This window comes from Lactococcus cremoris subsp. cremoris KW2, assembly GCF_000468955.1.
In the GTDB taxonomy this organism is placed as follows: Bacteria; Bacillota; Bacilli; order Lactobacillales; family Streptococcaceae; genus Lactococcus; species Lactococcus cremoris.
Window position 1 is genome coordinate 2,306,853 of sequence record NC_022369.1, and the last position, 115,343, is coordinate 2,422,195.

The window sequence follows — 115,343 nt, forward strand, 5'->3', positions numbered from 1 at the left end:
TACTTATCACTTCACGAAACTTTGGTAAATATTTATCCAGGTACTCCTGATTGTCAGAATATTTTTTTAGATTTTGAGCTAGCTGAATAATATATGTATGTTTATTTTTATTTTTGTCAGACTTTTCATTTTCTTTTTCTAATTTATTTATTTCTTCTAAACAAATTTCAAATTCATCACTATTTGGTATAGCTGATGTTTCAGATTCATTCGTAGCAAAAAATAAACATACTGTCTCAATTTCTTTTTTAAAATAATAGCCTGTGTTTTTATCAGCATATCCACGTGATAATAACTCTGCTGTATGGTTTCTTACCTCCTGAATCCATTGAATTCGTGCCTGCATTTTTATATTTTTTTTATCTTGCCATGTCTTATAAAATGCTCCAAAAATTACTCCTCCTAATGCCACTAAGCCTACTATTAAAGAAACCCAATTTGTATAACTCATTTACCTCATCCCCTTTACATCATATATCAAAAATACCGCCCACAAGCCTCCTAAAAATAGGACGCTCACGCGCGGTACCACCTAAATTCCTGACAGATTTACTGACAGACACTCATTTTATATCATAATTACTGACAGGATTGGTTACGACTTCAACTAGCTACTTTAGTAGCGTAGCGAGAATCGATATTCGAGGCAAAGCCGAAGATGTCAGCAATTATTTCTTGAAATGACGCAACCTTCATAAAGTTTGACTGAACACTTTCACCAACCGTGTCCTCTCTAAAAGTCTTGCTTTATTACTCCTCGTCAACTTGTTTTTATTTTAGCAGAATTCTTGTTTTTTTACAAGATGCTTCTAAAATTTTTATTTTTCTTTGATGATTTCTAAAAAGTGCTCCAAACCTTCTTTGGCTTGGATTTGCTGATTACATTGTTCAGAATCTAAGCAAATATAGGTGCCATTTTTAGTATAGGTCCCGTCAGCACCTCTTCTTGTTGTCGCTAGAAATTGAGTGACAATACTTGTTTTTTGGCAAATGGCACAGATATTTTTCATACTGCCAGAGATACTTCCGTAAAATCCACGACCATCAGCGGTCAAAAGATATTTTCGTCCGCTTGAAACTTCATTCCAAGCAAAGTAAGTGACATCACGTAAATCCCATTGACTTGTCGCTGAAACTTTTAACTTTTTAACTTTTTTGAAAGCTTTTTTCATTTGAGCTTCGCTCGGTAAATGAAAAGCTTCGACTAAAGTTTTAAGTTCTGTCAGTAATTTTTCAGCTTGTTCTCTTGATAATTTAGGATTATCAATGGCTGATAAGTATTTTTGAATAGCAACTTTTACTGACAGATTATTTTCACTGACAAGACTGTCAGCATTTTCAGCGATTTGCAAAATTTCTGTGGCGACTTGGGCATAGACTGCTTCAACAGTCGATTTATCATTGACAGAGTGATAGACATTGACCAGGTCAAATGTCAGGTATTTAATTCGATTATATTCATATGGTTTTAACATTTTCTTATTCCTTAAGATGTGAACCCGACTGCTTTGAAGTTATGAAAATTAGGAAAATGCGGTTCTGTGCAAGGCACAGGTCCCGTTTTATCTATTTTCACTCAACTTCAAGGAGGGTGAACTCAATTTGTTCTTATCCGCAAAGAAATAAGACTTTGCGGTAATCTAAGCGAGAGCTCTTACTCGCACTTGATTACCAACCATCTTCTTAAAATTCATTTGAATCTCCTTAAGATGTGAGCCCGACTGCTTTGAAGTTATGAAAATTGCCTTTTTGGCTGACACTTTAGCGACATTGCCAAAACGGACAGCGCAGTGAAACGAAGATAGGAAAATGCGGTTCTGTGCAAGGCACAGGTTCCATTTTCTCTATCTACGCCACTACGTGGCTACGCTGTCCATTCGCTCTAAGCAACTAAAGTTGCAAGGCGAATCGCATTTTCACTCACTTCAAGGAGGGTGAACTCAATTATTAATTAAAATGTTTTTGTTCCAAAATCTGGAACGTCATGGAAATCTTTACCATTTTTGTAGTTTTCAAATTTTCCTTGCAAAAATTGGTAAGCGTCTAAACGACTTTCATAGCGAATAGCAGCTTCTTTCGCTTCTTTTTTACCATCTTCTGTGGCAATTTTTTCAGCAGCTTTCATGGCAAGTTCAGAAATTTGAACTTGTTGGTCTACCCATTCTTGAAAATCTTTCAAAAAATTTTGTTCGTAAGTCATTTTTTCTCCTGTAAAATGTGAGCTCGACTGATTAGGAGGGTAAACTCACTTCTTTTAAAAATATTAGTATCTTTATCTTTTGGGTTTGATTAAATCATAGCTTTGCTCAACCATTTTGCACACTTGCTCATCAGCGACATCTCCACCAAGTAATACATCATTCCAATGTGTTTTATTCATATGAAAGGCTGGGTTGATATCTACAAAGAAATCTCGTAACTCTATTGAAATTTCTGGTTTTTGTTTAATGGCGATATTGACTCGTCCTTCTCGCTCCGAAATATAAGCAAAAGATTTTTTATTCTTTAAATGACGCATCACCACTGTCGGTTGCCCCGTCTCCATTTTAGCAAAAGGAGTATCCGCAAAAGTTGGACCAAGAGATAAGCAAAAATCAATCAATTCTTTTTTATTCATTTATTCTGCCTCCAACTTCTAGTTGGTAAGCAAAACGTTCGCCTTCAAACTGAACAAGCCCTCGTTTTACAAAGCCTTCACGTTCAAAAACATGTTGCATCAGTTTATTGACTGGGTGTGTATCTAGGCGAAAATCTGAGTATCCTTTAGATAACATTAAAGTAAAAATATTTGAAAATAAATATCTCGTCAGTGATTGTCCACGAAATTCATTAGACAGAGCAATTCGATGAATAGTGACATAATCAAGATTTTGATTTGACCAAGTTCCGTCAGTAATTTGGCTATAAGCCGGTTCTTCACCTGTAATAATGGCACAATAACCTGCTATTTTTTCATCAACTAATAAGACATAAGCCTGTTCTTTAGCAAAATCCTCTTCAATATCAAGAACTGCTGGATAAGCATTTTGCCATTGGTCACTCCCAGAAGCGGCCAAAAAAGCTCTCGCTTCTTCAATAATTTTCATAATTGCAAGCAAATCTTTAGGGCCAGCTTTTCTCATATATATCATATCAAACCTCGGATTTTTTCTATTTTATCATAAAAATAACTAATGACAGAACCGCCAGATTTTACTGACGGTCCCTTTTTATTGACAGTATTCATCAACTTTACTATTAAATCTCTTATCTGTCAGTAAATTGCGCCTTAACCAATCCTATTTTATTGACAGAAATCAGTAAATCTCACTTCTTTAGATATCATAAAACACTAGTCTAATGAAATTTCTGGATTTTCCTTAGTCACTAAAAGTACCTGAGCAGTTCCACCTAAATATTTTTCACTCAATTCGGCTAATTTTTGAGTCGCAGCTTCTAAAACATCCCCACGTTCTGGGTCAACAGACTCAATAATCAAAAAAGCATTTTTTGTGTGTTCTGTCAGCATTGTTCTTTGCCCATCTCGCCAGTTCCAAGAGCGACAAACCGCCCCTTCATCATCAAGATAGCAGATTTCACCAGGCAAAGCATTATCAGCTTCATCATCACCTAAAGCCAAAAAATGTTCGCCACCAACAGCTTTTGTCAGTCGCAAATTTCCTGCAAAGGTATCAATATCTTCACCACCAGCAGGCAACCCATAGTTCAAGCTGATACTATTGTAAATATCAACCAAAGGATTGATGGAACCTACAGCTTTTCCTTTATCTACTCGTTTAAGTAGATTTTCAATCGAACTTCTAGCCCCTTTTTTTGTTTTAAATTGTTGATAAGCTTTGCGCCAAACAGAGACTACAGGATTTTCGCTAAAAACAGCTGCACCAAGAAATTGCTCTGCATTTTCATTTGCTTCATCAAGATTTTTTTTGATTTCAGTACTTGATTCCATACTATTATCAATATTTTTGGCTAAAACAATTCCGATTTGAGTTTCAGGAAAAAGTTCCCAAAATTCAGGTTCAACAATAAATTTTTTCATTTTTTCTCTCATTTTTCCTAAAAATTACTGACGAAAATTTCTCCTCAAATAAATGAATTTATAGCCAAATAGCCATTCTGTCAGTAAATTTCTCAGTATTTACCATATTTTTGCGGACGACGTCCACGTTTTTTACCTTTAGCAAATGCTTCTGCTTTACGTTCTTCTTCCAAATGTTCAAATTTCACAATTTTCAAAGGTTCATCGCGTTTTGTCAATTTAACAACTGCTTCAGTCCGCGCTGTATGTGGGAACATATCCACTGATTGAATGTATTCTACTTTGTAATAATTGGCCAAAACGACTAAATCTTTTGCTAAAGTTGATACGTTACAGCTGACATAAACCATTTTTTCCGGTGGGAATTTAGTAATTGTTTCAAGCAAGGCATCATCAAGACCAGTACGTGGTGGGTCAACAATCATGGCAGTCGCACGGTGACCAGATTTATTCCAGTTTGGAATAATACGTTCAGCTTTACCAATTTCATAGTGGCAGTTTTTAAGACCCAAACGTTTAGCATTTTCACGCGCATCAAAGATTGATTCTGGTGTAATATCCATTCCGTGAACCGATTTGACTTTTTTGGCAACTGCAAAACCAATCGTCCCAACACCACAGTAAGCATCGATGACACGGTCATCTTTTTTAGGATTCAAAGCCTTAACTGCTTCACCATAAAGTACATTTGCTTGCTCAGAATTCAATTGATAGAAAGCACGAGGACTTAATTCAAACTCATAATCCAAGACCCCTTCGGTAATTGTTTCTTTTTCATTGAACAAAACTTGTGTGCGTTCGCCATAGATTTCACTGGTTTTTCTTGGGTGGAAATTGACCGCAACCGTCACAATTTCTTCAAATTCTTCTGTCAGTGCTGACAACATTTTGTCAAATTTAACAAAAGAATTTTTTTGACGTTTTGAAGCTTCTTCACGTAATTCAGGCCAAACTTGACCGTCCAAAATAATTGGTGTTGAAGTCACAAAAATAATTTGTACTTCGCCTGTTTTTTGGGAACGACGAACCATGACCGTACGAATTCCGCCAATTTTACGCTCATCATAAACTGGCAAATCAAATTTTTCAATCAAACGACAAATGTGATTGATAATCTCTTGGGTTTTCGGATCTTGAACCAAACAGTTATCTAGGTTTACCAAGTGATGTGTTCCTTCTTGATAAAGTCCAGCAATTACCGTTCCATCATTCAAACGACGTACTTGGAACTGGAGCTTGTTACGATATCCAAGCGTATTTTCCATTCCCAAAGTCGCGCGCAATTCATAATTACGCCATCCTGCTGGTTTGTATTTTTCCAAAGCTTGACGCATAACATCCCGTTTGAATTCCAATTGCATTGGATAAGAAAGATGCATGATGTGAGATTGACTCATTTCATGATAAGCTCTATCCTGCGGTTTCACACGATTTGGTGATTTTTCAATAATCTTAACCAATTTTGCGCGACTGAAATTTCTAGCATTTTCAGTAATTTCAACTAACACTTCTTCACCAGGAAGCGCATAAGGAATAAAGACAAGTCGTCCTGAAATGACACCAATCCCTTCACCATTTATCCCCATTCGCTCGATTTCGAGTTGAAGTTTCTGTCCTATTTTTAAATTTATCATTCGTTAATTATTTTCCCTCTAGTTCGTCAATTAATGACCATTTTCAATCCATTATAAAAAATCAGCAATAAAGGATTGTGTGATACACTATTATAACATTTCACAATTTCTTTTTGTAGTCTTTTTCTACTTGAATTCTAAAAGATTTAAAGATATCTTTTTTTATTTATCAATATTAATCTTCAAATAAAAAGCCTGACCCTGTCAGACCTTTTATTTTTCTATAATTATTGTTTTTTACGTTTAAATAGAATAGCAAGTGGTGAAGCAATCACCGCCATAATTCCCAATAAGGTCAAAACAATCTGTGATTTTTGACTATCTCCGGTACTTGGGAGAATATCTTTTGTTTTATTATCTTTTACAGCTTTAGCTGTTGGGGTTTTTGGTTGATTATCAGATGGTTTACTTGGCTTTTCTGGAAGAACTGGTGGCACAATGATTCCCGCAGGAACTTTATGATAAACAACAGTTTTTTCAATATCCGCTGTATCTACCGTAATTCCTGTCATTTCATCAATCTTAAGTTGACTCGCAATGTAATCTTTAATGATTGGTGAAAGAACCGCAGCAAATCTTCCGCCATTGTCAGCTGTCCAATCACTATAAGTTTTCTCTCCAGTTACTTTGTCAGTAGTAATTGTTCGACTAAAGACAATTGTTGCCTTATAGTTGTCAGCTGCCTTATCTCCATTATCATATACATAATGAATGACTTCATTAACTGATTTATTTTCAGTTTCAACTACTGTACCATGTTTTAATCTCACAACATAATGTTGAGGGTCATCAGCGAATTTAGTTCCATCTTCTGGATAATCACTAGAAACCAATTCGTAACCCTTATCTGTGTAAGATTTAATCGTATCAACCGTTGTATAGTTTGAAGAATCTCCAGTTCCGCCTGACAAATCTTTTGTAGATAACACTTTCCCAGTTGTTTCATCAATATAAGTCACATCAATCGTTCCTTGATTTCTTGTATAAGAAACCGTTACTGAAATATCTGCTGTATCAGAAGTGATTCCTGTCATTTCTGATACTTTAAGTTGGTCAGCTGTATAACCTTTGAGCACTGGCGAAACGACTTCGGAAAAGCTGTCAGCATTGTCAGCCGTCCAGTCGCTATAAGTTTTCTCTTTTGTTACTTTGTCAGTACTTATTGTTCGACTAAATCCAAGAGTAGCAGTATGATCCTCTGCTGCCTTATCTCCAGTATCTTTATAAACATAATGAATCACTTGATTGACAGCTTTTTTGTCAGTTTCATTTGTTATACCATGTTTCAATTTCACGGTATAATGTTGTGCTTCATCAGTAAAGATTGTCCCGCCATCTGGATAATCACTTGAAACTAATTCGTAACCTTTATCTGTGTAAGATTTAATATCGTCAGCTGTTGTATAATTTGACGGATCATCCGTTCCACCAGACAAATCTTTTTTAGTCAGAACTTGACCTGTCGTTTCATCAATATAAGTGACATCAATCGTTCCTTGATTACGTTTATAGATTACTTTTTTCTCAATATCTGTCGTATCTGCTGTAACACCCGTTACTTCATCAATTTGAGCTTGGTCTGGTGTTTCACCTTTGATAACTGGTGAAACTACTTTAGCAAAACTATTACCATTTTCCGCTTGCCATTCTCCGTATGTTTTTTCACCCGTTACTTGATTCGTTGTTACCGTTCTTGTGAAATTCAGCGGTGTCGCTTTATAGTCCTCTGCAGCCTTAGTTCCATCTTCATAGACATAATGAATTGTTTCATTCACTTGTTTTTGTTCCGAACTTACAACTGATTTTTGTATTAAATAAACTACATAATGCTGAGGAGTATCCGTAAATACTGCTCCTTGACTCGGATAATCATCAGAAACTAATTCATATCCTTTATCCGTGTAAGATTTAATATCAGCACCTGTTGTATAATTCGCAGGGTCATTAGTTCCACCAGACAAATCTTTCTTCGTCAAAACTTGCCCTGTTGTCTGATCAATGTAGGTTACATCAATCGTTCCTTGATTTCTTGTATAAACATAATTTACAGTTTGATCATTAACCGTATAGTTTCCTGCTTGTGCTGCTCCATTTGATGATTGATAAGTATATCCTGGAATATTTTTTTGCTCTGTCGTGTAAGCTGTTGTAATGTCTCCACTTGTTGTTACTGACGGAGCAATCGTATTTCCTTGATCGTCAACATAGTTAGCAATTACTGAACCTTGAGCAACCGTATAAGTAAACTCAACATTACGAAGTTGTTGTAAGTTCATATTGGCACCAGTTGACGCGGCAATTGAAAATGACATGGCCTGATTCGTTCCAACAAAAGCTGAAACGTCTTGTGTCCAAGATTGTGTTCCATAGGTGATCAACATCGTTTTAGTCGCACCAATATAAGTCATTTTAAAATCGACGAAATTATTATTTGTTGGTTGTGGAATCTCTTGAGAACCCGCAGCAATGGTTTTAGCCTGTCCATCTAAACCATTGACAAAGGCACCAAAAGCAAGTCCGCTCGCATATTGTGATGGGTCTTGCGTAAAACTTGGGTCATTAAAACCATTATAATAAGTGTCAAGCTTGAAACCGAAAGCTCCTTTTACCCCACCAATACCGGCAGCTCCACCAGGTGCACCTACGACACTCGTATCCCCTGGATGAAAAAGGAAACCAACCCCATCAGCTCCACCCCTGTTTTGAGCCTTATTTCCTAAGTTAATCTTCCCGGTAAAAGTAAAGTTTTGTGACATGTCAACTTTGGTCATCAAAGTAACATTTCCCGCTTGGCTTCCTTTGTCAGGCGTCAAAGTTTGAGTATAAGTTGATAAATCATAATTAAACCCAGCTGCTGACCCATTTCTTTGGAAATAAGTTAAAAAGTTGGTTGGATATACAGTCACTTCTCTAGAAGTTGCTGCATAAACCTTTTGTATTTTAAAAACATCAGGCGAATGTGTTAGAACAACTCCACCACCAGCAAGAATCGTTAAGGTTCCCATGGTTAATAAAGCACTTGATTTTTTTTTCATTAGTTCGTCTCCGTCATAATTGTAGGTTATTTGTTATAATTTTACTACAAAAAAGGACGGATATCGGATATTTTGTCTTGAAAATATTACATCAAGTCAAGACATCATTTATAAAAAATTAAAAAAGCCTAGTCATATCAAGTCTAAGCAAAGTTTTAACGATAATTTTACAAAAACAATCATCTTTTACAAACAGGTTTATATACTACATTTTTTCATATAACTTATCAAATAGAAAAAAATCAGTCTCTTATCTTATTTTTTGTCACATTTTTGTCGTTTGATTCGTCAGTGACAAATTCCTAAGATTTTCGTATATAATAAAGATATGGGAAAAATCACAGCAATAAAAAAATTAAAACGACTCTACCGTGTCGATCTCTCTGATCTAGATGAAGAAAAAATCTACCTCTGTGAAGATACAATCATCCATTTTTTTATCACGATTGATAAAGAAGTTAGTGAGACTGATTTAGAGGAAATTCTAGCGTATGATCAGTTTGCTCAAGGGAAGTCCTTAGCCTTGTACTACATTTCATTTAAAATGCGTACGGGCGCTGAAGTAAGAAAATACCTACTAGAACATGACATCAATGATACTGACCAAATTGAACAAGTATTATCAGTACTTACAGAAAATAATCTAATTAATGACAAGTCCTATGCTGAAAATTTTATTGAAGGTAAGATTTCAATGGGAAGTAGCGGCCCCTATCAAATTAAACAAAAATTACTGACCAAAGGAATTAGTAATGATGTCCTGTCCGAAGCCCTCAACGAAATTTATAGCGAAGAAAAACAGATTGATGTCGCTTATAAACTTGCTAGCAAATTATCCAGAACCTATGGAACCAGATTAACACTAAAACAACTAAAAGATAAAATCATCCAAAATTTAATGAATAAAGGTTTTTCTTACTCTGTTTCTTCCATCGCACTTGACTCTCTTGAATTAGAAGCGGATGAGGAAAATGAAATGGACCTTCTCTATTCAGAGCTTGATAAAGTTGCCAAACGTTACACCAAAAATTATGAAGGATATGAGCGTAAGCAAAAAATTACCCAAGCCTTAGCTCGAAAAGGTTTTTCCTATGATGACATTAGTAGCGCATTGCGTGATTACACATTCCCAGAATAAAAAAAACAGCCCTTAGGGGCTTTTTAAGTTATCGAGAAATAAGTAGCCAAGAACACAAAAAAAGGAGCCTTAGCTCCTTTAGTTCACTTGGCCACTCGCATATCTCCCAGGGGGCAACCCCCAAGTACTTCCGCCGTAGATGGACTTAACTTCTGTGTTCGACATGGGAACAGGTGTATCTCCATCGCAATGATGACCAAATCATTAAATGTTACTTTGAACATTCAAAACTAAATAACAATTCTTCTAACTTCTAAACCATAAGCATTTTATATTTGACTCTTTTGGTAAAGTCCTCGAGCGATTAGTACTGGTCCGCTCCAAGTCTCGCAACTCTTCCACTTCCAGCCTATCTACCAGATCATCTCTCTGGGCTCTTAATTCTTACGAATGGGTAATCTCATCTTGAGGTGGGCTTCGCACTTAGATGCTTTCAGCGCTTATCCCTTCCCTACATAGCTATCCAGCCGTGCTCCTGGCGGAACAACTGGTACACCAGCGGTAAGTCCATCCCGGTCCTCTCGTACTAAGGACAGATCCTCTCAAATTACCTACGCCCGCGACGGATAGGGACCGAACTGTCTCACGACGTTCTGAACCCAGCTCGCGTGCCGCTTTAATGGGCGAACAGCCCAACCCTTGGGACCGACTACAGCCCCAGGATGCGACGAGCCGACATCGAGGTGCCAAACCTCCCCGTCGATGTGAACTCTTGGGGGAGATAAGCCTGTTATCCCCAGGGTAGCTTTTATCCGTTGAGCGATGGCCCTTCCATGCGGTACCACCGGATCACTAAGTCCTAGTTTCCTACCTGCTCGAGTTGTAGCTCTCGCAGTCAAGCTGGCTTTTACCTTTACACTCTACGATTGATTTCCAACCAATCTGAGCCAACCTTTGAGCGCCTCCGTTACTCTTTAGGAGGCGACCGCCCCAGTCAAACTGTCCGTCAGACACTGTCTCCCTGGCCGATTATGCCAGCGGGTTAGAGTAACCATAAGTCAAGGGTAGTATCCCAACAACGCCTCAATAGAAACTAGCGTCCCTATTTCAATGGCTCCTACCTATCCTGTACATGACTTACAGGTACTCAATATCAAACTACAGTAAAGCTCCATGGGGTCTTTCCGTCCTGTCGCGGGTAACCTGCATCTTCACAGGTACTAAAATTTCACCGAGTCTCTCGTTGAGACAGTGCCCAAATCATTACGCCTTTCGTGCGGGTCGGAACTTACCCGACAAGGAATTTCGCTACCTTAGGACCGTTATAGTTACGGCCGCCGTTTACTGGGGCTTCAATTCATACCTTCGACTTACGTCTAAGCACTCCTCTTAACCTTCCAGCACCGGGCAGGCGTCACCCCCTATACATCACCTTGCGGTTTAGCAGAGAGCTGTGTTTTTGATAAACAGTTGCTTGGGCCTATTCACTGCGGCTGGCTTTTACACCAGCACCCCTTCTCCCGAAGTTACGGGGCTATTTTGCCGAGTTCCTTAACGAGAGTTCTCTCGATCACCTGAGGCTACTCGCCTCGACTACCTGTGTCGGTTTGCGGTACGGGTAGATATGACTTTACGCTAGAAGCTTTTCTTGGCAGTGTGACATCAGAGAGTTCGCAACCGTAGTTGCTTCCCCATCACAGCTCAATGTTAGAGAGAAATGCATTTGACACATCTCACACCTCACTGCTTAGACCAGAATCCATTAACTGGCATCTCTTAGCCTACTGCGTCCCTCCATCACGATCATATCTAGTACTGGAATATCAACCAGTTGTCCATCGACTACGCCTTTCGGCCTCGCCTTAGGTCCCGACTAACCCAGGGCGGACGAGCCTTCCCCTGGAAACCTTAGTCTTACGGTGGATAAGATTCTCACTTATCTTGCGCTACTCATACCGGCATTCTCACTTCTTAACGCTCCAGCACTCCTCACGGTATACCTTCATCGCGGTTAAGAACGCTCTCCTACCATTGATAAAATATCAATCCAAAGCTTCGGTAATATGTTTAGCCCCGGTACATTTTCGGCGCAGGGTCACTCGACTAGTGAGCTATTACGCACTCTTTGAATGATAGCTGCTTCTGAGCTAACATCCTAGTTGTCTGTGCAACCCCACATCCTTTTCCACTTAACATATATTTTGGGACCTTAGCTGTTGGTCTGGGCTGTTTCCCTTTCGACTACGGATCTTAGCACTCGCAGTCTGACTGCCGAACATGTGTATTAGCATTCGGAGTTTATCTGAGATTGGTAATCCTAGACGGACCCCTCACCCAAACAGTGCTCTACCTCCAATACACTTACATTTCGACGCTAGCCCTAAAGCTATTTCGGAGAGAACCAGCTATCTCCCAGTTCGTTTGGAATTTCTCCGCTATCCACAAGTCATCCAAACACTTTTCAACGTGTCCTGGTTCGGGCCTCCAGTGCGTCTTACCACACCTTCACCCTGCTCATGGATAGGTCACTAGGTTTCGGGTCTACATCATGATACTAAGTCGCCCTATTCAGACTCGGTTTCCCTACGGCTCCGTCTCTTCAACTTAACCTCGCATCATAACGTAACTCGCCGGTTCATTCTACAAAAGGCACGCTCTCACCCATTAACGGGCTCGAACTTCTTGTAGGCACACGGTTTCAGGTGCTATTTCACTCCCCTCTCGGGGTTCTTTTCACCTTTCCCTCACGGTACTGGTTCACTATCGGTCACTAAGGAGTATTTAGGGTTGGGAGATGGTCCTCCCGGATTCAAACTGGATTTCGCGTGTCCAGCCCTACTCAGGATACTGCTAGGTATAAGCGCTATTTCGTCTACGGGATTATTACCCTCTTTGATTAACCTTCCCAGGTTATTCGACTATAATGCTTAAGTCCACGTTGCAGTCCTACAACCCCAAGAAGCAAGCTTCTTGGTTTGCCCTTCTTCGCGTTCGCTCGCCGCTACTTACGAAATCGTTTTTACTTTCTCTTCCTGCAGGTACTTAGATGTTTCAGTTCTCTGCGTTACCTTTACATGAGCTATGTATTCACTCATGAATAACTGCTAGTAGCAGCTGGGTTTCCCCATTCGGAGACCTAGGGATCAATGCGTACTTACTGCTCCCCCTAGAATATCGTCGTTAGTCACGTCCTTCATCGGCTCTTAGTGCCAAGGCATCCACCGTGCGCCCTTATTAACTTTGCCATGATGATTTATAATCATCGTTTTTCAAGTATAAGTTTGTAAATTCTTTAAAATTCACAGCTTTTGGTTTATTTATCGTTATTAGATATTGTTATTTAGTTTTCAATGTTCAAGTGATTTTAACGTCTTGTCTGACAATGGAGCCTAGCGGGATCGAACCGCTGACCTCCTGCGTGCAAAGCAGGCGCTCTCCCAGCTGAGCTAAGGCCCCACAATCAAGAATTTGATTCTTGCTTAGGTTTATGACTAAACCCCTCAAAACTGAATAAAGTTGAATGCTCACGTCTTTGTATATATTCCTTAGAAAGGAGGTGATCCAGCCGCACCTTCCGATACGGCTACCTTGTTACGACTTCACCCCAGTCATCGGTCTTACCTTAGGAAGCGCCCTCCTTGCGGTTAGGCAACCTACTTCGGGTACTCCCAACTCCCGTGGTGTGACGGGCGGTGTGTACAAGGCCCGGGAACGTATTCACCGCGGCGTGCTGATCCGCGATTACTAGCGATTCCGACTTCATGTAGGCGAGTTGCAGCCTACAATCCGAACTGAGAATGGTTTTAAGAGATTAGCTAAACATCACTGTCTCGCGACTCGTTGTACCATCCATTGTAGCACGTGTGTAGCCCAGGTCATAAGGGGCATGATGATTTGACGTCATCCCCACCTTCCTCCGGTTTATCACCGGCAGTCTCGTTAGAGTGCCCAACTTAATGATGGCAACTAACAATAGGGGTTGCGCTCGTTGCGGGACTTAACCCAACATCTCACGACACGAGCTGACGACAACCATGCACCACCTGTATCCCGTGTCCCGAAGGAACTTCCTATCTCTAGGAATAGCACGAGTATGTCAAGACCTGGTAAGGTTCTTCGCGTTGCTTCGAATTAAACCACATGCTCCACCGCTTGTGCGGGCCCCCGTCAATTCCTTTGAGTTTCAACCTTGCGGTCGTACTCCCCAGGCGGAGTGCTTATTGCGTTAGCTGCGATACAGAGAACTTATAGCTCCCTACATCTAGCACTCATCGTTTACGGCGTGGACTACCAGGGTATCTAATCCTGTTTGCTCCCCACGCTTTCGAGCCTCAGTGTCAGTTACAGGCCAGAGAGCCGCTTTCGCCACCGGTGTTCCTCCATATATCTACGCATTTCACCGCTACACATGGAATTCCACTCTCCTCTCCTGCACTCAAGTCTACCAGTTTCCAATGCATACAATGGTTGAGCCACTGCCTTTTACACCAGACTTAATAAACCACCTGCGCTCGCTTTACGCCCAATAAATCCGGACAACGCTCGGGACCTACGTATTACCGCGGCTGCTGGCACGTAGTTAGCCGTCCCTTTCTGGGTAGTTACCGTCACTTGATGAGCTTTCCACTCTCACCAACGTTCTTCTCTACCAACAGAGTTTTACGATCCGAAAACCTTCTTCACTCACGCGGCGTTGCTCGGTCAGACTTTCGTCCATTGCCGAAGATTCCCTACTGCTGCCTCCCGTAGGAGTTTGGGCCGTGTCTCAGTCCCAATGTGGCCGATCACCCTCTCAGGTCGGCTATGTATCATCGCCTTGGTGAGCCTTTACCTCACCAACTAGCTAATACAACGCGGGATCATCTTTGAGTGATGCAATTGCATCTTTCAAACTTAAAACTTGTGTTTAAAGTTGTTATGCGGTATTAGCATTCGTTTCCAAATGTTGTCCCCCGCTCAAAGGCAGATTCCCCACGCGTTACTCACCCGTTCGCTGCTCTTCAAATTGGTGCAAGCACCAATCTTCATCGCTCAACTTGCATGTATTAGGCACGCCGCCAGCGTTCGTCCTGAGCCAGGATCAAACTCTCAAATAAAGTATTTAAGTCACCGAAGTGACTGGCTTGTCTTTCATTATTGATTGACAGATTTTTGATGTATTGCTACATCACATGAGTCATTCTTCTTTATTCAGTTTTCAATGGTCTAGCTTGTCGCGCTTCAACGCTCGTCTCTCGCGACAACTATTATATTCTATCAAACCTATCTCGCCCTGTCAAGAATTTAATGTGGCTTTTTAGGATTTCTTTTACTTTTGTTCGCTTTTAACGAACTTTGATAGCGTTTTATCGTGTGCTACCACTGACTTAGAGAAAATAAAAAAAATAAGTCAAAAAATGACTTATTTTTTTTATCAGTGAATCCAAATACTCATCAACATTACCATTCCTAAACCTACTACTGCGATAATTGTTTCTAAGACTGTCCATGTTTTTAAGGTTTGTTTCACATCTAAATCAAAATACTCTTTAAACATCCAGAATCCAGCATCATTAACATGTGAAGCTGCAATTGAACCGGCACCTATTGCCAAAACCATCAAAGCTGCTGTATTTGGAGATGCTGTAGCAAGCATTGGTTGAACTAGACCTGCTGCTGTTAGGGCAGCAACTGTTGCTGATCCCAATGCAACCCTTAAGATAACTGTGATAATCCAAGCAAGCAATAAAGGAGAAAGGGGTGAATCTTTAAACATATTAGCGATTTGAACTGAGATTCCACCATCAATAAGAATTTGTTTGAGCGCTGCTCCTCCACCAATGACTAATAAAAGCATGGCAATTGATTTAACTGAATCCGCAATTGAAGAAGCAATTTCAGAATTTTTCTTACGGCGCATCCAACCCATAGTGACTAAGGCAAAGAGTAAAGAAATAATCATTGCTGACACTGGATTTCCGATGAACATCATCACATTTTCAACAATACTTGAAGGATAAGTCGTCGTTGTAACTACTTTACCAGCTTTCATCGCACTTGTCGTTACTGCGGCAAAGGGTTTCCCATCATTAGTCGCAATAGAATAAACTGTACTAATTGCCATTAAAATTACTGGCATAAGAGCTGTCAAGATAGATATTCCAAAGCCTGGTGTTTCTTCAAGTTTCCACTCTTTTATTTCACCAAAAGCAGAGAGTTTATTTTTTACAACAAAAGCTTCTGGTACCCATTTTCTAGCAATTTTTGTGAAAACTGGACCGGCAATAATAACTGTAGGAATCGCCGCGATTATCCCGTAAAGTAGAACTGTCCCTGGATTTGCACCAAGTACACCTGCAATAGCAATAGGTGCTGGATGCGGTGGCAAGAAGCCATGCGTAACAGAAAGCCCTGCAGCCATTGGAATCCCAAGATAAATCAAAGGTACACTGGCTTCCAAGGCAACGGCAAAGACAATCGGAATCAATAGAACCATACCTACTTCAAAGAAGAGAGCAATCCCAATGATAAAACTGGCAACCATGATGGCCCATTGAATTCTCTTTTTACCAAAACTATTAATGAGAGTTTTGGAAATTCGGTAGGCACCGCCAGCGTCAGCAATTAAACGCCCAAGCATCGCACCAAAACCAAAGACGATTGCTAATTCTCCTAATGATCCTCCTATTCCGTTTTGGATGGAAACAGGAATTTGTCCTAGGGGCATCCCAAGACCCAACCCAACTAGAACCGCTACAACAATTAGTGATACAAAGGTGTTAATCTTAAATTTGATAATCATCAACAGAAGAATTAACACTCCAATTAAAAGTACAAGTAAATCAATCATTTGTTTTTTCCTTTCAAAAATCTTGAAGACATTGTGTAAACATCAGTTGCTTGCGCTTACAATTTGCATTTAAAATTTAACTCAATACTTGCTTTATCTTAAGTATAGTAGGTATTGAGTTTTTTAGAATCTAAATTTAGTCTTTTTCAAATTTTCTTTGAAAATTCGCGATATTTTCATATTCTGCTAAAAATGAGCGAGAAAGTCGGATAAAGATTGGACTTATTTCTCGATAAATACTGAAATTTTCTGGATTGGGTTGGTAAGTTTGGTTAGTCCCTACCATCTTTTCAATTTCACTAATGTCGTCAATGAGCCCTAATGCTTTCTCAGCCATAATAACTGCTGCTAAACAACCCGCTTCTCGACTTTCAGGAACATTAATCGGTTGTTCAAAGATATCTGCAAGAATTTGTGTCCATAATTCAGAACTTGTGAATCCTCCTGTTGCTTGAATCATGTTGAGGTCACCCACTACTTCAACAAGACTAAGAGCAACCATATAGATATTAAAAATAACTCCTTCAAGAACGCTACGCGCCATGTGACTTCGGTTATGACCATAATTCAAGCCAAAAAATGAACCTCTGGCATTAGCATCCCAAATCGGTGCCCGTTCCCCACCAAGGTAAGGATGGAAAAGCAGACCGTCAGCTCCTGGTGAAATGTTTGCTGCAAGCTCAGTGACTTCATCAAAAGTAATTTTTCCATCAAAAATCTGGTCACGAGCCCATCGGAAAACGTCACCACCAGAATTAACTGGACCACCCACTACCCAATGCTCTCTATCTAAAGCATATGTAAAGGTACGTCCTTTTTCATCTGTTTTTGGTCTATCGGTCACCACTCGAATGGCCCCAGATGTTCCAATAGTTATGGCTGCAACGCCCGGTTTGATGGCATTGACTCCTAAGTTTGATAAAGGTCCGTCAGCTGCTCCCCAAATAAATTTGGTGCTACTTTGAATCCCCATTTTTTTTGCATATTCGTGCGGAAGATTTTCTTCAATTTCATAAGGCTCAACCACGTTTGGCATCTGACTTTCCTTAATCCCAGTCATTTCCAATGCTTCTTTATCCCACTGAAGTTCAAAAATATTGAAAACACCGGTTCCTGTTGCCGTTGATAAGTCAATTTTATTAGTTCCAAAAAGTCGCTGAAAAATGTAACCTTTCAACTCCAAATAATGAGCTGCTTTTTGATAGATACTTGGGTATTCCGCTTGTAACCACATAAATTTAGATAAAGGAGCCATCGGATGAAGAGGGGTTCCTGTTCTCCGATAAATATCGAATCCTTTTTTAGAGGCTTTGATTTGTTCTGTGTATTTCACAGCTCTCGTGTCTGCCCAAGTAATTAGTCTTGTAAGTGGTTGCCAATTTTCATCAAAAGCAATCAGTGAGTGCATTTGTGTACTAAAGGAAACTGCTAAGAGTTCGTCTTCGTCTTCTAAATTAATTGAAACTTCTCGAATGGTTACTAAGACTGCTTCAAAAATTTCTTCAAGTGATTCTTCTGCCATTCCACTAGCATCACGATGAAGAGGGTAGGCTTGACTACTACTTGCAATAATCTTACCATCTTTTTCAAAAAGCACTGCCTTGGTCGCCGTTGTCCCTAAATCTACGCCTATTAAATATTGCATTGGCGCTCCTTTTCTTCTATATATATTTGCTGACAGGTCCAAGTTCAAATTATAAACTGGAACTTACCACCCAAGAAACTTAAGCACTTAAACGCCTATCTTCTATGAAATTTCTGTCAGTTGATTATTTTGTTACTGACGTCGATAAGAGCCTTATCGCCTGCTTCATTTCGGTAGATTTTAAGAAACCTAGTGCAATGAACAAGCCGTCAGAGGATAACCATACACAAAGCTTTTATGGACCTACTCAACTTTTCGTCAGTAACTTATTTTTGTTCTACTTCATGTCCACCAAAACCATTACGTAAAGCAGCAACGACTTTACCAGTCATTGTATCTTCTTGTAATGAGCGTTGGCGCATCATCAGGGATAAGGCGATAACCGGAGCCGGAACGCCTAAATCTAAACTTTCTTCAATGGTCCACTTTCCTTCTCCTGAGGATTGTACGCGGCCAATAATTTGGTCAAGTTTAGGGTCTTTTGAAAATTGATCTTGTGCAAGCTCCATCAACCAGCTTCGGATGACTGACCCGTGATTCCATAATTTTGCCACGGCTTCATAATCATAATCAAATGGTGATTGTTCTAAAATTTCAAAACCCTCAGCAATGGCTTGCATCATGCCATACTCGATTCCATTGTGAATCATCTTTAAGTAATGACCACTTCCAAGTTTTCCTGTATAAAGATAACCATTTTCTGTTGAAATTGCTTTGAAGATAGGCTCAATCACTGACCAAGAATTTTCATCGTCGCCACCTATCATAAAGTTGCCACCTTGACGAGCCCCAGCCATTCCACCAGAGGTTCCAACATCAAAAAATTTGATTCCTTTTTCTGTCAGTAATTTATTTTGTTCTAAGTTGTCTTTGTAATTAGAATTTCCACCATCAATAAGGATATCAGCTGCTGACAGCTTCTCTGATAGTAATTCAATTGTTGAATTTGTTGCTTTCCCAGCTGGAAGCATCAACCAAATAATTTTTGGCTCTGACAACTCTGTCAGTAATTCGTCAATGCTTTTAACTGCTGTAATTTTTTCTGAATAATTCCCAGCCTCTTCCACAGCCTCAGCATTAACATCGTAGGCTACAACTTCTATCTCGTGATCAACTGCATTTTTCACAAGATTCATTCCCATTTTCCCTAAACCAATCATACCAAATTTCATCACTTTTTCCTCCGTGGTATCGCTTTCTTTTTGCTAACTTTAGTATAAGTAATTTTTTTTCATTTGTCAACAATATTTTTTGTAAAATATTTTCTGATTTGTCAAAACAATTTCAAGTGACTAATTCGGAATTTCTTATAAATCAGGGAATCGTATTTATGGTATAAGTATCACTGCTTATAACACGCTAAAGCGTGAACGCGCAGACGGAAGTCGCCATAGGAACTTCCTAGATACCTTATTACTCACTCAGCGGAAAATTATCGTTTTCGCATTGTTCGGTCAAAGTAAGATGATAGCCAGTACACGAAATATTGTTTCGTGTTACTGGCTATGGTATAATGTAGTCAATTAGAAGGAGGCTTGATATGTCGCGTACTTTAATCAGCCGAATCCGAAGTTATTATGATAACCTCAGTAAATCAGACCAGGCAATTTCTGACTATTTAATCGCAAATATTGATAGCGCTGCGATGCTGTCAATTCAAGAATTTGCTCAGAAAACCCAAGTCTCAACCGCTACAATTTCCAGATTTTCCAAAAAAATCGGCTTTAATTCTTTCCAAGAATTGAAACTGGCCATTCACGCCACTGATTCAACGCGAGATGATGAATTTTTTAGCGAACTTTCACCTACTGATGATTATAAAGAAATACTGACAAAAAACTTCAACGGCAATATTTCATCACTAAATTCAACTTTAAATCTTATTAGCAACAGACAACTTGACCAAACAATGGAAATATTACTCAAAGCTAATACTTGTGGTTTTTTTGGTTTAGGTGGTTCAAACGCTGTCGCTTTGATTGCTTTTCATAAATTTTTGAGAATGCCTCTACACTGTGTCTATCATCAGGATTTCCATTTTCAACAAATGCAAGCCGCAAAATTGACAAGCGAAGATTGTGCTTTTGTGATTTCACATACAGGGAAAAACAAAGATACGATGCATTTGGTCGAAATTTTGAAAAGTCGGGGTGTGCCAATTATTGCACTAACCTCCTTTGCCAGCTCTCCTTTAGCAAAGGCTGCTGATGTGGCGCTCATTTCTATTTCTGAAGAAATTTCTTTCCGACCCGAGGCAGTGGCTTCGACCGTTTCTCAAATTAGTTTACTCGATGCTCTTTTCATGATGTATGGAATGAAAATGAAAGATGTTTCCGAGGGAACTTTATCTGAAATCCGAAAAGTAATTAGCGATTCACGTATTTCTTAGAATTTATCCATTTCATTTTAGAGAAAGGATGTGATTTTATGGCATTTTCTAACACTAGACGACGCTACGCAAGTTTTGATACCGTCGCGTCTATTCCTGGAGAAGTAATCGATGCTTTTTGGTTCATTATTGACCATCACTTAAAAGGCGTTTTTCCGATGGAAACCATTATTAATTTTGACTTAGTCAACTCTGATAATTTACTTTCGATTCGTTTCTCTCAAGATAATAGCCCAACCACTGTTCTAGTTGATTTTGGCTATCCATTTAATCCTGATTGGCCACTTCATTATCGAGCAGTGGACAATATGGGACGTGAAACAATCATGACTGCACGAGAAATGTAATGACAGAAAAGTCAATCCATCTGTCAGTAATTTCAAAAATAAAAAAACTGTCAAAATTACTGACAGTTTTTTTAAATTTCATAATAGACAATTTCTGGTGGCACCCCAAAACGAATGGGTAAGAAAGTCAAACCAATCCCACGGTTCACATATAATTTTGTCCGTTCATTCAGTTGATACAATCCACCATCAGCACTACTTGAACCCTTGTTATGTAGTCGCCAATTTCCAATCCGAATTTGTCCACCATGGCTATGCCCCGATAAAATCAAATCAAATTGATTGATTGTTTCCATATTTAAAACAGTATCAGGTTCATGAAGCGCTAAAAGCGAAAAAGACGCCTCAAGCGGATAAAGCTCCAAGTCGGGTTGCCCCTCACGCCAGTCATCAACACCGGAAACAGATAATGTCCTTTGAGCATTATCCACTAATACTGATCTATTTTTTAAAAGAGTAAATCCAGCTTTTTCTAAAAACTCTTCAACAAAGCCAGAAGATTTTTCATCATCAAAATCATGATTACCAAGTATCGCAAACTTTCCTAAAGGAGCGTTAAGCCCTGACAATATCACCAGTAACTCACTCCAATTCTTATCTTTTGCCCAAGCAACCTTATCAAACAAATCACCAGAAAAAATAATTAAGTCTGGTTTTTCGTCAGCAATATTTCGAGCAAATTTTATAAATCGTCGACTACTTGTATGCCAAGCAAAATGCGTATCGGTAAAATGAGCAATTTTTATATTTTGTTTTTGAGCGATTTTTACATGTCTTACTTTCATGACATGTGGTTCTATAAAAACACCATAAATTAACAAAATCAAGAGCAATGCTCCTATTATCAATCCAATCATTTGTCTATTCTATCATAAATTTACTGACAAAAACATAGCATTAATTAAAAAAACGCTGACAAAATCATTTGAGTAAAGTTGTCAGTAAATTTTGTATAAAAAAAGACTACCAAAGTAGTCTTTTCATTTATTAGTTTTGGTCTTCAGCTACGAATGGAAGCAAAGCCATTACGCGCGCGCGTTTGATTGCATTAACCACTTTACGTTGGTTTTTAGCAGATGTACCAGTTACGCGACGTGGCAAGATTTTACCACGTTCTGAGATGAAACGTTTCAAAAGTTCAGTGTCTTTGTAGTCAACGACTTCGATTTTGTTTGCAGCGATGAAGTCAACTTTTTTACGGCGTTTGAAGCCGCCACGACGTTGTTGTGCCATTTTATTTCTCCTTATATTATTTTTTAGATGTCTGTTTAAAGTTTTCTAGGTACGACGTTATTATGAAAAGCCGATTCTGCTTTTCATAATAACTAGTAAGAGGACTAGGAAATCCGCCATAGCGGTTTCCGTGAAATAATTAGGCGCTTTAGCGTCAACTATTTCGCCCTATTAGAATGGAAGGTCATCATCCGAGATTTCCATAGGTGAGCTACCAAATGGGTCAGCATCACGACCGAAATTCGGTGTTGCACTATTATTATTCGTTTGTGGACGTGGAGTATTATTTGTAGATTGGCTTGGTGCAGAATATGAACCGGCAGAAGCTCCGCCTCCCATACCATCGCGAGCAGATCTACTTTCCAACATTTGGAAACTATCAGCCACAACCTCAGTCACATAAACGCGTTGACCTTGTTGATTTTCATAATTACGTGTTTGAATTCGACCAGTTACACCGATCAAAGCTCCTTTTTTAGCCCAATTTGCCAAATTTTCAGCTTGTTGGCGCCAAATAACGCAGTTAATGAAATCAGCCTCACGTTCACCGTTAGCATTTTTAAATTGACGATTTACAGCCAATGAAAAAGTTGCAACAGCTTGATTTTGAGGGGTGTAACGAAGTTCAGGATCGCGAGTAATGCGTCCCACTAATACAACATTGTTAATCATAATGAACTTCTCCTTAGAAATAAAAGCTCTTAAGCTTCAACTTTAACGATCATATGACGAAGAATGTCAAGGTTGATCTTAGCAAGACGGTCAAATTCGCTCAAAGCTTCTGAAGTTGTTTCAGCTTCAAAAGTTGCGATGTGGTAGATACCTTCGCGGAAATCATTGATTTCGTAAGCAAGTTTGCGTTTTTCCCAGTCTTTAGACTCAAGATTTGCAGCTCCGTTTTCAGTCAAGATAGCATCGAAACGTTCAACGAGGGCAGTTTTTGCTTCTTCATCAATGTTTGGGCGAATAATATAAAGAATTTCGTATTTAGTCATTGATTTTTCCTCCTTTTGGACTAATGACGCAGGTTGAGTCCTGCGCAAGTTGTGAGTTTTTCCCACAGAGTTATATTCTATCACTTTTTTTTGTTTTTCGCAAGAATAGATTTAAAACTATTGGGCAGTAACTATTATCTATTTAAAAAGAAAAACAGCCTCCAGAAAATGGTTACTGTTATCTTTTTAACTTTTATCCTAAAAAGGCTTTAAAGGCTGCATAAATAAGGAGAACAATCCCTAGGACAATACGATATTTCCCAAAGAAAGTAAAATCATGTTTCTTCACGTAATCCGTCAAGAATTTAATAGCAACCATTGATACCCCAAAGGCAACCAGACAGGCAACCAGTAAGACGCCAAATTGCTCAAGATTTAAAGAGTTTCCATTTTTAAAGAAATGAAGAATTTTGATAAAACTTGCTCCAAACATGACTGGAATTCCTAGGAAAAAGGTAAATTCTGCAGCAACTTCACGACTTACTCCAATTAACAAGGCACCCACAATAGTCGCGCCAGAACGCGATGTCCCAGGAAGCAAAGACAGCACTTGGAATAAACCAATATAAAGGGCCGCACGATATGGCAAGCGGTCAATATCCATCACGGAAAATTCATGATTCGGTACCCAACGTCGTTCAATAACAATGAAGGCTACCCCATAGATAATTAACATAAAGGCAACCGGAACAAAGTGATAAAAATGCTTATCTAACCAATCATTAAGTGGCAATCCAATAATTGCTGCCGGTAAAGCGGCAATCAAAACTTTCAACCACAAACGCCAAGTTAATTGAATTTCACGTGGTGTCTTTTGTTTGTCAGCGGGATTTAACTTATTAAATGGATTCAACTTATGAAAATATAAAACAACGACCGACAAAATCGCTCCCAATTGAATCACAACATCAAACATTTCTTTAAAAGCAGCTGATTGATTAAGCCGAATGAACTCATCAGCGATAATCAAATGCCCCGTTGAAGAAATAGGTAACCACTCAGTGATCCCTTCAATAATACCTAAAATAATGGCACGAATAAAATCCATATTTTGCTCCTAGAAAATTTCAGTAAAAAGACTGATTTTTATCGACTGACAGAGCAGTCTTACTTTCTAAGTATATCATATAAAGGGGAATGAATAAACTTACAAAAAAACTGATTACTTGTAACTAATTTTACATTCTCATCCTTGACATCATTCCAAAATTGCGCTAGAATTACAACTAACACATCGATAGAGGTCGCAACTGATATGAATCTACGCCGAGTTGGAGCACAACGAAGACGCGTATTAGAGGGGGAGAAGTTGCCGAAAGAATTTTGACGCTCAGCAAAGTTCTTGGGCTAGTGAGGAAAACTCACTAGACTGTCGCAAATGGTTAAGAACCATGCGGAGGGCTATTCGTTCAAGAAAATTTTTAAAATTTTGTCGGACCTTTAGCAATCTATTCTATCTAGTAGGATTGCTTTTTTTGTTTTTCTCAGACTTTTCTAAACTAAACAGGAGTGAGGGTAAGTCTGAGTCTAACAAGTCGGTGTAGAATAAATTTTATTAGGGAGAGAATTTTGGAAAATTCTTCAAACTCAACTACTGAGACGCAAGTAAAACGCGGCTTAAAATCACGTCATGTATCCATGATTGCCCTTGGCGGAACAATCGGAACTGGTTTATTTCTGACTTCAGGTGATGTCATTCACACGGCAGGACCATTTGGGGCACTGACTGCCTATGTTCTTATCGGAGCAATGGTTTACTTCCTCATGACTTCACTTGGCGAAATGGCCACTTATCTACCAACGTCTGGTTCTTTTTCAGACTATGGAACACGTTATGTTGATCCAGCTTTTGGTTTTGCTCTAGGTTGGAATTATTGGTTAAACTGGGCAATTACAGTAGCAGTTGATTTAACCGCCGTTGCTCTTTGTATCAAATTCTGGTTACCTGATGTTCCAAGTTGGATTTTTTCACTGATTGCTTTGATTATCGTCTTTTCAATCAATGCCTTATCAGTAAAAACTTTTGGTGAAACAGAGTATTGGTTGTCAGCCATTAAAATTACCGTCGTTGTTTTATTCTTGATTATTGGCTTCCTATCTATTTTTGGAATTATGGGCGGACATATTGATGTCGCTAAAAACCTTTCAGTTGGTAATCATGGCTTTGTCGGAGGACTTGGTAGCTTCACGACTGGTGGAGGAATCCTTGGTGTTCTCTTAGTTGCTGGTTTCTCTTTCCAAGGAACAGAGCTACTCGGAATTACTGCTGGTGAAGCCGAAAATCCAGAAAAATCAATTCCCAAAGCCATGAACTCTATTTTCTGGCGTATCCTTGTCTTTTATATTTTATCTATATTTGTAATGGCAGCAATCATTCCATTCACAGACCCACATTTGGTTGGTGGTAATTCGGCAGCTCAAAGTCCGTTCACAATTGTATTTGAACGTGTTGGATTTTCTATCGCAGCCTCTATCATGAATGCTGTTGTTTTAACATCTGTTGTTTCTGCGGCCAATTCTGGAATGTACGCCTCTACTCGAATGCTTTATTCTTTGGCTAAAGATGGTGGTGCACCAAAAATCTTCTCAAAAACTTCTAAAAACGGGATTCCTTTCATCGCCTTGTTGGCAACAACCGCTGTTGCATTGCTCACATTCTTAACTTCAATTTATGGGGTCAGCTTCTTTACTTTCCTAGTCTCTGCTTCTGGTTTAACTGGTTTCATTGCTTGGATTGGAATTGCGATTAGCCATTTCCGCTTCCGTCGGGCTTATGTTGCTCAAGGAAAAGACGTGAAAAAACTTCCTTATCATGCTAAACTCTTCCCATTTGGTCCGATTTTAGCTCTCATTATGACCGTTTTAGTAACGTTAGGTCAAGACCCAATGTTATTGTTTGGAAAAACTTGGGTGCAAGGGGTGGTCATGTATGCCGCAATCCCACTCTTCTTTATTCTTTACTTAGGTTATAAATTTAAAAACAAGACAAAACTTATTCCGCTAAAAGATGTAGATTTAAGTCGTCATAAAGATTAAAAAAAGTCGCTCAATGAGCGGCTTTTTTATTTATTAATCATTAATTTCAACAACTTTCTCACCAAAAAGCTCTTTAGCTAATGTAACTGTTTCATCTATTTTTTCGTCTTCTTGCTCTTCATCTTCTTGGGGGCTCTCTGATTTTAGATTAGACACATATTCTGCTCGAACTTCTTGCCAATCTTGTTCAGCAAGCGAAATTATTTCTGGAGCAAAACCAATAATCGAACTTAAGAGATTACCACAAAAATTTTGCAACTCTTCGTTTTCACTGACTCTTTTTGCAAGATTTTCATGAGGAAAGGTCACAACAACAAAGTTCTCTGAGGCAGCGACTGGAGAGGTATTATTAAGTAAAGCTCGGTCTGCCGGTTTAGTCACCGAGGCAACAAGTTCAGGCCAAGCGCTTAATGCAGCCTTTCTAGCCTCGTTTGTTGCTTCAGCCAGAGCTTTATAAATTAAATCTTTATTAATCTGTCGTTTTTTAGGCGCTACCGCTTTTGGACGTTCTCTAACTTCTCGTGTTAAAGGATTATTTTGTGAATCTGAACTTCCTTGAACTTGACCTGTTGAAATCTGAGCTTTCAACTGATTGATTTCTGCTTTTAGGGCAGCAATTTCAGCACCTATTTCATTAGGAACTTCTGTTTGCGAAGCTGTCAGCAAATGTGTTTGACCCACTTCGGCCAAACGCATAGTCATGACATCTGCCGCAATCTTCGTTTGTGTTGTTTCCTTTATCGTTTTCAAGCTCTCAATCGCAATATCTATCCAAGAAAAAATTTGATTGCGTTCGTATTGAGCGTTCTTGTCCAAAAGCAAATCGCGAAGATAGGCAAGTAAGTCTTCTGTAAAACGAAGCATATTTTTACCCTCAGCAAAAATCTTATCCAGTTCTGTCAGCGCTTTTGATTCGTCATTTTCAAAAAGTGCCGAGACATAACTCACTAAAGCGTCCGCCGCAATTGAGCCTGTGACAAGCAAGGCGTCTTCTTCTTCCAATTTTCCTGCTGAAAAAGATAAGGCTTGGTCTAGTAAGGACAAAGCATCTCGCATCCCACCCTCAGCTGCTTTAGCAATCACATCAAGGGCTTTATCTTCAAATTCAACCCCTTCGTCCCCAAGAATTTTTCCTAAATAAGTCCGAATATCGGCCGTCGTGATTGATTTAAAGGCAAAGCGTTGAACTCTTGAGATGATGGTTGCTGGAATTTTTTGCAATTCAGTCGTAGCCAAAACGAAGACCACGTTTTCTGTAGGTTCTTCGAGGGTTTTCAAAAGTGCATTAAAGGCGCCTGTCGAAAGCATATGCACTTCATCAATGATATAAACTTTATAAGTTGCTTGACTTGCCGCATAAGTTGACTTGTCGCGAATTTCACGAATTTCATCCACCCCATTATTTGAAGCAGCATCAAGTTCAATAACATCATCTAAGCTTCCTTTTGTGATTGAATCACAAATAAAACAATTATTACAAGGTTCTCCATCCACTTGATTAGGGCAGTTAATTGCCTTGGCAAAAATTTTAGCTGCAGAGGTTTTCCCTGTTCCTCTTGGACCAGAAAAAAGATAAGCATGTGAAATTTGATGATTGACAATCGCATTTTTAAGCGTCGTCGCTACAACTTCTTGTCCCACCATTTCATCAAATCTCTGACTTCGATATTTTCTATATAATGCTTGATATGCCATTTTTCTCTTCCAATTTTTTACTTACTATTCTTTTTAAATCGCCGTTTAGTACAAATCTTGTCCGAGGCTATAATTTAAATCTTTCAAAATTTCTGTCGAGGCATTACGAGATTGAATCAATTCATCAATATCTTGTGACTGATAGTTTCTTAACGCCTGTCTGAGTGCAAACATTCTCGCTCTGTCAATCGTTGCTTGATCTGCTTCAGCAGATGCAAAAAATATTTTACGACTTTTTTCGTCAAAAATTGTCCAGGCAATCGCCAAATCATATGCTGGATCACCACTAACAGCTTTGTCAGTAATTTTTACATTAACTAATTTTCCGTCAGAAACAATTAAATTTTGCGGAATCAATTCGCCTAAAACCCAGACGGGCGCTTTTGTCCATTTTGTTTTTGCAGCAAAATCGAACTTTTCTTGCAATAAATCGGCAGGGACTACTTTTTGATAAAGTTTCAAAAGCTCTATCATTTCTGCTTCAAAGAAAATCAAGTCAGAACCAGCAAAAGCATTTTCAAAATTAGGTGCTCCCGCCTCTTTTGTTGGTAGATGATGCAATTGATACAAAAAATTTCCTAATTCTTGTGCAAATTCACGAGAATCACCAATGTTATCTGGATTTACAGAAAATCCTTCTTTTCCATCAAAGCGGTCAGCAATAAACTTTTTAACTATTTCACTCATTTTTCTCTCCGATATTCTTCAAATTTTTGACTTAACCTACTTCGAAAAATTTAAAATCGGTCATGTCACATAAAATACTAGCAAATTCTTCAAGGTATTTTTGGTCAATTTCATCATAAAAACCAACCTCAGAGCTGTCCAAATCAAGAACTCCCACCAAGTTGCCATCTTTAACCATTGGTACCACAATTTCAGACATCGCACGTCCGTCACAGGAAATATAATTTTTGTGTTTTTTTACATCTTCAACAATCATTGTTTGACGAGTTTGAGCTGCTTCTCCACAAACTCCTTTACCCATCACAATTTCAACGCAAGAAACTGAACCTTGAAAGGGTCCTAAAATTAGTTTATCCCCATTATATAGATAAAAACCAGTGTAGACTTGCTCAGGCAAGAAGCTCCAAAGCAAACTACTTGCATTTGCTAAATTCGAGAGTGTATAATTTTGTTCACTCAACAGTGCTTTTAGTTGCAAATTAAGCAACTCATAACCTTCGATTTTTTCTTGTTTATTCATCTTGTTGCTCCTCAAAAATAATATAACTCATTATATCATTTTTTAAAGGCAAATTTTAGATTAGTTTTGATATAATAAAAACCATGAATAAACTAGAAGAACTTCGAAACAATATTGATCAAGTGGACCAAGAAATCGTTCGACTTCTTGAAAAACGTATGACAATTGTTCAAGAAATTAGCCAAGAAAAACAAAAGCAAGAAATTACTATTTTAGATGCTTCACGCGAACAAGCCGTTTTGGATTTAGCGCGGAAAAATACTGAAAATCCTGCTTATCAAGAAACAATTATTAATACATATAAAGATATAATGAAAAATTCTCGTCTCTATCAAAAAGAAAAACGAGAAAAATAAAAAGTTACTGACAAAAATTCGTCAGTAATTTTTTTATAATTTAAATTGTCCAGCTAAACTGTCTCGCAACATCATATATTCTAATTGTGGTAAATCAAGTAAAATCAATTTACTATTTTCTAAAAGGCCCTGTTCTTTCAAAGCATTTAAAAATCCCTTGATTTCAGTCGTTCCTAAATAAAGACACTCAACCAAAACAATGTGTTTTTCCTTAGTCATTTGACCAATAAAGTGAGCAAAGTCTTCTGCTGTTAAAGCACGGTCAATATCTGAGCGCCCAACTACCACTAAATCTTCATCTTTATCCTTAACTATTGCAGCCAATTCTTTAAAAACTCCTGAATCGACCTTTGAATCATCTTTAGTTTCTGCTTCAATCGACTCCTCAATTTCCGCATATGCCCCTCGGTCAATCATTGCAACTGTAGCAATTTCACCATATTTCAAAGTAGTCAGTGAATCTTTCAAATTATTAAGTTCCATATTTTCCTATGCAAACCTACTTTTTATCAAAAGTATTAGGATTCGCTTCCTTTCTCCTTTTAAATTCATAAAACCTATCTCAAGTTTACACTGACTTTGTGAAATTTTCAAAAAATCTGGCTCTTTTTGTAACTTCAAACCTGATGTAAAGTTTTATCAATAAAAAATAAGGGCCATTTGCTATAATAAAACTATAACAAAGAAAGGACTTTTTATTATGAAATTTAAATTTAAAGGAATCAATTACTACGAGGACTCTGAAAACAATTATGTCGGCGCAGTAAACACTTGCTCAATCGTTAAAGAATTCGCTGATTTTCAAGCAGCAATTGATTACGTTGCAGACCACAAAGGATTTTTAATTGCTGAAGACGGAAAAACTGCTTTCAACGTCTTGACAATTACTGAAATTGATTAAAAAATTGAATGAAATAAAAACACTGACAGACATTGTCAGTGTTTTTTATATATTTATATATTAGTAAAGTTCTAAGTAATTATCAATTTCCCATTGTGATACAAATTGTGCATAGCTTGCCCATTCGATACGCTTCGCCTCAACAAAGTTAACCAAAACGTGTTCGCCAAGTGCTTCCGTTACGATTGTGTCTTCGCGCAAAGCCTTAACCGCATTGTGTAGAGTAGAAGGCAAATCTGTAATTCCATGTGCTTTGCGTTCTTCTTCAGTCATCACATAAATGTTTGATTCAATTGCTTCTGGTGCTTCCAATTTATTTTCAACACCGTCAAGACCTGCTGCCAAAAGAACAGCCAAAGCAAGATATGGATTTGCTGTTGGGTCAACGGCACGAAGTTCTACACGAGTTGACAAGCCACGTGAAGCAGGAACGCGAATCAACGGTGATCTGTTACGTCCAGCCCAAGCAACATAAACTGGGGCTTCATAGCCAGGAACCAAACGTTTGTATGAGTTAACTGTTGGGTTTGTGATGGCTGTAAAGTTATAAGCATGTTTCAAAAGTCCGGCGATAAAGCTATGAGCAACATCTGAAAGTCCCATATCTCCAGCTGGATCAGCAAAAGCATTGGCACCATCTTCAGTAAATAAAGACATGTTACAGTGCATTCCAGAACCATTGATCCCATGAACTGGTTTTGCCATGAACGTTGCATGTAAACCATGTTTACGCGCAATTGTTTTAACAACAAGTTTAAAGATTTGAATATTATCACACGCTTTTAAAGCATTAGTGTATTTAAAGTCAATTTCATGTTGACCGATAGCTACCTCATGGTGAGAAGCTTCCACTTCAAATCCAAGGTCTGTCAATACATTAACGATTTCACGTCTTGTATTTCCTGCAAGGTCTGTTGGGGCAAGGTCAAAATATCCACCTTTGTCATTTACTTCAAGTGTTGGTTCGTCATTTTCATTAAGTTTGAAAAGGAAGAACTCAGGCTCAGGCCCAAGGTTAAAGTTCTTAAAACCTAATTTTTCCATTGATTTGAGGTTACGTTTCAAGACACCACGTGGGTCTCCAGCGAAAGGTTCACCTTCTGGAGTGTAAACATCACAAATTACACCTGCGACTTTACCATACTCGTCACCCCAAGGAAAAACAATCCAAGTGTCAAGGTCTGGATAAAGATACATGTCTGATTCATTGATACGAACGAATCCTTCAATTGACGAACCATCAAACATCATTTTGTTTTCAAATAATTTGTCCAATTGTTCATCTGTTGCTGGAACTTCAACGTTTTTAAGTGTTCCAAGAATGTCTGTAAACATCAAACGCAAGAATTTGATATCCTTTTCTTTGACGTCGCGACGAATGTCTGCTGCTGTGATTGTCATGCTTTACTCTCCTAGTTAAATTTTCGCTGTAAACTTGCTTGACAAATTATGTCAACCAAATTTACATCCGCGGTTGGGTAAAATGAGTGGGATTAGGAGTCCCGAATCTCCCTTGCTGGGCAAATTCGCGTTCAAGTGCATGGTGGACTTCTCCGATAGATAAAGTTTGAGCTTTTTTAGCATCCCTTTTTGCATAAATTTCCTTGATATCCGCAATATTATTGCCTTCTTGCAGTAAATCAGCAATATCAAAAAGGGCATCTATGTCATTGAGCGAATACATGCGACGATTACCGTCACTTCGCTCTGGGAAAATAAGCTCTTGCTCTTCGTAGTAACGAATCTGCCTTGCGCTTAAGTCAGTGAGTTTCATGACAGTTCCTATTGGAAGTACCGCCATAGAGCGTCTTAATTCACGTTCTTTCACCAAATCTCGCCTCCATACGTATCATTATAGACCTTGTCTTTCGCAAAGTCAAGCTTCAATGTGAGATTTTCTCACATCAGTTCTTTTTATTTGAAATTTATTAGACAATTTTATCTAATAATTTTTGACAACCTGCATTAACCAGTTGATAAGTCTCTTGAAAATCTCTCGTAAACCAAGGGTCTGGAACGTCATTATCTAAAAGCATTTCAATTTTATGAGCTGTTCCAGCGGGCGCCATTTCCCTTAGATTTTTTAAGTTAGATTCATCCATTGCGATAATTTTATCAAACGCATAGAAATCAGTGCTAGTAATTTTTTGGCTGCTTTTATGGATATCAAAATCAATCCCTTGTTCTCTCAGCTTTTCTTGAGTACCTCTGTGAATTGGATTCCCGTGCTCCCAAGAAGATGTTGCACGACTTTCAATAATAAATTCGGACTCGTGTTCTGATTTCAGCACTAAATCTTTCATGACAAATTCTGCCATTGGACTACGACAAATATTTCCTAAACAGACAAAAACAATTTTTTCCATGAGTTCCTTACTTTATATAATTTATAGATTAACTAATTTTGGGCATTTATTCTATTATACCTTATTTCATAAGATATTACTGACAGAATTCTAAAAGGAAAAAGCTTGCCAAAATCTGACAAACTTTTCCTTTTAGAATTTCTATCATTCCTCTTCATTATAAACGTAACCCAAATGCTCATAAGCTCTTTGGGTAACTTTACGTCCCTGTTTAGTTCTCATCAAAAATCCTTTTTGAATCAAATAGGGCTCATACATGTCTTCGACAGTTTCGCGGTCCTCAGCAATATTTACTGCCAAAGTCCCAATTCCAACAGGTCCACCGTGATACATTTCAATCATTGTGCGCAATATTTTTTGGTCAATATAATCCAAACCAGCAGCATCAACATCAAGAATTGTCAAGGCTTTGTCTGTAATAGCTTTATCCACTCGTCCATCACCCATGATTTGGGCAAAATCACGCACTCGTTTAAGTAAACGATTGGCAATCCGCGGAGTCCCACGACTGCGTAAAGCAATTTCCATAGCAGCATTATCAATGACTTCAACCTCAAAAATATCAGCTGTTCTTTTAACAATTTCCTCTAAATCACGCTCTTGATAATATTCCATGTGACTAGAAATACCAAAGCGGGCCCGCAATGGATTAGAAAGCATCCCAGCTCTCGTTGTTGCGCCAACCAAAGTAAAAGGTGGTAAGTCTAAATGGACCGAACGTGAGCCGTCACCAGAACCAAGCATGATATCAATGTAGAAGTCTTCCATGGCGCTATAAAGCACTTCTTCAACCTGCATGGGCATCCGATGAATTTCATCAATAAATAGGACATCCCCAGGTTCTAATTCATTCAAAATTGCGACTAAATCACCTGGTTTCTCAATAGCAGGACCAGCGGTTTGTTTAATATTAACCCCAAGTTCATTGGCAATCACAAATGCCATGGTTGTTTTACCAAGCCCGGGAGGACCAAAGAGTAAAACATGGTCCAAAACTTCTTCCCGCATTTTTGCCGCTTTAATAAAGATTTCTAACTGTTCTTTGACTTTGTCTTGACCAATGTATTGATTGAAAAATTGCGGGCGAAGAGATTTTTCAATGCCATAATCCTCTTCCATTGGCTCTTTATTTAATATATCATTCATCGTTTCGACTTCCTTTTAGAAATTCATGTGCTGTCAGTGCTTTTATCAACTTTAAAGATTCACTTACGAATAACAATTACTTCTCTAGCTGTTGGTATTTTACTGACAGCCTGATCACAGGACAGCTAGATTTTTGTCAGTAACTTTTATTTCATCATAAGTTTTAAGGCTGATTTGATATATTCTTCACTGGTTAATCCGGCTTCTTGCGCCAATTTTTTCTCAATTTTCTTGAGTTCTGTCGCCTTATAGCCCAAAGCTTGCAAAGCTTCAATGGCTTCTTCTAAAGCCAGATTACCAGCAGGCGCAGCATCAAGAAGGGAAATCCCAACAGCTCCTGTCGCATCAAATTTCCCAGCTAAATCAAGCACCATTTGCATGGCTGTTTTTTTACCAACTCCTGGAAATTTCGTCAAATACTTAATATCGCTATTATCGATAGCATTGATTAAACCTTCATTGTCAGCTGCCGCAATAATAGCTAGAGCTGACTTTGGCCCGATTCCTGAAACACTAATTAGGCGCAAGAATAAAGCTTTTTCAGCCTCATTAACAAAACCATATAAGCTATGTGCATCTTCCCGAATAACTTGATGAACATAAATCTTTACTTCTGTATTCATTAAAGCAGACCAAGCATAAGGATTGGCTACGCTGATAAGATAACCTATTCCCGATAGGTCAATCACGATATTTGTTGGGGAAATTTTAACTAATTTTCCATTTAGATATTCAAACATTTTTTACTTTTCTAATTTTTTGATTAACTGACCGCTGCCAGTTCTTTTCTTTTACTCAAAATCTTTCCAAGAGGCCGCTTTTGAACGATGCGTTTCTTGGATTCTGCGGAACATTTTTTGAATGTCATCTCCTGAAAAATGAACAATCGTTGGCCGTCCATGCGCACAACTATAAGGATTTTTACAAGTTGCTAATTCTCTAAGCAAAGCTCTAGCAGACTCGGCATCAAGGGGATGGTTGGCTTTGATTGAGCTTTTACAAGCAACCATTGCGGCTAAATCATGCCGATATTTTTTGAGTGAAAATTCTTTTGATGAGAGAATAATATCAATCATTTCATTAATTGATTTCTCTATCTCAGTTTCTTTTAACCAAATCGGATGTTCTCTTAATATGAATTGATTTTCTCCGTATTCTTCCAAGAAAACCCCTGCTTCATGTAACAAATCCTTTTTCTCAGCTAAAACAATAAAATCATTTTTGGGTAAAGTAAATAAATATGGCGCAAGTAAAATTTGTTGCTCTATGCTCACTTCGCCGATTTTATCTTTCCAATATTCATACTTGATTCGCTCCTGAGCCGCATGTTGGTCAACCAAATAAAGACCCTCTTTTGACTGACAAAGTAAATAAGTCGCATGCAGTTGTGCCAAGTATTCTAGTTGGGGAAAAGTTGATTGCTGACTCAGCTTCTCAATATTATCAAAATCAACTCCAAAGTTACTGACAGAATTTTTTGGGGTTCTGTCAGTAAATTCATTTGAACTTTCGACAGTTCTGTCCGTAATTTTTTCACTGACAGAACCAGTTTCTGGCTGATTAACTGTATAATCAGTAGAATTTTGTTCAGTCAAAGAATCTGAATTATCGTTTTTATTGATTTCAAAAATCGCTTCTTCTCTGACAAAAAAATCTTGACGAACATTGTCATAGTATAAAGGATTATTCTGTAAAGGAAGTTCCGTTTGAACAGAAACAGTCCCCTTTTCCTTGGCTCTACCTTGCAAATTTTCCAAAGCTTCTGGAATCAAAACCCCTTCTGATAAGGCCTCATCAATCGCTTTAGAAATTAAAGTCATCAATTCACGTTCCTTAGACAAACGTACTTCTTGTTTTGTCGGATGGACATTGACATCTGCTAATTTAGGGTCAATTTTAATTGATAAAACAGCAAAAGGAAAACGTCCAACCATCAATCGGTTCCCGTAACCTTCTAAAATTGCTCGATTCAACAAAAAATTCTTGATAAATCGACCATTAATCAAAATCGTGATATAGTTACGATTCGCTCTTGTCAGCTCGGGTAAACTGACATAACCTGTCAGTTCAAAATCTAAGTCCGAGCCATTAATCTCACGCATTTTTTTCGCCGTTCCAATGCCATAAATTGCAGCAATCACTTGGCGCAAGTCTCCATTTCCCGCCGTTTTCAAAAATTCTTTACCCTCATTAACTAAAGTAAAAGAAATCTCTGGATGAGCGAGGCTCAAACGATTGATAATATCTGTAATATGAGAAAGTTCAGCCTGTAAAGACTTGATATACTTGAGCCTTGCTGGTGTATTATAAAAAAGATTCGCAACAGAAATTTTTGTCCCTAACCGCTTTGCAAGTGGTTCTAAAGTTTCAATCGTCCCACCTTTGGCAATCAGTTTTGTCCCAGCTTCTTCCTGAGCATTACTTGTTTCAATCGTCATCTGGCTGACAGAAGCGATTGACGGCAGAGCCTCACCCCGAAAACCGAGCGTTCTAATTCGAAATAAATCAGCTGAATCTTTGATTTTACTTGTCGCATGACGACGCAAAGCCAAAGCCACATCTTCTTTTTCTAAGCCCAAACCATTATCTGTGACTTCAATTAATCGCAAACCTGCTTCTTCAACATTGATAATAATTTTACTGCTTCCAGCATCAATTGAGTTTTCGACTAATTCTTTGACAACACTAGCAGGCCGCTCAACCACCTCTCCAGCAGCAATTTGATTGGCGAGCGCTTCATTTAGTTCAATAATTTTTCCCACAATAATCTCGCTCTCTTGTTTTTATAAAATTAATTCTAATTATAACACAAAAAGCATGGGCTCGCTTTTCATTTTTTACTGACAAAAAATGATAGACAAGATGAAAATTGTCTATCATTTTTGCATTAATTAGTAGTTTCCAAAATCGCGGTATCCATTATCAAAATTATTATAGTTGTTAAAAGCAAAGACTAATACGAAAATAAGAATCAAAATTGCAATCACAAATAATACAATTCCAATGATGAATGCAACGAATCCTGCTCGGTTCCAACCGTCCATGACCTTACGGAACTCTTCCTCATCACGATATTTATTATCTCGGTTTTCAAGTGCCCATTTTTCACCATGGAAACCAAAAACAATCATCCATACAATCCCAAAAATCCAACCTACCCATGGTACCAAAGTAAGTAGAATCAAAAGTCCCAAATAAGCGCGATTGGCAATCCCAAACCACATTGTTAAAGCGAAAGCTCCCCAGTTCCATTTGGTCTTAATTTCATCCCCCTCTTCAGATAAAGTCTGAACGGGAATATCAGCGTAGGCAGATTGTTTAGATAAATCCGGACTTACAATTGAACTAAAATCAGAAGTTTCACTTTCTGCTTGAAGAGGTTTTGAAATGACAGCTTCTTCAATCACCGGCTCAGAAACTTCTCCTTCTGCAATCACTGGTTCTGAGATTATTTCTTCTCCAATTTCAGCTTTAGAAGGCTCTTCTTGTGAAGTCTGATTTTCAGTTTTCGCCTCTACTACTGTCTCTTCTTGTGTTTCAGGACTCTCATTGATTTCTTGTCCTTGAATCTCTTTTTCATTTTCCATGTTAGCTCCTTTTTTCGTTAGCTCCGCTCAATTCATTTTTAAATGAATTTCTTTTAAACAATTATAGCGTTTTTTCTTAACTTATTTGTAAAATAAGCTTGTTACCTAATCAGAGTGAATCTTTAAGTTCCCACAAGAAATTCAAGGCTTCTCTTGCAGTCATATTATCAACATTCTGTCCTTTTATTTTTTCAATAATTTCAGACGAATTTTCAGCAAAATCAAATAAACTGAGTTGTTCTTGTTCGTCAGCAACTTTTTTTGCTGGTAAAGGTTTATTTTCTAACTTCTGCAAAATCAAATCTGCTCGCTCTAACAAAGTCTGTGGCAGGCCAGCGATTTTTGCCACATGAATCCCATAGGATTTATCGGCTGGTCCATCTGTAATCTTATGTAAAAAGGTTACATTTCCATTTTGCTCCAAAGTTGCAACATGAACATTATCTAAATGATCAAGTTCTTTATCTAAATCAGTCAATTCATGATAATGAGTAGCAAAAAGTGTTTTTGCTCCAATATGTTCGTGAACATATTCAATAATCGCTTGAGCGAGAGCCATCCCATCATAAGTTGCCGTTCCTCTCCCCAGCTCATCAAAGATAATCAAAGAGCGACTTGTCGCCTTTTGAATGGCATGATTGGCCTCAGACATCTCAACCATAAAGGTTGATTCCCCTGAAATCAAGTTATCACTGGCACCAATCCGTGTAAAGATGGCATCAAAAATTGGTAAATTAGCTGTTTCGGCTGGGACAAAAGATCCAATCTGAGCCATAATCACTGTCAGCGCAAACTGACGCATATAAGTCGATTTCCCAGACATATTCGGACCTGTGATGAGCTGAATATCAGTTTGTTCGGGCAGTTCAATATCATTTGGGACATATTCTTGAGCTCCCATGACCGCTTCAACTACGGCATGACGTCCCCCTTTGATTTCAACAATTCTTGAGCCTTCTGTAAGCGTCGGACGGATATATCCTTGTTTTTCTGCAACCACAGAAAGACTTTGCAGACAGTCAATTTCAGCAATAGTTTTGGCTAGAGCTTGAAGTCTGCCAATATACTGTTCTGTTTCAGCCCGAAGTCCCATGAATAAATCATACTCCAGAGAAGATGATTTTTCACGCGCTTCCAACATAATTTCTTCAATTTCAGTCAATTCCTGAGAACCAAAACGCTCAGAATTTTTCAGAGTTGCCTTACGATAAAAATGTTCAGGTACACTATTCAACTGACTTTGGGTGATATGGAAATAATAACCATCCTTGCGATTATAATCAATTCGCAGTGTAGAAATACCTGTTTTTGCTTTTTCATCTGCTTCCAATTTTGCAATCCACGAAGTTCCATTTTCAAGAGCCTCACGATATTTATCTAATTGAACATTATAGCCTTTTTTAATAATGCCCCCTTCGGTAATCGTTCTTGAGGCATTTTCACTAATGGCAGAATTAATCAAGCCAGACAATTCCGGAATTTCATCCAATTGGCTTCTTAACTCATTTAAGGGCGTTTCATCAAGAACTTCCAAAATATTTTTGATGGCAGGAACATTTGATAAGGAATTAGCCAGCTGCAAAAAATCAACAGGAACAGCCTTACCAAAAGAAACCCGAGAAGCTAAACGTTCTAAATCGTAAACTCCTTTAAGAGCCTCTATTAAATCAGAACGTTCAAAGAAATGGTCTAAGAAAACTTGGACAATTTCCATTCTTTTTTGAATAGCTGAATTTGAAACTAAAGGACGGTCAATCCACGAACGTAACATGCGCGTCCCCATCGCTGTTTTTGTTTCATCAAGCAACCAGTAAAGGGTCCCATGTTTTTTGTTTTCTCTTTTATTTGCTGTCAGCTCTAAAGAAGATTTCGTCGCAAAGTCCATTTGCAAAAAATCTTTAATTTCATAGTGCTCAACTTCTTGTAAGTGACTCAAGTCACGCATTTGCGTTTCTTTAACATAAGCCAATAATTTTGAAGCGGCTTGATTTTCTAAGGTGGTCAGTCCTGATAATTCTATCAGTAAATTTTCAGGAATCTCAAATTGTTCTGAAATCAAAAGATTCATTTGTCTTTCAAAAACTTTTACTTGAGCCTCATCTAAAGGAAAACCAACAACAATTTCACGCGCTTTGAGCGAGGCAATTTCCCCGACGACTGCTGAAAATTCGCTGAGCTCTGTCACCTTGAATTCCCCAGTTGATAAGTCCATATAAGAGAGGGCATAACGTTTAGCTTTAAAATCAATCGCTACTAAGAAATTATTATCAACTGAATTTGCAGTATCAATTGTCGTTCCTGGTGTAATGACTTGTGTCACGGCACGTTTGACAATTCCTACCGCTTTTTTCGGGTCTTCCATTTGCTCAGCAACTGCCACTTTATAGCCTAAGTCAACCAATTTATCAATATATTCAGTTGCCGCATGGTGGGGCACGCCAGCCATCGGAATTGGATTTTCGGAATTCTTGTTTCTTGAAGTCAGGGTTAACTCTAATATTTGAGCGGCATTTACCGCATCCTCATAGAAAAGTTCATAAAAATCACCCATCCGAAAGAGCAAAAAAGCATCGGGATAATCCTGTTTGATGTCTAAATATTGTTGCATTCCTGGTGAAATTTTTTCAGCCATTTTTTTCTTCCTATCCCATCTAAATTATACTGACAAAAGATACTAACCTATCTGTCAGCAAGTCTGTCAGTATTTTTTCATTACATTTCTACTGACAGATTTTCTTCAGCATTTTTTATTCACCAGTTCCTAGCAAAAGATTTACTTTTTCTTCCAATTCACCGGTGATATACTGCACCAAATCATTCACATCTTCTAATTTTGTGGCATAGTCCTCAACTAAGGGGTGATGTTTGATCCGTTTTTCAATCATTTGGGCAGCTTGTGATGTTTTTTTATAGGCCTGTATTTTGCCAATTTTTTGATATAAAACAGCTTCTTTTTGTAAAGCTTTCATTTCATCTTGTGATTTAAAAAGTTCTTGATTTGCCATCAATGCTTCTTCTGCTTGTTGAAATTCTTTAACATAATCGAGATTTTTAATTTTCTTAACAAGCAAGTCCACTAAATCATCATAGTGCATTCTCAAGCCCTCCTTAAATTTTCATTAATTACTAATTATTTCTTTCATTAAAACTCTTAGACTTTATAAGATAATTATAACATTTTTTCAATCAATCCATAGCCTGTTTTTTGATATCTGTAAAAAAAGCCTGAATAATCAGGCTTAATTTTTATTTTGACTTTATCATTCTGGGCGATGTCCCTCTGGCCACCAAAGTTTAATCAAAGCTTGTGTTCCATCATTTTCAAAACCTTTGTCAGCTAATTGCTCATAAAGTTCCTTTGCCCCTTTAGTTGCCGGAAGCTCAAGATTCATTTTATCAGCCTCAGCAAGTGCAATCCCTAAGTCCTTGATGAAATGCTTAACAAAAAATCCAGCACTATAATCTTCACGGAGTATACGAGGACCATAATTAGCTAAAGACCAGGTGGCACCTGAACCTCCTCCAACAGTATTTAAAACTTTATCCAAATCTAATCCAGCTTTTTGGGCATAAGCTAAAAGCTCTGTCATTCCAGTCATTGTTCCTGCAATACAAATTTGATTAGCCATTTTGGTATGTTGACCACTCCCAGCCACACCTTGATGAGTGATTGTTTTTCCCATTTTTTCAAACAAAGGCAGAGCTTTTTCATAAGTTTCTGAATCACCACCAACCATAATGGTCAGTGTCGCATTTTTTGCACCCAAATCTCCTCCAGAAACAGGGGCATCAAGTGCAGAGGCACCAGCTTTTTTGGCTTCTTGATAAATTTCTTGAGCCAAAGTCGGTTCAGTTGTGGTCATATCGATAAGAATTTTTCCTGAACAATCATTTTTAAAAATTCCTTCTGTACCAAAATAAACTTCGCGAACATCCTTAGGATATCCAACAATTGTAATGACAAAATCGGCTTGGGCTGCAGCCTTTTGTGGATTTTCAGCATAAACTGCCCCACGCGCTACAAGACCATCCGTTTTTGATTTTGTACGATTATAGACAATTAAATCATGCCCAGCGTCCATCAGATGACCTGCCATAGCAGCTCCCATCACGCCTGTACCAATAAATGCAATTTTTGACATAAGCTCTCCTTTTATTTATCAGACTTCTAAAATCTGTTTAATTTAGTTTTGGTAATCACGACGTTTACGGGCTTTATCACCCCGCAAACGTTTGATTTTCCGATTACGATATTCATCTAACTGATAAGTTTTCAACCATTTTTCAATAGCCACTCGTGAATTCCCTGTTTCTTCGCCAATACTTGATAAAGAGCGTAAAGGATTTTCATCAATGATTTTCTCTAGTTCTTCTCTTGTTAGTCTAGTCATAATTCTCCCTCTTAAAAGCTCAAAAGAGCAAAAAACGGCCAGCTTCCAGCCAACCGTCCACTTAATCATGGGGAAGAAGGGATTTGAACCCTCACGCGATTTCTCGCACATGCACCTGAAGCATGCGTGTCTGCCATTCCACCACTTCCCCTTCGGGTCATAACGTTGTCCTTTTACGTAAGCCGCTTAAGCGACTACTCCAAAGGCACTTCCCCTTCGGGGGACCTTATCCTTTTTGTAACTCACCTTGATGAGCCGTAAGAGATAAGCCCCACAACACTTTTCTATAATATCAGTTTCATAGAAAAAATGCAAGTTGAAAATCCGCTATGACGCCCTATCTAAGCACCTCCATGCCCTACAAACATTGCAACAATTAATATAATCAAAACCAAAGTTGTAATTGCCACATAGAGTTTATCTCCTTCTTTAGCAAAAGCCACAATTGAAGCAACCACTCGCAAAACAGGAGTCAAAATTAAGAGGAACAAACCAGTCATTAACCAAGCCAATGCTTTAAATTCAACTAAACCACTTAAAATTTCATTAAATTTATCTGGCCAAACTCCTTCAGCGTAGCCTGAATGACCACTTAAAAGAAACATCAAAATTCCAATAATAATGACTGTAGTACTCACGAATACACCAACACGAAGAATTTTCCCGATATTTCGCTCTATTTTGAGTAATTCTTCTTTTGTCAATTCTTTACTTACCATTAGAATGATACCCCCAATCCTTTAAGCAACATTTGCAATGCCATAATTAAAATAACTGGAATGAAAATCAAACGAATTGTTTTCGCTGGCAATTTAGGCATAATTTTTGAACCTAAAGCAGCACCAGCAACAATCCCGATAGCAAGAGGTCCTGCTAAACTTGGATTAACATAACCATTGAAAAAATAAACCGTTGCAGAAGCTGCCGCCGTCACCCCAATCATCAAATTTGAAGTCGCTGTTGAAGCTTTTAAAGGCATTTTCATCATTGAATCCATCGCCATAACCTTAAAGACCCCAGAACCAATTCCCAAAAGACCCGATGCCACACCAGCACCAAGCATAACAGCCGCACCGCCAGGAACTTTTTCTACTTGGTAAGGAATCTCTTTGCCAAGTTGCTTATCATAATAGCTTGAGTTTAATTTTAATTTTTCAGCTATTTTATCTGACTCAACATTTTGAACGACTTCTTCACCTTTATGCATTTTTCGCCACATATTGTAGCCTTGGAAAATCAAAAGGCAACCAAATAAGATATTCAAAATCGTAGCATCAAAAAATCCGGCTAAGATTGCACCAACTAAACCACCAATTGTGGTAAATATTTCTAAAAACATAGCCGTACGGACATTAATCATATCATCTTTCAAATAAGAAATGGCCGCACCAGAACTTGTTGCAATAACGGCAACAATACTTGCACCAATGGCGTATTTAATATCCACACCAAAAAATGTCGTAATAACAGGAGTGATAATAATTCCACCCCCAAGACCCAAAATTGAGCCAAAAACCCCTGCGACGAAACCAAGAAGTAACATCAACAGAGTAAATACTAATAAAGACATGTGTTCTCCAATCTAATATCCCTATTCTACCAAAAACTTTTTAAAGCTGCTTGTTCGTTTGATTAAGAAGCTTATCAAGAACATTTAAATCTTATTCTATTTTTTACAATACCAATTTATGATATAATTCTTATAAGATTAATGCTTCACAAGAGTTTTTGAGGCAACTTATTGGAGGTTAAAATGAATAGACAAGAACTTGAAGCGCGACTTCGTCAGGAGTTAGCCATTCCCTTTTATAATGCTAAAGTAGCCGAACGTGAATATAGTGAGGCTGAGTTTCAAGAAATGAAAGCAGAACTTAAAGCTGATATTGAACAGTATGCTCATGACTATGTCAACGAAAGTAATGCTAATGGTTAAATTTTACTGACAGAAATTCTAATAAGTCTGTCAGTGAATTAGGATTTCTAATTTTAATGATATCTAGCTTTTTATTTCTGTCAGTAAATTAATTATTGTTTTTTAAAAAAGGAAAAAATATGACCGAACAAAAACAAGCACTTTTCACCATTTTTGGAGCAACTGGTGACCTCGCTAAGAGAAAGCTCTACCCTTCACTCTTTCGTCTTTTCAAAAAAGGCGAATTGGCTGAAAATTTTGCCGTAATTGGAACAGCCCGTCGTCCTTGGACAAATGATTATTATCGTGAAGTTGTTTTAGAATCAATCAAAGATTTGATGAATTCAAAAACAGAAGCCGAAAACTTCGCAAGCCATTTTTACTATCAAAGTCATGACGTTAGTGATAGTTCACATTATGTTAATTTGAAAGACTTGGGCGAAAGTCTACGTAAACAATATAAAACAGCTGGAAATCAAGTTTTCTTTCTCGCCATGGCTCCCCAATTCTTTGGCACTATTGCCGAACACCTCAAATCAGAAAATATTTTGACAGGTGAAGGTTTTGAACGAATCGTTATCGAAAAACCATTCGGTACAAGTTACAATACTGCAAAATCACTCAATGACAGCCTCTCTAAAGTTTTTACTGAAGAACAAATCTTCCGAATTGACCACTATCTCGGTAAAGAAATGATTCAAGCTGTTTCAGCTGTACGATTTGCCAACCCTATTTTTGAGTCTATTTGGAATAATCAGCACATTGACAATGTCCAAATAACTTTTGCTGAATTTATCGGCGTTGAAGACCGCGGAGGTTATTACGAAACTTCTGGTGCTTTGAAAGATATGATTCAAAATCACGTTTTACAGGTCCTCAGTCTGATTGCGATGGAAAAACCTCAAAAATTTGACGAAGCCCATATTGTCAAAGAAAAAGTTAAGGCACTCAATGCCATGCGTCAATATTCTCCAGAGGAAGCTTTAAATAACTTTGTACGTGGTCAATATGTAGCTGGTCGCTTTGATGGCGAAGATTACTCAGGCTATCGTGAAGAAGATTCCGTTGCTCCAGATAGCCGAACTGAAACTTTCGCCGCAGGGAAGTTTGTTATTGATAACGAACGTTGGTCAGGTGTTCCTTTCTATGTTCGCTCAGGAAAACGAATGACTGAAAAAGGAACTCGCATTAATATTGTATTCAAAAAAGACCCTGATAATCTTTTTGCTGACAATTGCGATGACCAGTCTGTACAAAATATTTTAACTATTTATATTCAACCAACAGAAGGTTTTTCACTTTCTGTTAACGGAAAAGCAGCCGGTCAAGGTTTCCACTTAGAACCTTTGCGCTTGAATTTCCGTCACGACAGTGAATTCCTTGGAAATTCTCCCGAAGCATACGAAAAACTCTTTTTAGATGTTCTTAATGGAGATGGTACGAACTTCTCTCACTGGGAAGAAGCCGCTCGTGCCTGGGAACTTATTGATGTTATTCGCGAAGCTTGGGATAAAGAAACCTCTGAACTCCCAACTTATGCTGCTCGTACTATGGGACCTAAAGCTGCCTTTGATTTACTCGAAAAAGAAGGGCATGAATGGGCTTGGCAGCCTGATGTCTGGTATCAAGAACGTGGTTACTACGATAAATAATAAATATAAAAACCTATCAGTAAGCAAGATAGGTTTTTTTACGTTTTCCACAAACTTTTACACAGTTTTCCACATATTTGTGGAAAGACTTCACAATTCTGTGGAAAACTTTATGTTTTCAATAGTAAAATAGGATAAAAAAAGGATTTTACTTGTGGATTTATTTTTCCACAGGTAAAATTCCTTTTAATTTTTTTATAGACTTGTTTTCCACACAGGTTCACCGTCCCGTTTTATCAATTTGCTCCAAACTCGTCGTTCACGCCAGCGATTAACTTGAGTACTCCAAGCATCTGATTCGACCAAAGGTTTCACCAAAATACTTCTCACGCCAGCTCTGTGAGCAGCTCTGATATCTGTCATTAATTGGTCACCAACCATAATCACATTTTCAGGACGCTCATCAAGTAATCTTAAAGCTTTTTTTATCCCCCAGGCAAAAGGCTTCATTGCTCGCCAGATATAAACAACCCCAAACTTTTCCACAGCTCGAGCGACTCTTGCTTGTTTATTATTTGATACAACAACAACTTTCAAGCCATTCTCACGCATTTCTGAAAGCCAAGCCAAAAGCTCTGGAGTTCCGTCAGGATTATCCCAGGCAATTAAAGTATTGTCCAAATCCACCATTACTGCACGAACATTTAGTGCTTGTAGACGTTTCGGATCCAGTTGATAGACAGCTTCCACTAAATAATCAGGCTTATAATTATCAATTTTCATGCCCTTATTATATCAAAAACTGACAGAAATTCCTGTTTTCCTCCCTAGAATTACTGACAGCTCTATCATCAGTAAACAGAATCATCAAATTACTGACAGAAGAAAAAAGTCGCATCAAGCGACTTTTTCTTATTTAAACTTATCAAAGAATCCTTTTTTACCAGAACCAGAAACTTCAATACCACTTGCCTTGGCAAAAGCTTGAAGAGCTTCTTTTTGAGCTTGGTTCATGTTCTTAGGAGTGACAATATTAATAATGACATATTGATCACCATTACCAGAACCACGGAGTTTTGGAGCTCCTTTTCCTTTTAGACGGAAATTAGCACCAGTTTGTGTTCCCGCAGGAATTTTTAATTTCACATTACCGTGTACGGTTGGAACTTCAACTTCATCCCCTAAGGCCGCTTGAACAAAGTCCATTGGCATCTTATAGTAGATTTCCGCGCCATCGCGTTCAAATTTATCTGAAGCTTCTACTTGGAAGACAACATACAAATCACCGTAAGGACCACCATTTACACCTGCATCCCCTTGGCCTTGTAAACGCATTTTTTGACCAGTTTCAACACCAGCAGGTACAGTCACTTTAACAGTATGTGCAACTTTTTCATGACCTGAACCATGACAAGTTGTACATTTTTCTTTAATTTCCTTACCTGTTCCATGACAGACATCACAAGTTGTTTGAGTTTGCATCCGACCAAGCGGTGTATCACGAACAACATTAATTTGTCCACGACCTCCACACTTATGACACGTTTCCGGATGCGTTCCAGCTTTCGCTCCTGAGCCACCACAAGTATGACAGAGTTCTTCACGATTATACTTCACTTGCTTTTCAACGCCGAAAATAGCTTCTTCAAATTTTAAATTGATTCGATATTGTAAATCATCACCCTGACGTGGTGCATTTGGATTAACTTGCGCTCCTCCGCCACCAAAGAAACTTGAGAAGATATCCTCAAAACCACCGAAACCGCCAGAAGCTCCGCCAAAGCCTGAGAATCCAGAAGCTCCACCGAAACCGCCGCCGCCAAAGCCACCATTAGCTCCCGCTTCACCATATTGGTCATAGGCTGCTCGTTTTTGTTCATCAGAAAGCGTTTCGTAAGCTTCTTGAACCTCTTTGTACTTATCCTCAGCACCCTCTTCTTTATTTAAATCGGGGTGATATTTTTTGGACATTTTACGATAAGCTTTTTTTATTTCATCTTGACTGGCATTTTTATCAACACCCAGTCGTTCATAATATTCAGTATTATTCATTTCTAAATTACTCACTTCCTTTACTAAATCAATTTTTCAATAGCACTATTTTACCACGTTTTTCCACTTTTGGCAAAAAAATTAGCACTCTTTTTATCAGAGTGCTAATTTTATTTTAAAAATTCAATCGCAAATTGATTTGTTTCATTGTAAACTGAGGCAACCGTAGATTCAGCTAACCAGTATTTCCCTTTGATTGGGTCAGTTACATGAAACTCTTTTGTCGCTTCATTGTAGCCATCTAATATTACTGCATGAGTATTAGCCACGACCTTATAACCGTAGTATTCATCATAAGTAATATCAGGACTATCAAAATCAATTGTCACCCACATCTCAACTAAATGTTCTGATAGAACAGCTTGTTCAATTGCATCAAGACTCTGACCAGACAAATCAGCCACCTGAATATTATTATCTTGAGCGAATTTCATCAGAGCGGCTGGCCAAATTGTCGGAAATCCTCCATCAGGAATCTCATCATCAGCTGTCCACGGATTCCCAGCATAACCACTGTTAGGATCGCCTCCCCAGCCAACATAAGGTAACTCTTCAATCCAATCAGTCACTGTTTTCCCTTGTGTTTTATCCAGATAAACCAGAGCATTATAAAAAGAAACAATTTCACACCCCTGGTAAGCACCAATTGTAAGCTGATTTATATTTCCTGTTTTCATTAAAACATAATCATCTTTTCCTTGACTATCCGTTTTATAAAACGTTTTGGATGCAGGGCTTAATTGTTTGTCCTCTTGATTTTTCGGATTCAACAAATAGGTCACAAGAACTAACAAAGCCACAAGAACGAATAAAATTACGATATTTTTTTTAAAAAGTTTTTCTTTTTAATTGTCATCTAGTAGGTCATTTTTTCCCATCATGGATAAAGTTCGATGTACAGTTTCAGCTTGTGCATCAATTATATTATATTCTTTTGTTAAATCATAAGCATCATACAAAACTGACAGTTCTGTGCAACCTAATATCGTTACTTCACAGTTCATTTTAGAAGCAACATCAGATAAAATTTCATGATAAAGTTCAAAGTTGAGATTTCTATTTTCCTTGACTTCTTGATAAATCAATCGATTAACTTTTTCTTGTAACTCTTCATCTGGAATTACCGCTTCATAACCTTGTTCTTCCAAGGCCTCACGATAAACTCCCGTCAAAATCGTTCCTTCTGTTGCCAAAACAGCGACTCTCTTAGCATCCGAAAAGTGACGACCAATACTATCAACCGCAATCCGAGGCATATGTAAAATTGGAATCTCTGTCGCCTTTTGCATTTCATCAAAATAATAATGAGCAGTGTTACAAGGAACCACAAAGAACTTTGGTGAAAGTTGACTATGAATTTTTATATCATCAATCAATTTTTCTTCTGGATTTTCTAATGAAGGATTTTTAATATACTCTGTCCGGTCAGGAATCGTCGCATGGTTAACCACGATATAATTTAAATAATCCTGATCACGATGAGCTTCTGTTCGTTTATTCAAAGTATGAATAAAACTTTCGGTAGCAAGAGTACCCATTCCTCCCAAGATTGTAAAGAAGTTTTCCATCACATCCCCCTGTCCTTCTTATTCTTAATTTTTATTTGTGAAAATATGTTTTAAAGGCCCCAATATAACGATGAAAAGCATATTTCATCAAAAGGTAACGCTTAGGAGAGTTATCCTTGGAATAAAATAAAGTTGTTCCATAGTTTCCTGAGCTAACAAAACGACGAATTTCCTCTTTAAAGCTCGGATTCACATATTTAAGCAATACTTTTTTAGGAACTCCCAACCAAAGCTTAGTCCCTTTACCATAAACTGTTTCAGTAAAAGCTTCGTTGTAAATACGGTCAGCCACCAAATAACGGGTCAAATTATACCCATTTAAGGTAACATAAAATGAACTGCGCCCTTGACGTAAGTTAATTTCAAAAAGTTTATAAGAACCATCACGCGGATCATACTTCATATCGAAATTCGCAAAGCCTGTGTACTCAATTTTCTCAAGAAATTCCTGAATTTGTTGATAGACTTGTTCATTATAATCAGGCAAAATCGCAACATAGTTTCCAATTGCTTTTGGACTTGGATCTTCAAGCAAAGGATGACCTAAACACATCATTCTTACCTTATGATTTTTATCTACATAAGCATTCAAAACACGCATGTTTTCATCGCCACCAGGAATAAAGTCTTGGATAATCATTTCATCAGGATAACCGGCTTCATAACAACGATGAAGCATTAACTTCATTTCTTCATTTGATTCAATCGTGAAAGCCTTCTTTTGTCCTTCAAAATGAACGTCCAAGTAAGAAATGGAATTCCCTGGTTTTAAAATCATTGGGTAAGGGAAAGTTAAACTGTCCACTAGAGAATCTATTTCTGATTCAGGATTAACCAATACCGTTTTAGGATATGGCAAGCCATACTGCTCACAGATATTGTAAAAATCAGGTTTATTTTCTAATTGTTGATAAAGAGAGTACTCAATATAAGGCACTTCAAAAAATTCGGAAAGTTCATCACGATATTTCGAAGCAAGTAAAGCATAGCCATCCCCACAAGCCACTAAAAGATATTTTTTATGATCATCCTTATGTTTACTTGCGAAATCACGAAGAACTTGGATAAAAGTTTCCTCATGGTCAAAATTTTCATGTGTTTGCACTTCAACGATTTTCGAATACTTTGTGGGTGCCAATCCAGAAGCACTTAAAGCAAGAGAAGTAATCCCAAATTCTTCATGAAATGAACGAGCCATTCCATATACGTTGATATCAGAACCTAACAGAATAGGTTGAAATTCAATTGTTTGTGACACAAAAACCTCCCTTAAAAATTAACCACAGCAGGTTTTTCACCATTATTGATGAAGTAAACATCATACCAAGTCAAGAATGAATAAATTGTCCAGAGTTTACGACGAGCATCATTTTTATCTGCAAAGTTATCATCCAACATTTTCAAAAGTTTCTCTTGGTCGAAAAATTCTGCAACAAAGTCTTGTTCAAACAATTGACGAACAACTTTATAATACTTCTCTTCCCTTAACCAGTCTTTAATTGGCACTGGGAATCCCAATTTTTTACGATTTGACCATTCTTCTGGCAAATGACGACGAGCTGCTTGACGGAAAGCATATTTTGTATTGTGTTCATTCAAAAGGAATTTAGAAGGAATTTGTTCAGCTGTGTGCATCAATTCAATGTCTAACAATGGGACACGTAATTCAAGTGAATGTGCCATAGCCATTTTATCTGCTTTAAGCAAGATATCTCCTGGCATCCATTGGTGCATATCAAGATATTGCATTTTACGAAGTTCAGAACCTTCTGGTGCTTTTTTATAAGTTTTTCCAACAATTTCTTTGACTGTTGGAGCCGCTTGGAATTCTTCTTTCAAAAGCTCAACTGATTCAGACTCATCAAATACTTTTGCTTGCCCGATGAAGAAGTCCTCAGCTGGTGCAAGTGATTCATATAGATGCTTTTGTCCTTTGAAATGTTTATTTTCGATTCCACGCGCAATTGAGAAACGTAAAGATTTTGGTAATTTCTTCAAACCTTCTGCAAAGACACGAACGGCACGAGAATTGGTACTAAATCCATAAGACTCATAACCAGCAAAGAGCTCATCTGCTCCTTCACCACTCATTACAACACGTACATCACGAGCTGCCAATTCAGCAAGGAAAAAGAGAGGAACACAAGAAGGATTTGAATCTGGTTCATCTAAATAATATTGAATTTGTGGGAAATATTTAAAAGCTTCATCCCCATGAATTTCACGAGAAGTATTATTCAAACCAATCATATCAGTTAATTGTTTGGCTTGTTTAGATTCATTGAAAGTCCCTTGACCAAAACCAATAGAATAAGTGTGTTCAGGACGAAGCGTTGAAGCAACATAACTAGAATCCACACCACTTGATACAAAAGCACCCACTTCAACATCAGCGAACTTATGAGCATCAACAGAACCCAAAACAGTCTTATCAATCAAATCAATTGATTCTTCCAAGCTCATATCTTTTTCATCAACTTTCATATCCCAATAAGGTTTAATATCTAAAACCCCATCTTTATATGTAAAGTAATGTCCTTCTTTGATACGAAAAACATTTTTAAAGAAAGTTTCATCAAGAGCAGAATATTGGAAAGTCATATAAGGTTTCAAAGCTTCTTTATTTAATTCTTTTTTGAAGTTTGGATGTTTCAAAAAGCTTTTAATTTCAGAACCATACATGAAAGTTCCGTTCATTTGAGTATAGTAAAGAGGCTTGATCCCGAAATGATCGCGTGCACCAAACAATTCTTGTTTTTCTCTATCCCAAATCACGAAAGCAAACATTCCACGAAGTTTTTGTAGAAGCTCTACACCGTATTCTTCGTAACCGTGTAAAAGCACTTCTGTATCAGCGTGAGTAGTAAAATCATGACCTTTAGAGATAAGGTCTTCACGCAATTCACGGAAATTATAAATTTCTCCATTAAAGGTTATAAGTTTAGTTTTATCTTCATTAAAGATAGGTTGATCTCCACCCTCAAGGTCAATAATACTCAGGCGACGAAAACCAATTGCTGCTCCTTCGTCAATAAATTCACCTGAACTACTTGGACCGCGGTGAGCGATTGTATCCATCATTTCTTCTAAAGTTTTTGATTTATCATTTTGATCCATCCGGTCAATAAAGCCGACAATTCCACACATTTGTATCTATCCCCTTATCATTTTTCCTTATTATTATACCACAATAATAAAAAATGATTTGACAGAAGGAAAATTATTCCCCACTATCAAACCACTATTTTTTATTTATTAAGACTTTTTTCTAGTTTGGCATCAAGAAAGTAACACCAGACGCACTTACAGTACGTTCATGTCCCCACCAAGTTGTACCATATCCGCCTTCTTTGATAGTAATTGTACCATCTGAATTAACTGATTTTACAATAGCTACGTGGCCGTAAGGTGAGTTTGCATATCCAACAAAATCAGCTGAGAAGCTTGATGCGATAACACCAGGAGCAGCTCCTACAACATGGAGTACGCCTTGGGCAGGTCCATTAGAAGCCCATTGTCCACCATTACCAGGCATGATATTTCTGATATAAATTCCTTGTGCAGCAAAGTATTGCCATACATAGTCAGTACATCCACCACCATCATAAGGATTTCCAATTGGTGAACTATTTATACCGCTACCACCAGTTGTTGCTCCTCCAGTATTTCCAGTACTAGTGCCTGAATTTGTATTCCCACCAGCATTAGAATTACTTGAGCTTGATGAACTGTTAGAACTTGAACTTGAGTTTGATGAACTATTAGAACTGCTTGAGGCACTAGCGTTTGATGTTGTATTATCAGTGCTTGTGCTTGCTTGTGGAGCTTGGCTAGATGAAGCAGAGGCTGATGAAGTTGCTGCTTCTACAGCTTTAGCAGTTGCTGCTGTTGAAGCTGCTTGTGCTTGTGCTGCTTCTTTTTGTTGAGCTTCATAAGCCGCTTGTTTTTTAGCTGCTTCTTGAGCTGCTTTTTCTGCAGCCGCTTTTTCATCTAATAAAGCTTGTTTTTTATCTTGTGCAGTTGCAATTGTTGCTTGATAGTTCAAAGTCGCAACTTTGAGTTCAGCTTGTTGTGAAGTCAATTCTTGAGCTTGAGAATCCAAACTTTGTGAAAGAGAAACGAACTGGTTGTAGTTCTTTTTAACAGTTTCTGACTTTTGGCTAAGCTCTTTTTGCTCTTTTTCTTGTTGTTCCAACATTTGTTTGTTGGCACTAGAAACAGTAGCAATAGCTGTTACTTTTTGAATAACATCTGTCAAAGATTTTGAATTAACAACAGCATCCATATAATTTGTTGCTGAGCTGTTAACTTGAGCACTACGTGCTTGAGCTTCCAATGTCTTTGTACGTTCTTTGATACTTTCGTTCAAAGTAGCAATTTGAGCATTAAGTGCTTTAGCTTCGCTTTCGATTTTAGCGATTTGTGCTTTAGTACTTGTTTGCTTTTGTTGTAAGCTGTCAACTTTTGATTGCAAGCTATCAACTTGTGCTTGTGCTTGTGCTTTAGCAGATTGCGCGCTTGAAATTGTCGCATCTTGTTTAGCAATATCTGAGTTTGTGTCAGCGTAAACACCTGACAACGGGGCTGCAGCAGAAAGTACCACTGTAGACATTAAAATAGCTGAGATAATCTTTTTTTTCATAACTGTTCTTTTTTAATTTTTCCTCCCATTAAGTTCGGTTGAATAAACATATTATACTATTCCTACCCCACCTTAATATTTCTTTATGATTACAAAACACTTTCTAATTGTATCTTACATGACTTTTCTTTAATCTGTAAAAGATTTCTAAAGGGAATTGTAAGGCTACAGCTAAGATAATATTGAGCAAAAGTGTAGGCGCTAACTGGTAAACAACAAATTTGATAAACTGAAGTTGGGCAAATCCGAAAGCTGTCATAATGATTGCACTAAAAACTTCAAAAGCGGTCACAATAATAATTGTTGTAAAAAGCCGTGTCCAGCGATTAGTAAATATAGTTATTTGTATATTATATACAAAAAGAGCAATAAGTGGGAACAATAAGGTCGCAATTCCGTAAATACCTAAATAATAGCTATCATAGATTGCACCCAAAATCGCCGCTAAGATAATGATATAGCTTGGCCTGTGCTGAGTGACACTATACATTAGAAAAATCAAAAATAAATGACTCACTGGTACCCACGTCCCACTGCTTAACCCCGTTAAAAGATGGGTAATCTGACCGTCCAAAATCATTAACAAAAAAAGAATAATTGGACTAAAAAATTGAAATGTAAATCGACTCACTACTTAATTCCTTGTATTCTAGTTATTTTCTAAACAAATTGATGTTTATGTTTAACCTGTAAAAAGTCATCTTTTAAATTACTGACCGTCAATTTTGCTCTTAATAACAAAGACAAATCTAATATCGTAAAGATTCGTTTCGGGTTTAACATAGACCATTTTGCCAAGACCATCACTGTCTTGCTTTTCGCCAATAACAGTCCCTATCAAAAGTCCACTTGGTGTTCCACCCTCACTGCCTGAGTTAGTACCCAAACCACTGGTAAATACCGAATCACCATTTTTGAATTTCCCTTGAGAATCTATATTCTTAATAACATAGGCTTGTTGTTGAGAATCATAACTACTCAAAATACCATAAATTGGAGAACCGTCACTTTCAATTCTGACAGGAATTTTATTTTCAATTCCTTTAGATGAACTTAACAGAGCAACTTTTGCGCTACTTTTGTTTACTTGGGTAACGCGCCCGACAACACCACCATTTGCCATTACAATCATGCCATTTTTCAAGCCATCTTTGCTTCCGCTATCAATGACCAGTGTATCATTCCATGACGCTGGCTCACGAGTAATGACATTAGCTGCAACTGTCTGATAGTCAGTAAGTGTTTCTTGAAGTTTCAGAGCTTTCTTTAATTCTTTATTCTCCGACTCAAGACCACTTAATTTATTATCATCATCTTTTGATTTTGCTAGTTGAGTTTTCAGGCTTTGATTTTGCTGATAAGTATCCATCAAGTTTGAAAGCTCATTTGCTTTGTCCTGTACAAAATGGATTGGTGCAACAAGAACTCGGTCAACAAAACTCGTCCCGTCATTAATTGTTTGGGTCATTGCTGACGGATTTTTATTGGACTTAAAATTTTTGGCTGAAATAAAAATTGCTGACATCGCTGCAATAATGATAATGAGTGCAATAATAATAAGCTTACTTAAGTTAATTTTTTTCACTATTCTAGGTTCCCTTCAGTAATACGTTTCAAACCCTTCTCTTTTAGGTTCGAAAGCCATGTGATTTCACATCGCTTTTTGCCCAATGCAAAAACACCTCTTATAACATCTCTCTTCTTGAATTATATTTTTTCAATATGATCATTGTATAAGTTCTTCTTACTCGTACCTTATTTTATCAAATTTGACAGAATTTTGATAGAATGGCGTAAAAAAATCTTATGGTGAAGGTCTATTGGCTTCAATACGTTCTTTTTCGCTGTTTTTATCCCATCTTCTATTTCACATAAAGGTCAGTAAATATCCATGAAATAATTATTTTTGGTTAGTTTTTGGTTAGTTATCATAGTGACTGTATTTTTCTTATAGTATATTAAAATTTTTCAATTTATTAGCTAAATTTTCTTGCTTTTTTAGTCACGCGGTTTTAAATTTGTAAAATCATTTGTCCATTTGAATAACCCGCAGTTTCATTTTTTTATTGAAATTCCCGTTTCAACAAGTAACGAAATATATGAGCTATACTCAAAAAATGACAATATTTATATTAGTATCAAGAGTAAGAAGAAACGCTCTTTTAGCGTCTAGAAAAAAGCCCTTTTGGGCTTTTTCTTTTTAAAACTCGTAATCTTGCTTTAAATCAACTAAAAGTTCTTTTACTCTAGGAGCTAACCCTTTTTTTTGAATTTTTTCTAAGTTCTCTAAATTAAGAATTAGCGTACGCATTGTAGCTCCAAAATTTTTTGTCGCAATATCATAGGAAGCATCGTACAGAGCTCTCATTTCCTCGTCTGTTCCAGAGCCGAATTTTCTTTGATGTCTAATTGCTAACATTCTAAGTACGTATTTGTTTTGTTTTTCAGTCAGTGACATATTAATAACTCCTATTTATTTAAAATCGAGCCATTCCAATTAAGGCTAGAATTAGATAATTCTTGTTTGCGTCTGATTTCCTCTTTTTCCTTTGCTAATTCTTTTTCTAAGTTTCTATCGTCCAAGTACTCTTTACCAGTTATTGTATCTCGTTCGCTTATTTTTAAAGAACCTAAAATTCCTGCAGCTGAAGAGAAATTCCCTCCAATCGCAAGTTGGATTTTTTTAACAGGATCTAATCTATCATCAGATGTTCCGTCATCTACACCACCAAGCAATGCAAGCAAGCCACTTAAAGGACTGTTTGTTGGTTGCTCAATCAATTCTCCTGTTGTTTCATTTATAACATAAGCAACAGTGTAATCAATTCCCCCATATTCATAACTCACAACAATTGTTGAAATTTTATCATTATCATGGATAGTGGGGTCATCAAAAGCTTTATCCCACTCATTTTGACCATAATTGATAAAATTCTTAAGCATTTGATAATTTTCGTTGAATTCATGCTTTTTATCTTTAACAAACATTTTCCAAACAGCCTCAAGTGATAAACCTGTCGCTTCAGCTAACTTTTTCAAGTGTTCAAGTGTATCTTGATTTTCTTTTGAGACATTACCAGTTAAAAGGTCTTCAAGTGTAATCTCATCATCCTTTTTAGAGATTAATGAATCACTAACATCTTTGCCAGTCAGCTTTTTGTACCAACTCATATCTTGATTCTTGTTAAACGTGAAATTCCCTTTGGAATCAAATGAGCTTTGTTTTAGCGCTTTAGCTCCCTGTAACGCTTGTTGAAAATCCTGTAAACTGTGTTCAAAGAGTGAACTCGTTTGACCTTCTACTGTTTCCAAGATTTGGATTTTATCTTCCAACTCATGAATTTCTTTTTCATAATGATTAACGACACTTTCCAAGCCTTTACCTTCAAAAATAAGGTTCTCAGTCGCTGTCTTTGCAACAGCTGTACTTAAAGCTTGCATGAATATATTAATATGATTTTCAGTCAAAGCCTTTTGCTGACGCTTAACATCGAGCAAACGTTCAAATTCTTCTTTATCATAAACTGCATCTGGATAGCGTTCAAAGGCTTTAATGCTATTTTCGTAGGTCGTCAATTCCGATTGAATCGTTTCGGTCGCACTTTTAAGTTCTGACAAAATCGGTACAACAACCGCTTCAAACAAAGTTCTTGCTGCTTGATAAGCTTGACCTGACAAACCACTAAAATTAAAAGGTTCTCCAACCACTGATAGTAAGTGGTTAACCCCTTCTTGCAAATCATTGATAATCTCTTCAGCGCTTGAAACATTAGTGGTTAAAGCTGAAACAAGGCTTTCCCCATCAGCTTTTGTGTATTTTAATCCCATGGTAAAACATCCCTTTCTCTTTGAGTAGTTTCTATCTCGTCTTGAATTTGGAACGCTTCACTACGAAAATCTTGTTCCATTTGTTCTAATTGACTTCTTGAAAAGCCTAATATGGCACGTCGAACTTCTCGCCAAGACGAAGCATTCCAACCCAATGAACGCCCACTTTGCTCAATATTATAATAGAGTTCCTCTTCTTCACGATAAAGACGATTCATTTCATTTTGATAGTGTTCGATTTGACGAATATAGTTTTGTTTTTCCTGATTCAACTCTTCCAAGCGATGTTCTTTATTAGCAATTTGCCGATTTAATTCTAAACGTTTGTCAGCATTTTTATCTCTTGCCATTAGAACCCCCAACTTTGACCGTCTAACTGATCTCGACTTTCAATCAGTTTCGCTAGTCCTGTTACTTTTTTTGCCTGTCCTTGAATCGATTCAACCAATTCATTTAAATCTTTAAGCATATCATTATTCAGCGTTTTTGCTGAGCTCATACACTTCAATGTACTCCCTGAAGTTTCGACTTGTTGTCCTTGATGTGAGAAAGTTGAACCCTGTAATTTTGAAATGGCATTTTCTGCGACAGCTGTACTAGAACTAATTTTTGGCATTCTTATAATTCATCCTTATCCATTATTTACATTTATTTTACAAAAAATACAAAAAATTAGCAAATGATTAATGTGTGTTGTTAAAATAAAACATGAGATAATCTTTAAAGATAAATTTACAAAATAAAAAGCCACTAAGGTTTATCGTTTTTCTTTACCAACTCAGAATCCTGTTGCTATCTCTGTTCACATTACTTGAAAGAAAAAGAATGATGAAAAAAAGAACAACAAATTTAAGTTCTTTTTTTCATCATTCTTCTTCTTTTTTTTCCATTATTACTAGAATAAATTTTTTGATGCCTACTTTTATTTCTTTGATTTCCTGACAAAAATATATTAGCATTTGAAGTACTTATAGCATTATCTACTACTTCCATAAAGTAAGTTAGACATTCATAGGTTTGTTCCTTATATAATTTAATATCACTTATCGCTAATGTCTTACCATTATCTTCAAATGATATATTACCATGAGCAAGACTATTTCGCATATCTTTTATTGACTTTAAACTCCATCCGCAATTTTTAAAATTCGTTTCATCGTACTTCAGACCGTGAACTTTTAAAATTTCTTTAATCTCCTGCGTATCTGCATTTCCAGACAAATGAAATTTCTGGGAATCTAATTCTAAAAAATACTCTTTATCTATAGCAGATTCAATCATTTCAAATACTTGCTGTTGTATTTTATTCTCATTAAAAGTCTTTGATGAATATTTTATCCAAACTTTTCGAACTTCTTCAGTAACATTTTTGTAAGCCTTTTTTGTATTGTTGAAATTATCATAATAACCATACATTGTCAATCTAACAGTTGATTCCACAAGGTTATACAACATAATGACTAAATTTGATTTCATTGACTTGAACAGTGAATCAAACTCCTCTTTTTCTAAAATATTACAGTCAACTACTTTATATTCATCATTGCCTAAACCAATTTGTCTTAATGATAAGTATTCTAAGAAGTTATAAAATCTATCTATCTCACCCTTTAACTTTTCAAATTCTTCATTCATCACATATTTCTAACAAGGCATCTCTTACGCCTTCAATTCTCCTTAAGACTTTTTTTCTATTATTGGCTGCGTCTGTCGTGGTCCAATCTTTAAAATCATCACTTAACAGGAACTGAGAAAGACGTTCTTTTTTTATCTTGAGATCTGGTTTTTTCTTCAGTGCCAAATTTACACCAACAGCAATCGCTTCAAATCTGACATGAGGAGTTTGATCCCTATCTTCTTTTTGGAAACCTCTTTCAAAATTTTCGTTTACAAATTTCATCGTACTATTAAAATCTTGAGTAAACATTGTTTTCTTTTTGGTTGTCCACTCTTTACCTGCGGAAGAAATATATTCATCAACAAAGTTTGCAACCCTTCCTTTGAAAGAATGCCTATTATAACTATATGCAAAAAATCTTGCTATAAGCTCATAATCTTCTTTTTTACCTAACATTTGTTTTGATAGATTCGTTGTTTCTATGAAATCAGAATTTTGAGATAATTCTACTATCAATCTCATTAACTCATTATTTTCTTCTCTACCATATCTAACTTCACTCGGTTTAGCTTTTAATGAACTAGTATTTAACCTGTCAAACAATTCTCTTCTCGCGTCTTCCGGAGTTGTTTTTTTCAAAACAATAACTCTTAATGCTTTATTTTTTAATCGACGACGCTCTGAATCTGGAAGTTCAGCAAAAACTTTACCATTCAGTAGTGGTATTTTAGTTAATTTATCTAATTCAAACTCACTACTTTCATCATCATCCACACCCAAAAACTCTGCAATGGTTGAAATTCTTTGTAAGCCATCAATAATTTCCATTTTACCATCTTCATTATCAGCTAAGAATAACATTGGAATTGGATAATTTAATATTAATGACTCAATAAATCTAGACTTGAAAAATATATCCCACTGTGACTGTTCCCGTTGGTATGAGGGAGCATATATTTCGCCTTCATTGAATAGGGAATTTATATAATTTATTGGATAATCTCTCGTATCATAATCAAGTTCAATTTGAAACTGATTAATTTGCTCTTGTAGAGCTTTTTTATCTTCCTCTTCAAATATAGAAATTTGTTTATTCATTTTAATCCCTCAATATGTTTAAAAATACTTTTTCCTATTACTTCTCCAAGTTTTGGTGGAACTGCATTACCTATTTGCATTGCTATCTTTTGAGTAGAGATTTTCCCATTATTATCAACAAATTGATAATCTCTAGGAAACGTTTGAAGTATGGCACCTTCTCGAAGACTCAACGCTCTATCCTGCTCTGGATGTCCAAACCGGCCATTTCCATATCCCGGAAATTGAGTAGTTATAGTGGAAGAAGGCTTATCCCATTCAAGTCTTCCGTAAACAGAACCATAACTTAGACCACTCTTTTTTTTGTAACAATTTGGAAGTAAGGCCTCATCCCAATCTCTCCAAGTTCCACCAGGTTTTGAACTTTTTATACGTTTTAAATTAATTTCTGTTAATCTTCTAGAACGATGCAAAAAATCTTTTGGGTCAACTTCTCCCGCCTTTATTTTGGGAAGAAATCCGATAGCATCTCGAACAGTAGGAAAATTTTCCGGTGTAAGCTCATCCTGAAATTTAATTTCACCAATCTTTGAAGCTAGTAAGAGCAATCGCTTTCTATTTTGTGGAATCCCATAAGCTGGTGCAAAAGCCACCTTCCATTCAACTTCATACCCTTCTTTTTTTAATAATGATAAAAATCTTTTGAAAACCTCTTCCTTAGCCAATTGTGGAACATTTTCCATAGATACAATATCAGGTTGAACCAGTCTAACTTGCTTTCCAAAATAATCCAAGAGGTCCATTTTTTCTTTACGTGTCTCACTATTTTTATATCTATGACTATATGCAGAAAAAGGCTGACATGGAGCACAACCGATTAAGACTCTGATATCAGTATTCTCTGGATAATAGGATAATAGCTCGTCATCTTTTAATTCTTTTATATCTTTATGTATGAACTTTGAATTGTTATTCCTTTCATATGCAAATTGGCACGATTTCTCAAAATCAAAACCTGCAACCACATTTATTCCTGCCTGCTGTATTCCATAAGTCAAACCTCCAATACCACAAAACAGGTCAATAGCATTTATATTCATGTTAACTCTCCAATTTCATTATAACAAAATAATGTCCTCTTGTCGATAGAAATAATTTGATTATTCTATAATGAATTACGATACTATACATTAATTCATTACCTCCAAATTTATATTTTATAAATTCTCTTATAACTTTTTTGTTATTTTATAATTTTTCATATTTATCATCACAAATACTCCTATATACTTCTTTATTTTTGGGTTGATTTTATGGTTAATTCTTTTTTTAAAATTCAGCATTGACTATTGGAGAATAACTTGGCAGTATAGCGAACCATGATTTCATAATAGTCTTTTTTCTCAGTATTATAGCATTTCAAGATGATTTGTTAAATTAGTTTTGAAAACTAAAAAATTTACAAAATAAAAGGTTACTTATTCTTAAAATAGTAGCCCTTTATTTTGTAAATTTGGTGTCCATAAAGTGTCCAATTTAAAGCACCTTATAGCTTGTAAAAAAATGTTACATATGATAAACTGTTTATTTTGTGCGATTCTCCTTCTTACTCTTCCTAAATAAAACCATTCCATAATTCTCGAAATGTGTTGAAGTATCAGCAACTTGCAAAATAAAAAGCCACTAGATTTTTTTCAAGTGGCTTTTTATTTTATAAATTTTACACACATCTTATTGCTTGGTTAGTTTTTTGGTTAGTTTTTATTTTTCAAATCTTCAATATCCCTTATCATAGGGCTTGCTAGCCTTTTTGTCAGTTTTTTGATAGAATAGTAGTAATAAATTTTTGTAAGCGGTTTTCACATGATGAAATATTTAACTTTTATCATGTAAATCAATTTTGGGGGAAAATTTTTATGAATCATATTCCAGTTTTTGGCGAAAAGAATGAAGGAAAAGACTATCAAGCAAGATATGGCGTCTACTCAATTGTAGCAAGAGAGAACAAAGAAATTTGCCTTGTTCAAGCCCCTAACGGAGCTTACTTTCTTCCCGGAGGTGAAATTGAAGCTGGAGAAGATCAAGAAAAAGCGCTTCACCGTGAACTTATGGAAGAATTGGGAGCTACTGCTGAAATCGGAGAATTCCTAGGCCAGGCTGATGAGTATTTTTATAGTTCACATCGAAATAAATATTTTTATAATCCTGCTTATATCTATGAGACTAAAAATGTTCACTTTGATTCTAAACCACTCGAAGATTTCAATCACATCAGTTGGTTTGAGCCAGAAACAGCTATCAGCAAACTCAAACGTGGCTCCCATAAATGGGGAGTTCAAGAATGGTTGAAAAAATAAAAAATCGTCAGTAAGACGATTTTTTTATTGACTGATTATTTTTACTCCGTCAGAACCGGCGACAATCACTTTTTTCACCATATCATTAAAGAGACCATGTTCCACAACTCCGACCATTAAATCAAGTTCATCAGCAAGTTTTTGGGGATTTTCAATTTTTGCAATATGAAGGTCAATAATAAAGTGTTGCATATCTGTTATTAATTTCTCCCCTTCCTCATTTAAACGCCAAGTGGGAGCATAAGCAGCTCTTTCAAACTCTTTAAATAATTGCTCTGAGCCATAAGGAATAACTTCTACCGGAACTTTAAAAGAACCAAGATTTTCTGATAATTTACTCTCATCAACAATCCAAATATAATCTTTTGAGTAAGTGGCAACGATTTTTTCCATTAAAAGTGCCGCTCCGCCTCCTTTAATACCATTCAAGTGAGAATCAATTTCGTCCGCTCCATCAACAGTCAAGTCAACATAATCTACTTCATCAATTGAAGCTAAAGGAATTCCCAGCGCTTTTGCTTGTTCACTTGTCACACTAGAAGTTGTCACGCCTGTAATTTCTAATTGTTCTTCAGCAACTCTTCTCCCTAATTCTTCTACAAAATAGGCTGCTGTTGACCCTGTTCCTAAGCCAACAACCATTCCTGATTTAACAAATTCAGCCGCTTTTATCCCAACTTGTTTTTTTAAATTTTCCATTTTACCTCCTTAAATATTTCGATATCACGCTGACTTAATTATAGCAAAAAAGCTACTTAAAGTAGCTTTTTTATTTATTTATATTAACTAATATATTCTTCTAGGTATTGAGGATTATAAATCATAATTTTATTATCAATCACTCCAATTACTTTTTCATCCTTTAAATCATGAAGAATACGGTTAACACTATTTCGTGTAGAAATACCACAAAAACCTGCAATATCTTCATTAGTGACGGTAAAATCAATCAGAATTCCATCTTTTTTTCTTATTCCGAAATCATCAATCAAACTGTGAAGGCAAGCGCAAACCGCTCCCTTCTTACCATTGATTGTCATCTTTTGAAGAATTTCTAAATTAAGTGCTAGTCTTCGTTTATAAAAGTCATCAACAACTCTGAATAAATTCAAATCCTCACGAACCCAATTCCAAAAATCACTGCGTGAAATTTTGTAAAAACTGGCTGTTGGAGACTCAATTCGTACATTAAATAATGCTGAAATTCCATCGTTTTGTTTCTCTTCCAATAAAGAAACAAAGTCAGGCTCCGCAACATAAGCAATATTAAATTCACGACCATCTCTTAAAATATTGCTAATCTTCGCTACACCATCTTTGAGTACATAGATATATTCTGATTCAATCCCTTGATACATGATATAACTATGTTTTTTGCGTGTTACAACACTCACTTTTTTTTGTTCCAGTGTATTGATTAGATATTCAATGTTTACGTTTGCCATTTCTTTCATTTTAAAACTCATCTACTCGCTATTTTTTATTCATTTATTTCGCCATATACAGGGCTGTAGCCCCTTTATTATAACATGTTTTATGTAAATCATTTAAATCAAACTTCAGAGTTTGATTTTTGATGTTTACCGTGAATAAGATAGTATATTATCCAAACAATTACAACTGCTGGCGCACTATAAAGATATAAGTTTCGGAAACCTAGCATCCCATTTCCCAACATCGGAATAATCGCTCCAAGAACGATTGGTCCTCCACCAACCCCTAAGTCTAAAAAGCCAAAGAAGGTAGAAGTTGCGACACCAATACGGTCCTTACTTGAATCCCGAATTGCAATTGCTTGACCAAATGGTGCGACACCACCGTACCCAAGTCCGAAAGCTCCCCCAGCAATCAACAAGACAACGAATCCAATGGCTGGGCTAAAGAATCCGGCAAGTCCAACAAGAAGCATGGCAACAGCAAAGAAAATAAAGGTTGGATTAAAGATCCAGTTATCACCTTTAGTATCGAATAGACGACCAGTGAATGGACGTGATACAAAAATTAAAATTGCATACATGGTGAAGAATAATGAACCTGCAAGTGGAATCTTGAGGTCTGTAGAAAATGAACCCATTCCCGTTAAGATGGCCGAGTCAATAAATCCAGCTAAGAATGCAATAATTGAGATAGGAAGAGCTGATTTTTCAATATAACGCTCAACCCCTTTGGGTTCATGTTCTAAAGCATAGGCACGCTCTGCATCTGAAAATTCTTTGACACGAACAAAGAAAATCAAGATGAACGTAACAACTAGCAAAGCAAGAGCAATTCCAAGTAAAGAGCCAAAGCCAAGTGAAGAATAAATCATGATTGATAATGCTGGACCAACTGCAGCTGCAAGGGTAACGGATAAGGCATAATAACCAATCCCTTCACCACGACGTGAAGCTGGCACAACGTGTCCAGCAATTGTTCCTGACGCCGTTGCCCCAATCCCAAAACCAGCTCCTTGAATCACTCGAATCAAAAAGAGTAAGGGAATATTGGTTGTCAAATAATAGCCAAAGGTTAAAACAAGAAAAATAATTCCACCAATATAAAGCAAACGTTTCATTCCGATACGTGTGATATTAATCCCTGTCCAGACCCGACCAATAAGGGCCCCGATAACAAAAACGCTTGACAAGGAAAGACTTACAACTGTTGATTGATGCAGTTGTTGAAGTGCATAAGTTCCTATTGAAGAAGTTAAGACATAAAAAACAATATAAAATAAAAAACTAATAAGCGTGTTGATTACGAAAGTAGGTGTAAAAATACTTTCTTTTTCCATGATTTTTTCCATTTCTAAGTAAGAGCTTCTGCTCTTTTTTGTAAGTGAATTAAGTAAATATGTTATTTTCTAACGATGAGTGTGTTGCATTTGGCATGATTAACAATATATGCTGCAACTGACCCAACAACTACACGCTCTATATAACTAATCCCTGTTGCGCCAATAACAATCAAATCGACGTTCTCTTGTTTGGGAATCTTTGTTGCCATTGCTACTTTAGGTGAGCCATATTCCAGAAGGGTTCTAACATCAGTTAATCCTTTCTCAAGGGCTTCCTTAGCAAACTGTTGCAATAAAAGTTTTGTCCCATTTTCATGCTGTTCTTCGGCAATTGTGTCGTAAGTGTTCACAGCAAGAAATGAACGTTTTTCAATAACATTAGCAAGAATAAGTTCAGCATCATTACGTTTAGCTATTCTAACTGCTTCATCGAAAGCTTTAAGTGATTCTGCTGAACCATCCATACCAACTAAAATTCTTGAATATTTTTGTTCCATACTAGCTATCCTTATCTAATTAACCGATGGCAGAGATGTTTCTTACTTCAAAAGCAAATTTGCCATCTTCGGTTTTTACAAAACCGTGGTGATTTGAAACAAATTCGATTGCTTCATCCATGTTGACAAAGTCTTGAATGACGCTACGTACTTTTGTATCGCCGACATAGTTTGGTGTTGAATTTTCTTCGTATGAAGAGAGTCCTTTAAATTCAAATTTCATTTTGAAATTCCTTTCTTAAATAACAATATTTTTTGAGAAACAAAGGTCAGATGTTCTCAAATGTTTTTAAGTTACTCAATCATTCTAAACAAAAATGATACGAAGCGCGACAACAATTTTTGATATCAATCTTTGATACCAAGAATTGATAACGAGCATTGATAACATTTGTTACTATTCGGAAAAAGAAAAATACTGACAAAGCTGTCAGTATCTTTTATATTTTCTTTTTAATATGCTTGAGCAGTTTCTAATTTGGACTCTGTTTCTGATTTTTCAACTGAATCAGAAACTTTGTTCATTCTTTTTTTAGCAGTGGTCATCATTAAACGAATTCGATTCAATTGATTGACAGCAGAAACTCCTGGGTCATAATCAATCGGCGCAAGATTAGCCCCTGGATACTGACGACGAAGTTCTTTCATCATTCCTTTACCAACAATGTGATTTGGGAGACAACCAAAAGGTTGAAGACAAATAATATTATTCACTCCTTTTTGCAAAAGTTCAATCATTTCTCCAGTAAGGAACCAGCCCTCACCAGTGTGATTTCCTATTGAAATCACTTCTTCAGTAGAGGATGCAACGTCATAAATTGACTCTATTGAATCAAAACGATTTGATGCCTTCAAAGCTTTATTCATTGGTTTTTCTAGCATATTGATGATTCCAATAAAGGTTTTAGCCATGAGTTTATTTTTCTTACTAAAGGCAATCTCATCTGCTTTCCAGATTTGATTGTATAAACTGTAATTCATAAAACCAATTAAATCAAGGACAACAGCTTCGCCGCCCTCTTCTTCAATAATGGAAACAATATCATTATTAGCAGTTTTACTATATTTGACTAAGATTTCGCCGACGACACCCACTCGTGGCTTTTGAATATCAAGAAGTTCAATTTGGTCAAATTCTGCAACGATTTTTTTCATGTTGCGATTAAATTCAAAGATTGACCCTGATTCTACATTTTTTCGAGCTTTTTCTAGCCATTTTGCATGTAAATCATTGACCGAACCTTTTACTGCTTCGTAGGGGCGTGTCCGATAGACAACACGTTCAAACAAATCGCCGTAAAGCACAGCAATCATAAAGCGTGTCAGTAATGGAACCGTGAATTTAAAGCCTTTTTCTGTCCCTTGATTTCCCATTGAGAGAGAAACTACTGGAACTTGCGGGAACCCTGCATCAATCAGAGCTTTACGCAACAAAGGAATATAGTTAGTTGCACGACAACCACCACCGGTTTGGGTCATCATGACGGAGGTATTATCAAGGTCATATTCTCCTGACTGGAGAGCTTCGATAAGTTGACCGATAGTGATGATGGCTGGATAACATGAGTCATTATTAACAAATTTCAAGCCGTTATTTACAGAAGTATTTGTTTCTGGCAGAGAAACTACATTATAACCTGCAGCAGCAAAAGCTGTATCCAATAGTCCTTCTTGGTGAATTGGTGACAACATTGGTAAAAGAAGGGTATGTTTTTTAGCCATTTCTTTTGTGAAGGCTGGGGTTTCTGGAACGAGTTCGTGAACTTCGGTTGTCGCTTCAATGTTGTGACGTGTCCGCTCTGATACTGCTGCCTTAAGGCTACGCAAGCGAATCCGAACGGCTCCCATATTTGAACCTTCATCAATTTTTAGAACGGTATAAAGCTTGTTGTGTCCACGCATGATTTCTTCAACTTGGTCAGTCGTCACTGCGTCAAGACCACAACCAAAGGAATTAAGTTGCACAAGTTCTAAATTTTTATTTTTGCAAACGACATTTGCGGCTGCATAAAGACGACTATGATAGACCCATTGATTGACCACTCGTAAACCAGAAACTTCGGCCAAATGACTGATAGAGTCTTCTGTCAGCACATGGAATCCTTCTTGAGTAATAATGTCAGCAATTCCGTGATTTATTTCTGGGTCCAAATGATAAGGACGTCCTGCAAGAACAATGGCTTTTTCATTGTTCAAATTGATTTGCATCAGTAAATCTTCGGCTTTAAGACGTAAGTCTTCTTTGAATTTATCCATTTCTTCAAAACCATGTTGAACAGCAGCTTTTACTTCTTCAAGACTGACAGTAAATCCTTGAGCCGTCAAAGACTTATGGATATTGACTGCCACACCGTCAGGATTTGCCAAATTAATAAATGGATGAAGATAATTGACTTGTCCTTCACGAATTTCGTCAATATTATTTTTAAGAACTTCTGGATAAGATTGGACAATTGGACAGTTGAAATGATTTTGAGCATTTTTTTGTTCTTCTTGTTCAAAAAGGACTGAAGGATAAAAGATAGTTGGCACACCTTGTTTAATCAAAGCCATGATATGTCCGTGACTCATTTTTGCTGGGTAACAAACAGTATCAGACGGAATAGTTTCAATTCCCTCTTCAAAGAGTTCTTTGTCTGAGCGTGGGCTCAAAACAACACGGAAGCCAAGGTCTGTTAGCATCGTGTGCCAAAGCGGATAATTTTCGTACATGTTAAGCACGCGCGGAATCCCAATCTCTCCACGAGTTTGTTTTTTCTTACTTAAACTATGGTAACGGAAAAGTTTTTTATATTTATAATCAACTAAATTAACTTTTTTGTCTTTTTTAGCGACTTTAACTTTTGTTGCTTTTTCAGCACCACGTTCACAACGGTTCCCGGTTACAAACTTATTGCCATCATTGAAGACCGTCAGTGTCATTTTACAGTTATTTTCGCAAAGTCCACAAACCATAAATTCTTTATGAGTGGTAAATTTTTCTAATTCATCAAGTTTTAAAAGCTCTGATTCTTTGTGTGTTTCTTCATTGTCTAAAGAAATCAAAGCACAACCATAAGCTCCCATTAGTCCAGCGATACTTGGACGGACAACTTCACGTTCAGAAATTTTTTCAAAGGCACGCAAAACGGCTTCGTTGTAGAAAGTTCCCCCTTGAACAACGATTTTCTTACCAAGTTCTTCGGGACGTTTTACCTTGATAACTTTATAGAGGGCATTTTTGATGACACTGTAGGAAAGTCCAGCGGAAATATCGCCAACTGTCGCTCCTTCTTTTTGAACTTGCTTGACTTTTGAGTTCATAAAGACTGTACAGCGTGATCCAAGATTTACTGGATGTTCAGCTAAAAGCGCTTTTTGTGAAAATTCACGAACGTCATGTTTGAGCGAATGGGCGAAAGTTTCAATAAATGAGCCACAACCTGATGAACAAGCTTCATTGAGCTGAATACTAGATAAAGCACCATCACGGATTCGCATGGCTTTCATGTCTTGGCCGCCGATATCGAGAATGAAATCAACACCTGGATTGAAGTAATCAGCTGCTTTGTAGTGAGCCATGGTTTCGACTTCACCATAATCCACGTGAAGACCAGCTTTAATCAGATGTTCGCCATAACCGGTTACGGTTGACTTGGCAATGTAAACGTCCGCTGGAAGTTTAGCATAAACATCTTTTAAAATATTAATAACTGATTCAAGTGGTTCACCGTTATTAGAACCATAGTGGTCATAAAGAATATTTCCTTCACCATCAATAAGAACGACTTTTGTTGTGGTTGAGCCGGCATCAATTCCTAAGAAGACAGCTCCATGATGTTCAGACAAGTTCTTATAGTTAGCTGTTGCTTTGGCATGGCGCGCACGAAATTCATCAAGTTCAGCTTGATTTTCAAAGAGCTTATCCATGGTGTCTTGGGGAATCAAACTATCAGAATCATCATTTTCCAAACTATGAATGAGTTCGGTTGCCGTTTTTTGGCTTGTTTCTTCATAAAGCGCTGCTCCCATTGCCACAAAAAGTTGTGGATTTTCTGGGAAGATAATATTTTCTTCTTTTAAGTCTAGTGTTTCAATGAAACGTTTGCGCAATTCACTCATAAAGAAGAGTGGACCGCCAAGAAAGGCGACATTGCCTTTGATTTTTCGACCACTGGCTAAACCAGCAATGGTTTGATTGACAACAGCTTGGAAAATACTGGCTGCTATATCTTCACGACGCACTCCTTCGTTCAAAAGGGGTTGAACGTCAGTTTTGGCAAAAACACCACAACGTGAAGCGATTGGATAGAGTTTTTCATAGTTTTTAGCTAATTCATTGACACCATTAGCATCAACTTTCAAAAGGGCAGCCATTTGGTCAATGAAAGCACCTGTCCCACCAGCACAAGTTCCGTTCATCCGTAATTCTTGAGTCCCATTGTCAAAAAAAGTCATCTTGGCATCTTCGCCGCCAAGCTCAATCATGACATCTGTTTGTGGAATGAATTTTTCGATGGTAATGGATGAGGCAATCACTTCTTGGACAAAGGGAACGTCAATGACTTCTGCAAGTCCCATTCCTCCTGAACCGGTAATGGCTAATTCTAAGTTTAAATCTCCGTGTTCGGCAATAAAATCATTGAATACTTTAATGGTTGCTGCTTTAACGTCAGAAAAGTGGCGCTCGTAACGTGAAAAAATGAGTTTATAATTTTCGTCAAAAACGACGAGTTTTACTGTGGTTGAACCAACGTCAATCCCTGTTTTATAAATTTGTGTCAAGATGGTCTCCTAGTTATGTGAGAAATATCACTTGAACAAGTCCTCTAAATCCTTAATATTCATTTTTCGGCAAATTAGATTTTTTATCTAATTTATCTTTTAGGCGCAGAATTTTGATAAAAAGTAATTTAAACGGTCTGTTGCTTATCTTATTATATGTTCATTTTATCATTTGTCATAAGAAAATCAACCAGCAAAAAGGGCGTGGTTGTCACATAAACGACAATTTAAAACAAGCTGTTGATTATGTTAAAAGATTTTGACATCGAATGACAAAATGTTTTGACTAAATACTTAAATGACTTTAAGCTTTTTTTTGATTATAATGGAGATAATCGCATGATGTGAAAAATTAGACAAAGCAGATTACATAATTTCTTTGCCCACTAGATAATGGAAAGATGGTTCTTATGGTTAAATCAGATGATTTGCGCGTGAAACGAACAAGAAAATTGATAAGTCAGGCTTTTTTTACTTTGTTGCGCAAGAAAAAATTTGAAAAAATTTCAATTCAAGAAATTGCCGATTCAGCCATGATTAATCGAGCAACTTTTTATGCTCATTATGCTGACAAACAAGATTTATATGATAGTTTGATTGACCAATTTTTGGCTAGTTTTACTGGTATTTTGGATGAACAAAATTTGGTCGATGGAAATAATGTTCACGTCAAGGAAATTGAAACTGTCCTGAGTCGCTTTTACGAATTTGTTCAGGATAAACCAGAGGTTGCACAAATGATTACTGACAGAGCACATGATCAACGTTTGAAAAATAGATTTCTGGAAATTTTATCTGAGCGTTATACTGAGTTATTTGAGAAATTGGAAGTTAGAGAAAAAGATGTTGTAGTTCCTAATGACTTCGTGATTTCTTATATTAGTTCAATTTTGGTCGGAACATTAGATTGGTGGGTCTCTTCTTCGACACAAATGTCCGCTCGGGATTTTGCTCATCTCATCATCAAATTAATTTCTAATGGTCATCTGACTGTGCTTGGAGTTAATATTAATCGTGAAAATTAAAAAAGTTACTGACGAAAAATTCTGTCAGAGGATAGCCGTTGCACTTTAGCTTACGGATACCTTCGAATTTTCATCAGTAACTTTTATTTTTTTAAGTTTTCAATCTCTTCGATTGTTAAAGGACGATAAGCTCCCAGAGCTAAATCTGAATCCAAAGCTAAATTGCCCATCCGAATTCGTTTGAGATAAAGGACATACATCTCAACTGCCTCAAACATCCGTTTGACTTGGTGGAATTTTCCTTCATGAATAATAACTCGAATTTCACTGACCCAGCCGGATTGGCTATCGCCTTTGTAAGTTTTCTCAACAAATAATTCTCCTGATCTTGCTTTTTCACCATTTTTCAAAGTCAAACCTTCAGCAAATTTATTGATAATCTCGTCAGTAACTTTTCCATCAATTCGTGCAAAATATTCTTTTTCAACGTGTTTTTTGGGTTGAGTTAAATCATGGCCAAGAGCCCCATCATTGGTTAAAATCAAAAGTCCTTCGGTATTTTTATCTAAACGTCCGACTGGGAAAATATCCTTACGAAAATCTTTTTCTGATAAAAGTTGAACAACTGTTTTAAAAACATTATCTTTCGTAGCGGATACGACTCCTTGCGGTTTATTCAATAGGTAGTAATAATATTCTTGGTAATCTAAAATTTGACCGTCAAAAGCCACCTGTCTGGAATTCTTATCCACTTGAAATCTGCCATCTCGCTGAATTTCACCAGCAACGGTCACGCGCCCTTTTTTCAATAAAACTTTGACTTCACTCCGGCTTCCGAGGCCACTTTCTGCTAAAAATTTATCTAGTCTCATGCCTTTATTATAGCATAGCTAATAACCGAACGAAGCGGGAACGATAATTTCCCACTTAGGGTAGTCCTTGTCAGCTTGCTGACTAAGGCATCTAAAAAATCACTTGAGCGACTTTTGTCTGCGAATTCACACTTTAGCCTATTACAAGTAGTGATACTCCTTATTTTATTGGCGAAAATTCTGTCAGTAAAAATAAAAGTTACTGACAGAAATCTGGTCAGTAACTTTTTTTATTCTCCATAAATATCAGCATCTGTCAGTTTAAAAATAACCATTGTTTCAGGTGGATAAGCTGCCAATTGATTTGCAAAACTGTCATCATCATCTTTTTTGACTTTTGCTTTAATATTGATTGTCACCTTTTGATGCTCTTCAACAAGTGCGTCATAGAGTGTCTTTAAGTCAGCAATATCTTGACTACTTGCTTTGGGCAAAATGGTATATTTGGTATAATCTTTGTCAAACCAAGAACCTTCTTTTTCAAAATCAACCGATGAATTCTCGCGAATTTGCAATTTAGCTGAGATATCATAATCATAATCTTGCTGTTCAATCATTTTAGCGATTTTTACCATTGATTCATAATCACCACTTGCTTTTAATTTCAAAGTGGCTTTATAAGGAATTCCCGCGAGCTCTAAGCGTCCAGCAATCATAAAAGGATCTGGTTCAGTTCCTTTATCATCAAGTTGAGGGGGAGCAAAATTGACCGAGATTGAGTAGCCCTTGGTCAGTAATTGTTCATATTGTGTGATGACTTCTTCTAATTCGAGTCCATCAATAAACTCATTAAAAGTCCGTTCAGTCAGTTTGTTGTTTTCAGCTGCTTCTTCTTTTGGATAGATAATTTTTACTTGATAAGTCATGTCTACTATTATATCAAGATTGTGTGCACAAATGGGAAAAAAGGTGAAGAAAAATAGTAAATTTTTTTGGTTCAGCAAGTCATTTTGCCTCGAATTGTAGTTCCACTATACTCTTATTTTGTAAGTCAACTAGGCGCTTTAGCACCCTATCACAATTGGACAGCTTAACCTAAACGCAGAAATCTCTTTTTCAGCATTTTTTATGTGTGGAAACTCAAGCTTAATAGAATTTTATTTTTTATAAAAAAATAAATTAAATAGGCTAGGAAATTCAAGCTTTTTGCGTTAAAATAGTCTTTATGACATTAACACAAGAATTTGATACGATTGCGGCGATTTCGACACCGCTTGGTGAAGGAGCAATTGCCATTGTTCGTTTATCAGGAACAGATGCCCTGAAAATTGCTCAATCTGTCTATAAAGGAAAAAATTTAGCTCAAGTTGCTAGCCATACGATTAATTACGGCCACATCTTTGAAGAAGAACGTCTGGTTGACGAAGTGATGGTTTCAGTCATGCGTGCGCCTAAAACTTTCACTCGTGAAGATATTGTTGAAATCAACACACACGGTGGGATTGCAGTCACACAAGAAATCTTGCAATTACTTTTACGTAATGGTGCAAGACTTGCTGAACCTGGTGAATTTACCAAGCGTGCTTTCTTAAATGGACGGATTGACTTGGCACAAGCTGAGTCTGTCATGGATTTAATCCGCGCAAAAACCGATAAAGCAGCAAATATTGCCGTAAAACAACTTGACGGAAGTCTCTCAAAAATGATTAATAATATTCGTCAAGAGATTCTCGAAAGTTTAGCACAAGTCGAGGTCAATATTGATTATCCAGAGTATGATGATGTAGAAACTATGACTTCACAAATGCTCCTTGAAAAGACTGCTCATTTTGAACAGCTTTTGGAAAATCTTTTATCAACAGCTAAACGCGGAAAAATTTTGCGCGAAGGATTAAAAACGGCCATTATTGGACGTCCAAACGTTGGAAAATCAAGCTTACTCAATCAATTATTACGTGAAGAAAAAGCCATTGTCACTGACATTGCTGGAACAACACGCGATGTCATTACCGAGTTTGCCAATATTGGTGGCGTTCCTCTTGAATTAGTAGACACCGCTGGAATTCGTGAAACAGATGATTTAGTCGAAGCGATTGGGGTTGAACGTTCTAAAAAAGCCTTAGCCGAAGCTGATTTGGTTTTGCTAGTTTTGGACGCCTCACTGGAATTGACTGATAAAGATTTGGAACTTTTAGAGCTATCTAAAAATGCCAATCGTATTGTTTTACTTAACAAAACTGATTTACCCGAAAAACTTGATATTAATCAAATTTCCGGTGATTTTATTCGAATTTCAGCCCTTAAAAATGAGAATTTATCTGCTGTTGAAGAAAAAATCAATCAAATTTTCTTTGCTGGTGAGATTGAAGCCAAAGACGCAACCGTCTTATCAAATGCTCGTCACATTTCGCTTGTTGAAGAAGCTTTAAAAGCACTCAAGGAAGCAAATAACGGGCTTGCTCTTGGCTTACCTGTTGATTTGATTCAAGTCGATGTCACACGTTGTTGGCAATTACTTGGAGAAATCACAGGCGAAGCCGCTCCTGATGAATTGATTACACAACTTTTCTCACAATTTTGTTTAGGGAAATAAAAAAGAGTTCAATTGAACTCTTTTTTATTGGCGAAAAATTACTGATAGTAAAAGTAAAAAGACAAGAAGAGCAAAAATAGAAATAATGTAAAATGTGAGAGCAACGCCTATTAAATTTGCCAAAAACACAAAGATAGCTCCACCAAATGGTACTGAAAATGTAAAAATAGTCGTAATTCCTCCACCAATTTTTCCCAAATTTTCCGAAGAAATGTTTTCCATAATGAGCCGGTTGACTTTAGGGCTTGCTTTGGCGGAAATGTAAGCCAAAGCAAAGAGGAATATCAGAGAAATCAAACCAAAATGAGTCACCAAAGCTGCAAAAAGTGCAATCATCAAAAAGGTAGCAATCATTAATTTGGGAAGTTCCCAATCTTTTAGTTTATCCCCCATAATAAATGAGCCCGCGAGCATTCCTAGCATCAAAACAATGTTGAAAATCATGATAGCCGTCCCGTAACTGACGGGAAATGGATTAAATTTTAACATTGCCAAGCTGGTCAAAGGCCCAATACCCGCCAAAATAAAGTTGATAAAAACTAATGAAAAAACTAACACTAAAAAATTTGATGAATTATTTACAGTGATAACATCACGAATTTGTGAAAAACTTTCTTTGATATTAAATTTAAATTTTTCATCAAAATGAACGGTCTTAAAAGTCAAATTTTTTCGGAAAATCAATAAAAAGAATCCACTAAGTAAATATAAAATCCCATTAATCAAAACCACCAAAGAAAATGACTGGTGAGAAAGAGCCAAAATTGTTACCCCCAAAGGCTGCCCGATAATTTCTATAATAGATGATAGGCCTTGTATTTGCCCAAAAGCTGGTTGTATCTCCTCTGCGTTTAGATTATTTTGTAAAATTGGTGCGCGTAAACCAGATTTATAGCTGGTAATCAGGTCGGTCAAAATTTTCACACCAGCTATGACAAAAAAAGTGATAAAATTTTTCTCCATCATCAAAAAAATCAATAAAAAGAATAATATCGCTTGAATCCAGCTCGCACGAATCATAAAATTTGCTTTATTTTTTGTTTTATCAGCTAAAAAACCCGTGTAAGCGGCAAATAAAACCGGTAATAACAGGCATATTTCGGCCAACGAAATCATCATTTTTGGATTGGGCAAACTACTCGCATAAATCAGAAAAACAATATTAAATAAACTCGTTCCCAACATAGAAAAAATCGAGCTAGACAGCAAGGAAGTAAATGTTTTATTTTTTCTTAGTAAGTTCATAGTTTTCTCCTTAGCTCTTTGGTAAATTTATATCCCTCATAACCTTTTAAAAAGCTTTCTTCATATCTTTTAGTATAAAAATTATATAGCTTTTTATTTTTAACAAATAACTCGCAAGTTTTTAACTGTTCATCAGCCCAATGCAAATATTTTTTATTTCCAGTTTTCTGATAGAGTATTAATAAAAAATATGAAATTCCTGATAACCCTTTCTCAAAATCCATTGATTTTGCAAATTTTACATTCATTCCATTTGCTATTTTAATAATCTGCTTTTCATATTTTTCAAAATTATAGATCAGCAAAAAGAGTGCCAAACCACTAGAGCCATTTAATATGTAGGGAGAGTAATGTTTCCCAGATAAATGTAAAAATGAATCACTTAATTGTGAAATTAAATATTCAATTTTTTCATTAATTAATTCATTTTTTCCTAAAATTGATAATTTCCACAAATAACCAGTTAAACCATTCAATCCTAGATGTTCAAATTTATTTTCTTTGATAAATGTGACCAAGTTCTTTGGTTCTTCCAAGTACTCTTTAGAAATATGTAAAAAAATATCTGATTTATAAAAATAAAGTTTTTTAGAAATTTCTAAAGCTTTTTTTGTAGAACTTCCAGTAAATAAATAAGTTAATAAGTCAGAAATATTTGTTTCAACTTCAAATCTCTCAAAGATTTTAGCAGCTAAAATAATCGTTTCTTCAAGGCTTCTTTCTTGCTGATTGAACACATTTAATTGCCCAATTAGAAATAAAATCAGCTGACCAACTTTTCTTAGGTCTTTTTCCGTTTCCGTCAATTTTGACCAAATTTTTAAATAGAATCCTTTTGTTTTTGCAGTAACTTTTTCCAATTCATTAAACTTATGAGCAGATTCCAAATCAATAAAATGAATTTTATAATCTTTGTCAATCAAAAAGTTATCGGGGTGAATATCATCTAAAATTACCATTTTATGATGTGCTTCTCCCAAAATTTCAATTAATTGTTTAATAATTTTTGAAAAAATCACTAATTTATTCTCAGTCAAATTATCAAATAAGGAAAATTTGCTTTGAAATTCTCTAAGTGTTTGTCCATCAATAAACTTATAAACATAATAATGATTAATCCAAGCAGAAAATTTTTCAATTGGTTGTAAAAAATCAGCTGAATTTAACAGCTCACTCATAACAAATTCGTTTTCGCGTAATTCTTCTGATTTCAAATTCACAAAAGTTAATATATTTGCTCGACTTTCTTTTACAATTATTTTTTGATTTTTTAAAGTTCCAAAATAAATGTTTCCTCCATTATTTTGTCGGATAATTTTCGTCAAATCTAAATCATTTAACCTATTTTTTTCATTCATTTCCATATTTTCTTGATAAAAGGGGTCGGATATCCAAGCCGGTAAATCAAAATACGTTTTTTGAAAGTCTTCCCAAATTTTCCCATTTTTTACGATTGTACATTCATCTATATTTTGAAAAAAACCAAATCGATAAAAAACCGTTTTAGAATTATTAAAATTTCTATCGCTTAAAATATAAACCCCATCAAATTTGACTAAAATCTCTGATAAATCCTCTAAAATCCTCTCAGTAGCCTTTATATTTTCAGGATAAATGGTAAATAATTTTCCACTTTCTGCCTGAGCTGCAGTTTTAGAAATATTTTCGATAAAATCCTCACGAGTTGATAGATATTTATAAAATACTTCTTGTTTTGACAAAAAATTTGTTGCTAATCCAAAAACTTCTTCATAACTTTCAATTGTCGCAGATACGTGAATTTTAAATCCATATTTTGGAAGTTTATAACTTTCTGTTGTGAAATAAGTAAATTTTCCCATAGTTGTTCCTTATAATAAAACCCAAACCTAAAAAGGTCGGGTACACTTAGATTAAACTTCCACAATAGGACAATAAAAGGTAATATTAATATCTTCTTCATTTTCAACTTCTTTAGGAAGAAGATTAAGCTCAATCACTTGTTCTTTCATTTTGAAAACCTCCTTAATTTAATAAATTTATTTTACTGCAAAAAAAATATCGATTTTTATCATTTCCTATATATAATAAAAAAATCACAACTTTTGCTGCAATTTTTTTATTTCTTCGCGATAAATTTTTGCTTTTTCTGGCATAAAGAACGCTTCATAAGTTTTTGCAATACGTTTTAAAATGGTAATCGTGGCTTGAATATTACCCGACATTTCATACAAATCTGCTTCTTGTATTGCATATGAAATTCCGATTTCGATATTTCCAATCTGGGGAATCCGGACCTTAAACTGCTCTAAATAATTTTTCACTTTTTCAGTTTGATTATTATGCGACAAAATATAGATTGCATTTCTCAAAATCATCAGAATTAAATTATTATCTAAATTATTTTGCTCTAAAATATTATCCAAATAAAAAACAATGGATTTATTATCAAGTTGCGTTAAGGCAATCGCAAAAAATCGAAGATTTGAGGGTTTCCATTCTTCTATTTCGTAAAAATAATTTTCTAAAATCTCCTGTTCAATTGTCGTCAGACTTTTAAATTTCCCATAATTAATCAGCATAGATTTTAGTGCAATAGTATTTAATTGATGCTGTCTTTCATTCGTTTTTCGATATATTTTTCGTTCATTCTCATACAATTTGACTAATTCATCAATTTTCCCAGCCTGTTCTAACCTTCCAGTTTGCTCAAATAAGAGTGATGAAGCATCATTTGTTAAAATTGCCGAAAATTCATCGATTGAAACATCAATATTTTTAATCAAAGCAAAGAACTTGCCAGTTGTTAAATCACCCTTCCCACGTTCAAAATGCGAAAGTTGTGAAATTGATATAACTCCTTCACTTGCTTTTTCTAATGATAATCCTTTTTCGTGCCTTAATTCTCGAAAAATTTTTCCAATTTCTTTATCCATAAAATTATTATATCAGATAATTCAGAAAATTAAATAAAATTATTTTCTTTTTAGTGATAATACTGTCATAATTTATGCCATCGTTTTAATTTCTCTCAAGCACTTTTGAATGAAACGATCAGTCATTCCCCCGAAATAAGTTCCTTGAAAGTTTCGACCGTTAATCACGATTAATTTTTTATCGACACGATAAGCTCGAACGTATTTGGCAGCTTTTCCTGTTTCTTCTTTATCAAATATTTCTTCGATTTCGGTTCCTGCATTTTTAAGTAAAATTTTTAAATGACTTACTGACAGACTGGTCAACAAAATATCAGGCTTTAAAATCTGCATAATTTGTGGAAATTTCATTACGAATTGAGCTTGTTGACTTTTGGTTAAATTCGGCCAGACTGGCTCTGTTGGAATTGGTGTAAACAAGTCAATATGCAAGGCTCGGTTAATTTGATTTTCAGACTTTTTGTAAGCTGCATCAAAAATTGGAAAAAATTTTGCTAACTGATTAAACCATGGACTGGGATTATATTCAAAATATTGATTAAGATTTGACTTGTAAATTTCCAGATTTACTGACGAAAGTTCTGTCAGTAATTTTTCAAAACGTTGATTTTCACCAAATTCTGCATAAGATGCATTTTTACTGATGGTCAGTATTTTTAAGTCCGATTTTTCATAGGCTAGTAAATCTCCGAACCATAAAAGTGGCATGCTGTTCGGAATTAAGACCTCAGCACTTTCGGGATTTACTTTTAATTCTTCAAAATCTGACCAAGTATCCAAAATCAAATCATTCAATTCATTCTCATTCATCAGTCAAATCCACCCTCAACGTTCACTTGCGCAATCAAATCAGGAAACTCGTCTGCCTTTTTAAAAATTTCAACTGCTTCTTGTCTGGCTACTTCTAAAATATTATAATCATTGACCAAATCTGCCGCAATAAATTCTGGAAGTCCTGATTGACGAAGTCCAAAAATTTCCCCAGAACCACGCATTTTCAAATCTTCTTCGGCTAAAACGAAACCATTTTGCGTCTCTGTCATAATTTTCATCCGTTGTTTTCCTGAATCCGACTTAGGATTTGCCACTAAAATGGCGTAAGATTTTTTTGTTCCCCGACCAACACGTCCCCGTAACTGATGAAGTTGTGAAAGTCCAAAACGGTCAGCATCCATAATGACCATGATGGTGGCATTAGGCACGTCAACCCCTACTTCGATTACAGTAGTTGACACTAAAATATCCAATTTTTTAGCCTTAAATTCTTGCATAATTTGGTCTTTTTCATCATTTTTCATTTTTCCATGTAAAAGCCCAATTTTGGCAAATAAACCAAAGTAGTCATTTAATTCCGCAAATAAAGCTTCTGCATTTTTCAGGTCCAGGGTTTCGCTCTCCTCAATCAATGGTGAAATAAAGTAGACTTGAGAATCATTGGAAACCTCACCTTTTACCCAACTTAAAACTTCAGAAAACTGTTCATGTTTAACCCATCTTGTGGTAATGGGTTGACGTCCCTTTGGCAGTTCATCAATAATTGAAACATCCATATCTCCAAAAGCCGTAATCGCAAGCGTTCTTGGAATTGGCGTTGCCGTCATCATTAATACATCTGGATTTTGCCCTTTTTCCCGCAAAATTTTCCGCTGATTGACCCCAAAACGGTGTTGTTCATCTGTAATCACTAGACCTAAGTTATAAAAATCAACTCCTTCTTGAATGAGCGCATGCGTTCCCACTACCATGTGCGTATGCCCACTAGCTAAATCAGCTAATATTTCCCGTCTTTCAGCTGCTTTTAAGCCTGAAACTAATAGTGAGATTTGCAACTCAGGAAAGAGTGCCTGTAAATTTGCAAAATGCTGACGAGCCAAAATTTCCGTTGGAACCATGATTGCTGCTTGAAAATTTGCCAGACAAGCCGCATACATTGAAAGCGAAGCGACAACTGTCTTACCAGATCCCACATCACCTTGCAAAAGCCGATTCATGTGGTAAGGAGATTTCATGTCATCCAGAATCTCGGTCAAAGCCCGAGATTGGCCACCAGTCAATTCAAAAGGTAAGTCCGAAATTTTTTTATCAATTTCTTCTTGCTCAAATATAACTTGTAAACCTGCTCGTCCTGATTTTTCTTTATTTTTCAGTGCCTGCAATTTCAACTGAAACATGAACAATTCTTCAAACTTTACACGTCGCAATGCCTGTTTATGAGCTGCCATATCTTCTGGAAAATGCATAGCCAAAACAGCTTCTTGCCGGTTCATCAGACGATATTTTTCTATCAAAAATTCTGGTAAGTTCTCAGGTAATTCTGACAGAAGTCTTGATTCAAAAACTTGATGAATCACTTTGACCAATTGACTTTGTTTCATACCCGCTGTCAAATGATAAACAGGTTCTAATCCATCGTCCACCTGAGCCACAACTTTCATTCCCATCAGTTGTTGCTTTGCCTGTTCCCATTTTCCATAAACCGCAATTTCTTTTCCAACCTCCACTTTATCAGCCAAATAGGGTTGATTAAAAAAGCTGACAGCAACGACGGCTTCACCTTCTTTAATTTTAAATGAAAGTCGATTACGTTTAAATCCGTAATACTGAACATTAGCTGGGGTCACTACCGTTCCAATAATCGTTGCTTTTTCTCCGTCAACAAGTTCAAAAACCGAACGACTTGCGAAATCTTCATAACGAAAAGGGAAATAAAGCAGTAAATCTTGAACTGTGAAAATTCCTAACTTATGGAAATTTTCCACAGACTTTGGCCCCACACCTTTTAAAAATTGCACTGAATCTGTTAATTTCATACTTTTATTATACCAAGATATAAGGCTAAATGCTTCAAAAATCAAATATAATTTACTGACAGAGTATTTTATCAGTAAATTTTGCTGATAGATACTCTGTCAGTAAAAAAAATAATCAGAAAATTTTCTGATTACTTTTTATGCTTTTTTAACAACCGAACCCTTCAAACTAATCGCTCCAAATCCTGGAATTTTTGAATCAATAAAATGTTCATTTTTTCCTTCTGGATTGATACGAATGTTTTTCACTTTTGTACCCTGTTTAATTGGTTTTGGCATTCCTTTAACCGGCAAATCTTGTACAATGACAAGATCATCCCCAGTTTCTAACTCATTTCCTAGACTATCAAGGACAATAAATTTTCCAGCTGCTTCAATTTCTTCAAGCGTAAATTCATTCCCACATTCAGAACAGCCAAAGCTCGTATCTGATAATTCATAAGTATATTCACTTGAGCAATGAATACATTTTGGTGTCTCCATTTTTTCTCCTTTATAAAATAAAAAAACCAGCCCGAAGACTGGTTTTTATACCGTTAAAATCGGAAAATTATTTAGCGATTTTAGCGAAGTATGCAAGTGTACGAACAAGGTTTGAAGTGTATGACATTTCGTTATCGTACCAAGATACAGTTTTAACAAGTTGAGCTCCGTTAGCTGAAGTAACTTCAGTTTGAGTAGCATCAAAGAGTGAAGAGTTTGAGATACCAACGATATCAGATGAAACGATTTGGTCTTCGTTGTAACCAAATGATTCATTTGAAGCAGCTTTCATAGCTGCGTTGATTTCGTCAACTGTAACTTCTTTATCAAGGATAGTAACAAGTTCAGTCAATGAACCAGTTGGAACTGGTACACGTTGAGCATGTCCTTGAAGTTTACCTTGAAGTTCTGGCAATACAAGACCGATAGCTTTAGCAGCACCTGTTGAGTTAGGTACGATGTTTTCAGCTGCAGCACGTGCGCGACGGAAGTCTCCACCACGGTGTGGGCCATCAAGAGTCATTTGGTCACCAGTGTAACCGTGAACTGTAGTCATTGTACCAACTTTGATACCGAATTGTTTATTCAAAGTATCAGCCATTGGAGCAAGACAGTTAGTTGTACATGAACCAGCTGAAATTACTGTTTCAGTTCCATCAAGTACTTCGTGGTTAGTGTTGAAAACGATTGTTTTAACATCTGATCCACCAGGTGCAGTGATAACAACTTTCTTAGCACCGTTAGCGTGCAAGTGTTGTTCAGCTTTTTCTTTAGTTGCGAAGAAACCAGTTGCTTCAAGAACGATTTCTGCACCAACTTCAGCCCAGTTGATGTTAGCTGGGTTAGATTCAGCAGTAACTTTAACGAATTTACCGTTAACTTCAAAACCACCATCTTTAACTTCAACTTTACCATCAAAACGACCTTGAGTTGTATCGTATTTAAGCAAGTGAGCAAGCATTGCTGGATCTGTCAAGTCGTTGATTGCAACAACTTCAACACCTTCAACATTTTGAATACGACGGAAAGCAAGACGACCGATACGACCGAAACCGTTAATACCAACTTTAACTACCATTAGTAGTTTCCTCCTTATAGGGATTAGATTTTATAAAAGGCAAACCTTTTAAATTGACTAAGTTAACAATTTAACTTACTCTTTTATTTTAACACTTTTTTTAAAATTTGCAAACATAAACTACCTTAGAAAGCGCTCTACAAAAGCAAATGAACTCCCCTTCTCCTGAAAGCGGTTAACATTAAAAAAGCTAATACTTTTGGCAATAATCTTTGACTTTCCACCTAAAAATATGACTAAAAAAATTACTGAGCAGGCTGTCAGTAATTTTTATTCTTATTTTTTTCCAAATAAGCGCCCAAAAAAGCCTTTATTTTCCGTTGTTTTCAACTGTTCTTGTAAATCAGTGAAAAATTGATTTTGATCTGTCAAAGCTTTTTCCATTAATTCTTGCTGTTTTTTGATCTGTTCATCTTTTTCAGCGATTTGTGCATCTTTAACATTTATTTGTTGATCTTTAGAGATAAGTTGACTATTCAAACGCTCAATCTCAGCGTTTTTATCTTTCATCAACGCACTAATCATTTCATAAGCTGCAGATGTTGCATCATCTGCTTTAATGGCAATCTCAGAACCTTTGTCAGTATTTTCTTCTAAAACTTCGGCCTTAGCAGTGACTACTTTTCCATATAAACCTTCAAGTTCATGGATTCCTTCGGCATTGACGACTGTTACATTTTTCTCATTTTTTTCAACAAATTTAGTATCTAGCGATTTAACCCGTTTATTCATCGCTTGGCGAGTGACTCCAAAAAGCTCTGCCAATTCACTTACTGTTTTAGTTTTCATATCATCAATAATACCATATTTTCGGCTAATTATACAGACTTTTGTAAAAATTTTATTTGTATATCGTTCAGAGAATTATTAAAAATATATTATAATTAAATTATAATGTAATTTCCCAAAAGAAAGGACTGACAGATATGAAATATAAAACAGAAGCCATTGAAAATATAAAAAAGTTTTATGATATTAATGCGAAAACTGGGCTGAGTCCAACTCAAGTCACAAACTTCCGCATCAAGTATGGCCACAATAATTTTGAAGATCAAAAAGGACCTAATTTTCTCCAAAAACTTCTCCATCATCTTTTAGAAGTTATGAATATCATCCTCATTTTGGTCGGCCTCCTCTCTGCATATTTAGCATATATCAGCAACGGAAACTATACCAAGACAATTGTTGTTCTCCTTATTGTCATCATTAATATTTTCGTTTCCATTTTTCAAGAAAACAGGGCAGAAAACGCCCTTTCTGCCCTAAAAAAACTCTCTTCTCCCACTTCGACCGTTCTTCGCTCTGGAAAGCGTCAGACCATCCCTTCAAGCGAGCTGGTCTGCGGTGACCTTATTGAACTGACCGCCGGCGTGCAAGTCGGTGCCGACATTCGCCTTCTTACAAGCAATAACCTCCAAGTTGACGAATCATCACTGACAGGTGAATCCGAACCAATTGATAAGAATGCTGACCTTGAAATCACTGATGAAGTTCCTTTGGGAGACCAACTCAACATGGTTTTTTCTGGAACAAATATCCTTAACGGAACAGCAGAAGGAATTGTCGTAGCAGTTGGTTCTAAATCCCAAATGGGTCAAATTGCAACACTCATCGGCGAACAAATCAAAGGAAAAACGCCACTTCAAAAACGAATTGATAAACTTGCAAAACGTTTAGCAATTATAGCCTTTGCTGCCGGAATTTTGATTTTCGTCATCAACCTTTTATATGCTAATGTTCCTCTAGTTGATAATTTAATGACTGCCGTTGTTCTCGGAGTTGCTGCTGTTCCAGAAACGCTTCCAGTTATTGTAACTCTCAGTCTCATTTATGGTGTGGAAAATATGGCTCAGAAAAAAGCTATTATCCGAAACGTTCCTGCCGTTGAAACTCTTGGAAATGCAACAGTCATCGCTTCAGATAAAACGGGAACCTTAACCCAAAATCAGATGACCATACAAAAACTCTGGTTGTCTGGACAAGATAGTTGGTCTGGAGGCCAACTATCAAACTCAGAAATCACTCTTATCCAAAACTTTGCTTATGCCTCAAATGCTAGTGCTCAACTCATTGATGGTGATTGGGAAGTCCACGGTGATCCAACCGAAGCAGCAATTATTCGCTTCTTAATCACTCACAAACTCTATCAGCCAGAAAAGGCACCCAAACGCCTCGCTGAACTCCCTTTTGATAGTTCACGTAAGAAAATGACCGTTGTCATTCCTCACCCTAAAAATAACGAAAAATATCTCGTACTGACCAAAGGCGCTTTTGATAGACTTGCACCAAGCAGTCAACATCAAAGTCAGCACCCTTCACTCTTTAATACTGAAAACCCTTCAGAACAGCTGAGTTCTTCAAATGACCTATTAAATCAAGCACAAAAAATACATGATATTTTTGCTGACCAAGCCCTACGTGTTCTTGCTCTTTCTTACAAAATCATCGATAAAATCCCAGAAGATTTAACTGAATTAGAAAATAACCTTACCTTTCTTGGAATCGTGGGAATGATTGACCCTCCACGCTTAGAATCAAAAGCTGCCGTTCAAGAAGCTAGAGCAGCTGGTATTAAACCAATCATGATTACAGGGGACCACGCGCTTACAGCAAAAGCAATCGCTCAACAAATTGACATCTATCGTGACGGAGATAAAGTTATTGATGGCTTAACGCTCAAATCAATGACCGATGATGAACTCAGTCAAAACATTGAACAAATTTCAGTTTATGCCAGAGTAAGTCCTGAAGACAAACTTCGTATTGTAAAAATCTGGCAAGAAAAAGAACAAATCGTCGCCATGACAGGAGACGGGGTCAATGACGCACCCAGCTTAAGAGCTGCCGATGTCGGAACCGCAATGGGAATAGCTGGAACAGAAGTTGCAAAATCCGCTTCTGATATCATTCTTGCTGACGACAATTTTGCAACCATTGTCGCCGCTATTCGTGAAGGACGTCGTGTTTACACCAATATCAAAAAAACAATTTATTACCTTCTCTCAGCAAACGTAGCTGAAATTCTAACAATGCTCATTGGAGCAATTGTCGGTTGGGGAATGCCATTTACAGGAATTCAACTCCTTTACATCAATGTCCTTGCTGATGGAATTCCCGGATTTGGACTTTCACGTGAAAAAGCCGACAGTCATATCATGGAACAGCCACCTGTTGGAGTCAAAGAAAGTATCTTCTCAAGAGGAGTCAGCTGGCGTATCGCCATTTGTTCCACTGCATTCATCATTACTGCTCTAGTTGGTTTTTATCTCGGTAGGTTTATTGAAATCGCTGGATTGACACCCAACCATCAACTCGGACAAACAATGGCCTTTGTGATACTAACCCTTGCTTCTACGATTAATGTCTATAACGCTAGAAGTAATGAATCTCTCTTCACAAGAGGAATTACAACTAATAAAATGATTTTTGGTACCACCTTATTATCACTAGGAATAACCGTTCTCTTTACAAATGTTCCTATTTTGATGAATATCTTAGAAGTTGCTCCATTATCAATGACACACTGGCTAATAGCTATCATCTTAGCTTTAATCCCAACTCTTGTCATTGAAATTACAAAAGTGATTCTTAATAAACAAGGGAAAAAATTTATTGGCTAAAAGAAAGGCTCAAAATAACTTGAGCCTTTTTATCTGTTCACTTATTCATGGAATTCTACAACCATCTTCACCACTTCATCATAAGAGTCTTGACAGCCATTTTTCACCCAATTTCCTAAAACATAAAATAAACCAGCAGCCATAAAATCGTTCCAAAATTTTTGCTTTGTCCCTAGATAATCAGCCCAAGTCGTTGTTTCATTATAAAAAATAGTCATCTTTTGAGCAAATACCTGAAAAACCAGCGAATAATAATTCCCCTTGACAGCTTTTTCTATTTCTTCTTCTTGCTCAACAAATAGTCCCACCAACTTCTCACTTAAAATAAGTGAGTTAATACTTTCTAGCTCCAAAAGTTCTTTAAGAAATTTATCATAGATTAGCTCAAAATACTCTAATACGACTTCTTCCTTATTTTTGAAGTGCCGATAGAAAGTCATCCGACTCACCCCGGCTTTTTTGCAAACTTCTGTCAATGGCAATTCATTGATTGTATATTTCTCTAAACACAACATCGTTCCTTCAATAATAAAGTCATGAAAATCTTGATATTGCTCTTTTCGCTTCATTTCTGTTACACTTTCATTTTGTTGTCACTTTTAAAGACAAATCGTCCAAAGTTAATTGTAAAAGTTCTTTTTTGCTGTTACACTTGTATCATATAAATATTATAACACAAAGGAAAATTTTATTATGTCAAATCAAGAACCAATAGCAAACTACAAATTTAATTATAAAACAACAGCAAATAAAGTTATGAAAAATATTAATCTTTCAGGAAAAACAATCATCATCACTGGTGGGTATTCTGGTATTGGTTTAGAGATGACCAAACAACTTTCACGTGCTGGAGCAAAAATTATTATCCCCGCCCGAAGAATGGAGGTAGCCAAGAAAAATTTATCTAAAATAAAAAATATTGACATTCTTCCCCTTGAGCTCACCAATCCAAAAAGTATTCATCAATTTGCCGAAAGTTTTTTGCAAAATAATTCAAAACTAGATATTCTTATTAATTCAGCTGGATTAATGTACCTTCCTTTAAAAAGAGATTCTCGAGGAATAGAATATCACTTTGCCACAAACCATCTAGGCCACTATCAATTAACAATGGAACTTTTACCCGCTTTAAAAAATGCAAAAAACTCAAGAGTTATAAATTTATCCAGTCGTGCTCAACAAATGACACCATTACTAGAAGATTGGAATTTTGAAAAAATAGAAAACTACAGTCCCCAAATAGGCTACCAACAATCTAAAACTGCCAACGTTTTATTTTCAATAAAACTAGATGAACTAGGAAAAAAATATGGAATTAGAAGTTTTGCCGTCCACCCTGGTATGATTCCAATGACAAATATTGGTCGTCAAAATTCACCTATTATCCCTTGGCTCCGCTACCTAGCCGACTATTTTAAATTAATTCATATCCCCGTATTTTTTAATGCACTTAAATCCGGCTTTGACCGAAGTAAATATCGTTATCTAAAAACAATAGCCCAAGGTGCCGCAACACCTCTTTGGGCCTCAACAAGCCCTGATTTAGAAGGTAAGGGTGGTCTTTATTGTGAAGACCTTAATATTGCCAGACTTATGACATCAGAAGAAGCTAATAATTTTTCTGGAGGCTTACGTCCGCATGCAATAGGCCACAATGACGCAGATAGACTTTGGCAGATTTCAAAAAATATAACAGGTCTAGATTTTGAATAAACCCTTACTATAAAATAAAACTGACCTATTATAAATAGGTCAGTTTATCTATTTTTTCATTAGATGAAACTTATTATACATACTACTTTTGATTAAATAATGGCATTTATATTAAAAATACACAAACTTCTTTGACATGTTATTGATCAAGTGCTACTATTATGCTATATATTCAAAATAGTTTGAATATATAGTTTTTTATAACAAAGGAGATACTTATGAAGAAGAATTTAAATGAACTTCAAAAATTTATAGTGATGAACCTGCAACACTCACTAAAAATTTTTATAAGAGAACAGCCATGATTTTAAAAAAATACAAAATTAATATTTTAGGAATTCTATTTTTTCTTTTATTAAACATTCTTTATCAATATCCTCTTGTTTTAGTTTTTGCCTATTTCTTTAATAAAAGAATCTTTTTCTTTACCGATTTTTTATATACTAATTCCTCTTGGACCTTCCCACTATTAATGACTTTGGTATTAATACTCATTTTTATAATTGCTTGGAAGCTTGGGTATCTAAAAAATACACTTAAGAACTGGCATTTAAAGCGTATTTTTTAGTTAATGGGGATTGCGTTTTTCACTTTAGCAATTAATTATCTAGTAACAGTACTTGTCCTAAAAACACACATTATTTCTTCCGTGACGAGTGATACTGATATGTCGGATATTTTAGGCCAACTACCAACCATTTGTCAAAAATATATTTTAGGAATTATTGTTCCACTTTCGGAAGAACTATTGTTTAGAAGTTATATTTTTGGATCAATAACTAATAAAAAGGTTGCCTTTATCATCTCTTCTGTACTTTTCGCTCTTGTCCATACGGGATTTTCTTGGTACTTACTTCCATATCTCATCCTTTCTTTTATTATTACTTGGGTTTATTCAAAAAGAAATAATTTTATCGAAAGCGCGATTATCCATAGCTCAGTGAATCTTTTGGGTGGACCTGCAATCAAACTACTAGACACATTTTTTAAGCTATTACCTTATTAAAAAATAATGTAAAAAGGAGAACTATGAAAAATTTTATAAACAAATCAAATATTTTTAAAAGGTGGATCTTATTTCTATATTCTATCCTTACACTAATTATTACCATCATTTATATTATTTTTAACCATACATTTTTTAAAGTAGATTGGCAACGGTATGATATTGATGGGACTTACCGAGGAAAGGTGGATGAAATACTAAAACATGGAGTCTTCTGGATAAATGGAAATTTAACAGCAATCAACTCTTCACTACTTGTTTTACTTCTAGCTATAGGCGCGATTCTTTCATTAGTAATTTTTTATCTAGCATGGCATAATCTAGCAACCAGGACATGGACCCCTATTCTATGCTTTGTAGGATTTTTGATTCCCCTTATCGTCCATGGGGATGGAAATATCCTCAAATCCTTGATTATCGGATATATTTTCATCCTTATTGGAGCAAGTGTCTCCATTCAGGCTTTACGATTTTTTTAACTAAGATTAATAAGATTAATAGGCATATTCACTAAAATAAAAAGTACTAACTTTAATAAAAGTCAGTACTTTTTTGTTTATCAATACTATAAATATCTATAAAAAAAGCTAACAATAGGCAAAGTTAGCTTTTATGTTATGCCGAAGGCCGGGGTCGAACCGGCACTCCCGTGAAGGAACCAGATTTTGAGTCTGGCGCGTCTGCCTATTCCGCCACTTCGGCGAAACATAACAACTGGGGTAGCTGGATTCGAACCAACGCATGAGGGAGTCAAAGTCCCTTGCCTTACCGCTTGGCTATACCCCAATAAAATAGGCGGATGACGGGAATCGAACCCGCGAGTGCCAGCGCCACAAGCTGGTGTGTTAACCACTTCACCACATCCGCCATACTATAAACACGGGCAGCAGGAATTGAACCCACACCAAAGGTTTTGGAGACCTTTGTACTACCTTTATACTATGCCCGTACAAGTATAAAACAAATGGAAGGGGAGGGATTCGAACCCCCGAACCCGAAGGAGCGGATTTACAGTCCGCCGCGTTTAGCCTCTTCGCTACCCTTCCAAACTCTTTATTCAATTAATGGCTGAAACAACCAATGGGAGTTAACGGGATCGAACCGCTGACCCTCTGCTTGTAAGGCAGATGCTCTCCCAGCTGAGCTAAACTCCCAAACTTGGCCACTCGCATATCTCCCAGGGGGCAACCCCCAAGTACTTCCGCCGTAGATGGACTTAACTTCTGTGTTCGACATGGGAACAGGTGTATCTCCATCGCAATGATGACCAAATCATTAAATGTTACTTTGAACATTCAAAACTAAATAACAATTCTTCTAACTTCTAAACCATAAGCATTTTATATTTGACTCTTTTGGTAAAGTCCTCGAGCGATTAGTACTGGTCCGCTCCAAGTCTCGCAACTCTTCCACTTCCAGCCTATCTACCAGATCATCTCTCTGGGCTCTTAATTCTTACGAATGGGTAATCTCATCTTGAGGTGGGCTTCGCACTTAGATGCTTTCAGCGCTTATCCCTTCCCTACATAGCTATCCAGCCGTGCTCCTGGCGGAACAACTGGTACACCAGCGGTAAGTCCATCCCGGTCCTCTCGTACTAAGGACAGATCCTCTCAAATTACCTACGCCCGCGACGGATAGGGACCGAACTGTCTCACGACGTTCTGAACCCAGCTCGCGTGCCGCTTTAATGGGCGAACAGCCCAACCCTTGGGACCGACTACAGCCCCAGGATGCGACGAGCCGACATCGAGGTGCCAAACCTCCCCGTCGATGTGAACTCTTGGGGGAGATAAGCCTGTTATCCCCAGGGTAGCTTTTATCCGTTGAGCGATGGCCCTTCCATGCGGTACCACCGGATCACTAAGTCCTAGTTTCCTACCTGCTCGAGTTGTAGCTCTCGCAGTCAAGCTGGCTTTTACCTTTACACTCTACGATTGATTTCCAACCAATCTGAGCCAACCTTTGAGCGCCTCCGTTACTCTTTAGGAGGCGACCGCCCCAGTCAAACTGTCCGTCAGACACTGTCTCCCTGGCCGATTATGCCAGCGGGTTAGAGTAACCATAAGTCAAGGGTAGTATCCCAACAACGCCTCAATAGAAACTAGCGTCCCTATTTCAATGGCTCCTACCTATCCTGTACATGACTTACAGGTACTCAATATCAAACTACAGTAAAGCTCCATGGGGTCTTTCCGTCCTGTCGCGGGTAACCTGCATCTTCACAGGTACTAAAATTTCACCGAGTCTCTCGTTGAGACAGTGCCCAAATCATTACGCCTTTCGTGCGGGTCGGAACTTACCCGACAAGGAATTTCGCTACCTTAGGACCGTTATAGTTACGGCCGCCGTTTACTGGGGCTTCAATTCATACCTTCGACTTACGTCTAAGCACTCCTCTTAACCTTCCAGCACCGGGCAGGCGTCACCCCCTATACATCACCTTGCGGTTTAGCAGAGAGCTGTGTTTTTGATAAACAGTTGCTTGGGCCTATTCACTGCGGCTGGCTTTTACACCAGCACCCCTTCTCCCGAAGTTACGGGGCTATTTTGCCGAGTTCCTTAACGAGAGTTCTCTCGATCACCTGAGGCTACTCGCCTCGACTACCTGTGTCGGTTTGCGGTACGGGTAGATATGACTTTACGCTAGAAGCTTTTCTTGGCAGTGTGACATCAGAGAGTTCGCAACCGTAGTTGCTTCCCCATCACAGCTCAATGTTAGAGAGAAATGCATTTGACACATCTCACACCTCACTGCTTAGACCAGAATCCATTAACTGGCATCTCTTAGCCTACTGCGTCCCTCCATCACGATCATATCTAGTACTGGAATATCAACCAGTTGTCCATCGACTACGCCTTTCGGCCTCGCCTTAGGTCCCGACTAACCCAGGGCGGACGAGCCTTCCCCTGGAAACCTTAGTCTTACGGTGGATAAGATTCTCACTTATCTTGCGCTACTCATACCGGCATTCTCACTTCTTAACGCTCCAGCACTCCTCACGGTATACCTTCATCGCGGTTAAGAACGCTCTCCTACCATTGATAAAATATCAATCCAAAGCTTCGGTAATATGTTTAGCCCCGGTACATTTTCGGCGCAGGGTCACTCGACTAGTGAGCTATTACGCACTCTTTGAATGATAGCTGCTTCTGAGCTAACATCCTAGTTGTCTGTGCAACCCCACATCCTTTTCCACTTAACATATATTTTGGGACCTTAGCTGTTGGTCTGGGCTGTTTCCCTTTCGACTACGGATCTTAGCACTCGCAGTCTGACTGCCGAACATGTGTATTAGCATTCGGAGTTTATCTGAGATTGGTAATCCTAGACGGACCCCTCACCCAAACAGTGCTCTACCTCCAATACACTTACATTTCGACGCTAGCCCTAAAGCTATTTCGGAGAGAACCAGCTATCTCCCAGTTCGTTTGGAATTTCTCCGCTATCCACAAGTCATCCAAACACTTTTCAACGTGTCCTGGTTCGGGCCTCCAGTGCGTCTTACCACACCTTCACCCTGCTCATGGATAGGTCACTAGGTTTCGGGTCTACATCATGATACTAAGTCGCCCTATTCAGACTCGGTTTCCCTACGGCTCCGTCTCTTCAACTTAACCTCGCATCATAACGTAACTCGCCGGTTCATTCTACAAAAGGCACGCTCTCACCCATTAACGGGCTCGAACTTCTTGTAGGCACACGGTTTCAGGTGCTATTTCACTCCCCTCTCGGGGTTCTTTTCACCTTTCCCTCACGGTACTGGTTCACTATCGGTCACTAAGGAGTATTTAGGGTTGGGAGATGGTCCTCCCGGATTCAAACTGGATTTCGCGTGTCCAGCCCTACTCAGGATACTGCTAGGTATAAGCGCTATTTCGTCTACGGGATTATTACCCTCTTTGATTAACCTTCCCAGGTTATTCGACTATAATGCTTAAGTCCACGTTGCAGTCCTACAACCCCAAGAAGCAAGCTTCTTGGTTTGCCCTTCTTCGCGTTCGCTCGCCGCTACTTACAAAATCGTTTTTACTTTCTCTTCCTGCAGGTACTTACATGTTTCAGTTCTCTGCGTTACCTTTACATGAGCTATGTATTCACTCATGAATAACTGCTAGTAGCAGCTGGGTTTCCCCATTCGGAGACCTAGGGATCAATGCGTACTTACTGCTCCCCCTAGAATATCGTCGTTAGTCACGTCCTTCATCGGCTCTTAGTGCCAAGGCATCCACCGTGCGCCCTTATTAACTTTGCCATGATGATTTATAATCATCGTTTTTCAAGTATAAGTTTGTAAATTCTTTAAAATTCACAGCTCTTTGGTTTATTTATCGTTATTAGATATTGTTATTTAGTTTTCAATGTTCAAGTGATTTTAACGTCTTGTCTGACAATGGAGCCTAGCGGGATCGAACCGCTGACCTCCTGCGTGCAAAGCAGGCGCTCTCCCAGCTGAGCTAAGGCCCCACAATCAAGAATTTGATTCTTGCTTAGGTTTATGACTAAACCCCTCAAAACTGAATAAAGTTGAATGCTCACGTCTTTGTATATATTCCTTAGAAAGGAGGTGATCCAGCCGCACCTTCCGATACGGCTACCTTGTTACGACTTCACCCCAGTCATCGGTCTTACCTTAGGAAGCGCCCTCCTTGCGGTTAGGCAACCTACTTCGGGTACTCCCAACTCCCGTGGTGTGACGGGCGGTGTGTACAAGGCCCGGGAACGTATTCACCGCGGCGTGCTGATCCGCGATTACTAGCGATTCCGACTTCATGTAGGCGAGTTGCAGCCTACAATCCGAACTGAGAATGGTTTTAAGAGATTAGCTAAACATCACTGTCTCGCGACTCGTTGTACCATCCATTGTAGCACGTGTGTAGCCCAGGTCATAAGGGGCATGATGATTTGACGTCATCCCCACCTTCCTCCGGTTTATCACCGGCAGTCTCGTTAGAGTGCCCAACTTAATGATGGCAACTAACAATAGGGGTTGCGCTCGTTGCGGGACTTAACCCAACATCTCACGACACGAGCTGACGACAACCATGCACCACCTGTATCCCGTGTCCCGAAGGAACTTCCTATCTCTAGGAATAGCACGAGTATGTCAAGACCTGGTAAGGTTCTTCGCGTTGCTTCGAATTAAACCACATGCTCCACCGCTTGTGCGGGCCCCCGTCAATTCCTTTGAGTTTCAACCTTGCGGTCGTACTCCCCAGGCGGAGTGCTTATTGCGTTAGCTGCGATACAGAGAACTTATAGCTCCCTACATCTAGCACTCATCGTTTACGGCGTGGACTACCAGGGTATCTAATCCTGTTTGCTCCCCACGCTTTCGAGCCTCAGTGTCAGTTACAGGCCAGAGAGCCGCTTTCGCCACCGGTGTTCCTCCATATATCTACGCATTTCACCGCTACACATGGAATTCCACTCTCCTCTCCTGCACTCAAGTCTACCAGTTTCCAATGCATACAATGGTTGAGCCACTGCCTTTTACACCAGACTTAATAAACCACCTGCGCTCGCTTTACGCCCAATAAATCCGGACAACGCTCGGGACCTACGTATTACCGCGGCTGCTGGCACGTAGTTAGCCGTCCCTTTCTGGGTAGTTACCGTCACTTGATGAGCTTTCCACTCTCACCAACGTTCTTCTCTACCAACAGAGTTTTACGATCCGAAAACCTTCTTCACTCACGCGGCGTTGCTCGGTCAGACTTTCGTCCATTGCCGAAGATTCCCTACTGCTGCCTCCCGTAGGAGTTTGGGCCGTGTCTCAGTCCCAATGTGGCCGATCACCCTCTCAGGTCGGCTATGTATCATCGCCTTGGTGAGCCTTTACCTCACCAACTAGCTAATACAACGCGGGATCATCTTTGAGTGATGCAATTGCATCTTTCAAACTTAAAACTTGTGTTTAAAGTTGTTATGCGGTATTAGCATTCGTTTCCAAATGTTGTCCCCCGCTCAAAGGCAGATTCCCCACGCGTTACTCACCCGTTCGCTGCTCTTCAAATTGGTGCAAGCACCAATCTTCATCGCTCAACTTGCATGTATTAGGCACGCCGCCAGCGTTCGTCCTGAGCCAGGATCAAACTCTCAAATAAAGTATTTAAGTCACCGAAGTGACTGGCTTGTCTTTCATTATTGATTGACAGATTTTTGATGTATTGCTACATCACATGAGTCATTCTTCTTTATTCAGTTTTCAATGGTCTAGCTTGTCGCGCTTCAACGCTCGTCTCTCGCGACAACTATTATATTCTATCAAACCTATCTCGCCCTGTCAAGAATTTAATGTGGCTTTTTCAATCTTTTTTTCTTATTGTCTCTTAAACCCTGATATTACGCGATTCTTTGGTTATTGTTTTTTTTAATAAAATAGGAAATATAGTAATTTCTCTACATTATAGTTTAAATTAAATAATAAAAAACACTCCCAATTTGAGAGTGTTTTAAACATTGATATATGAATAATATTAACGTTTTGAGAATTGTGATGCTTTGCGGGCTTTTTTGAGACCTGGTTTTTTACGTTCAACCATACGAGCGTCACGTGTAAGAAGTCCAGCGCGTTTCAAAGCACTACGGAAGTCTGGGTCTACTTGGAGCAATGCACGAGCGATACCGTGACGGATAGCTCCTGCTTGACCAGATACACCACCACCATTTACGTTTACGAGAGTGTCGTAGCTACCTTCTGTTTGTGTAGCTGCAAATGGTTGGTTGATAACAAGACGCATGTCTGCGTGTGGGATGTAGCTTTCTACTTCGCGTCCGTTAACTGTGATTTTACCAGTACCAGGTACGAGACGTACGCGTGCTACTGCATTTTTACGACGGCCTGTGCCGGCATATTGTACTTGTGCCATTATGTTCGTTCCTTCCTGATTAGATCAAACCTGTGATGTCAAGGACTTCAGGTTTTTGAGCTGTATGTGTGTGTTCTGCGCCAACAAACACTTTAAGTTTCATGCCTTGAGCACGTCCAAGTGTGTTGTGTGGAAGCATACCTTTTACTGATTTTTCAATCAAACGTACAGCATTCTTTTCACGGAGTTCACCAGCAGTAACTGATTTCAATCCACCTGGGTGAAGTGAGTGTGAGTAGTATACTTTATCAGTTGCTTTTTTACCAGTCAATTTGATTTTTTCAGCGTTAACAACGATTACGAAATCACCTGTATCAGTATGTGGTGTGTATGTTGGTTTGTTTTTTCCGCGGAGTACGCTTGCGACAACTGCAGAAAGACGTCCAAGAGGAACATCAGTTGCATCGACGACGTACCATTTACGGTCAACGTTTTGAGCGTTAGCCATGAATGTAGTTTTCATCATTTTGGTTATTTTCCTTTTACTAGAATTTGTTTACAGCAGGTGTAAGAGTCCTGCAAAGTATTTTTGGGTTTCCGGGGCCACAAAAATGGGGTAAACAATACCGTTTATCATCATATCATATTCCGCCTCGCTTTGTCAAGGCTTTTTTGCTTCTAATGCTTTATATTTTAATTGCTTTTAGTGCTCTTAATTTTTTTGTTATTAAAATTTTGCTGTTGAATATTTATTCCATTGATATTAGAAGACTTAAGCAATCTAATAGTAGTTTTATTTGAAGTGTGATACACTTTTTTTAATAGATAGATTTATAAAATACAATATTAAATAGAGCTTTTTTAATTTTTTATTCAGTTGATTTAGAAAAAGTGTATATTTATTTTAGAAAAGAGGTAGATAGTATGTTTTTAGCGATTAATGAAATCAGACATTCAAAATTGAGGTATGCCCTTGTGATCGGGGTTATGTTTTTAATTGCCTATCTTGTTTTTTTCCTATCAGGCTTGGCCTACGGGCTTGCTCAAGAAAACCGAATGGCTGTTGATAAATGGAACGCTTCCGATATTTTTTTATCTGAGAAAGCAAATGATTCTCTCAACATGTCAATGATTGATCCTGATCTCGCCAATGAACTTACCGCTAAAGAAAAAGCGGTCCTCGCCCAAGCTGCTGGTATCATTTATGATGCTACTGACGAAAATAAGAAGCAAAACGTTAGCTTTTTTGGTATAAATTCAAAGGAGTTTTTAAATCCAAAAGTTATCGAAGGAAAATCCTTTAAAAGCAGTGGCGAGGTGGTCGCTGATATTAGCTTGAAAAAACAATATCATTATAAAATAGGAGATAAAGTAAAGCTGGCAACCAACAATGAACCTTTGCTGATTGTAGGTTTTACAGATAACGCTAAGTTTAATATTTCTCCTGTGCTTTATACTTCTATGGAGACTTTCCAAACTATCCGTTACGGTGCCAATTCTAGTTTTCAACCTAAAACTACTTATAACGCTATTGTTACGCGTGGGAAAGTGAGTCAGCAACCTAAAGGTCTTCAAAAATTATCCATCAGTAAATTTATAGATAAGCTCCCAGGTTATAGTGCTCAAGTTTTGACTTTTGGTTTCATGATTGGCTTTTTAGTCGTGATTGCTGCAGTAGTCATTGGAATCTTTATTTATGTTTTGACCATGCAAAAGATAGCAATTTTCGGAGTAATGAAAGCTCAAGGAATTTCTAGCCGTTTTATTGCCAATTCAGTCATTGCCCAGACTTTTATTTTAGCTGTTAGTGGAGTGACTATAGGTTTATTAGCAACGATTGCTTCTGCTTTGATTTTACCTGAGGCGGTCCCTTTTCAAACAAACCTTCTTTTCTTTGGCGTCATCGCCCTCTTAATGGTTTTAGTCGCAATTATTGGCGCTTTGTTCTCTGTAAGGACAATTGTCAAGATTGATCCCTTGAAAGCAATCGGGTAGGTAGGAGGAAATAGAATGAAAGCAATTGAGTTAAAAAATGTCAAAAAGAATTTTAAAGATGGCGACGAAACAATTGAAGCATTGAAAGAAACCAATTTTTCAGTAGATAAGGGAGAATTTGTTGCAATCATCGGTCCTTCCGGCTCTGGCAAGAGCACTCTTCTTACTATTGCCGGTGGATTGCAAAGTCCTTCTTCTGGAGAAATTTGGATTAACGGTCAGACTTTAAGCGAAAAGAAAGAAAAAGCACGCGCTAAAGTTCGTTTTGAGGAAATTGGTTTTATTTTGCAAGCCTCTAATCTTGTTCCATTTCTTACTGTCAAAAAACAGCTCGAACTGGTCGATAAAGTCACTAAAGGAAAAAATAATAAATCTGGTCTAGACTTGCTTAGTCGCCTAGGTTTAGACAAATTAATTGATAAATATCCTGATGAGCTTTCTGGTGGAGAGCGTCAAAGAGTTGCGATTGTACGCGCGCTTTACAATGACCCCTCCATTATCTTGGCAGATGAGCCGACTGCAAGTTTAGATACTGAAAAAGCTTACGAAGTCGTTAAAATATTGGCAAAAGAAGCGAAAGAAAAAAATAAAGCAACAATCATGGTCACTCATGATTTACGTTTGGTGGATTTTTGCGATAAAGTTTACTTAATGCAAGATGGAAGCTTAAGTGAAAAAACAGATTAACTTTTAAATTTCTCTATATTTTAAAATATGGAGATTTTTTTATTTATTTTATTAGAGGTTTGGTATAATAGGTTTTAATAAGAAATATTTTAAACAAATAGTTGGATTCTTATTCGCGAACCTCTTATTTATGGTAGAATAATCTTATGAATATTGTCCTAAAATTAAGCTCTAATGCCTGTCAGCAACTCTCTGAAAAATATAAATCTTACGAGCAAACTTCTAAAAATCCTTATATTCGCTTTTTTGCTAAAGTTGGAAAAACTTCTATTTCTGTTTATACATCTGGAAAAGTAGTCTTTCAAGGAAGTGATGCTGAAAAAATTGCAAGTGAATTTGGACATGTTGCTCAAGTTGTTCCTAAAAAACAAACTAATCTTATTGGGACTGACGAGGTAGGAAATGGTTCATATTTTGGTGGCTTAATGGTTACTGCAAGTTTTGTCAGTGATAATCATTTGAAATTTTTAAAAGAAATGGGTGTCACTGATTCTAAAAAATTAACTGACGAAAAAATTTGTCAGATTGCCCCCAAATTGATAGAGGAGATTCCTCATGTTGCCTTGGTTGTTGAGCCTGAGAAGTATAACGAGGTGATTGCTTCGGGCTATAATGCTGTCAGCATCAAGGTTGCCTTACATAATCAAGCAATTTATCTCCTTGAAAAGCAACTCGGTAGCCAGCCTGAAAGTATTGTTATCGATGCTTTCACAACCGAAGCAAATTATAAAAAATATGTTAGCGCAGAAAAAAATCACCCACTGACAAACGTAACTTTACTGACAAAAGCTGAAGATCAATTTTTAGCTGTTGCAGTTAGTTCAATTATTTCTCGTTATAAGTTTTTGGAAAATCTCAAAAAGTTATCAAAAGAATCTGGCTTTACTTTACCCAGTGGCGCAGGAAATTTGTCTGACAAAGTTGCTGCTCAAATCATTAAGAGTCAAGGGATTGATGCTCTGAATCACTTAGCTAAATTACATTTTGCCAATACACAAAAAGCGATGAAAATCGCTCAATTATAGAAAGTAATAATATGATGAAATTTTTAAAAGAATGGGGATTATTTATCTTTATAATCGCCGCTGTCCTTCTCTCGCGCGTCTTTATTTGGTCACTAGTTGTCGTTGATGGCCATTCAATGGACCCTACTTTAGCCGATAAAGAAAGACTTGTAATTGTTAGAACGACAAAAATTAATCGTTTTGATATTGTAGTTGCTAAAGAAAACGCGGCTGATGGTTCAACCAAAGATATTGTCAAACGTGTCGTTGGGATGCCTGGGGACACTATAAAATTCGACCATGACCAACTTACTATCAATAATAAGGTTTATCCAGAAAACTATCTCAAAGACTATCAAAAACAATTGGCTGATGGTCAATTGGAAAAAACTTACGGGAACTATCCTTTGACAAAAGCATTAACTGATCAAAATCGTAGTTTATTTGTAAGCTTAGCTCAGAGCACCAAAGCTTTTACAACTGATAGTACTGGTAATCCAACCTTTACAGTCAAAGTCCCTGACGGACAATACTTCTTGATGGGAGATAATCGTGTTGTGTCTCAAGATAGCCGAGCAGTTGGAAGTTTCAAACGTTCAGCGATTATTGGTGAAGCCAAATTACGAGTTTGGCCACTCAATAAAATTTCTTTCTTTTAAATAAATAAGCAAAAAAAGTTACTGACAGAATGTCTGTCAGTAACTTTTTTATTTGTCATTAAATATATTTCCCAATTGAACATCAATTGAACGATTGGCAATATCAATTCGGTCAACTTTCAAGATTGATTTATAATCATCAATCAATCGTTCACCTTTAAATGGTCCTTCAAGAAAAACGGCAACACCAGCAAGTAAACAATCAAATTCATGAACAAGACTTCTCATTCCATTGATTGTTCCTGCGCCTTTCATGAAGTCGTCAACAATCAAAACATTTTGACCGATTGAAAGGCTCCGTTTGGATAAGGTCATATTTTCAACACGAGAACTTGAACCCGACATATAATTTACATTGAGCGTTGCTCCTTCGGTCACTTTAGGGTCACGACGGACAATTACGAAGGGAACATCTAAAATCTCAGCAACCGACTGAGCGATTGGAATTCCTTTTGTTGCAATGGTCATGACAACATCAACTTGCTTTTCATGATACTCATGAGCAATAATTTGACCGATTTTACGAAGATTTGATGGAGTGCCTAAAATATCTGACAGATAAATATATCCTCCGGGTAAAATTCGATTTTCTTCACGTAAAAGTTCAGCAATTTCCTGACTCATTTCCAACGAACGTTCGTCAGTAATGTAAGGTGTAAACCGAACTCCTCCAAGGCTACCTGGAAATGTTTCAACCAGACCTACTCCTTGGTTTTCAAAAACACGTTTGATAAATACTAAATCTTCTGAAATAGAGGATTTGGCTACCTCATAATGTTTACTCAGTTCATTTAAATTTAGCATTTGATTGGGATGATTAATTAAAAAATTTGTAAAATCAACTAAACGTTCGTTTCTTTTCATTTATTATCTCATCTCCTATTTGATAAGCTTATTATAGCATGGTATTTCCGAACATTCAAGTTTCACATGAAACAATTTACTGACAGCTTCCAGATTCATAAATGAGCCTCTATCAGTATTTTTTTGACTTCAATAAATAAACAAGCAGTATCATTTAGATACCACTTGTTCAGTTTTAGGAGTAAATTTATGAAAAAAACTTTTTTGGAATAAGTTCATTATAGTCACTCACACTTAATCTTTCATTAAGTTAAGATAAAATGAAACTAAAAGTTACTGATTAATACTTATTTTACTTTGTAATAGGCACTATCTGGCTCACCAAAAACAGTTTGTCCTCCATTATTACAGACAACAATCCTATCCTTTGAACTATCAGTTAAATCTGGACCACCAACATTAGTTGGCGATACACCTGCTGGAGCGAACATAAATGCAATCCCATCTGGCATAGGAGCTGGACTACCAGAAGCCCAAGCAATATGGTCGTAAATTCCCTCTGGTACGGTGCCACCAATCCTTAAATTTCCTGACCATTTCCATGCAGAAACCGAGCATCTTCCATTGTCAGCCACCAGTAGTATGTCTCCCTTAGTATTCTCCCAAGTCCCTTGGATACTTTCGTAATTTCCTAAGATAATCTCTGATAAATTCATTCCACTGTCCACGTCGCTTACCCATACTTCATCCACCCCAGAAGCACGCGCAATTCCGTCTGTCAGTGCATATTGACCTGTGTAGGTTTGATAACCATAATAATCCTGGATGCTTCCATCACTATCCCATGTCACCTGAATTTTAACATCAGCTTTTATCGTTTTCTGCTTTGGCATTTTAAACGTAGACTGACCATTAATCACATAACTCAGTACCTCTTTATTATCCGAAGAAATACTTGCTTTTCCTGTAAAAACACGCTTGTCAGAAGCATTTTGTGACTGTATCACTTTTCCATCCTGACTAATAGTCAAACTTGATTGGGCATCGCCCGATTTTAAATAATAAAAATTATAACTTTTAGCCCATTTTGAAAAATCAGCTGTTGGTGCTACTGAAGAAGGATTCGCTTTTTGACTCGATCGTCTGGTAGACGAAATTGAATGCTGCGTAGACTTTTTTGTTACTTTCGAAGCATTTGTTCTTCCAACAGCTGACAAACTATGAACAATCACTAAAACAATAATAAAGGCTAGCGCAATAAATCCTAATATCGAGGCATAAAGTGGTACATTTATGCCTTTTTTATCTTTTTTCATTTTTACTCCCCTTGTAAATAATAAGGCTTACTAAAGGCCACTCCGTTTTGTCCACCATTGACAAAAATTCTAGCTTTAGTATCATCTGTGACATCTGCCCCTCCATAAATTACACTCACATTTTCTGGAGCAAACCCAAAATAAATTCCCGAACTGACTAAAGTAGTCCCAAACTCCAACACTCCTGCGGTTTGAACCGATTCACTCACCTTCAAATTTTTATCATACTCTGCTTGCCCAGCAAATGGATTAAAATCTTTTGCTTTATCATCTGTGCTTTGACCTGATGTCTTTTTGGGCGCACCAGTTGCCGAATCATTCAAACTAGGAATATCAATACTGAGACCGTCAACTTTTGCTGACATAGCATTTTTTGTAGCAGTGAAATCCGAAATAGACATCGTATTTCCACTGACGATAATTGTATTTCCAGACTCATTTAACCAAGTTCCTTGAATACTTTCATAATTTCCTTGCGCAATTTCTGACAGATTCATTTTCACAAGTGGTTTTTTAGCTGTATAAATAGCCAAGACATCTGTACTCAAAAAACTTTCTCCCGCATTCACTCGCTTTTGTGTGGTTAAATTATAAACGTAATCCAGCGGTAAATCTCCTGCAGTTTCTGCATTCGATTGCTTCCCCTCTTGGTCATAGAATAAAAAGTTTCTGTGATAAGGTAATACATTTTGAATTTTATCCACCGTTTCACTCTCCGTTAAATCCCTACAATCAGGCATGACTAACTCTTTTACAGGCATATCAAAATTTTGTGAAAGCTTAGACCGGTTAAAGACCATCTCCCCCGAATTACTCACTAAAGCTCGTTCATTTGTGCTTCCCCGAGCAATACTATATGAGTATTCATAGGTCCCCTCTATCCCAAAAAGATATGTCACATCATGATTTTCTTCGACTTTCACTCTTCCATCACCTTGATTCGTTGATACTGATGCGTTCGTAAGTTTAAAATAAACTACAGGTTTCACAGCTGTACTTTTATCAGTGGCGGAACTTTCATTAGAAACTCCGTTATTTGGAATTTCATAAACATACTTTACATTAGCAAAAGGTTTGCTACTTACTTCAACTTTACCTTTTGTAATTTTTCCCGATGTTTCTGCCAGTTCCAATCCTTGATTCACCAAAAGATTATCTTCACCTGCGGTATCATGCCGAACATATGTTCCATCTTTTTTGATGACAATATTTGTACTCCATGTTGTATTTCCAGCAGTATAAGTTTCTGCCCATTTTCCAATTTGATCATCAATAGACACAAGTTTTTTTGAGGAACTCCCTGTCATTTTTGGACTTCTGTCAGAGGATAAATTATGAAAAACCACAACAATAATAATAAGCGCCAACACAACAAGTCCCAAAATAGCAGCGTAAAGCGGTAATTTTATTCCTTTTTTGTGTTCTTTCATTATTCATTTCCTTTGTAAGCATTTGAAGCAACCAGTCGTTTTGTATTGTCTACCCAAGTATTTCTAAACATCTCAATCCAAAAACCGAATGGAATGATCCAAATGATAAAAAACGTAATAATTGGATGCTCTAAATCGTACTCACAAACAATGTCAACGATAGAATATTTAATAAGAGCCCAAATCACACTAACAATAATTGCCAACGCGATGATTAATACTAGATTGGTTAACATAACTTGTGAAACTTGATTCATATCCATAAAATTTTCTCCATAAAATGACAGCAAAGCTGTTATAAGTTGTTACTAAAGACTTTCCAAAGTATCTAATTTATAGTCTACACTATCATTAATAGTTTGTCAAAATTTTAACAATACTGTGTTTTAAGTAATAATTCAATGATAGAAATAAAAAAAGCAGTATTACTTAGATACTGCTTTCTCACTTTTAGGAGTAAAGTTATGAAAAAATTTTTTTGGAATAAATACATTATAACTTCCTTGACTTAATAGTTCATTAAGCCAAGATAAAGTGAAACTAAACCAAAAAGAGGGCTGTCAGTAAAAAAATAACCCATCATTACTGACAGGTTATTTCATATTTTTTAAATTAAAGCTTAGTCAGCGTTACGGCCGTTTTTAGCAATAATTTCTTCTTGTACTGATTTAGGTACGTCTGAATAGTGGTCAAATACCATCATGAAAGTACCACGTCCTTGTGTAGATGAACGGAGAGTAGTTGCGTAACCGAACATTTCAGCAAGTGGAACGAAAGCATTAACGATTTGTGATTTACCGTGAGCTTCCATTGAGTTAACTTGACCACGACGAGCAGTCACGTGACCCATGATATCTCCAAGGTTTTCTTCAGGAACAGTGATTGTAACTTTCATCATTGGTTCAAGAATTGCTGGTTTCGCAGTTTTAGCAGCTTCTTTCATTGCAAGAGAAGCGGCAACCTTGAAGGCAGTTTCTGATGAATCGACATCATGGTATGAACCATCATAAAGTTTAGCTTTAATGTCAACCATTGGGTATCCAGCAAGGACACCGTTAGCCATAGTTTCTACCAAACCTTTTTCAACGGCTGGTACGAATTCACGAGGAACGACACCACCGACGATAGCATTTTCAAATTCAAATCCAGCACCTTCTTCATTAGGTGTGAATTCGATCCATACGTCACCGTATTGACCTTTACCACCTGATTGACGTTTGAAGAATCCACGTGCTGAAGTTCCAGCGCGGAATGTTTCACGGTAAGCAACTTGAGGCGCACCAACGTTTGCTTCAACTTTGAATTCACGTTTCATACGGTCAACAAGAACGTCCAAGTGAAGTTCACCCATACCAGAGATAACTGTTTCACCAGTTTCTGGGTTTGTTTCAACACGGAAAGTTGGATCTTCTTCAGCCAATTTTTGGAGGGCAACACCCATCTTATCTTGGTCAGCTTTAGTTTTAGGTTCAACCATCAATTGGATAACTGGTTCTGGAACTTCAATTGATTCAAGGATGATTTTAGCTTTTTCATCTGTCAATGAGTCACCAGTTGTTGTATTTTTCAAACCAACAGCAGCAGCGATATCCCCAGCGTAAACTGTTTGGATTTCTTTACGAGTGTTAGCGTGCATTTGAAGGATACGTCCGATACGTTCACGTTTACCTTTTGAAGTATTCAAAACGTATGAACCAGCATCAAGTGTACCTGAGTAAACGCGGAAGAATGAAAGACGTCCAACGAATGGGTCAGTCATGATTTTGAAAGCAAGAGCTGCAAATGGTTCTTCATCTGAAGCTGGGCGTTCGTCTTCTTCGTCTGTATCAGGGTTAACACCTTGGATAGCTGGGATATCAAGTGGGCTTGGAAGGTAGTCAATAACTGCATCAAGCATCATTTGAACACCTTTGTTCTTGAAGGCAGAACCAGCAAGCATTGGGTAGAAGTCAACATTGATTGTTGCTTTACGGATAGCTGCTTTGAGTTCTGCTTCAGGAATTTCTTCACCAGCAAAATATTTTTCCATGATATCTTCATCGAAATCAGCAATTGCTTCGATGAGTTTTTCACGCCATTCGTTTGCAAGTTCTGTGTATTCTTCTGCATTGAAATCCAAAGATGCCAATTCAGCGTTAAATTCGTCTGAACCTACAACAGTTTCTTTAATATCTGTACCAAGGTCATTAGTATAGATTTCAGATTTCATAGTTACCAAGTCAATGATACCGATGAAGTCATCTTCTGCACCGATTGGAATTTGGATTGGATGAGCATTAGCACCCAAACGATCTCCCAAAGTAGAAAGTGAGTAGTAGAAATCAGCACCGATTTTGTCCATTTTGTTAGCAAAAACGATACGTGGAACACCGTATTCAGTCGCTTGACGCCATACAGTTTCTGTTTGTGGTTCAACACCTGATTGAGCATCAAGAACGGTAACAGCACCATCAAGAACACGGAGTGAACGTTGTACTTCGATTGTGAAGTCCACGTGACCTGGTGTGTCGATGATGTTTACGCGATTACCTTTCCATTCCGCAGTTGTTGCTGCAGATGTGATAGTGATACCACGTTCTTGTTCTTGCTCCATCCAGTCCATTTGTGATGCACCTTCGTGAGTTTCACCGATTTTATGGATTTTACCAGTGTAGTAAAGAACACGTTCAGTTGTTGTTGTTTTACCAGCATCGACGTGGGCCATGATACCGATATTACGTGTATTAGCAAGTGAAAATTCGCGAGCCATTTTGTTCTCCTATTTGATTTTAGTCATGAGAATTTCTCATTAGTTTTATTGTATCAAATTTATGTTAAAAAATTAAAACAAAACCGAGCAGGCGAGGAGCCCAAGCCCGGTAATGTTCGTTTTTACATCAATTCGATGTTTTCGCAATCTTTTTTAGATTGTAAAGTTTATTTGCTAAGCAGAAGCGAGAAAGAAGGTTCCGAAGCGTACTCAAGTACGCGAGGGTTCTTCTGACGAAGCAGCTGCACCACAAATAGATTTTACCAGCGGAAGTGAGCGAACGCACGGTTAGCTTCAGCCATTTTGTGAGTATCTTCACGTTTTTTGACTGCTGCACCTGTGTTGTTAGCTGCATCCAAGATTTCTTTAGCAAGACGGTCTTGCATAGTGTGTTCACCACGGTTACGAGCGATTGTTACCAACCAACGAAGACCAAGAGTTGTACGACGTTCTGGACGAACTTCAACTGGGACTTGATAGTTAGAACCACCGACACGACGAGCGCGAACTTCAAGAACTGGCATGATGTTTTCCATAGCAGTTTCGAAGACTTCGAGTGGGTTGTTTCCAGTAGCTTCTTCAATTTGTTTGAAGGCACCGTAAACGATTTGAGCCGCAACACCGCGTTTACCATCAAGCATTACGCGGTTGATAAGACGAGTTACGACGATTGAGTTGTACATTGGATCTGCCAAAACTTCACGTTTTGGGGCACGATTTTTACGCATTCTTACTTATCTCCCTTCTTAAGCTTTTGGTTTTTTAGCACCGTATTTAGAACGGCTTTGTTTACGGTCAGCGACACCTGCTGTATCAAGTGCACCACGAACGATATGGTAACGTACCCCTGGAAGGTCTTTTACACGTCCACCACGAAGAAGTACAACACTGTGTTCTTGGAGGTTGTGTCCGATACCTGGGATGTACGCTGTTACTTCCATAAGGTTTGAAAGACGTACACGCGCGAATTTACGAAGCGCTGAGTTAGGTTTTTTAGGAGTCATAGTACCAACACGAGTTGCTACTCCACGTTTTTGTGGGCTTGCAAGTTTAGTTTGTACTTTTTTACGGCTGTTGTAGCCAACGTTCATTGCTGGTGATTTAGATTTAGTCACTTGAGCACGACGAGGTTTGCGTACCAATTGGTTAATTGTAGGCATTTTACTGTCTGCTTTTTATATTTTTCCACATTTCTGCGAAGCGATGAGAAATACAAAAGCATTCCTTTCTTTTTATTGGATGATTAAGATGTGAGATTGACCGTTTATATTCGTAGAAACTTAGAAAATGTTGGAGAGGAACGAAGTTCCTTGGAAACATTTGTCTATTTTCCTAGAATATGGGAAATCGAACTCAATTTCTTTTATCAATTTTTTAGTCAGTATATGGTCGCTTAAGCCAAGTTCTGACAAGAAGTTTAGCAACTTATACAAGTTCTCCTGAGAGTCCAAAGTAAAAAGTACCGTTTAATATAATATCATTTTTTATAGTGATTGTCAATCTATTTTTTAGAATAGTTGTAAAAAAGGAACTGGCATTCCTTTTTTACTTTCAATCCTTTTTTAAAAAGCGATTAAGCCTATATTTTGACTTATTTAGTTGCTGCTAGAGTCAAGGTTTTTCTGTCAACCACTCTAACCTCTCCATTTTCAAGTTTAACAATATAACTATTATTTAAAATGCTAGATTCATCTCCAGTAATAATTGTTGCAATTTGTCCGTCTGATAGTTCGATGATTTCGTCTTTTTTCATGATATATCCCTCCATGAATGTTTAATAGTCTAGCTGATGAATAGCATAAACAATGAGTAGTAAAATAAAAATTATTTCTATGATAATAGACAGTCTGTCTTTATTCATAAACTCCTTTCTAAATGGAGATAAGGTGTACTTTCAAGTACAGGGTGGGGAAAAAGGATAACATTAAAGTAACTAAGGTTCTTGTTTTAAATAGATTCTTCCAATGAATTATAAAATATTATCGGTCACTTGCCTTTAACTCCTAAATTATTCGTTTAATAGAATTAAGACTTGGAATAACATTCTTATTTTTAAGCATACTAACACTTTTCGTCTTTCTAAAATCAAGGACTAAGCAAACATTTCCCTTAGGGCTTACTTATCCATCGAATCCATTCAGGTAGCTCTGCTTTTTTAGGTTTATATCCTTTTTTAAATAAAGTATAAAAATATTCTTTAGTCAGCCGTTCAAATCTATCTAAAAACAGTTCATCTATGTTTTCATTTTTACGAAAAGTATTGACAAATGCCGTCATGACTATCGCTATTATTAGCCCTAGATAAATTAGTATAAAAAACGCAAAAAAGATTAATATCGGCCAAAATGGTACTTCTCTCATAATTTGATATTCCTTTTTTAAAATTCTAAGACACTAATATTTATTTTTTCCCCTAGTCCTAAATTACTTTTTCTTTTAGAACTAAAACAATTTCCTCATGTTTTAAAATCAATTCAAATTTTTCTCCTTTTATAATAAATTTTCATAAACATTTTAAAAATGTGGATGATCCACGCGAGTTTGTCCTAGTTTAATTTTATCACAAAATAGGTAAAATATGCCCCTGTGGTTAGGTGTCTCCTTCAATTTTTAGGGATAACCAAATTGCCTACAAAATAAAAAGCATATTCTAGATAATTGAGATTACCTTTTTTCTGACAAAAATTTGCTAGAGTTTTTCTAGCTTTTTACTTGTGGGTTTAAAAAGTGCTGATACATTATTTGAGGGCTATTTGTATCTCTTAAGTCACTATGTTATAATCAAATCATGAAAAAAATTGCAATTATTTTTTGTACTTTACTGATGAGTTTATCAGTCCTTTCGGGCTTTGCTGTCAGTGCTGATACTACTACAACAAATAACTTTACAGTTGCCGCAAAATCAGCAATTGCTATTGACGCCTCAAGTGGTAAAATTTTATACGCGCAAAATGCTGATGATGCAAGCACACGAATTGCTTCTATCACAAAATTACTGACGGCTTATTTAGTTTACAAAAATGTAGCTGAGAATAAATTAACTTGGACTACTAAGGTTCCTATTTCAGACTATGCTTATGAATTAACTCAAAATTCTAATGCTTCCAACATTCCGCTAGCTCAAAATGGTCAGTATACTGTCAAAGATTTATTGAATGCGTTGCTTCTTCCATCCGCAAATTCTGCTGCTGTCGCTCTAGCTGAAAAAATTGCTGGCTCAGAACCAAAATTTGTTGATATGATGACAAAACAAATGAAAGATTGGGGAATTACTGACAGCCATCTCGTCAATGCTTCCGGCTTACCAAATGATGATTTGAATGGTCATATTTATCCAGGTTCTGGCGCCTCAGCAACAAATACAATGAGTGCAAAAGCCGTTGCAACACTCAGTTATCACTTAATTCAAGATTTTCCAGAAGTTCTTCAAATTACTAAGAAAACAGAAATTCCTTTTGATACAGGTAATGAAGAAAAAATGACTTTAACCAATACCAACCAAATGCTTAGTGGATTTTCTACTTCAAGAACTGGTGTAGATGGTTTAAAAACGGGGTCAACTAGTTTCCAAATTGACTGTTTTGCTGGAACAACCAATCAAAATGGTTTCAGAATTATCACAGTTGTTTTAGAAGCCACAGATCCTGCCGCTGATAACTCAACACCGTTTACCCTAACAAATCAGCTAATGAACTATGTTTACGGGCATTGGCGTACAACCAACCTTGTACAAAAAAATCAATCTTTAGATGATTTTAAAGAAATTGCTGTGACTGATGGAAAAGAAAAATCAGTTCAACTTGTTGCGCCACAAAATGTCACCCCCGTTGTTCCCTACGCTACAGATGGTAGTGCTGACACGAAACCATTAGTAATCAAGTTCGATAAGAAAAAGAATGCCACAGTTGAAGCAACAATCACTAAAAATCAAAAATTAGTCACTCTTTCTACCACAGTGAAAGATAGTTTAGGCTATCTTCCAAATTGTACAGCAGAGAAGATTCCTTTAGTTGCTAAAAAAACAGTACCACGTAGTAGTGCTCCAAAAGTTTTTTGGAATCATTTTGTTAATTTTGTTAATGAAAAACTCTAAAATTTACTGACAGAAAAATTGGTCAGTAAAATTAGCGAATAAAAAAGCTGTCTATTTACTGACAGCTTTTTTTATTAACCTTTAGATTTCACAATCGCAAGTAGAATTGCTCCTGCTACGAACAAAACAATACCGATTCCAACATAAACCAATTCTTTTTTGGTTTTCTTTTCACCAAGGAAAAGAATTCCTCCGATAGTGGAAATGATGACACCCAATTGTGAGAATGAGAAGGCAATGGCATTACCAGCCGCACTAGCAGCCATGAGCATAAAGATATTACCTACGCCCCACATTGAACCAACAATCATGTTTTGATATACATATTTTTCCATTTTAATTTTGAAACGACCCATTACAAGCGCTCCAAAAATCATTCCAACTGACATTGGTAAAATGATTGTCAATGTATCAAAATGAACATTGAACCAAAGTGCTGACAAGTTATTAAACAAAATAACATAAACAACATAACCCAAAGTTGAGTAAGTTAAAGCCGTCAAACCTTTAGTATAATTACGTCCTTCTTCAACAACAGCATTTTCAGGGTCACGTTTAGCAGAAAAATAGAAACCAACCACTAAGACAGCCATCGCAATAAATCCGAGAATAAATTGAATTTGTTTTGTCCATTCATGGAAAGCAAATACACCAATTAAACCACCAATGACTAATTGGCTTCCTGAAGAAAGTGGACTTGCTACAGAAACACCCATGTATTTCATTGAATTAAACTGACCAAATTGACCAATCGCCCAAAGTAAACCACCAATAAATCCAATTAAGAAAATTTGCCATGTCAATGTTGGCATACGGAATAAGAAAACAATAAGTGCAAAAACAAAAGCGCCTAATGTCATTCCAAGTGTTTGTTGTTTAGCATCTCCACCAAATTTGTTAGCTACAAATCCGATAGAACCCCAAGCAAACATTGGAACAAGCGCGAGAAGAACTCCTTGCATGTTTATATTTACCTCTTTAAAATAGTTTTTTTACTTAAAAATTAAGCATTTCTCTATTTTACTCTTTTTTTTGGAAAAAACAAGAGATAAAAGAATACACAAAATTCATAACTGTTCATTTAAATTCATTTTCTTTTTTCAATAAGTACTAGAATTGGTGGAGTATGAATTTGATTAAGAGGTGCATAAGAAGTCACTTCCCAGTCCTTTTGTGGCAAAGTTGAAGCCCAATTAATGACAGCATTTTTTTCTTCCTCTCCTCCTTCATGACCGTAATAAATAACAAGCGCAATCCTACCACCCACAACCAACAAATCTGTCAGGGACGATAATGCTGACAGAGTCGTTTCTGCCCTTGTAACTATATTTTTATCCGTTTTAGGTAGATAACCAAGGTTAAAGATAGCAGCTTTAACCGGACTTTGAACGTAATTAATCAGTTCTTCATGCCCAGCCAAAATCAAGTCTACTGACGGCTCTGTAATAGAAACTCCATTGAAAGCCTGTTCCTTTGGTGGTAGGCTAGACTGGTCAACTGGAGAAGCTTTTTTCACTATTTGCGTCTTTATTGCTTTGTTTTCTAAACGCTTTTCTGTTGCTTCTAGGGCTGCCTCTTGTACATCAAAAGCATAGACCTTTGCTCCTAATTCTGCTAAAAAAAGCGTATCATAGCCATTCCCCATCGTTGCATCTACCACAACGTCATCAACATTTATGATGTCTTTCAACATCCAATGGGCCATTTCTATCTGTTTTAACATCTATTTACTCATCACTTTCTAATTATTTTTATATACCAATTTAAGAGATTACCGATAAGTTTGTCATTAATATTTTCCATCTTCTTACTATTATTGTATCAAACTTTGCAAAAAGAGATGAATAAAAATTCATCTCTTGTAATTTAAAAAGTAATTAGACCGCTTTTACGAACATCTTTACAGCCTTGAATACTACCGCGTCGTTCCATTTCGGCATCAATACTATTCAATACTTCCCATTTTTTCAAAGACCACATTGGTCCAATAATCAAATCACGTGGAGCATCCCCAGTCAATCGATGAATGACAATTTCTTTAGGAATCAACTCCAGCTGATCACAGATAACTTGCACATATTCCTCTTGTGACATCAGCTGTAATTTTCCCTCATGATAATCACGCTGCAAGCGAGTCTGCTTCATTAAATGGAGTAAGTGTAGTTTCACCCCTTGAATATCAGAGTCTAAAACCATACGGCGCACATTTTCCAACATCATTTCTGTCGTTTCACCTGGTAATCCGTTAATTAAATGTGTACACACATTAATGCCATGAACTCGTAAACGTCTCACAGCATCCACATAAGTTTCATAATCATGAGCACGATTAATCATATCAGAAGTTTCTTCATAGGTGGTCTGCAATCCTAAATCAATCCAAACTTCCATCCGACGGTTAAGCTCTGATAAATATTCTACAACATCATCCGGTAAACAATCTGGACGTGTCCCAATTGAAATTCCGATAACATCTGGTTGATTTACTGCTTGTTCGAATCGTTCACGTAACACTTCGACAGGGGCATGTGTATTAGTGAAATTTTGAAAATAAACAATATATTTCTTAACGCCAGGCCATTTTTTATGAAATTGGGTCACTTCAGCCGCAAATTGATCCGCAATTGGTGCTTCTGGTTCGAGAATCATATCACCTGAGCCAGAAACCGTACAAAAAGTACAACCACCATGTGCTACAGTACCATCACGATTAGGACAATCAAAACCAGCATCAATAGGAACTTTAAATATTTTTTCACCAAAATTTTTTCTTAAATATTCATTCCAAGTTGTATATCGTTTTTGCATTTTATATAATCTCTCCGTTTATCAAATTATATCAAAAAAAATCAATTATTTTCTTAAATATAATAAAAAGAGAGACCTCAAAGTCTCTCTAAAAAACTGCGGATGTCAGACTCGAACTGACGACATCATGATTAACAGTCATGCGCTACTACCAACTGAGCTAATCCGCAATAACATAAAACTCGGTTTCCCGAGTTTTAATAATATAGTCCGTACGGGATTCGAACCCGTGTTACCGCCGTGAAAAGGCGGTGTCTTAACCCCTTGACCAACGGACCATACTTTCAACTTGACCACTCGCATATCTCCCAGGGGGCAACCCCCAAGTACTTCCGCCGTAGATGGACTTAACTTCTGTGTTCGACATGGGAACAGGTGTATCTCCATCGCAATGATGACCAAATCATTAAATGTTACTTTGAACATTCAAAACTAAATAACAATTCTTCTAACTTCTAAACCATAAGCATTTTATATTTGACTCTTTTGGTAAAGTCCTCGAGCGATTAGTACTGGTCCGCTCCAAGTCTCGCAACTCTTCCACTTCCAGCCTATCTACCAGATCATCTCTCTGGGCTCTTAATTCTTACGAATGGGTAATCTCATCTTGAGGTGGGCTTCGCACTTAGATGCTTTCAGCGCTTATCCCTTCCCTACATAGCTATCCAGCCGTGCTCCTGGCGGAACAACTGGTACACCAGCGGTAAGTCCATCCCGGTCCTCTCGTACTAAGGACAGATCCTCTCAAATTACCTACGCCCGCGACGGATAGGGACCGAACTGTCTCACGACGTTCTGAACCCAGCTCGCGTGCCGCTTTAATGGGCGAACAGCCCAACCCTTGGGACCGACTACAGCCCCAGGATGCGACGAGCCGACATCGAGGTGCCAAACCTCCCCGTCGATGTGAACTCTTGGGGGAGATAAGCCTGTTATCCCCAGGGTAGCTTTTATCCGTTGAGCGATGGCCCTTCCATGCGGTACCACCGGATCACTAAGTCCTAGTTTCCTACCTGCTCGAGTTGTAGCTCTCGCAGTCAAGCTGGCTTTTACCTTTACACTCTACGATTGATTTCCAACCAATCTGAGCCAACCTTTGAGCGCCTCCGTTACTCTTTAGGAGGCGACCGCCCCAGTCAAACTGTCCGTCAGACACTGTCTCCCTGGCCGATTATGCCAGCGGGTTAGAGTA

At 37.2% G+C, this 115,343-nt stretch carries 100 protein-coding genes, 11 tRNA genes, 8 rRNA genes, 1 riboswitch and 1 other annotated feature (2 of these 121 cut by a window edge); of the genes, 20 read left to right on the forward strand and 99 right to left on the reverse strand.

What is annotated here, in order from left to right:
• The 8 genes from KW2_RS11100 to KW2_RS11135 all read right to left on the reverse strand — a co-directional run.
• Positions 1-451, reverse strand: partial view of a hypothetical protein gene (locus KW2_RS11100; RefSeq protein WP_021037984.1) — the 5' portion only. Its footprint begins 44 nt before the window's first position; only the first 451 of its 495 coding nucleotides appear in the window; it begins with the start codon at positions 449-451; the stop codon falls past the left edge of the window.
• Positions 452-505: 54 nt separating this feature from the next.
• Positions 506-770, reverse strand: a binding site (T-box leader).
• A 48-nt stretch (positions 771-818) separates the two neighbouring features.
• A complete protein-coding gene (locus KW2_RS11105) occupies positions 819-1,475 on the reverse strand; it encodes a FusB/FusC family EF-G-binding protein (protein ID WP_021037985.1) in 657 nt (218 codons plus the stop codon).
• 476 nt (positions 1,476-1,951) lie between these two features.
• The gene (locus KW2_RS11110) at positions 1,952-2,200 is read right to left on the reverse strand and encodes a DUF1912 family protein (RefSeq protein WP_003132639.1); all 249 of its coding nucleotides are present in this window, start codon (positions 2,198-2,200) and stop codon (positions 1,952-1,954) included.
• Between the two features lie 72 nt (positions 2,201-2,272).
• Entirely contained in the window at positions 2,273-2,617 is a 345-nt protein-coding gene (locus KW2_RS11115) for an MmcQ/YjbR family DNA-binding protein (protein WP_011677230.1), read from the reverse strand.
• Complete coding sequence (locus KW2_RS11120; RefSeq protein ID WP_021037986.1) at positions 2,610-3,131, reverse strand: GNAT family N-acetyltransferase; 522 nt, start codon at positions 3,129-3,131, stop codon at positions 2,610-2,612. Before KW2_RS11120 ends, KW2_RS11115 begins: the two co-directional genes overlap by 8 nt.
• A gap of 200 nt (positions 3,132-3,331) precedes the next feature.
• The gene (locus KW2_RS11125; RefSeq protein WP_021037987.1) at positions 3,332-4,039 is read right to left on the reverse strand and encodes a B3/B4 domain-containing protein; all 708 of its coding nucleotides are present in this window, start codon (positions 4,037-4,039) and stop codon (positions 3,332-3,334) included.
• 92 nt (positions 4,040-4,131) lie between these two features.
• Positions 4,132-5,673: a 23S rRNA (uracil(1939)-C(5))-methyltransferase RlmD gene (gene rlmD / locus KW2_RS11130; RefSeq protein WP_011677233.1), complete on the reverse strand. Its 1,542-nt coding sequence runs from the start codon at positions 5,671-5,673 to the stop codon at positions 4,132-4,134.
• Positions 5,674-5,900: 227 nt separating this feature from the next.
• On the reverse strand, positions 5,901-8,708 hold the full coding sequence (locus tag KW2_RS11135; protein ID WP_021037988.1) for a mucin-binding protein: 2,808 nt from the start codon (positions 8,706-8,708) through the stop codon (positions 5,901-5,903).
• Between the two features lie 328 nt (positions 8,709-9,036).
• Here KW2_RS11135 and recX point away from each other — a divergent pair, with 328 nt between their 5' ends.
• Entirely contained in the window at positions 9,037-9,846 is an 810-nt protein-coding gene (gene recX, locus KW2_RS11140; RefSeq protein ID WP_014573386.1) for a recombination regulator RecX, read from the forward strand.
• 85 nt (positions 9,847-9,931) lie between these two features.
• On the opposite strand, the gene rrf (KW2_RS11145) is transcribed toward recX, so the two are convergent.
• The 7 genes from rrf (KW2_RS11145) to gnd form a co-directional block, all read right to left on the reverse strand.
• A 5S ribosomal RNA gene (rrf, locus tag KW2_RS11145) occupies positions 9,932-10,047 on the reverse strand.
• Between the two features lie 83 nt (positions 10,048-10,130).
• Positions 10,131-13,031, reverse strand: a 23S ribosomal RNA gene (locus KW2_RS11150).
• A gap of 138 nt (positions 13,032-13,169) precedes the next feature.
• Positions 13,170-13,242, reverse strand: a tRNA-Ala gene (locus tag KW2_RS11155).
• 93 nt (positions 13,243-13,335) lie between these two features.
• Positions 13,336-14,882: ribosomal RNA gene (locus tag KW2_RS11160) — 16S ribosomal RNA — on the reverse strand.
• The 16S, 23S and 5S rRNA genes sit together here with 1 tRNA gene alongside, the layout of an rRNA operon.
• A gap of 317 nt (positions 14,883-15,199) precedes the next feature.
• Entirely contained in the window at positions 15,200-16,615 is a 1,416-nt protein-coding gene (locus KW2_RS11165; protein ID WP_015082957.1) for a gluconate:H+ symporter, read from the reverse strand.
• 136 nt (positions 16,616-16,751) lie between these two features.
• Positions 16,752-18,260, reverse strand: a complete 1,509-nt coding sequence (gene gntK / locus KW2_RS11170; protein ID WP_021037989.1) for a gluconokinase — start codon at positions 18,258-18,260, stop codon at positions 16,752-16,754.
• A gap of 266 nt (positions 18,261-18,526) precedes the next feature.
• Complete coding sequence (gnd, locus tag KW2_RS11175; protein WP_021037990.1) at positions 18,527-19,432, reverse strand: phosphogluconate dehydrogenase (NAD(+)-dependent, decarboxylating); 906 nt, start codon at positions 19,430-19,432, stop codon at positions 18,527-18,529.
• A 368-nt stretch (positions 19,433-19,800) separates the two neighbouring features.
• Between gnd and KW2_RS11180 the strand changes: the two genes are divergently transcribed.
• Both KW2_RS11180 and KW2_RS11185 read left to right on the forward strand, forming a co-directional pair.
• Positions 19,801-20,649 carry a MurR/RpiR family transcriptional regulator gene (locus tag KW2_RS11180; RefSeq protein ID WP_011677238.1) on the forward strand — a complete coding sequence of 283 codons (849 nt, stop codon included), beginning with the start codon at positions 19,801-19,803 and terminating at the stop codon, positions 20,647-20,649.
• A 38-nt stretch (positions 20,650-20,687) separates the two neighbouring features.
• Positions 20,688-20,996, forward strand: a complete 309-nt coding sequence (locus KW2_RS11185; RefSeq protein ID WP_011836103.1) for a DUF960 domain-containing protein — start codon at positions 20,688-20,690, stop codon at positions 20,994-20,996.
• Between the two features lie 71 nt (positions 20,997-21,067).
• Here KW2_RS11185 and KW2_RS11190 read toward each other — a convergent pair whose 3' ends face one another.
• The 5 genes from KW2_RS11190 to KW2_RS11210 all read right to left on the reverse strand — a co-directional run bounded on the left by KW2_RS11190 (position 21,068) and on the right by KW2_RS11210 (position 24,272).
• The gene (locus KW2_RS11190; RefSeq protein ID WP_041168666.1) at positions 21,068-21,853 is read right to left on the reverse strand and encodes a metallophosphoesterase; all 786 of its coding nucleotides are present in this window, start codon (positions 21,851-21,853) and stop codon (positions 21,068-21,070) included.
• 130 nt (positions 21,854-21,983) lie between these two features.
• Positions 21,984-22,229, reverse strand: coding sequence for a 30S ribosomal protein S18 (gene rpsR, locus KW2_RS11195; RefSeq protein WP_003131952.1), 246 nt, complete (start codon positions 22,227-22,229; stop codon positions 21,984-21,986).
• 171 nt (positions 22,230-22,400) lie between these two features.
• On the reverse strand, positions 22,401-22,901 hold the full coding sequence (locus tag KW2_RS11200) for a single-stranded DNA-binding protein (protein ID WP_011677241.1): 501 nt from the start codon (positions 22,899-22,901) through the stop codon (positions 22,401-22,403).
• A gap of 29 nt (positions 22,902-22,930) precedes the next feature.
• Positions 22,931-23,224: a 30S ribosomal protein S6 gene (gene rpsF / locus KW2_RS11205; RefSeq protein WP_011677242.1), complete on the reverse strand. Its 294-nt coding sequence runs from the start codon at positions 23,222-23,224 to the stop codon at positions 22,931-22,933.
• Positions 23,225-23,417: 193 nt separating this feature from the next.
• On the reverse strand, positions 23,418-24,272 hold the full coding sequence (locus KW2_RS11210) for an undecaprenyl-diphosphate phosphatase (protein WP_021037992.1): 855 nt from the start codon (positions 24,270-24,272) through the stop codon (positions 23,418-23,420).
• 182 nt (positions 24,273-24,454) lie between these two features.
• Positions 24,455-24,636, forward strand: a riboswitch (Lysine riboswitch).
• Between the two features lie 157 nt (positions 24,637-24,793).
• Here KW2_RS11210 and KW2_RS11215 point away from each other — a divergent pair.
• Positions 24,794-26,260: an amino acid permease gene (locus KW2_RS11215; protein ID WP_011677244.1), complete on the forward strand. Its 1,467-nt coding sequence runs from the start codon at positions 24,794-24,796 to the stop codon at positions 26,258-26,260.
• 33 nt (positions 26,261-26,293) lie between these two features.
• Here KW2_RS11215 and dnaX read toward each other — a convergent pair whose 3' ends face one another.
• The 3 genes from dnaX to KW2_RS11230 are packed head-to-tail and all read right to left on the reverse strand — an operon-like array spanning position 26,294 to position 29,162.
• Positions 26,294-27,955, reverse strand: a complete 1,662-nt coding sequence (gene dnaX, locus KW2_RS11220) for a DNA polymerase III subunit gamma/tau (protein WP_021037993.1) — start codon at positions 27,953-27,955, stop codon at positions 26,294-26,296.
• Between the two features lie 45 nt (positions 27,956-28,000).
• Positions 28,001-28,642, reverse strand: coding sequence for a phosphotransferase (locus tag KW2_RS11225; protein WP_021037994.1), 642 nt, complete (start codon positions 28,640-28,642; stop codon positions 28,001-28,003).
• A 31-nt stretch (positions 28,643-28,673) separates the two neighbouring features.
• Positions 28,674-29,162: a GAF domain-containing protein gene (locus tag KW2_RS11230; RefSeq protein ID WP_011677247.1), complete on the reverse strand. Its 489-nt coding sequence runs from the start codon at positions 29,160-29,162 to the stop codon at positions 28,674-28,676.
• Positions 29,163-29,245: 83 nt separating this feature from the next.
• On the opposite strand from KW2_RS11230, the gene KW2_RS11235 reads away from it, so the two are divergent.
• Entirely contained in the window at positions 29,246-29,518 is a 273-nt protein-coding gene (locus tag KW2_RS11235) for a chorismate mutase (protein ID WP_011677248.1), read from the forward strand.
• Positions 29,519-29,551: 33 nt separating this feature from the next.
• Here KW2_RS11235 and KW2_RS11240 read toward each other — a convergent pair whose 3' ends face one another.
• Positions 29,552-30,001 (reverse strand): hypothetical protein, encoded by a 450-nt coding sequence (locus KW2_RS11240; protein WP_021037995.1) that lies wholly within the window; start codon positions 29,999-30,001, stop codon positions 29,552-29,554.
• Between the two features lie 217 nt (positions 30,002-30,218).
• Between KW2_RS11240 and KW2_RS11245 the strand changes: the two genes are divergently transcribed.
• Positions 30,219-30,419, forward strand: a complete 201-nt coding sequence (locus tag KW2_RS11245) for a hypothetical protein (protein ID WP_011836112.1) — start codon at positions 30,219-30,221, stop codon at positions 30,417-30,419.
• A gap of 60 nt (positions 30,420-30,479) precedes the next feature.
• On the opposite strand, the gene glnA is transcribed toward KW2_RS11245, so the two are convergent.
• From glnA to KW2_RS11315, 14 genes are all read right to left on the reverse strand, one after another.
• Positions 30,480-31,820 carry a type I glutamate--ammonia ligase gene (glnA, locus tag KW2_RS11250; protein ID WP_021037996.1) on the reverse strand — a complete coding sequence of 447 codons (1,341 nt, stop codon included), beginning with the start codon at positions 31,818-31,820 and terminating at the stop codon, positions 30,480-30,482.
• A 61-nt stretch (positions 31,821-31,881) separates the two neighbouring features.
• Positions 31,882-32,247 (reverse strand): MerR family transcriptional regulator, encoded by a 366-nt coding sequence (locus KW2_RS11255; protein ID WP_011836114.1) that lies wholly within the window; start codon positions 32,245-32,247, stop codon positions 31,882-31,884.
• A 100-nt stretch (positions 32,248-32,347) separates the two neighbouring features.
• A complete protein-coding gene (locus KW2_RS11260; protein ID WP_021037997.1) occupies positions 32,348-32,785 on the reverse strand; it encodes a low molecular weight protein-tyrosine-phosphatase in 438 nt (145 codons plus the stop codon).
• 144 nt (positions 32,786-32,929) lie between these two features.
• Entirely contained in the window at positions 32,930-33,931 is a 1,002-nt protein-coding gene (ruvB, locus tag KW2_RS11265) for a Holliday junction branch migration DNA helicase RuvB (protein ID WP_014573419.1), read from the reverse strand.
• A gap of 146 nt (positions 33,932-34,077) precedes the next feature.
• Entirely contained in the window at positions 34,078-34,671 is a 594-nt protein-coding gene (gene ruvA / locus KW2_RS11270; protein ID WP_021037998.1) for a Holliday junction branch migration protein RuvA, read from the reverse strand.
• A 51-nt stretch (positions 34,672-34,722) separates the two neighbouring features.
• Complete coding sequence (gene mutL, locus KW2_RS11275) at positions 34,723-36,693, reverse strand: DNA mismatch repair endonuclease MutL (protein ID WP_021037999.1); 1,971 nt, start codon at positions 36,691-36,693, stop codon at positions 34,723-34,725.
• A gap of 129 nt (positions 36,694-36,822) precedes the next feature.
• A complete protein-coding gene (locus KW2_RS11280) occupies positions 36,823-37,518 on the reverse strand; it encodes a hypothetical protein (protein WP_021038000.1) in 696 nt (231 codons plus the stop codon).
• A gap of 109 nt (positions 37,519-37,627) precedes the next feature.
• A complete protein-coding gene (gene mutS / locus KW2_RS11285) occupies positions 37,628-40,150 on the reverse strand; it encodes a DNA mismatch repair protein MutS (RefSeq protein ID WP_021038001.1) in 2,523 nt (840 codons plus the stop codon).
• 115 nt (positions 40,151-40,265) lie between these two features.
• Positions 40,266-40,613: a YlbF/YmcA family competence regulator gene (locus tag KW2_RS11290; protein WP_021038002.1), complete on the reverse strand. Its 348-nt coding sequence runs from the start codon at positions 40,611-40,613 to the stop codon at positions 40,266-40,268.
• A 165-nt stretch (positions 40,614-40,778) separates the two neighbouring features.
• On the reverse strand, positions 40,779-41,660 hold the full coding sequence (locus KW2_RS11295) for an NAD(P)-dependent oxidoreductase (RefSeq protein WP_021038003.1): 882 nt from the start codon (positions 41,658-41,660) through the stop codon (positions 40,779-40,781).
• A gap of 42 nt (positions 41,661-41,702) precedes the next feature.
• Positions 41,703-41,909 (reverse strand): hypothetical protein, encoded by a 207-nt coding sequence (locus KW2_RS11300; RefSeq protein WP_003132002.1) that lies wholly within the window; start codon positions 41,907-41,909, stop codon positions 41,703-41,705.
• Between the two features lie 68 nt (positions 41,910-41,977).
• Positions 41,978-42,060 (reverse strand) — tRNA-Leu (locus tag KW2_RS11305).
• Between the two features lie 190 nt (positions 42,061-42,250).
• Positions 42,251-42,628 carry a DUF1634 domain-containing protein gene (locus tag KW2_RS11310; protein WP_011836124.1) on the reverse strand — a complete coding sequence of 126 codons (378 nt, stop codon included), beginning with the start codon at positions 42,626-42,628 and terminating at the stop codon, positions 42,251-42,253.
• Positions 42,628-43,479 carry a sulfite exporter TauE/SafE family protein gene (locus tag KW2_RS11315; protein WP_011836125.1) on the reverse strand — a complete coding sequence of 284 codons (852 nt, stop codon included), beginning with the start codon at positions 43,477-43,479 and terminating at the stop codon, positions 42,628-42,630. The genes KW2_RS11310 and KW2_RS11315 overlap by 1 nt, the downstream gene beginning before the upstream one ends.
• A gap of 183 nt (positions 43,480-43,662) precedes the next feature.
• Here KW2_RS11315 and KW2_RS11320 point away from each other — a divergent pair, with 183 nt between their 5' ends.
• Both KW2_RS11320 and zwf read left to right on the forward strand, forming a co-directional pair.
• Entirely contained in the window at positions 43,663-43,842 is a 180-nt protein-coding gene (locus KW2_RS11320) for a hypothetical protein (protein WP_011677262.1), read from the forward strand.
• A gap of 119 nt (positions 43,843-43,961) precedes the next feature.
• Positions 43,962-45,473, forward strand: a complete 1,512-nt coding sequence (gene zwf / locus KW2_RS11325) for a glucose-6-phosphate dehydrogenase (RefSeq protein ID WP_021038004.1) — start codon at positions 43,962-43,964, stop codon at positions 45,471-45,473.
• Between the two features lie 195 nt (positions 45,474-45,668).
• Here zwf and KW2_RS11330 read toward each other — a convergent pair whose 3' ends face one another.
• From KW2_RS11330 to KW2_RS11405, 16 genes are all read right to left on the reverse strand, one after another.
• Positions 45,669-46,196, reverse strand: a complete 528-nt coding sequence (locus KW2_RS11330; protein ID WP_021038005.1) for a YqeG family HAD IIIA-type phosphatase — start codon at positions 46,194-46,196, stop codon at positions 45,669-45,671.
• A 129-nt stretch (positions 46,197-46,325) separates the two neighbouring features.
• On the reverse strand, positions 46,326-47,465 hold the full coding sequence (gene dnaJ / locus KW2_RS11335; protein WP_011836127.1) for a molecular chaperone DnaJ: 1,140 nt from the start codon (positions 47,463-47,465) through the stop codon (positions 46,326-46,328).
• Positions 47,466-47,575: 110 nt separating this feature from the next.
• On the reverse strand, positions 47,576-48,265 hold the full coding sequence (locus KW2_RS11340; RefSeq protein ID WP_021038006.1) for a C39 family peptidase: 690 nt from the start codon (positions 48,263-48,265) through the stop codon (positions 47,576-47,578).
• A gap of 45 nt (positions 48,266-48,310) precedes the next feature.
• On the reverse strand, positions 48,311-49,033 hold the full coding sequence (locus KW2_RS11345; RefSeq protein WP_011677267.1) for an aspartate/glutamate racemase family protein: 723 nt from the start codon (positions 49,031-49,033) through the stop codon (positions 48,311-48,313).
• A gap of 31 nt (positions 49,034-49,064) precedes the next feature.
• Positions 49,065-50,291, reverse strand: coding sequence for a carboxylate--amine ligase (locus KW2_RS11350; protein WP_011677268.1), 1,227 nt, complete (start codon positions 50,289-50,291; stop codon positions 49,065-49,067).
• A gap of 11 nt (positions 50,292-50,302) precedes the next feature.
• The gene (asnB, locus tag KW2_RS11355) at positions 50,303-52,180 is read right to left on the reverse strand and encodes an asparagine synthase (glutamine-hydrolyzing) (RefSeq protein WP_021038007.1); all 1,878 of its coding nucleotides are present in this window, start codon (positions 52,178-52,180) and stop codon (positions 50,303-50,305) included.
• 121 nt (positions 52,181-52,301) lie between these two features.
• The gene (locus KW2_RS11360) at positions 52,302-53,675 is read right to left on the reverse strand and encodes a CHAP domain-containing protein (protein WP_021038008.1); all 1,374 of its coding nucleotides are present in this window, start codon (positions 53,673-53,675) and stop codon (positions 52,302-52,304) included.
• A gap of 103 nt (positions 53,676-53,778) precedes the next feature.
• A complete protein-coding gene (gene mreD / locus KW2_RS11365) occupies positions 53,779-54,306 on the reverse strand; it encodes a rod shape-determining protein MreD (protein WP_011836131.1) in 528 nt (175 codons plus the stop codon).
• 78 nt (positions 54,307-54,384) lie between these two features.
• Positions 54,385-55,260: a rod shape-determining protein MreC gene (gene mreC / locus KW2_RS11370; protein ID WP_011677272.1), complete on the reverse strand. Its 876-nt coding sequence runs from the start codon at positions 55,258-55,260 to the stop codon at positions 54,385-54,387.
• Positions 55,261-55,875: 615 nt separating this feature from the next.
• On the reverse strand, positions 55,876-56,133 hold the full coding sequence (locus KW2_RS11375; protein ID WP_021038009.1) for a hypothetical protein: 258 nt from the start codon (positions 56,131-56,133) through the stop codon (positions 55,876-55,878).
• 11 nt (positions 56,134-56,144) lie between these two features.
• Entirely contained in the window at positions 56,145-57,503 is a 1,359-nt protein-coding gene (locus tag KW2_RS11380) for a hypothetical protein (RefSeq protein ID WP_021038010.1), read from the reverse strand.
• Positions 57,494-57,853 carry a hypothetical protein gene (locus KW2_RS11385; protein ID WP_021038011.1) on the reverse strand — a complete coding sequence of 120 codons (360 nt, stop codon included), beginning with the start codon at positions 57,851-57,853 and terminating at the stop codon, positions 57,494-57,496. Before KW2_RS11385 ends, KW2_RS11380 begins: the two co-directional genes overlap by 10 nt.
• Positions 57,853-58,119: a hypothetical protein gene (locus tag KW2_RS11390; protein WP_021038012.1), complete on the reverse strand. Its 267-nt coding sequence runs from the start codon at positions 58,117-58,119 to the stop codon at positions 57,853-57,855. The genes KW2_RS11385 and KW2_RS11390 overlap by 1 nt, the downstream gene beginning before the upstream one ends.
• Before the next feature lie 233 nt (positions 58,120-58,352).
• On the reverse strand, positions 58,353-59,138 hold the full coding sequence (locus KW2_RS11395; RefSeq protein WP_021038013.1) for an MAE_28990/MAE_18760 family HEPN-like nuclease: 786 nt from the start codon (positions 59,136-59,138) through the stop codon (positions 58,353-58,355).
• On the reverse strand, positions 59,131-60,219 hold the full coding sequence (locus KW2_RS11400; RefSeq protein ID WP_021038014.1) for a DUF262 domain-containing protein: 1,089 nt from the start codon (positions 60,217-60,219) through the stop codon (positions 59,131-59,133). The genes KW2_RS11395 and KW2_RS11400 overlap by 8 nt, the downstream gene beginning before the upstream one ends.
• Positions 60,216-61,259 carry a DNA cytosine methyltransferase gene (locus KW2_RS11405; RefSeq protein WP_021038015.1) on the reverse strand — a complete coding sequence of 348 codons (1,044 nt, stop codon included), beginning with the start codon at positions 61,257-61,259 and terminating at the stop codon, positions 60,216-60,218. Before KW2_RS11405 ends, KW2_RS11400 begins: the two co-directional genes overlap by 4 nt.
• Positions 61,260-62,075: 816 nt before the next feature.
• On the opposite strand from KW2_RS11405, the gene KW2_RS11410 reads away from it, so the two are divergent.
• Positions 62,076-62,516 carry an NUDIX hydrolase gene (locus KW2_RS11410; protein WP_021038016.1) on the forward strand — a complete coding sequence of 147 codons (441 nt, stop codon included), beginning with the start codon at positions 62,076-62,078 and terminating at the stop codon, positions 62,514-62,516.
• 24 nt (positions 62,517-62,540) lie between these two features.
• On the opposite strand, the gene rpiA is transcribed toward KW2_RS11410, so the two are convergent.
• The 6 genes from rpiA to KW2_RS11440 form a co-directional block, all read right to left on the reverse strand.
• Positions 62,541-63,215, reverse strand: coding sequence for a ribose-5-phosphate isomerase RpiA (gene rpiA / locus KW2_RS11415; RefSeq protein ID WP_021038017.1), 675 nt, complete (start codon positions 63,213-63,215; stop codon positions 62,541-62,543).
• A gap of 83 nt (positions 63,216-63,298) precedes the next feature.
• Positions 63,299-63,982 carry a Crp/Fnr family transcriptional regulator gene (locus KW2_RS11420; protein ID WP_011836134.1) on the reverse strand — a complete coding sequence of 228 codons (684 nt, stop codon included), beginning with the start codon at positions 63,980-63,982 and terminating at the stop codon, positions 63,299-63,301.
• 86 nt (positions 63,983-64,068) lie between these two features.
• Positions 64,069-65,289 carry an MFS transporter gene (locus KW2_RS11425; RefSeq protein ID WP_021038018.1) on the reverse strand — a complete coding sequence of 407 codons (1,221 nt, stop codon included), beginning with the start codon at positions 65,287-65,289 and terminating at the stop codon, positions 64,069-64,071.
• A gap of 62 nt (positions 65,290-65,351) precedes the next feature.
• On the reverse strand, positions 65,352-65,789 hold the full coding sequence (locus KW2_RS11430; protein ID WP_021038019.1) for a universal stress protein: 438 nt from the start codon (positions 65,787-65,789) through the stop codon (positions 65,352-65,354).
• A gap of 19 nt (positions 65,790-65,808) precedes the next feature.
• Positions 65,809-66,012 carry a hypothetical protein gene (locus KW2_RS11435; protein WP_011836136.1) on the reverse strand — a complete coding sequence of 68 codons (204 nt, stop codon included), beginning with the start codon at positions 66,010-66,012 and terminating at the stop codon, positions 65,809-65,811.
• Positions 66,013-66,242: 230 nt separating this feature from the next.
• Complete coding sequence (locus KW2_RS11440; protein WP_041168755.1) at positions 66,243-70,544, reverse strand: 2-hydroxyacyl-CoA dehydratase; 4,302 nt, start codon at positions 70,542-70,544, stop codon at positions 66,243-66,245.
• 419 nt (positions 70,545-70,963) lie between these two features.
• On the opposite strand from KW2_RS11440, the gene KW2_RS11445 reads away from it, so the two are divergent.
• Positions 70,964-71,578 (forward strand): TetR/AcrR family transcriptional regulator, encoded by a 615-nt coding sequence (locus KW2_RS11445; protein ID WP_011836138.1) that lies wholly within the window; start codon positions 70,964-70,966, stop codon positions 71,576-71,578.
• A gap of 83 nt (positions 71,579-71,661) precedes the next feature.
• On the opposite strand, the gene KW2_RS11450 is transcribed toward KW2_RS11445, so the two are convergent.
• A complete protein-coding gene (locus KW2_RS11450) occupies positions 71,662-72,390 on the reverse strand; it encodes a pseudouridine synthase (protein ID WP_021038021.1) in 729 nt (242 codons plus the stop codon).
• A gap of 230 nt (positions 72,391-72,620) precedes the next feature.
• Positions 72,621-73,256: a hypothetical protein gene (locus KW2_RS11455; protein ID WP_014573435.1), complete on the reverse strand. Its 636-nt coding sequence runs from the start codon at positions 73,254-73,256 to the stop codon at positions 72,621-72,623.
• A 299-nt stretch (positions 73,257-73,555) separates the two neighbouring features.
• On the opposite strand from KW2_RS11455, the gene mnmE reads away from it, so the two are divergent.
• Positions 73,556-74,923 (forward strand): tRNA uridine-5-carboxymethylaminomethyl(34) synthesis GTPase MnmE, encoded by a 1,368-nt coding sequence (gene mnmE, locus KW2_RS11460; RefSeq protein ID WP_021038022.1) that lies wholly within the window; start codon positions 73,556-73,558, stop codon positions 74,921-74,923.
• Between the two features lie 24 nt (positions 74,924-74,947).
• Here the strand turns inward: mnmE and KW2_RS11465 are convergent, their stop codons facing one another.
• The 8 genes from KW2_RS11465 to KW2_RS11500 all read right to left on the reverse strand — a co-directional run bounded on the left by KW2_RS11465 (position 74,948) and on the right by KW2_RS11500 (position 84,243).
• On the reverse strand, positions 74,948-76,168 hold the full coding sequence (locus KW2_RS11465) for an MFS transporter (protein ID WP_021038023.1): 1,221 nt from the start codon (positions 76,166-76,168) through the stop codon (positions 74,948-74,950).
• A complete protein-coding gene (locus KW2_RS11470) occupies positions 76,165-78,009 on the reverse strand; it encodes a class III lanthionine synthetase LanKC N-terminal domain-containing protein (RefSeq protein WP_021038024.1) in 1,845 nt (614 codons plus the stop codon). The genes KW2_RS11465 and KW2_RS11470 overlap by 4 nt, the downstream gene beginning before the upstream one ends.
• Before the next feature lie 234 nt (positions 78,010-78,243).
• Positions 78,244-79,083, reverse strand: coding sequence for a helix-turn-helix domain-containing protein (locus tag KW2_RS11475; protein ID WP_021038026.1), 840 nt, complete (start codon positions 79,081-79,083; stop codon positions 78,244-78,246).
• Positions 79,084-79,155: 72 nt separating this feature from the next.
• On the reverse strand, positions 79,156-79,893 hold the full coding sequence (locus KW2_RS11480; RefSeq protein ID WP_021038027.1) for a hypothetical protein: 738 nt from the start codon (positions 79,891-79,893) through the stop codon (positions 79,156-79,158).
• Positions 79,893-81,893, reverse strand: a complete 2,001-nt coding sequence (gene recG, locus KW2_RS11485; RefSeq protein WP_021038028.1) for an ATP-dependent DNA helicase RecG — start codon at positions 81,891-81,893, stop codon at positions 79,893-79,895. The genes KW2_RS11480 and recG overlap by 1 nt, the downstream gene beginning before the upstream one ends.
• 138 nt (positions 81,894-82,031) lie before the next feature.
• A complete protein-coding gene (locus tag KW2_RS11490; RefSeq protein WP_015082981.1) occupies positions 82,032-82,376 on the reverse strand; it encodes a zinc ribbon domain-containing protein YjdM in 345 nt (114 codons plus the stop codon).
• Between the two features lie 67 nt (positions 82,377-82,443).
• Positions 82,444-83,454, reverse strand: coding sequence for a type I glyceraldehyde-3-phosphate dehydrogenase (gene gap, locus KW2_RS11495; RefSeq protein ID WP_011677291.1), 1,011 nt, complete (start codon positions 83,452-83,454; stop codon positions 82,444-82,446).
• Between the two features lie 276 nt (positions 83,455-83,730).
• Positions 83,731-84,243, reverse strand: a complete 513-nt coding sequence (locus tag KW2_RS11500; RefSeq protein WP_011836159.1) for a DUF536 domain-containing protein — start codon at positions 84,241-84,243, stop codon at positions 83,731-83,733.
• A gap of 137 nt (positions 84,244-84,380) precedes the next feature.
• On the opposite strand from KW2_RS11500, the gene KW2_RS11505 reads away from it, so the two are divergent.
• The gene (locus KW2_RS11505; RefSeq protein WP_021038029.1) at positions 84,381-87,074 is read left to right on the forward strand and encodes a cation-translocating P-type ATPase; all 2,694 of its coding nucleotides are present in this window, start codon (positions 84,381-84,383) and stop codon (positions 87,072-87,074) included.
• Between the two features lie 41 nt (positions 87,075-87,115).
• On the opposite strand, the gene KW2_RS11510 is transcribed toward KW2_RS11505, so the two are convergent.
• On the reverse strand, positions 87,116-87,643 hold the full coding sequence (locus KW2_RS11510) for a TetR/AcrR family transcriptional regulator (RefSeq protein ID WP_021038030.1): 528 nt from the start codon (positions 87,641-87,643) through the stop codon (positions 87,116-87,118).
• 124 nt (positions 87,644-87,767) lie between these two features.
• Between KW2_RS11510 and KW2_RS11515 the strand changes: the two genes are divergently transcribed.
• The 3 genes from KW2_RS11515 (at position 87,768) to KW2_RS11525 (ending at position 90,272) form a co-directional block, all read left to right on the forward strand.
• Complete coding sequence (locus KW2_RS11515) at positions 87,768-88,787, forward strand: SDR family NAD(P)-dependent oxidoreductase (protein ID WP_021038031.1); 1,020 nt, start codon at positions 87,768-87,770, stop codon at positions 88,785-88,787.
• Positions 88,788-89,358: 571 nt separating this feature from the next.
• A complete protein-coding gene (locus KW2_RS12305; RefSeq protein ID WP_244878738.1) occupies positions 89,359-89,793 on the forward strand; it encodes a CPBP family intramembrane glutamic endopeptidase in 435 nt (144 codons plus the stop codon).
• Positions 89,794-89,816: 23 nt separating this feature from the next.
• A complete protein-coding gene (locus tag KW2_RS11525; protein WP_021038032.1) occupies positions 89,817-90,272 on the forward strand; it encodes a hypothetical protein in 456 nt (151 codons plus the stop codon).
• A 139-nt stretch (positions 90,273-90,411) separates the two neighbouring features.
• Here the strand turns inward: KW2_RS11525 and KW2_RS11530 are convergent.
• From KW2_RS11530 to rplM, 12 genes are all read right to left on the reverse strand, one after another.
• Positions 90,412-90,495 (reverse strand) — tRNA-Leu (locus KW2_RS11530).
• 12 nt (positions 90,496-90,507) lie between these two features.
• Positions 90,508-90,579: transfer RNA gene (locus KW2_RS11535), tRNA-Gln, on the reverse strand.
• A gap of 8 nt (positions 90,580-90,587) precedes the next feature.
• Positions 90,588-90,660: transfer RNA gene (locus KW2_RS11540), tRNA-His, on the reverse strand.
• Positions 90,661-90,671: 11 nt separating this feature from the next.
• Positions 90,672-90,742 (reverse strand) — tRNA-Trp (locus KW2_RS11545).
• A gap of 16 nt (positions 90,743-90,758) precedes the next feature.
• Positions 90,759-90,839: transfer RNA gene (locus KW2_RS11550), tRNA-Tyr, on the reverse strand.
• A gap of 35 nt (positions 90,840-90,874) precedes the next feature.
• A tRNA-Val gene (locus KW2_RS11555) sits at positions 90,875-90,947 on the reverse strand.
• Between the two features lie 2 nt (positions 90,948-90,949).
• Positions 90,950-91,065 (reverse strand): 5S ribosomal RNA (gene rrf / locus KW2_RS11560).
• Between the two features lie 83 nt (positions 91,066-91,148).
• Positions 91,149-94,049 (reverse strand): 23S ribosomal RNA (locus KW2_RS11565).
• 139 nt (positions 94,050-94,188) lie between these two features.
• Positions 94,189-94,261, reverse strand: a tRNA-Ala gene (locus tag KW2_RS11570).
• Positions 94,262-94,354: 93 nt separating this feature from the next.
• A 16S ribosomal RNA gene (locus KW2_RS11575) occupies positions 94,355-95,901 on the reverse strand.
• Between the two features lie 372 nt (positions 95,902-96,273).
• On the reverse strand, positions 96,274-96,666 hold the full coding sequence (gene rpsI, locus KW2_RS11580) for a 30S ribosomal protein S9 (RefSeq protein ID WP_004254378.1): 393 nt from the start codon (positions 96,664-96,666) through the stop codon (positions 96,274-96,276).
• A gap of 19 nt (positions 96,667-96,685) precedes the next feature.
• A complete protein-coding gene (rplM, locus tag KW2_RS11585) occupies positions 96,686-97,132 on the reverse strand; it encodes a 50S ribosomal protein L13 (RefSeq protein ID WP_010906417.1) in 447 nt (148 codons plus the stop codon).
• Between the two features lie 398 nt (positions 97,133-97,530).
• Here rplM and KW2_RS11590 point away from each other — a divergent pair, with 398 nt between their 5' ends.
• The 4 genes from KW2_RS11590 (at position 97,531) to lepB (ending at position 100,951) form a co-directional block, all read left to right on the forward strand.
• Positions 97,531-98,601, forward strand: a complete 1,071-nt coding sequence (locus tag KW2_RS11590) for an ABC transporter permease (RefSeq protein ID WP_021038033.1) — start codon at positions 97,531-97,533, stop codon at positions 98,599-98,601.
• 15 nt (positions 98,602-98,616) lie between these two features.
• Positions 98,617-99,288 carry an ABC transporter ATP-binding protein gene (locus KW2_RS11595; RefSeq protein ID WP_011677310.1) on the forward strand — a complete coding sequence of 224 codons (672 nt, stop codon included), beginning with the start codon at positions 98,617-98,619 and terminating at the stop codon, positions 99,286-99,288.
• Positions 99,289-99,434: 146 nt separating this feature from the next.
• Positions 99,435-100,313 carry a ribonuclease HIII gene (gene rnhC / locus KW2_RS11600; RefSeq protein ID WP_021038034.1) on the forward strand — a complete coding sequence of 293 codons (879 nt, stop codon included), beginning with the start codon at positions 99,435-99,437 and terminating at the stop codon, positions 100,311-100,313.
• Between the two features lie 11 nt (positions 100,314-100,324).
• Complete coding sequence (lepB, locus tag KW2_RS11605; RefSeq protein ID WP_011836168.1) at positions 100,325-100,951, forward strand: signal peptidase I; 627 nt, start codon at positions 100,325-100,327, stop codon at positions 100,949-100,951.
• Positions 100,952-100,999: 48 nt separating this feature from the next.
• Here the strand turns inward: lepB and purR are convergent, their stop codons facing one another.
• The 9 genes from purR to KW2_RS11655 all read right to left on the reverse strand — a co-directional run bounded on the left by purR (position 101,000) and on the right by KW2_RS11655 (position 109,611).
• Positions 101,000-101,815, reverse strand: a complete 816-nt coding sequence (gene purR, locus KW2_RS11610; RefSeq protein ID WP_010906422.1) for a pur operon repressor — start codon at positions 101,813-101,815, stop codon at positions 101,000-101,002.
• A 287-nt stretch (positions 101,816-102,102) separates the two neighbouring features.
• A complete protein-coding gene (locus tag KW2_RS11620) occupies positions 102,103-103,071 on the reverse strand; it encodes a DUF6287 domain-containing protein (protein ID WP_021038035.1) in 969 nt (322 codons plus the stop codon).
• A 2-nt stretch (positions 103,072-103,073) separates the two neighbouring features.
• Positions 103,074-104,501 (reverse strand): DUF6287 domain-containing protein, encoded by a 1,428-nt coding sequence (locus tag KW2_RS11625; protein WP_021038036.1) that lies wholly within the window; start codon positions 104,499-104,501, stop codon positions 103,074-103,076.
• Positions 104,501-104,791: a prenylated Rab acceptor gene (locus KW2_RS11630; RefSeq protein WP_244878739.1), complete on the reverse strand. Its 291-nt coding sequence runs from the start codon at positions 104,789-104,791 to the stop codon at positions 104,501-104,503. The genes KW2_RS11625 and KW2_RS11630 overlap by 1 nt, the downstream gene beginning before the upstream one ends.
• Before the next feature lie 329 nt (positions 104,792-105,120).
• The gene (gene fusA / locus KW2_RS11635; protein WP_011836173.1) at positions 105,121-107,250 is read right to left on the reverse strand and encodes an elongation factor G; all 2,130 of its coding nucleotides are present in this window, start codon (positions 107,248-107,250) and stop codon (positions 105,121-105,123) included.
• A 260-nt stretch (positions 107,251-107,510) separates the two neighbouring features.
• The gene (gene rpsG, locus KW2_RS11640; RefSeq protein WP_003129876.1) at positions 107,511-107,978 is read right to left on the reverse strand and encodes a 30S ribosomal protein S7; all 468 of its coding nucleotides are present in this window, start codon (positions 107,976-107,978) and stop codon (positions 107,511-107,513) included.
• 18 nt (positions 107,979-107,996) lie between these two features.
• On the reverse strand, positions 107,997-108,410 hold the full coding sequence (rpsL, locus tag KW2_RS11645) for a 30S ribosomal protein S12 (protein ID WP_003129874.1): 414 nt from the start codon (positions 108,408-108,410) through the stop codon (positions 107,997-107,999).
• A gap of 431 nt (positions 108,411-108,841) precedes the next feature.
• Positions 108,842-109,003, reverse strand: coding sequence for a hypothetical protein (locus KW2_RS11650; protein ID WP_021038038.1), 162 nt, complete (start codon positions 109,001-109,003; stop codon positions 108,842-108,844).
• A 356-nt stretch (positions 109,004-109,359) separates the two neighbouring features.
• The gene (locus tag KW2_RS11655; protein WP_021038039.1) at positions 109,360-109,611 is read right to left on the reverse strand and encodes a hypothetical protein; all 252 of its coding nucleotides are present in this window, start codon (positions 109,609-109,611) and stop codon (positions 109,360-109,362) included.
• 427 nt (positions 109,612-110,038) lie between these two features.
• Here KW2_RS11655 and KW2_RS11660 point away from each other — a divergent pair, with 427 nt between their 5' ends.
• Positions 110,039-111,343 (forward strand): serine hydrolase, encoded by a 1,305-nt coding sequence (locus KW2_RS11660; protein ID WP_021038040.1) that lies wholly within the window; start codon positions 110,039-110,041, stop codon positions 111,341-111,343.
• 74 nt (positions 111,344-111,417) lie between these two features.
• Here the strand turns inward: KW2_RS11660 and KW2_RS11665 are convergent, their stop codons facing one another.
• The 7 genes from KW2_RS11665 to KW2_RS11695 all read right to left on the reverse strand — a co-directional run.
• A complete protein-coding gene (locus KW2_RS11665; RefSeq protein ID WP_021038041.1) occupies positions 111,418-112,305 on the reverse strand; it encodes a GRP family sugar transporter in 888 nt (295 codons plus the stop codon).
• A gap of 125 nt (positions 112,306-112,430) precedes the next feature.
• Complete coding sequence (gene mnmM / locus KW2_RS11670; RefSeq protein ID WP_021038042.1) at positions 112,431-113,066, reverse strand: tRNA 5-(aminomethyl)-2-thiouridylate-methyltransferase MnmM; 636 nt, start codon at positions 113,064-113,066, stop codon at positions 112,431-112,433.
• A gap of 143 nt (positions 113,067-113,209) precedes the next feature.
• On the reverse strand, positions 113,210-114,151 hold the full coding sequence (gene mnmL / locus KW2_RS11675; RefSeq protein WP_021038043.1) for a tRNA modification radical SAM protein MnmL/YtqA: 942 nt from the start codon (positions 114,149-114,151) through the stop codon (positions 113,210-113,212).
• 96 nt (positions 114,152-114,247) lie between these two features.
• Positions 114,248-114,321 (reverse strand) — tRNA-Asn (locus KW2_RS11680).
• 36 nt (positions 114,322-114,357) lie between these two features.
• Positions 114,358-114,429, reverse strand: a tRNA-Glu gene (locus tag KW2_RS11685).
• A 9-nt stretch (positions 114,430-114,438) separates the two neighbouring features.
• A 5S ribosomal RNA gene (gene rrf / locus KW2_RS11690) occupies positions 114,439-114,554 on the reverse strand.
• Between the two features lie 83 nt (positions 114,555-114,637).
• Positions 114,638-115,343, reverse strand: a 23S ribosomal RNA gene (locus tag KW2_RS11695) (it continues 2,195 nt past the right edge of the window).

Coding starts and splice junctions, on each gene's coding strand:
- KW2_RS11475 (WP_021038026.1), bottom strand. CDS start 79,083: ATGGATAAAGAAATTGGAAAAATTTTTCGAGAATTAAGGCACGAAAAA.
- KW2_RS11500 (WP_011836159.1), bottom strand. CDS start 84,243: ATGAAAACTAAAACAGTAAGTGAATTGGCAGAGCTTTTTGGAGTCACT.
- KW2_RS11290 (WP_021038002.1), bottom strand. CDS start 40,613: ATGCACTATGATGATTTAGTGGACTTGCTTGTTAAGAAAATTAAAAAT.
- KW2_RS11480 (WP_021038027.1), bottom strand. CDS start 79,893: ATGAATGAGAATGAATTGAATGATTTGATTTTGGATACTTGGTCAGAT.
- KW2_RS11375 (WP_021038009.1), bottom strand. CDS start 56,133: ATGTCACTGACTGAAAAACAAAACAAATACGTACTTAGAATGTTAGCA.
- KW2_RS11135 (WP_021037988.1), bottom strand. CDS start 8,708: ATGAAAAAAAAATCAAGTGCTTTATTAACCATGGGAACCTTAACGATT.
- KW2_RS11320 (WP_011677262.1), top strand. CDS start 43,663: ATGAATAGACAAGAACTTGAAGCGCGACTTCGTCAGGAGTTAGCCATT.
- KW2_RS11240 (WP_021037995.1), bottom strand. CDS start 30,001: ATGGAACTTAATAATTTGAAAGATTCACTGACTACTTTGAAATATGGT.
- rpsL (WP_003129874.1), bottom strand. CDS start 108,410: ATGCCTACAATTAACCAATTGGTACGCAAACCTCGTCGTGCTCAAGTG.
- KW2_RS11620 (WP_021038035.1), bottom strand. CDS start 103,071: ATGAAAAAAGATAAAAAAGGCATAAATGTACCACTTTATGCCTCGATA.
- KW2_RS11400 (WP_021038014.1), bottom strand. CDS start 60,219: ATGAATAAACAAATTTCTATATTTGAAGAGGAAGATAAAAAAGCTCTA.
- KW2_RS12305 (WP_244878738.1), top strand. CDS start 89,359: ATGGGGATTGCGTTTTTCACTTTAGCAATTAATTATCTAGTAACAGTA.
- KW2_RS11280 (WP_021038000.1), bottom strand. CDS start 37,518: ATGGAAAATGAAAAAGAGATTCAAGGACAAGAAATCAATGAGAGTCCT.
- KW2_RS11595 (WP_011677310.1), top strand. CDS start 98,617: ATGAAAGCAATTGAGTTAAAAAATGTCAAAAAGAATTTTAAAGATGGC.
- KW2_RS11245 (WP_011836112.1), top strand. CDS start 30,219: ATGAAATTTAAATTTAAAGGAATCAATTACTACGAGGACTCTGAAAAC.
- KW2_RS11125 (WP_021037987.1), bottom strand. CDS start 4,039: ATGAAAAAATTTATTGTTGAACCTGAATTTTGGGAACTTTTTCCTGAA.
- KW2_RS11420 (WP_011836134.1), bottom strand. CDS start 63,982: ATGAGTTTTAAAATGAAAGAAATGGCAAACGTAAACATTGAATATCTA.
- purR (WP_010906422.1), bottom strand. CDS start 101,815: ATGAAAAGAAACGAACGTTTAGTTGATTTTACAAATTTTTTAATTAAT.
- KW2_RS11110 (WP_003132639.1), bottom strand. CDS start 2,200: ATGACTTACGAACAAAATTTTTTGAAAGATTTTCAAGAATGGGTAGAC.
- KW2_RS11190 (WP_041168666.1), bottom strand. CDS start 21,853: ATGATTGGATTGATAATAGGAGCATTGCTCTTGATTTTGTTAATTTAT.
- ruvB (WP_014573419.1), bottom strand. CDS start 33,931: ATGAATGATATATTAAATAAAGAGCCAATGGAAGAGGATTATGGCATT.
- rpsI (WP_004254378.1), bottom strand. CDS start 96,666: ATGGCACAAGTACAATATGCCGGCACAGGCCGTCGTAAAAATGCAGTA.
- zwf (WP_021038004.1), top strand. CDS start 43,962: ATGACCGAACAAAAACAAGCACTTTTCACCATTTTTGGAGCAACTGGT.
- KW2_RS11105 (WP_021037985.1), bottom strand. CDS start 1,475: ATGTTAAAACCATATGAATATAATCGAATTAAATACCTGACATTTGAC.
- KW2_RS11345 (WP_011677267.1), bottom strand. CDS start 49,033: ATGGAAAACTTCTTTACAATCTTGGGAGGAATGGGTACTCTTGCTACC.
- asnB (WP_021038007.1), bottom strand. CDS start 52,180: ATGTGTGGAATTGTCGGCTTTATTGACCGGATGGATCAAAATGATAAA.
- KW2_RS11405 (WP_021038015.1), bottom strand. CDS start 61,259: ATGAATATAAATGCTATTGACCTGTTTTGTGGTATTGGAGGTTTGACT.
- rpsG (WP_003129876.1), bottom strand. CDS start 107,978: ATGCGTAAAAATCGTGCCCCAAAACGTGAAGTTTTGGCAGATCCAATG.
- fusA (WP_011836173.1), bottom strand. CDS start 107,250: ATGGCTCGCGAATTTTCACTTGCTAATACACGTAATATCGGTATCATG.
- mutS (WP_021038001.1), bottom strand. CDS start 40,150: ATGGCTGAAAAAATTTCACCAGGAATGCAACAATATTTAGACATCAAA.
- gnd (WP_021037990.1), bottom strand. CDS start 19,432: ATGAAATTTGGTATGATTGGTTTAGGGAAAATGGGAATGAATCTTGTG.
- rnhC (WP_021038034.1), top strand. CDS start 99,435: ATGAATATTGTCCTAAAATTAAGCTCTAATGCCTGTCAGCAACTCTCT.
- KW2_RS11315 (WP_011836125.1), bottom strand. CDS start 43,479: ATGTCTTTATTAGTATTTACTCTGTTGATGTTACTTCTTGGTTTCGTC.
- KW2_RS11310 (WP_011836124.1), bottom strand. CDS start 42,628: ATGGTAAGTAAAGAATTGACAAAAGAAGAATTACTCAAAATAGAGCGA.
- lepB (WP_011836168.1), top strand. CDS start 100,325: ATGATGAAATTTTTAAAAGAATGGGGATTATTTATCTTTATAATCGCC.
- dnaX (WP_021037993.1), bottom strand. CDS start 27,955: ATGGCATATCAAGCATTATATAGAAAATATCGAAGTCAGAGATTTGAT.
- gap (WP_011677291.1), bottom strand. CDS start 83,454: ATGGTAGTTAAAGTTGGTATTAACGGTTTCGGTCGTATCGGTCGTCTT.
- KW2_RS11625 (WP_021038036.1), bottom strand. CDS start 104,501: ATGAAAGAACACAAAAAAGGAATAAAATTACCGCTTTACGCTGCTATT.
- KW2_RS11455 (WP_014573435.1), bottom strand. CDS start 73,256: ATGACTTATCAAGTAAAAATTATCTATCCAAAAGAAGAAGCAGCTGAA.
- KW2_RS11490 (WP_015082981.1), bottom strand. CDS start 82,376: ATGGAGACACCAAAATGTATTCATTGCTCAAGTGAATATACTTATGAA.
- recG (WP_021038028.1), bottom strand. CDS start 81,893: ATGAAATTAACAGATTCAGTGCAATTTTTAAAAGGTGTGGGGCCAAAG.
- KW2_RS11655 (WP_021038039.1), bottom strand. CDS start 109,611: ATGAGAGAAGTACCATTTTGGCCGATATTAATCTTTTTTGCGTTTTTT.
- mnmM (WP_021038042.1), bottom strand. CDS start 113,066: ATGTTAAAACAGATAGAAATGGCCCATTGGATGTTGAAAGACATCATA.
- ruvA (WP_021037998.1), bottom strand. CDS start 34,671: ATGTTTGAATATCTAAATGGAAAATTAGTTAAAATTTCCCCAACAAAT.
- KW2_RS11525 (WP_021038032.1), top strand. CDS start 89,817: ATGAAAAATTTTATAAACAAATCAAATATTTTTAAAAGGTGGATCTTA.
- KW2_RS11450 (WP_021038021.1), bottom strand. CDS start 72,390: ATGAGACTAGATAAATTTTTAGCAGAAAGTGGCCTCGGAAGCCGGAGT.
- KW2_RS11295 (WP_021038003.1), bottom strand. CDS start 41,660: ATGTCAAAAATTGCATTTATTGGTACAGGCGTGATGGGAGCTGCTATG.
- KW2_RS11510 (WP_021038030.1), bottom strand. CDS start 87,643: ATGAAGCGAAAAGAGCAATATCAAGATTTTCATGACTTTATTATTGAA.
- rpsF (WP_011677242.1), bottom strand. CDS start 23,224: ATGACTAAATACGAAATTCTTTATATTATTCGCCCAAACATTGATGAA.
- KW2_RS11180 (WP_011677238.1), top strand. CDS start 19,801: ATGTCGCGTACTTTAATCAGCCGAATCCGAAGTTATTATGATAACCTC.
- KW2_RS11210 (WP_021037992.1), bottom strand. CDS start 24,272: ATGGATTTTATTCGTGCCATTATTTTAGGTATTATTGAAGGGATCACT.
- KW2_RS11470 (WP_021038024.1), bottom strand. CDS start 78,009: ATGGGAAAATTTACTTATTTCACAACAGAAAGTTATAAACTTCCAAAA.
- recX (WP_014573386.1), top strand. CDS start 9,037: ATGGGAAAAATCACAGCAATAAAAAAATTAAAACGACTCTACCGTGTC.
- KW2_RS11505 (WP_021038029.1), top strand. CDS start 84,381: ATGAAATATAAAACAGAAGCCATTGAAAATATAAAAAAGTTTTATGAT.
- KW2_RS11360 (WP_021038008.1), bottom strand. CDS start 53,675: ATGAAAAAAAAGATTATCTCAGCTATTTTAATGTCTACAGTGGTACTT.
- mnmL (WP_021038043.1), bottom strand. CDS start 114,151: ATGCAAAAACGATATACAACTTGGAATGAATATTTAAGAAAAAATTTT.
- KW2_RS11385 (WP_021038011.1), bottom strand. CDS start 57,853: ATGGCAAGAGATAAAAATGCTGACAAACGTTTAGAATTAAATCGGCAA.
- KW2_RS11660 (WP_021038040.1), top strand. CDS start 110,039: ATGAAAAAAATTGCAATTATTTTTTGTACTTTACTGATGAGTTTATCA.
- rpsR (WP_003131952.1), bottom strand. CDS start 22,229: ATGGCACAACAACGTCGTGGCGGCTTCAAACGCCGTAAAAAAGTTGAC.
- KW2_RS11330 (WP_021038005.1), bottom strand. CDS start 46,196: ATGAAAATTGATAATTATAAGCCTGATTATTTAGTGGAAGCTGTCTAT.
- glnA (WP_021037996.1), bottom strand. CDS start 31,820: ATGACAATCACAGCAGCAGACATTCGTCGCGACGTCAAAGAAAAGGAT.
- KW2_RS11260 (WP_021037997.1), bottom strand. CDS start 32,785: ATGGAAAAAATTGTTTTTGTCTGTTTAGGAAATATTTGTCGTAGTCCA.
- KW2_RS11410 (WP_021038016.1), top strand. CDS start 62,076: ATGAATCATATTCCAGTTTTTGGCGAAAAGAATGAAGGAAAAGACTAT.
- mnmE (WP_021038022.1), top strand. CDS start 73,556: ATGACATTAACACAAGAATTTGATACGATTGCGGCGATTTCGACACCG.
- KW2_RS11425 (WP_021038018.1), bottom strand. CDS start 65,289: ATGGAAAAAGAAAGTATTTTTACACCTACTTTCGTAATCAACACGCTT.
- KW2_RS11120 (WP_021037986.1), bottom strand. CDS start 3,131: ATGATATATATGAGAAAAGCTGGCCCTAAAGATTTGCTTGCAATTATG.
- dnaJ (WP_011836127.1), bottom strand. CDS start 47,465: ATGAATAATACTGAATATTATGAACGACTGGGTGTTGATAAAAATGCC.
- KW2_RS11665 (WP_021038041.1), bottom strand. CDS start 112,305: ATGCAAGGAGTTCTTCTCGCGCTTGTTCCAATGTTTGCTTGGGGTTCT.
- KW2_RS11650 (WP_021038038.1), bottom strand. CDS start 109,003: ATGAAAAAAGACGAAATCATCGAACTATCAGACGGACAAATTGCAACA.
- gntK (WP_021037989.1), bottom strand. CDS start 18,260: ATGCAATATTTAATAGGCGTAGATTTAGGGACAACGGCGACCAAGGCA.
- KW2_RS11225 (WP_021037994.1), bottom strand. CDS start 28,642: ATGAGTGAAATAGTTAAAAAGTTTATTGCTGACCGCTTTGATGGAAAA.
- KW2_RS11200 (WP_011677241.1), bottom strand. CDS start 22,901: ATGATTAACAATGTTGTATTAGTGGGACGCATTACTCGCGATCCTGAA.
- rplM (WP_010906417.1), bottom strand. CDS start 97,132: ATGATGAAAACTACATTCATGGCTAACGCTCAAAACGTTGACCGTAAA.
- KW2_RS11230 (WP_011677247.1), bottom strand. CDS start 29,162: ATGAATAAACAAGAAAAAATCGAAGGTTATGAGTTGCTTAATTTGCAA.
- KW2_RS11590 (WP_021038033.1), top strand. CDS start 97,531: ATGTTTTTAGCGATTAATGAAATCAGACATTCAAAATTGAGGTATGCC.
- KW2_RS11165 (WP_015082957.1), bottom strand. CDS start 16,615: ATGATTGATTTACTTGTACTTTTAATTGGAGTGTTAATTCTTCTGTTG.
- KW2_RS11380 (WP_021038010.1), bottom strand. CDS start 57,503: ATGGGATTAAAATACACAAAAGCTGATGGGGAAAGCCTTGTTTCAGCT.
- KW2_RS11390 (WP_021038012.1), bottom strand. CDS start 58,119: ATGCCAAAAATTAGTTCTAGTACAGCTGTCGCAGAAAATGCCATTTCA.
- rlmD (WP_011677233.1), bottom strand. CDS start 5,673: ATGATAAATTTAAAAATAGGACAGAAACTTCAACTCGAAATCGAGCGA.
- KW2_RS11185 (WP_011836103.1), top strand. CDS start 20,688: ATGGCATTTTCTAACACTAGACGACGCTACGCAAGTTTTGATACCGTC.
- KW2_RS11515 (WP_021038031.1), top strand. CDS start 87,768: ATGTCAAATCAAGAACCAATAGCAAACTACAAATTTAATTATAAAACA.
- KW2_RS11430 (WP_021038019.1), bottom strand. CDS start 65,789: ATGGAACAAAAATATTCAAGAATTTTAGTTGGTATGGATGGTTCAGCA.
- KW2_RS11435 (WP_011836136.1), bottom strand. CDS start 66,012: ATGAAATTTGAATTTAAAGGACTCTCTTCATACGAAGAAAATTCAACA.
- KW2_RS11235 (WP_011677248.1), top strand. CDS start 29,246: ATGAATAAACTAGAAGAACTTCGAAACAATATTGATCAAGTGGACCAA.
- KW2_RS11445 (WP_011836138.1), top strand. CDS start 70,964: ATGGTTAAATCAGATGATTTGCGCGTGAAACGAACAAGAAAATTGATA.
- rpiA (WP_021038017.1), bottom strand. CDS start 63,215: ATGGAAAATTTAAAAAAACAAGTTGGGATAAAAGCGGCTGAATTTGTT.
- KW2_RS11465 (WP_021038023.1), bottom strand. CDS start 76,168: ATGAACTTACTAAGAAAAAATAAAACATTTACTTCCTTGCTGTCTAGC.
- KW2_RS11115 (WP_011677230.1), bottom strand. CDS start 2,617: ATGAATAAAAAAGAATTGATTGATTTTTGCTTATCTCTTGGTCCAACT.
- KW2_RS11300 (WP_003132002.1), bottom strand. CDS start 41,909: ATGACTAGACTAACAAGAGAAGAACTAGAGAAAATCATTGATGAAAAT.
- KW2_RS11395 (WP_021038013.1), bottom strand. CDS start 59,138: ATGAATGAAGAATTTGAAAAGTTAAAGGGTGAGATAGATAGATTTTAT.